This window comes from Amphritea sp. 1_MG-2023, assembly GCF_030547545.1.
Classification (GTDB): domain Bacteria; phylum Pseudomonadota; class Gammaproteobacteria; order Pseudomonadales; family Balneatricaceae; genus Amphritea.
Genome location: NZ_JAUOQE010000014.1, coordinates 1 through 101,095, shown reverse-complemented (window position 1 = coordinate 101,095; position 101,095 = coordinate 1). Strand labels below are relative to the sequence as shown.

General features: G+C 47.0%; 84 protein-coding genes and 1 tRNA gene. 43 read left to right on the top strand and 42 right to left on the bottom strand.

Annotated features, from left to right (window positions below; translation table 11 throughout):
• Positions 1-95 precede the first annotated feature (95 nt).
• The 5 genes from Q4488_RS09500 to Q4488_RS09480 all read right to left on the bottom strand — a co-directional run bounded on the left by Q4488_RS09500 (position 96) and on the right by Q4488_RS09480 (position 5,106).
• Entirely contained in the window at positions 96-1,808 is a 1,713-nt protein-coding gene (locus Q4488_RS09500) for a diguanylate cyclase (protein ID WP_303580240.1), read from the bottom strand.
• Positions 1,809-1,941: 133 nt separating this feature from the next.
• On the bottom strand, positions 1,942-2,457 hold the full coding sequence (locus tag Q4488_RS09495) for an ATP-binding protein (protein WP_303580239.1): 516 nt from the start codon (positions 2,455-2,457) through the stop codon (positions 1,942-1,944).
• Complete coding sequence (pnuC, locus tag Q4488_RS09490) at positions 2,457-3,098, bottom strand: nicotinamide riboside transporter PnuC (RefSeq protein WP_303580238.1); 642 nt, start codon at positions 3,096-3,098, stop codon at positions 2,457-2,459. The genes Q4488_RS09495 and pnuC overlap by 1 nt, the downstream gene beginning before the upstream one ends.
• 626 nt (positions 3,099-3,724) lie before the next feature.
• Positions 3,725-4,777 carry an alkene reductase gene (locus tag Q4488_RS09485; protein ID WP_303580237.1) on the bottom strand — a complete coding sequence of 351 codons (1,053 nt, stop codon included), beginning with the start codon at positions 4,775-4,777 and terminating at the stop codon, positions 3,725-3,727.
• A gap of 23 nt (positions 4,778-4,800) precedes the next feature.
• Positions 4,801-5,106: a helix-turn-helix transcriptional regulator gene (locus tag Q4488_RS09480; RefSeq protein WP_303580236.1), complete on the bottom strand. Its 306-nt coding sequence runs from the start codon at positions 5,104-5,106 to the stop codon at positions 4,801-4,803.
• 477 nt (positions 5,107-5,583) lie between these two features.
• Here Q4488_RS09480 and Q4488_RS09475 point away from each other — a divergent pair, with 477 nt between their 5' ends.
• The 8 genes from Q4488_RS09475 to Q4488_RS09440 all read left to right on the top strand — a co-directional run bounded on the left by Q4488_RS09475 (position 5,584) and on the right by Q4488_RS09440 (position 12,196).
• Complete coding sequence (locus tag Q4488_RS09475; RefSeq protein WP_303580235.1) at positions 5,584-6,603, top strand: ABC transporter substrate-binding protein; 1,020 nt, start codon at positions 5,584-5,586, stop codon at positions 6,601-6,603.
• Positions 6,604-6,612: 9 nt separating this feature from the next.
• Positions 6,613-7,395: an ABC transporter permease gene (locus Q4488_RS09470; protein WP_303580234.1), complete on the top strand. Its 783-nt coding sequence runs from the start codon at positions 6,613-6,615 to the stop codon at positions 7,393-7,395.
• Positions 7,380-8,111 (top strand): ABC transporter ATP-binding protein, encoded by a 732-nt coding sequence (locus Q4488_RS09465; protein WP_303580233.1) that lies wholly within the window; start codon positions 7,380-7,382, stop codon positions 8,109-8,111. The genes Q4488_RS09470 and Q4488_RS09465 overlap by 16 nt, the downstream gene beginning before the upstream one ends.
• A gap of 19 nt (positions 8,112-8,130) precedes the next feature.
• Positions 8,131-8,433, top strand: a complete 303-nt coding sequence (locus Q4488_RS09460; protein ID WP_303580232.1) for a hypothetical protein — start codon at positions 8,131-8,133, stop codon at positions 8,431-8,433.
• Between the two features lie 254 nt (positions 8,434-8,687).
• Positions 8,688-9,392 (top strand): mobilization protein MobD, encoded by a 705-nt coding sequence (locus tag Q4488_RS09455; RefSeq protein WP_303580231.1) that lies wholly within the window; start codon positions 8,688-8,690, stop codon positions 9,390-9,392.
• A gap of 117 nt (positions 9,393-9,509) precedes the next feature.
• Positions 9,510-10,727 (top strand): DEAD/DEAH box helicase, encoded by a 1,218-nt coding sequence (locus Q4488_RS09450; RefSeq protein ID WP_303580230.1) that lies wholly within the window; start codon positions 9,510-9,512, stop codon positions 10,725-10,727.
• A gap of 11 nt (positions 10,728-10,738) precedes the next feature.
• Positions 10,739-11,656: a glutaminase gene (locus Q4488_RS09445; RefSeq protein WP_303580229.1), complete on the top strand. Its 918-nt coding sequence runs from the start codon at positions 10,739-10,741 to the stop codon at positions 11,654-11,656.
• Between the two features lie 24 nt (positions 11,657-11,680).
• The gene (locus Q4488_RS09440) at positions 11,681-12,196 is read left to right on the top strand and encodes an RNA methyltransferase (protein WP_303580228.1); all 516 of its coding nucleotides are present in this window, start codon (positions 11,681-11,683) and stop codon (positions 12,194-12,196) included.
• 246 nt (positions 12,197-12,442) lie between these two features.
• Here Q4488_RS09440 and Q4488_RS09435 read toward each other — a convergent pair whose 3' ends face one another.
• The 3 genes from Q4488_RS09435 to tauA all read right to left on the bottom strand — a co-directional run bounded on the left by Q4488_RS09435 (position 12,443) and on the right by tauA (position 15,320).
• Positions 12,443-13,345, bottom strand: coding sequence for an ABC transporter permease subunit (locus tag Q4488_RS09435; protein WP_303580227.1), 903 nt, complete (start codon positions 13,343-13,345; stop codon positions 12,443-12,445).
• Positions 13,345-14,193, bottom strand: a complete 849-nt coding sequence (locus Q4488_RS09430; RefSeq protein ID WP_303580226.1) for a taurine ABC transporter ATP-binding protein — start codon at positions 14,191-14,193, stop codon at positions 13,345-13,347. Before Q4488_RS09430 ends, Q4488_RS09435 begins: the two co-directional genes overlap by 1 nt.
• Before the next feature lie 98 nt (positions 14,194-14,291).
• Complete coding sequence (gene tauA, locus Q4488_RS09425) at positions 14,292-15,320, bottom strand: taurine ABC transporter substrate-binding protein (protein ID WP_303580225.1); 1,029 nt, start codon at positions 15,318-15,320, stop codon at positions 14,292-14,294.
• A gap of 166 nt (positions 15,321-15,486) precedes the next feature.
• On the opposite strand from tauA, the gene Q4488_RS09420 reads away from it, so the two are divergent.
• From Q4488_RS09420 to Q4488_RS09385, 8 genes are all read left to right on the top strand, one after another.
• Complete coding sequence (locus Q4488_RS09420) at positions 15,487-16,956, top strand: PLP-dependent aminotransferase family protein (RefSeq protein ID WP_303580224.1); 1,470 nt, start codon at positions 15,487-15,489, stop codon at positions 16,954-16,956.
• Between the two features lie 125 nt (positions 16,957-17,081).
• Entirely contained in the window at positions 17,082-17,819 is a 738-nt protein-coding gene (locus Q4488_RS09415) for a sulfite exporter TauE/SafE family protein (RefSeq protein ID WP_303580223.1), read from the top strand.
• Between the two features lie 10 nt (positions 17,820-17,829).
• A complete protein-coding gene (locus Q4488_RS09410) occupies positions 17,830-18,591 on the top strand; it encodes an SDR family NAD(P)-dependent oxidoreductase (RefSeq protein WP_303580222.1) in 762 nt (253 codons plus the stop codon).
• Positions 18,592-18,616: 25 nt separating this feature from the next.
• Positions 18,617-20,002: an aspartate aminotransferase family protein gene (locus tag Q4488_RS09405; protein ID WP_303580221.1), complete on the top strand. Its 1,386-nt coding sequence runs from the start codon at positions 18,617-18,619 to the stop codon at positions 20,000-20,002.
• A gap of 116 nt (positions 20,003-20,118) precedes the next feature.
• Entirely contained in the window at positions 20,119-21,450 is a 1,332-nt protein-coding gene (locus Q4488_RS09400) for a tetratricopeptide repeat protein (protein ID WP_303580220.1), read from the top strand.
• A 6-nt stretch (positions 21,451-21,456) separates the two neighbouring features.
• On the top strand, positions 21,457-21,768 hold the full coding sequence (locus Q4488_RS09395; protein WP_303580242.1) for a LysR substrate-binding domain-containing protein: 312 nt from the start codon (positions 21,457-21,459) through the stop codon (positions 21,766-21,768).
• Positions 21,769-21,959: 191 nt separating this feature from the next.
• The gene (locus Q4488_RS09390; protein ID WP_303580219.1) at positions 21,960-22,433 is read left to right on the top strand and encodes a cytochrome c; all 474 of its coding nucleotides are present in this window, start codon (positions 21,960-21,962) and stop codon (positions 22,431-22,433) included.
• 79 nt (positions 22,434-22,512) lie between these two features.
• Positions 22,513-23,166, top strand: coding sequence for a cytochrome b/b6 domain-containing protein (locus Q4488_RS09385; protein ID WP_303580218.1), 654 nt, complete (start codon positions 22,513-22,515; stop codon positions 23,164-23,166).
• A 104-nt stretch (positions 23,167-23,270) separates the two neighbouring features.
• Here Q4488_RS09385 and Q4488_RS09380 read toward each other — a convergent pair whose 3' ends face one another.
• From Q4488_RS09380 to Q4488_RS09355, 6 genes are all read right to left on the bottom strand, one after another.
• Entirely contained in the window at positions 23,271-24,146 is an 876-nt protein-coding gene (locus tag Q4488_RS09380) for an AEC family transporter (RefSeq protein ID WP_303580217.1), read from the bottom strand.
• 575 nt (positions 24,147-24,721) lie between these two features.
• Positions 24,722-25,591 (bottom strand): alpha/beta hydrolase, encoded by an 870-nt coding sequence (locus Q4488_RS09375; protein WP_303580216.1) that lies wholly within the window; start codon positions 25,589-25,591, stop codon positions 24,722-24,724.
• A 26-nt stretch (positions 25,592-25,617) separates the two neighbouring features.
• Positions 25,618-26,931: an NAD(P)/FAD-dependent oxidoreductase gene (locus Q4488_RS09370; RefSeq protein WP_303580215.1), complete on the bottom strand. Its 1,314-nt coding sequence runs from the start codon at positions 26,929-26,931 to the stop codon at positions 25,618-25,620.
• Between the two features lie 1,318 nt (positions 26,932-28,249).
• Complete coding sequence (locus Q4488_RS09365) at positions 28,250-29,521, bottom strand: type II toxin-antitoxin system HipA family toxin (RefSeq protein WP_303580214.1); 1,272 nt, start codon at positions 29,519-29,521, stop codon at positions 28,250-28,252.
• A complete protein-coding gene (locus Q4488_RS09360) occupies positions 29,518-29,838 on the bottom strand; it encodes a helix-turn-helix transcriptional regulator (protein WP_303580213.1) in 321 nt (106 codons plus the stop codon). Before Q4488_RS09360 ends, Q4488_RS09365 begins: the two co-directional genes overlap by 4 nt.
• 983 nt (positions 29,839-30,821) lie before the next feature.
• Positions 30,822-30,898, bottom strand: a tRNA-Val gene (locus Q4488_RS09355).
• A 667-nt stretch (positions 30,899-31,565) separates the two neighbouring features.
• On the opposite strand from Q4488_RS09355, the gene ald reads away from it, so the two are divergent.
• Positions 31,566-32,690 (top strand): alanine dehydrogenase, encoded by a 1,125-nt coding sequence (ald, locus tag Q4488_RS09350; RefSeq protein ID WP_303580212.1) that lies wholly within the window; start codon positions 31,566-31,568, stop codon positions 32,688-32,690.
• A gap of 293 nt (positions 32,691-32,983) precedes the next feature.
• Here the strand turns inward: ald and uvrB are convergent, their stop codons facing one another.
• Positions 32,984-34,996, bottom strand: a complete 2,013-nt coding sequence (gene uvrB, locus Q4488_RS09345) for an excinuclease ABC subunit UvrB (RefSeq protein WP_303580211.1) — start codon at positions 34,994-34,996, stop codon at positions 32,984-32,986.
• 258 nt (positions 34,997-35,254) lie between these two features.
• On the opposite strand from uvrB, the gene Q4488_RS09340 reads away from it, so the two are divergent.
• From Q4488_RS09340 to Q4488_RS09320, 5 genes are all read left to right on the top strand, one after another.
• Positions 35,255-36,436, top strand: a complete 1,182-nt coding sequence (locus Q4488_RS09340) for a pyridoxal phosphate-dependent aminotransferase (protein WP_303580210.1) — start codon at positions 35,255-35,257, stop codon at positions 36,434-36,436.
• A 196-nt stretch (positions 36,437-36,632) separates the two neighbouring features.
• Positions 36,633-37,268 carry a TetR/AcrR family transcriptional regulator gene (locus tag Q4488_RS09335; RefSeq protein ID WP_303580209.1) on the top strand — a complete coding sequence of 212 codons (636 nt, stop codon included), beginning with the start codon at positions 36,633-36,635 and terminating at the stop codon, positions 37,266-37,268.
• Entirely contained in the window at positions 37,258-38,319 is a 1,062-nt protein-coding gene (locus Q4488_RS09330) for an efflux RND transporter periplasmic adaptor subunit (RefSeq protein ID WP_303580208.1), read from the top strand. The genes Q4488_RS09335 and Q4488_RS09330 overlap by 11 nt, the downstream gene beginning before the upstream one ends.
• 2 nt (positions 38,320-38,321) lie before the next feature.
• Entirely contained in the window at positions 38,322-41,396 is a 3,075-nt protein-coding gene (locus tag Q4488_RS09325) for an efflux RND transporter permease subunit (RefSeq protein WP_303580207.1), read from the top strand.
• Positions 41,393-42,700: a TolC family outer membrane protein gene (locus tag Q4488_RS09320; RefSeq protein ID WP_303580206.1), complete on the top strand. Its 1,308-nt coding sequence runs from the start codon at positions 41,393-41,395 to the stop codon at positions 42,698-42,700. Before Q4488_RS09325 ends, Q4488_RS09320 begins: the two co-directional genes overlap by 4 nt.
• Before the next feature lie 105 nt (positions 42,701-42,805).
• Here the strand turns inward: Q4488_RS09320 and Q4488_RS09315 are convergent, their stop codons facing one another.
• Positions 42,806-43,603 (bottom strand): ABC transporter substrate-binding protein, encoded by a 798-nt coding sequence (locus Q4488_RS09315; protein WP_303580205.1) that lies wholly within the window; start codon positions 43,601-43,603, stop codon positions 42,806-42,808.
• 232 nt (positions 43,604-43,835) lie between these two features.
• On the opposite strand from Q4488_RS09315, the gene Q4488_RS09310 reads away from it, so the two are divergent.
• A complete protein-coding gene (locus Q4488_RS09310) occupies positions 43,836-46,739 on the top strand; it encodes an EAL domain-containing protein (protein ID WP_303580204.1) in 2,904 nt (967 codons plus the stop codon).
• Between the two features lie 84 nt (positions 46,740-46,823).
• Here the strand turns inward: Q4488_RS09310 and mgtE are convergent, their stop codons facing one another.
• The 6 genes from mgtE to ectA form a co-directional block, all read right to left on the bottom strand.
• Positions 46,824-48,173: a magnesium transporter gene (gene mgtE / locus Q4488_RS09305; RefSeq protein WP_303580203.1), complete on the bottom strand. Its 1,350-nt coding sequence runs from the start codon at positions 48,171-48,173 to the stop codon at positions 46,824-46,826.
• A gap of 147 nt (positions 48,174-48,320) precedes the next feature.
• The gene (locus Q4488_RS09300; protein WP_303580202.1) at positions 48,321-49,778 is read right to left on the bottom strand and encodes an aspartate kinase; all 1,458 of its coding nucleotides are present in this window, start codon (positions 49,776-49,778) and stop codon (positions 48,321-48,323) included.
• A gap of 103 nt (positions 49,779-49,881) precedes the next feature.
• A complete protein-coding gene (gene thpD / locus Q4488_RS09295; RefSeq protein WP_303580201.1) occupies positions 49,882-50,784 on the bottom strand; it encodes an ectoine hydroxylase in 903 nt (300 codons plus the stop codon).
• A 20-nt stretch (positions 50,785-50,804) separates the two neighbouring features.
• A complete protein-coding gene (locus Q4488_RS09290) occupies positions 50,805-51,209 on the bottom strand; it encodes an ectoine synthase (protein WP_303580200.1) in 405 nt (134 codons plus the stop codon).
• Positions 51,210-51,317: 108 nt separating this feature from the next.
• The gene (gene ectB, locus Q4488_RS09285; protein ID WP_303580199.1) at positions 51,318-52,625 is read right to left on the bottom strand and encodes a diaminobutyrate--2-oxoglutarate transaminase; all 1,308 of its coding nucleotides are present in this window, start codon (positions 52,623-52,625) and stop codon (positions 51,318-51,320) included.
• 71 nt (positions 52,626-52,696) lie between these two features.
• The gene (gene ectA, locus Q4488_RS09280) at positions 52,697-53,185 is read right to left on the bottom strand and encodes a diaminobutyrate acetyltransferase (protein ID WP_303580198.1); all 489 of its coding nucleotides are present in this window, start codon (positions 53,183-53,185) and stop codon (positions 52,697-52,699) included.
• A 288-nt stretch (positions 53,186-53,473) separates the two neighbouring features.
• Between ectA and Q4488_RS09275 the strand changes: the two genes are divergently transcribed.
• Positions 53,474-53,968 (top strand): MarR family winged helix-turn-helix transcriptional regulator, encoded by a 495-nt coding sequence (locus tag Q4488_RS09275; protein ID WP_303580197.1) that lies wholly within the window; start codon positions 53,474-53,476, stop codon positions 53,966-53,968.
• Between the two features lie 44 nt (positions 53,969-54,012).
• Here Q4488_RS09275 and Q4488_RS09270 read toward each other — a convergent pair whose 3' ends face one another.
• From Q4488_RS09270 to apbC, 4 genes are all read right to left on the bottom strand, one after another.
• A complete protein-coding gene (locus Q4488_RS09270; protein WP_303580196.1) occupies positions 54,013-54,813 on the bottom strand; it encodes a hypothetical protein in 801 nt (266 codons plus the stop codon).
• Positions 54,814-55,093: 280 nt separating this feature from the next.
• Positions 55,094-55,735: a hypothetical protein gene (locus Q4488_RS09265; protein ID WP_303580195.1), complete on the bottom strand. Its 642-nt coding sequence runs from the start codon at positions 55,733-55,735 to the stop codon at positions 55,094-55,096.
• Positions 55,732-56,298 carry a dCTP deaminase gene (dcd, locus tag Q4488_RS09260; RefSeq protein ID WP_303580194.1) on the bottom strand — a complete coding sequence of 189 codons (567 nt, stop codon included), beginning with the start codon at positions 56,296-56,298 and terminating at the stop codon, positions 55,732-55,734. The genes Q4488_RS09265 and dcd overlap by 4 nt, the downstream gene beginning before the upstream one ends.
• Before the next feature lie 133 nt (positions 56,299-56,431).
• Complete coding sequence (apbC, locus tag Q4488_RS09255; protein ID WP_303580193.1) at positions 56,432-57,244, bottom strand: iron-sulfur cluster carrier protein ApbC; 813 nt, start codon at positions 57,242-57,244, stop codon at positions 56,432-56,434.
• 407 nt (positions 57,245-57,651) lie between these two features.
• Here apbC and Q4488_RS09250 point away from each other — a divergent pair, with 407 nt between their 5' ends.
• Entirely contained in the window at positions 57,652-59,421 is a 1,770-nt protein-coding gene (locus Q4488_RS09250; protein ID WP_303580192.1) for a sensor domain-containing diguanylate cyclase, read from the top strand.
• A gap of 334 nt (positions 59,422-59,755) precedes the next feature.
• Here Q4488_RS09250 and Q4488_RS09245 read toward each other — a convergent pair whose 3' ends face one another.
• The 4 genes from Q4488_RS09245 to Q4488_RS09230 form a co-directional block, all read right to left on the bottom strand.
• A complete protein-coding gene (locus Q4488_RS09245; protein ID WP_303580191.1) occupies positions 59,756-60,628 on the bottom strand; it encodes a LysR family transcriptional regulator in 873 nt (290 codons plus the stop codon).
• A 271-nt stretch (positions 60,629-60,899) separates the two neighbouring features.
• On the bottom strand, positions 60,900-64,364 hold the full coding sequence (locus tag Q4488_RS09240) for an acyl-[ACP]--phospholipid O-acyltransferase (RefSeq protein WP_303580190.1): 3,465 nt from the start codon (positions 64,362-64,364) through the stop codon (positions 60,900-60,902).
• 211 nt (positions 64,365-64,575) lie between these two features.
• Positions 64,576-65,670 carry a tRNA (uridine(54)-C5)-methyltransferase TrmA gene (trmA, locus tag Q4488_RS09235; RefSeq protein WP_303580189.1) on the bottom strand — a complete coding sequence of 365 codons (1,095 nt, stop codon included), beginning with the start codon at positions 65,668-65,670 and terminating at the stop codon, positions 64,576-64,578.
• A gap of 80 nt (positions 65,671-65,750) precedes the next feature.
• Positions 65,751-67,001 carry a response regulator gene (locus tag Q4488_RS09230; RefSeq protein ID WP_303580188.1) on the bottom strand — a complete coding sequence of 417 codons (1,251 nt, stop codon included), beginning with the start codon at positions 66,999-67,001 and terminating at the stop codon, positions 65,751-65,753.
• A gap of 349 nt (positions 67,002-67,350) precedes the next feature.
• On the opposite strand from Q4488_RS09230, the gene metG reads away from it, so the two are divergent.
• The 11 genes from metG to Q4488_RS09175 all read left to right on the top strand — a co-directional run bounded on the left by metG (position 67,351) and on the right by Q4488_RS09175 (position 79,040).
• Entirely contained in the window at positions 67,351-69,396 is a 2,046-nt protein-coding gene (metG, locus tag Q4488_RS09225) for a methionine--tRNA ligase (protein ID WP_303580187.1), read from the top strand.
• Between the two features lie 75 nt (positions 69,397-69,471).
• Positions 69,472-69,936, top strand: coding sequence for a CYTH domain-containing protein (locus tag Q4488_RS09220; RefSeq protein ID WP_303580186.1), 465 nt, complete (start codon positions 69,472-69,474; stop codon positions 69,934-69,936).
• Positions 69,937-69,954: 18 nt separating this feature from the next.
• Positions 69,955-70,938: a serine/threonine protein kinase gene (locus tag Q4488_RS09215; protein WP_303580185.1), complete on the top strand. Its 984-nt coding sequence runs from the start codon at positions 69,955-69,957 to the stop codon at positions 70,936-70,938.
• Between the two features lie 569 nt (positions 70,939-71,507).
• Positions 71,508-72,737 (top strand): CHASE2 domain-containing protein, encoded by a 1,230-nt coding sequence (locus Q4488_RS09210; RefSeq protein WP_368411570.1) that lies wholly within the window; start codon positions 71,508-71,510, stop codon positions 72,735-72,737.
• A gap of 37 nt (positions 72,738-72,774) precedes the next feature.
• Positions 72,775-73,125, top strand: a complete 351-nt coding sequence (locus tag Q4488_RS09205) for a hypothetical protein (RefSeq protein ID WP_303580184.1) — start codon at positions 72,775-72,777, stop codon at positions 73,123-73,125.
• Positions 73,122-74,642 carry a M48 family metalloprotease gene (locus tag Q4488_RS09200; RefSeq protein ID WP_303580183.1) on the top strand — a complete coding sequence of 507 codons (1,521 nt, stop codon included), beginning with the start codon at positions 73,122-73,124 and terminating at the stop codon, positions 74,640-74,642. Before Q4488_RS09205 ends, Q4488_RS09200 begins: the two co-directional genes overlap by 4 nt.
• Before the next feature lie 304 nt (positions 74,643-74,946).
• Positions 74,947-75,303 carry a multidrug efflux SMR transporter gene (locus tag Q4488_RS09195; RefSeq protein ID WP_303580182.1) on the top strand — a complete coding sequence of 119 codons (357 nt, stop codon included), beginning with the start codon at positions 74,947-74,949 and terminating at the stop codon, positions 75,301-75,303.
• Entirely contained in the window at positions 75,284-76,219 is a 936-nt protein-coding gene (locus Q4488_RS09190) for a glyoxylate/hydroxypyruvate reductase A (RefSeq protein ID WP_303580181.1), read from the top strand. The genes Q4488_RS09195 and Q4488_RS09190 overlap by 20 nt, the downstream gene beginning before the upstream one ends.
• A 58-nt stretch (positions 76,220-76,277) precedes the next feature.
• Entirely contained in the window at positions 76,278-77,024 is a 747-nt protein-coding gene (locus Q4488_RS09185) for a class II aldolase/adducin family protein (RefSeq protein WP_303580180.1), read from the top strand.
• Between the two features lie 86 nt (positions 77,025-77,110).
• Positions 77,111-78,004 carry an NAD(P)-dependent oxidoreductase gene (locus Q4488_RS09180; RefSeq protein WP_303580179.1) on the top strand — a complete coding sequence of 298 codons (894 nt, stop codon included), beginning with the start codon at positions 77,111-77,113 and terminating at the stop codon, positions 78,002-78,004.
• 157 nt (positions 78,005-78,161) lie between these two features.
• Positions 78,162-79,040 (top strand): LysR family transcriptional regulator, encoded by an 879-nt coding sequence (locus Q4488_RS09175; RefSeq protein WP_303580178.1) that lies wholly within the window; start codon positions 78,162-78,164, stop codon positions 79,038-79,040.
• Between the two features lie 41 nt (positions 79,041-79,081).
• Here the strand turns inward: Q4488_RS09175 and Q4488_RS09170 are convergent, their stop codons facing one another.
• Positions 79,082-80,167, bottom strand: a complete 1,086-nt coding sequence (locus tag Q4488_RS09170; RefSeq protein ID WP_303580177.1) for a mandelate racemase/muconate lactonizing enzyme family protein — start codon at positions 80,165-80,167, stop codon at positions 79,082-79,084.
• A gap of 435 nt (positions 80,168-80,602) precedes the next feature.
• On the opposite strand from Q4488_RS09170, the gene Q4488_RS09165 reads away from it, so the two are divergent.
• The 3 genes from Q4488_RS09165 to Q4488_RS09155 all read left to right on the top strand — a co-directional run bounded on the left by Q4488_RS09165 (position 80,603) and on the right by Q4488_RS09155 (position 83,838).
• Positions 80,603-81,574 carry a glycine betaine ABC transporter substrate-binding protein gene (locus Q4488_RS09165; protein ID WP_303580176.1) on the top strand — a complete coding sequence of 324 codons (972 nt, stop codon included), beginning with the start codon at positions 80,603-80,605 and terminating at the stop codon, positions 81,572-81,574.
• A 147-nt stretch (positions 81,575-81,721) separates the two neighbouring features.
• Positions 81,722-82,759 carry a proline/glycine betaine ABC transporter permease gene (locus tag Q4488_RS09160; RefSeq protein ID WP_303580175.1) on the top strand — a complete coding sequence of 346 codons (1,038 nt, stop codon included), beginning with the start codon at positions 81,722-81,724 and terminating at the stop codon, positions 82,757-82,759.
• Positions 82,760-82,770: 11 nt separating this feature from the next.
• Positions 82,771-83,838: a glycine betaine/L-proline ABC transporter ATP-binding protein gene (locus Q4488_RS09155; protein WP_303580174.1), complete on the top strand. Its 1,068-nt coding sequence runs from the start codon at positions 82,771-82,773 to the stop codon at positions 83,836-83,838.
• Positions 83,839-83,904: 66 nt separating this feature from the next.
• On the opposite strand, the gene Q4488_RS09150 is transcribed toward Q4488_RS09155, so the two are convergent.
• From Q4488_RS09150 to Q4488_RS09120, 7 genes are all read right to left on the bottom strand, one after another.
• Positions 83,905-84,777 carry a LysR substrate-binding domain-containing protein gene (locus tag Q4488_RS09150; RefSeq protein WP_303580173.1) on the bottom strand — a complete coding sequence of 291 codons (873 nt, stop codon included), beginning with the start codon at positions 84,775-84,777 and terminating at the stop codon, positions 83,905-83,907.
• 191 nt (positions 84,778-84,968) lie between these two features.
• A complete protein-coding gene (locus tag Q4488_RS09145; protein WP_303580172.1) occupies positions 84,969-85,877 on the bottom strand; it encodes a LysR substrate-binding domain-containing protein in 909 nt (302 codons plus the stop codon).
• 145 nt (positions 85,878-86,022) lie between these two features.
• Complete coding sequence (locus tag Q4488_RS09140) at positions 86,023-86,433, bottom strand: DUF126 domain-containing protein (protein ID WP_303580171.1); 411 nt, start codon at positions 86,431-86,433, stop codon at positions 86,023-86,025.
• On the bottom strand, positions 86,433-87,719 hold the full coding sequence (locus Q4488_RS09135; protein WP_303580170.1) for an aconitase X catalytic domain-containing protein: 1,287 nt from the start codon (positions 87,717-87,719) through the stop codon (positions 86,433-86,435). Before Q4488_RS09135 ends, Q4488_RS09140 begins: the two co-directional genes overlap by 1 nt.
• Before the next feature lie 114 nt (positions 87,720-87,833).
• Positions 87,834-88,604, bottom strand: a complete 771-nt coding sequence (locus tag Q4488_RS09130; RefSeq protein ID WP_303580169.1) for an SDR family oxidoreductase — start codon at positions 88,602-88,604, stop codon at positions 87,834-87,836.
• 311 nt (positions 88,605-88,915) lie between these two features.
• A complete protein-coding gene (locus tag Q4488_RS09125) occupies positions 88,916-90,022 on the bottom strand; it encodes a mandelate racemase/muconate lactonizing enzyme family protein (RefSeq protein WP_303580168.1) in 1,107 nt (368 codons plus the stop codon).
• Between the two features lie 137 nt (positions 90,023-90,159).
• A complete protein-coding gene (locus Q4488_RS09120; protein ID WP_303580167.1) occupies positions 90,160-90,531 on the bottom strand; it encodes a tautomerase family protein in 372 nt (123 codons plus the stop codon).
• 860 nt (positions 90,532-91,391) lie between these two features.
• On the opposite strand from Q4488_RS09120, the gene Q4488_RS09115 reads away from it, so the two are divergent.
• Positions 91,392-92,495: a mandelate racemase/muconate lactonizing enzyme family protein gene (locus Q4488_RS09115; protein WP_303580166.1), complete on the top strand. Its 1,104-nt coding sequence runs from the start codon at positions 91,392-91,394 to the stop codon at positions 92,493-92,495.
• 31 nt (positions 92,496-92,526) lie between these two features.
• The gene (locus Q4488_RS09110) at positions 92,527-93,513 is read left to right on the top strand and encodes an ABC transporter substrate-binding protein (RefSeq protein WP_303580165.1); all 987 of its coding nucleotides are present in this window, start codon (positions 92,527-92,529) and stop codon (positions 93,511-93,513) included.
• Positions 93,514-93,882: 369 nt separating this feature from the next.
• Here the strand turns inward: Q4488_RS09110 and Q4488_RS09105 are convergent, their stop codons facing one another.
• A complete protein-coding gene (locus Q4488_RS09105) occupies positions 93,883-94,449 on the bottom strand; it encodes a DUF1285 domain-containing protein (protein WP_303580164.1) in 567 nt (188 codons plus the stop codon).
• Positions 94,450-94,630: 181 nt separating this feature from the next.
• Between Q4488_RS09105 and Q4488_RS09100 the strand changes: the two genes are divergently transcribed.
• A complete protein-coding gene (locus Q4488_RS09100) occupies positions 94,631-95,587 on the top strand; it encodes a methylenetetrahydrofolate reductase (protein WP_303580163.1) in 957 nt (318 codons plus the stop codon).
• Between the two features lie 67 nt (positions 95,588-95,654).
• Here the strand turns inward: Q4488_RS09100 and Q4488_RS09095 are convergent, their stop codons facing one another.
• The 3 genes from Q4488_RS09095 to Q4488_RS09085 form a co-directional block, all read right to left on the bottom strand.
• Positions 95,655-96,755 (bottom strand): extracellular solute-binding protein, encoded by a 1,101-nt coding sequence (locus Q4488_RS09095; RefSeq protein ID WP_303580162.1) that lies wholly within the window; start codon positions 96,753-96,755, stop codon positions 95,655-95,657.
• Positions 96,756-96,959: 204 nt separating this feature from the next.
• Complete coding sequence (locus Q4488_RS09090; protein WP_303580161.1) at positions 96,960-98,432, bottom strand: aldehyde dehydrogenase family protein; 1,473 nt, start codon at positions 98,430-98,432, stop codon at positions 96,960-96,962.
• A gap of 104 nt (positions 98,433-98,536) precedes the next feature.
• Positions 98,537-99,919 (bottom strand): aspartate aminotransferase family protein, encoded by a 1,383-nt coding sequence (locus tag Q4488_RS09085; protein ID WP_303580160.1) that lies wholly within the window; start codon positions 99,917-99,919, stop codon positions 98,537-98,539.
• Between the two features lie 328 nt (positions 99,920-100,247).
• Between Q4488_RS09085 and Q4488_RS09080 the strand changes: the two genes are divergently transcribed.
• A partial coding sequence (locus Q4488_RS09080; RefSeq protein WP_303580159.1) for a helix-turn-helix transcriptional regulator occupies positions 100,248-101,095 on the top strand: 848 nt, incomplete at its 3' end.

The window sequence follows — 101,095 nt, the reverse complement described above, 5'->3', positions numbered from 1 at the left end:
GCTTGAAAAGGTCCAGACATTTCGCTGCACTGGCTTTCGCGTATCTGGCCATTCTAATGTCCGCAGAGAACATAACGCACTTATTCGCACCTTCCCTAAGCTAGGCTATATAACTGAGACTGATTCCTACCGTTATTTTTCGCGCTATAAAGCGCTTGATCAGCGTGATCGATCGTATTTTGTAAATCAGGTGCGTCCGCATCCACTTCGGCAAGACCAACACTGATGGTGCAACTAACAGATTGATCGCGATCGACCTGAATCGTCATCTTTTCTAATGCTTGTCGAATTCGCTCAGCCACTACATAACCCTCATGCAGCACCGTATCCGGCATGAGAATAACAAACTCTTCACCACCATAACGGGCCAATATATCTTCGTGACGGCACTGCCCTCTAATCACATCGGCGACCCGCTTGATTGATTTATCACCCAATGCATGGCCATAAGTATCATTGATCTGTTTAAAGTGATCGATATCGATCATGGCAATCGAGACCGGCTGCCCGGTTTGTTTGGCTTGTTCCAACAAGAGATTTGCCGCCAGACTGAAATGGCGACGATTAAACAGCTGCGTCAGTGGGTCGGTGGAGGCTAATAATTGCAGATCGGCCTGGGTCGCTTTCAATTTTTCCAAGGTGCGAATCCGATAAGCCATAATCAGCGAGAGCACAAGAGCTTCAAGAACAATACCAATACCCACGCCGTGACTATTGATATAATTGAACTCCGCTTTACCCTTATAAAAAAACACCGCCAAAGTGCTAAAGAAAATAAATAATCCATGGCCGAATAAAAAGAACCGGGCGATTGGATGTTTACGCACTAGCATCGAACAGGTCACGCTGAGACTAACCACCATCATAATGGCGGCTAACGTGCTGGAATACTTCAGTGCCGTAACGATATCAAATAAGCCATAGACAAACTCAAAAATCAGCAAGGTAAGAATAGACAGTAGCGCACCGTGCTCAATGGGGTATTTTCGCTTGGTTTCAAATATATTAACCATAAATAGCAGGATAAAGATCGGCATACTGACTAACGATAAATGCCACTTGAGCGTCACACTGCCATACACATTAAAGAGATCCGCCAATAAACCGTAAGAGAGTGCGATCCAAAAACCACCCGAAATAAGATAACAGGCATAAAAAAAATGCTCTCTTAGGCGCGATGATAAAAATAGCAGTAGGTTATAAACAATTAGCGCTAAGATCATCCCCACCAGTAAGGCGATATCGGTATATTGGCCTAATAACTCTCTTTTGGAATGATCTTCATCATATAAATTCAGCACAAACCACTGATGCGAAAAAGCCAGACTTTTCACAAAGAGGGTTTTATGTTGCTGTGCGGCTAAAGTGAAATCAAACACCGCGCTACCACGATACATCCATTGCTGTGTCGTTTTATCATCCATATCAAGCAGCCGCGCACGGGTTAACTCGCCATCAACGACTTCATAGAGTTCGATTTTACTATTGTGATAGGCATATGGATGATGCAGATAGAGCTTGATAGGTGTCGACTTCGCATTTTCAAGTTCGATTTTCACCCAAGTTGTTTTGGAGGCAGTGCCTAATGACACCCCATTAGATGACACTTGAAACGCTTGCTGACGAACCTCTTCAAACGGCATTTGTTCGCTTTTATCGACAAAATATCCCATCTGAAACTGTTCAAGCTTGACCCTATTCTCCGCTATGACCTGCACTGGCACCATGGCAGAACAGGCCCCAGAAAATAAGTAAATACACACAAAAAATAGCTTAAGAATCAATGGACTGGGACTAGTATAGGTCATTAATTATCTTCTATAACTCGGTAGATACTACCTGCTTTTATAGCACGTGATAAATCCTAACTGATTCATAACAAAAAGAGTACAACAACGCGCCTAAACATAGGGGGAACATGACTCACATCGGGAATCATGCCTAAAGCAGACGCTTAAGCGCAGCCTTCGCATTGATTAAGCGTTGATGCCCTATCCCATCAATTATCTCATAAGGGCGATTTAAGCGCTGAATCTCAGTTAAATGGCGCTGAAACAGCCTGTGCCGATCATCCGCTCGCGGATGTTCACGTAAAGGATCTGCCGCCCAAGGAATATCAGGTTTGCACAGCAGGTAAACATGAGATGTTTCCTCTGCCAACGCATCTGCAATCAGCTTGGGGCATTGACCAAACACCACTTCAGTCCAAATTTTATAATTGATCAGATCAGTATCAAAAATCCCCAACGGCAGCGTCGGCGGCACCTGCAACTGCTGATAGTGTTGATGCAGCACACTCAAACGGATTAACTCTTCAAGATCATAATCGGGGCCGTGCTGTGTCAAATAAACCCGTGCATACTCCGAAGCAAAAGGCAGATCGAGCCACTGACTTAGCTGTTCCGTTAAGGTACTTTTGCCCGAAGACTCGGCGCCCGTCAACACAATACGCTTCATCAATGATTCACTACCCTAGCAGCCTGCTTAAGAGATCGATGCCATTGCAACCAGCCATACAATCCCAACAGCAGAAAAATAGCATATTGCACAGAATAGATCGGGGCATCTTTGAGCCAATAAATATAGATACCCAGCACATTCACGATGCTCCAGAAAACCCAGTTTTCCATCCGTTTACGCGCCTGTAAGAATTGAGCGAAAAAACTTAACACCGTGGTAATTGCATCCAGCCAGAGTAACGAGGGCTGCGGAATCCAACTGACCTGTGTCGCCAAAGCAGCAATCCCCTGTCCCCATGCCACAATACAGAGCACGACTGCCGCCAGCAACGCTAACTGACGCTGACGGCTTAACCATGTGGGAATAAAAGCGACCGACGAAACGCTGTTACCGATGATCCAAGCCCGCCAGCAATATAGTTGAATCGGTATATAAGCGAGATAGAGAATACCATCGGACACCAACTGCCATTCAGTGATCGCCAGCCAGGCCGAAATCGATGCCCAAAGGATACCCAACGGCCAGCCCAGCATGTTTTGCCTCGCAATCAGCACCACGCCAAGAATCGCACTAACGGTGGCGGTTATTTCCAGCGGCGTAGTCCCCAACAATTGAAGCCATTCGAACGTCATTAACATGTTATTGCCTATACACCTCTGTTGAATTTTGAACGGCAAGTTCGAGGTTCGACACAGAACATCGCGCCCAACCCCAATATCGCGCTTAACATACATGCTAAACCGCTTACTCGTCTCAATAGCTTACCCGCAGAACAGCGATTGTATCGCCATCGGTTAGGTTTTAATGTGATTAGGTGAAAATATTCATATTAAAATGTCTTCTGCAGATATAACGTTGAAAATGCCACGCCCATATTCCAACCGACTACCCTGAGTACGATTAATGATGGCTCTGAAAATCGATGACAAAAGTGGAACCGCGATATATGAAACCATGCCTTTCAGTCATTGAGGGTATTGTTTACTCCTGAAGAGGGCACATATTTGATAGCTTGACGAAGATGTTAATACTTAGGAAGCTAAGCTTATCAATCTAGGGCGGAATAAAAGAGATCAGAAAAATAAACAGCTCACCTCTCGAGAAGATCTCTGAAGAAGGTCTCTGAAGAAGGTCTCTGAAGAAGGTCTCGAGAGAAAGCCTATGAAGAAGCGCCTATTGCCACAATCTTGGACGTTAAACCTGTGATCAAATCGCACTCAATCATGGCCTAAGTGATCAGACCATGATTGAGTACTGTAACGCCCTATGGCAGCGTGGGATAATCCGTATAGCCTTCGGCACCCTGAGCATAGAATAGGTTTGCACGAGGAGGGTTGAGTTCCGCCTCGAGCTTCAACCGCTGGGGCAGGTCCGGATTGGCAATAAAAGGCACACCAAAGGCAATCGCATCGGCTTTACCCTCGGCTAACCATTGATTAGCCAGCGCTTTAGTAAATTTCTCATTGGCAATCACGGGGCCAGCAAAGCGTTCTTTCAACAACGGCGTCAAACTGTCATCCGCCGCATGCTCTCGTGTTGAAATAAAGGCGATGCCCCGCTTACCCAACTCAGTAGCCACATAACTAAAGGTCGCTTGCGGATTTGAATCCCCCATATCATGGGCATCCGTTCGCGGTGCTAAGTGCATGGCAACCCGATCCTTACCCCAAACCTCGATACAGGCATCGGTAACTTGCAACATTAAACGGGCACGATTTTCTAATGAACCACCATATTCATCATCCCGCCGATTAGTTTTATCTTGCAGAAACTGATCCAACAGATAGCCATTGGCCCCGTGAATATGCACGCCATCAAAACCAGCGGCTTTGGCATTAATCGCGCCCTGACGATAATCCTCGATAACCGCTTCAATCTCAGCTAATGTCATCGCTCGAGGCTCAACATAGTCTTTCACCGGTCGCACGAGGCTGACATGACCTGCGGGTTTAACCGCACTCGGGGCAAGCGGCAACGCACCCTCGAGATACAGCGGATCAGAGATACGCCCTACATGCCACAACTGTAGGAAGATACGCCCACCCGCTTGATGGACGGCATCGGTGGTCAGTTTCCATCCCCGTACTTGCTCATCGGACCAAATACCCGGTGTATCGGGATAACCCACGCCCATCGGCGTGACCGACGTTGCTTCCGACAAAATCAAGCCGGCACTACTACGCTGTCCATAATACTCAGCCATCAATGCGTTCGGCACTCGGCCAGCATCGGCACGACAACGGGTTAACGGCGACATCACAATACGATTTTTAAGGGTCAGATCACCCAAGGTGATCGGATCAAACAGAGTAGGCATTAATGTCTCCTATCGACACGCTTTTAAAGCTGTTCATTTAGACGCGCAATAAACTGCTGAATCACCGTCTCATTGCGCATAAAGAAATTCCACTGTCCGAGTTTTTTACTGCTGAGAAATCCCGCCCGCTGTAACGTTGTTAGATGAGCCGACACGGTTGACTGAGATAACCCAGCTTGTCGAGCAATCATGCCAGCGCACACGCCAAAACTCAGTGGGTGCTCCTGATCGGCAAACAACAGTTCAGGTTGTTTTAGCCAGTGTAAAATCTCTCTGCGCACCGGATGTGACAGCGCTTTGATCATCTCATCGAGTTCAGCGGCGCTCATCGTCTTCCTCTTACTATTGTCGGCCTGTGATTTTTACAATTTGCCTGCATCAGATGAAATCAACTGAGCGATTCATACACGCTTTCTCGCGTTTTCGCTTCGACATGACACGTTCATCACCCTGCACTATCGAGATTAAGCGCCACGGGCATGCATCAATAAATACACACTATATCGCTAAAACCCGATATAGCGAAATATATATCGCTTTTGCACGATATACAAGTCTAATCAACACATAAAAATACGCTTACAATGCGATCTTGCTGGCATCTAAACCGCTATCCTCCTCTAGAGCATGACCGACAGGTCATTTATAAATGGGCTTCAAAATCTATCTCTTTTAAAAATACCCAACGACTGCTCCGCCAAAAAACAGCTTATTTGTTTAGTTCAAAAAGATCTTAAAATTAGCTTTGATATACATTTAGTTTATATATAATTCATAGCCAAATTTTAATTGCGTGGAGTGCTCTAATGTCTCGATTCGTGGCCCTGATGACCTTGTTCTTGTGTGGCTGGAGTAGTTTAGTGACTGCGACCGACAAAAATCTTGAAATTGGCTATATGCCTATTATTCCGATTTCCCAAGCCTTTATTGTTTTGGAAGGTGATTCCTTGGAAAAGGTAGGCGTTAGCGACCCTAAGTTGTTTCAATTTCAAAATGGACCCGCCATTGTGCAAGCGCTCTTAGCCGGCCAATTAGATGTTGCCTATCTTGGTATTGGACCCGCCATGGTAGCGCGTGCCAAAGGGGCAGACATTAAAGTGGTTGCCTCTAACATTGTTGAACAAATCAGCATGATCGCATTGGGCGAACTGTCTCCTTACTTTGATAATGGTGATGCGAACACGGCGTTTGCTCGCTTTAAAGCGGATAAAGGCCGTAAAGCCGTGATTTCTACCTTCCCTAGAGGTTCGGTACCCGAAACGGTGTTGCAGTACTGGTTGCAAAAACAACTCGGTATGAGCACTGATGAGATTAAGCAAAACATCGACATCATTTACCAAGGCGCGGCTCAGGTACAACAAGCATTGATGACCGAAGCGGTCGATGGCGCAGCTATTTTAGAGCCCGTCGTTAGCATTATTCGTGATAAAAAATCCGCTGCTAAAGTCGTGGCCTCAGGCTCTGGCATGTTCCCTCATCAGCCGGGTGCGGTATTAGCCGTGCGTGAATCATTGATCAATGAGCATCCAGAATTGGTGAAAGCACTAGTGAAAGCACACATCGCAGCCACCGATGAACTGCGTAATGCCCCAGAAAAAGCGATAAAAGCCGTTGGCAAATACGTCGGTGGTGGTCGTTTACCGAAACACATTATCTTGAATGCGTTGCAGAATTCACACGATCAGTTCGAAGCAGATCCGAACGCCATCATAGATGGCACCCGTACCATGCATGATTTTCAAGCCAGTCAAGGCACACTTAAAGCAAGCGTTGACCTAAACGCACTGTTTGATGTTCGTTTTTATAACGAACTCACTAGGGAGTAATGCCACATCATGGAATCACACACTCACCCTTTAACACGCTCACGATGGGGGCGTGCTTTACTGGGTATGTTAGGTCTAGCCGCATTTGTGCTGTTGTGGAAATACGCGCAAGCGGCAGGCTGGGCGGCGGCTGGCACCATTCCAGACCCCTTTAAACTGCCACAAGCACTGGCTGATGAGTGGACATCCGAACGTTTAATGCCCGCAGTCCTCTCAAGTTTAGTTCATTACGCGTGGGGCTTGGCGATTGGTACGTTTCTTGGTTTCTTAGTGGGTACATTAGCGGCGTCTTCATCGCTGCTAGATGCATTACATGCTTTGCTCGCGCGAATTCTGCGGCCAATTCCGCCATTAGCCTGGGTAGTCTTTGCCATCGCTTGGTTCAAAGTAAGCCATGCGGGAGCCGCCTTCGTGATTGCGATAGGCGTATTCTGGGTAAACTATTTTGCAACCTATTCTGCGGTACGCAATGTAGATTCTCGTTTTTATGAACTGGCTCGAGCCTTTGGTCAAAATGGCCATTTGCGTCAAGCCTTTCAAGTAACCTTACCTGGAGCGGCAACAGGAATTTTTTCGGGTATTCGCACCGGTATTGGACAAGCGTGGATGACCTTGATCGCTGCTGAATTGTTAGGCGTGCCTGGCATGGGACAAGAGATGAATTCAGCCGCTGGCGTCGGCGCTTACGAAGTGGTTGTGGTTTACATGCTGATTATTTCTCTGGTTTACACCTTGAGCGATACCCTATTTGGTTTGATTGAAAAGCGAGTGTTAACATGGCGCCCATCCTAAAGATCGAAGACCTGAGTTATCACTACGGTGACAACCCTGATCCCGTGTTTTCCAATTTAAATCTTCAAATAGAAGACGGCGAGTTTATAGCGGTCGTGGGTGGTTCAGGCGTGGGTAAATCGACACTGTTACGCTGTGTGGCTGGCCTTACGTCGGCGAGTCAAGGCACTATTTCACTGAACGTGGAAGAAGACGAAACCCGACGCTCGCGCAGCGTTGTGTTTCAAGATGGTCGTCTTATGCCTTGGCGTCGACTGCGTAGCAACGTGGCTTACGGGCTGACCGGCCTGAAACTGACCGCCGAAGAGAAACGCAACCGAGTAGACGACGTATTAAAACTGACTCGCCTTGATGCGTTGGCTGAACGTTGGCCACATCAGTTGTCGGGCGGCCAAGTACAACGGGGCGGCATTGCCAGAGCATTGGCGGTCAAGCCACACCTGTTATTAATGGATGAACCCTTTAGTGCGGTAGACGCCATCACGCGTCACCATTTGCAAGATCAGTTACTGTCGATCTGGGAGCAAACGCGTAAAGCGGTGATGTTTATCACTCACGATATTGAAGAAGCGGTATATTTAGCCGATCGAGTCATTGTACTATCGGGTTCACCGGCGAACATCGTGTTAGAAAAACCCATTGATCTGCCTCGTCCACGACTACGTGGCACCGATACATTACAAACAATAGCTCAAGACATCGCGAACGCACTTTAACTTTGAGAAGGACACCCTCATGCCAGTGACTCAATTGTTGATCCACGCACCGACAGTGGATGCATTAAAGCGAGCGCAAAACAACGCCCGTAATTTGCTTAAATTAGAAGCGGATGCCCAAGTGGAAATAGTCGTCAATGGCCCAGCGATGGCTCTCGCTGTTACTCTAACAGACGACGATATTTTAAGTCGATTGGTGCTCTGTCGTAATAGCTTACAAGCGCAAGCCCTTTCAGCTCAGGCAGACGTTAAGCTAGTGGATGCCGCCGTTCAGTACCTTGCTCATCAACAAGCCGGTGGTTGGTCTTATATGCGCGCTTAAGGCTTTCCTGCCCGCTAAGCAAGATTCAACGCTAGGGTCAGGCTCTTAAATAGATCAGAATGCTTTAATCTAAACATTCAAAAAGTTCTCTTGGCGTAACTTAATTGCGTCTCTAACTCGCCCCGCTTTAGTGCGTTTAAACGGATTTACCTCCTCAGACCAATGATTAACACAATAGGCTTGAAATACCTTATTCATTAGCGCATTTTATACTGCAGCATTTACAACAAACGAATATTACGGATATTAAATTCATGAGTACGATTCATTTTGTCGGTGGTGAAAAAGGCGGCGTTGGAAAATCGGTATTATCCCGCCTTTTATCACAGTATTTTCTCGATAAATCACAACCCTATATCGGACTGGATGCCGATCAGTCTCACCCGACGTTAAGTCGCTATTACGCCGACTACACCCGAAACATTAATCTTGATCACTTTGAAAGCATCGATCAGATTATGGAACTGGCATTAGAGGATGATTGCAATGTCCTGATCGATCTACCAGCTCAAAGCGAACGTTTTCTCGACCGCTGGATTGAGGAGAACGGCGTCATCGATATGTGTCAGGAGATGGATATAAAATTAGTCTACTGGTATGCGGTTGATAGCGGCCCCGACTCAGTGAACCTGCTAGACAACTTCCTCAGCAAATATAGCCAACAACTCTCTGTCATTGTGGCTAAGAATCAAGGCCGCGGCACGGACTTTAGCAACATCGAAGCATTAGCACCGCTGCAAGGATTCGATCCCTCCGTCAAACCCGTGGCACAGTTTTATATCCCTGCACTGCATACCTCGACCATGCAGAAGATTGAAAAACTGGGGCTTAGCTTTTGGGCCGCCGCTAACCTGAAAGATAATGATGTTCCTCATCTAGGCTTGATGGAAAGACAGCGCGCGAAGGTGTGGGTGAACAAAGTGCAAAACACGCTCGAGTGGTTAATCAACGGGCTATAGTCGTCGGCGGGGACAACGGTTAGGCGTCGCCCCCGCTCTCTTTTCAGTGATCTTTTCGCCGCAAACAGCGTACTTATCTGATAAACTCGCGCCTATTCAAATGTTAAGGTTTAGGTTATGAGTTTTTCATCTTTTGGTTTACACCCTTCACTGCTGCAAGCCATTGAAGAAAAGGGCTATAGCCAACCCACTCCAGTACAACAAGCCGCTATCCCGACTATTTTAAATCAGCAAGATCTCATGGCGGGCGCACAAACGGGCACAGGTAAAACAGCCGCCTTTGCTTTGCCTATCCTGCACGTTTTAGCCAAAACGAAAACACCGGCCACCGTCGTCAGCACACTGGTATTGACGCCCACACGCGAACTCGCTCAACAAGTGGCACAGAGCTTCAAGGATTATGCTAAACACCTACCGCTGCGAACTGTGGCCGCTTATGGCGGCGTGAGTGTTAACCCACAGTTGGATGCCATCTCCCAAGGTGTCGATATTCTCGTGGCCACGCCGGGTCGTTTAATCGATTTACTATCCCGTCAAGCGATCGATCTCAGTCAACTGGTTTTCTTGGTTCTCGATGAGGCGGATCGCATGTTGGATATGGGCTTCATCGATGATATTAAACGGATTCTTCGTAGCGTACCCGATAGCCGTCAAACCCTGCTATTCTCAGCGACATTCGATGATGCGATATTTAAACTCAGTCAACAATTACTCACTGAGCCCGTACTGATTGAAGTTGATCAGCGTAACGCCGCCGCCAGTCAGGTAGAACAGATCGCCTATGAAGTGGATAAGCAGCGTAAACGGGAGATCACCTCCTATCTAATTGGCTCAAACAATTGGCAACAGGTGTTGGTATTTACTCGCACCAAGCAGGGTGCCGATACTCTAGCCAAAGAGATGTGTAAAGACGGCTTAAAAACCGCCGCGATTCACGGTGATAAGTCTCAGGGGGCTCGTGAAAGAGCGCTGGCAGGCTTTAAAGATGGCTCGATTCGAGTACTGGTTGCCACCGATGTCGCGTCACGCGGTTTAGATATTCAGCAACTTAAATATGTGATCAATTATGAGCTACCCCATAATGCGGAAGATTATATTCACCGCATAGGCCGCACCGGTCGAGCGGGCAAAAACGGTGTTGCGATCACGCTGCTCAGTGCGGATGAAAAGTGGTTACTCGATGAAGTGCATAAGATTCTAGATGGCCACTTAATGCAGCAATGGCTACCCGGCTATGAGCCCAGCCTTGAGCAAGATTTCGGTCAGCGAAAAAAGCCCGGCCGCAGCAACAATAATCGGCGCAGTAAGCCAACAGGTCGCTCACGCAGACGATAAGGAGAGCTGTGGTGCAAGATATTTTAGATCAGATCGTCGCCACCGTTGGCGCGAGTGCCGACCGCGGTAAAGTCGCGGACTATATCCCTCAATTAGCCTGTATCGATGCCAATCAATTTGCTATCACCGTAGCGCTAGCCGATGGCCGCATCTTTAGTGCCGGTGACAGTCAACAACTATTCTCGATACAGAGTATATCGAAAGCCTTTACCCTAACCATTGCATTGGGCAAGCTCGGCGATGCGGTGTGGTCACGAGTTGGACGTGAACCCTCGGGCGATCCATTTAACTCGATTGTGCAGTTAGAACATGAACACGGAAAACCGCGAAACCCCTTCATTAATGCCGGCGCGATCGCTATCGCTGATGCCATTTTAATGGGCCATCAGCCGAAAGAAACGCTGGCAGAGATCTTACAGTTTGTCCGTTTTATTGCCGCTGACGATAGTATCAGTATCGACGAAAAAGTGGCTCGTTCAGAACAAAGTCGAGGCGACCGTAACGCCTCTCTAGCACACTTTATGGCATCGTTTGGGCGCTTAGATAATCCGGTCGATTGCGTCTTAGGCACCTACTTTCATCACTGCTCGATCGCCATGAACACTCAGCAACTGGCGAAAGCGGGACTGTTTTTAGTGGATAATGGTCGTAACCCGGTGTCGGGTACGCGCGTCGTTTCGACTCAACGCGCTCGCCGTATCAACTCGCTGATGTTAATGTGCGGACACTATGATGGCTCGGGCGAATTTGCTTTCCGTGTCGGACTACCCGGTAAAAGTGGTGTGGGCGGTGGCATTCTCGCCATCGCACCGGGCAAGGCATCGATTGCCGTCTGGTCACCCGGTTTAGATGATGTCGGTAATAGTAAACTGGGCACCGCAGCACTGGAAAAACTCGTACAGCACACCGGTTGGTCTATTTTTGGTTAAGCTTGTTTGAATAAGGATGATAGCGTGGAAAATCTAGGTTCAGCAGCCATCGGGCTGTGTAACCCCAAAAGCCCCTCCAATGTGGGAGCCGTTATGCGAGCAGCGGGCTGCTATGGCGCCTCGGCAATCTTCTATAGTGGTACACGCTTTGAAAGAGCCGCCAAATATCATACCGATACGCGTAACGTTAATCAGTCCATTGCGCTCACACCGGTGACATCCTTTGTTGGGCTGACTAGCCCCTCGCAGAAGCTGATCTGTATCGAGCTCGCCGAAGGTGCCACTCCCCTACCCGAGTTTATTCATCCAGAACACGCCCTCTATGTTTTTGGTCCCGAAGATAGCTCCATTGATCAAGCGACCATCGATGCTGCCGATGCAGTGGTCTATATTCCCACCATCGGCTGTATGAACTTGGCGGCGACCGTCAATGTATTGTTATATGATCGCATGGCGAAACAAAACCGTGATATTAATCATCCCGAACTGATCAAACAGAGCCGCGATGTTAACAATCGACTGGTGTTTAACAAGCCATAACTGGGCTATACCGAACATACTGATAACCTTAGAAAGTATAAGGTTAGAAAAGTGATGTGAGGGAAGTGATTAAAGATGTTTTTCGCGTCTGGATGGCAGCCTTTATAAAAGCACTTTTTAAAAGCACTTCTGGATAGACCACTGGCATAGCCTGCCAATAGGCTAAAGACAGATAAACACGGCAAGCGGTCTATCTGTCTTTATGTTTCACGGCCTTAAATCAAGCGTGAATACTATCAACCGGTATCAACGCCCTTTCCAAGGCACCAGCTTTCTCTCGAGGTAACGCATCAACATATCGAATAGATAGGCGATGATACCGATGACGACAATCCCCATAATAACGATATCGGTCACCAGAAACTCTGCCGCATTCAGTACCATAAAGCCTAAGCCTGCCTGTGCTGCCACCATTTCAGCGGCCACGAGTGTCGTCCAACCGAAGCCAATACCGATGCGCATACCGGTCAGGATCTCTGGCAACGCGTTAATCAGAATAATATGTTTAATGACCTGCCAGCGACTTGCACCCATCGAATAAGCTGCATGTATCTGCTCCATCGCCACGGATTTAACACCCGCTCTCGCACTCAAAGCCATGGGTGCGAAGATCGCCAGATAGATCAGCACGACCTTTGACACTTCACCAATACCCAGCCAGATGATCACCAGCGGTAAATAGGCCAATGGCGGTAGTGGACGATAAAATTCAATAATTGGATCAAAAATACCGCGCGCGATACGGTTAACCCCCATAAAAATACCAATCGGTACAGCGGTCACGAGCGCCAATAAAAAGGCTGAAAAGACTCGCATCATACTCCAACCGGTGTGTTCCAGCAGGGTGGCGTTGGCAAAACCTTCGGTCGCCACCTCCCAAAAACGCATCACAACCGCACCAGGCGAGGGTAAAAATAGCGGTTTAACCCATTCGAAATAGGTGGCGATATACCATATACCAATCAACATCGTCGTGGTGAATAAGCTAATCGCTAAACTTTTCCCTTGCCCAGGCGCCCCATAAGATTCACCCGGTTTAACAGGGCCTGCGGCAAACACCGATAAGCACCGTTTTAATAGTGTCGGCTTGACGAGTTCATTGACCGACTTGTTAGCGTTCGGCGGTGTTGCTATTGTCGTCTGATTCATCAGTGTAACCCTCCACCAGCGACTTCATCACCGTGAATGATACCCAACACTTTCTCTCGCATTGCGATAAATTCGGGCATCGATTTAACTTTTCGAGCATCCCGGTTTTCAAGGAAGATCTTATTAAACTCCAGCGGAAACTCATGTGTAATACGCCCAGGACGCGGTGACATAATAATCAACCGTGAAGCCATAAACAGGGCTTCTTCGACGCTGTGCGTGATAAAGAACATCATTTTTTGGGTTTCCCGCCAGACATCCAACAGTAACTCTTGTAGGACTTCCCGCGTCAATGCATCGAGCGCACCTAATGGCTCATCCAATAGTAACATCTGCGGATCATTGGTTAGCGCGCGGGCAATACCCACTCGCTGTTGCATTCCACCGGATAGCTGATAAACAGGATGATTATGAAAACCTTCTAGGCCCACGAGTTTGAGAAAGTCAGCGGCACGTGCTTTTCGCTCCTTTTCTCCCACCCCTTGCAACTTAAGACCAAATGCAGCATTTTCCAACACATTCAGCCAAGGCAAGAGAGCGTGCTTCTGAAACACTACACCACGATCTTTGCCGGGCCCAGAAATCTGATCTTGCAGGTCCAGCCCACACGCCACGCGAGGCAATCCAGCAATGCTGCTATCCCCCAGTGTTAAGTATCCTTCAGATGGTTGAATAAAACCCGCCATCAGGTTAAGCAGTGTGGTTTTACCACACCCAGAAGCGCCTAGGGCAACCACAAACTCGCCGGGTTCAATATTAAAATTAATACCCGAAAGTGCGGTGACCTCTTCCCCTCCATTCACACCCGGATAAAGAACGGATACATCATGAATTTGTAATCGGCTCATACCAAATCTCCTGTAAACAGCCGTGATGATTGAAACCGTTTCACGCAGCTAATTAGCAACATCTGCTTTGTGCGCGAAACGGTTATCGCTGGGTCAGATCAAAGCTTGGCGGCAGCTTCGGCGAATGAAGGGTTTACAAACACGCTGTAATCATCCGCTAAGGTGCGCACTTTGCCCTGCTGCTTTAAAAACTCAGAGGTAAACTGCAACGCTTTAGATGCGCCACCCTCAGCACCACAACCTAACCAAGCGCAGCCGGTCTGTGCCGTCAAACTCGGGAAGTCATACAGAGCAAGAACACCCGGCACATCGGCCGCAGCACCACCGGTCATTTTCGCAATGGACTGCACTAAAGGAGATTCAGTCGTCAAACCGTCTTTTTCTGCTTTATAAGCATCATCCGCAGCGGCAATCAATTTAATCATCTGCGCAACAAACTCAGGCTGTTCCTCACCGAGTGACTTGTTAATCACCAGACCATCAAAAGTGGCTTTACCCCAACGGCTGAGATCTCCCGAACTAAATAGCACATGACCTGATTGTTTAATGCGTCCCAGTGCAGGGTCCCAGATAAAGGCCGCATCGATATCGCCACGCTCCCATGCCGCATTAATCGCGTTAGGCTGCATATTGATCAATTTCACGTCTTTTTCAGTTAAACCAAACTGCTCCATGGCGAACAACATATGAAAATGCGTCGTGGATACAAACGGTACACCGATTTTTTTGCCTCTTAGATCTTGCGGGGCAGCGATACCTGAACCGTCGCGAACAACCAGCGCCTCGGCATCATTGATATTTTCTAGCACCCAAACCAATTCGATCTCTAGTCCTCGGTTAACCGCCGCGGCAATCGGGCTTGAACCCGCCGTAGCAATATCAACATCGCCCGATGCCATCGCCGTAATAACCTTGGCACCTGAATCGAATCGACGCCATTCAATATCAACGCCTGTCGCTTTTTCTAGTTGCTTTTCAGCAATGACCGCTTTCCAAGGATTCATGATACCTTGATAACCAATCGTGACCGTCTCAGCACTGACCATACTGGAAAATACAAATCCGCTTGCAAGAACCGATAGCGTGGCTGCTCTTTTAACAAACTGGGTAATTTTTCTAGCTTTCATTCTAAGGCTCCTAGAGGTTTGAAGTCGGTTGATCTGTATGCAGGTTAAAAGCAGACGTTGAACAATCGATAGATCCAAGCATGCAAAAGAAGTAGGTCCAAAGGTAGCAGATGGACTATAATTTGCATCAGATTGGAGCAACCGTATTTTATTTCACAGGCAAATCATGCTTGATCACTATTTTTTTATCACATTTGATCCCGAACGAACCCTTCAGGAACAGATCCGCGAACATTTAGTTAATCTGATTCTCTCGGGAAAGCTGCCATTCAATCAATCTCTGCCCTCATCCCGCCGCTTAGCCCAATTACTGGGGGTTTCACGCAATACCATCGTGCTTATCTATGAGAGTTTGGTGGACAGTGGGTTTATCGAATCACGTGCTAGAAAAGGCTATTTTGTTACCCATAGTTTTAAAAGCCCTGAGATCATTAGCACCGATATGGTGCAAAAAAAGAATATTCACTCACCCGTCTGGTCCAAACGGTTTCAGAAAAAGCCCAGCACTGAAGCCAATATCATCAAACCAAACAAATGGCAAAGCTTTGAATACCCCTTTATCTATGGTCAGATTCAACATGAATTCTTTCCTTTAGAACTGTGGCGCGATGTCGCCCGTAAAAGTATGAGTGGCCGTTGGAACAGATACTGGCTCAATGACATGGTCGACACCGATGACCCTATTTTGATTGAGCAGATTCGCACGCGATTGCTGCCTCGACGGGGCATCCATGTTGATCCCAACGAGATTATTATCACCATCGGCACACAAAATTCGCTCTACCTGCTGGCCAACTTGCTGTGTAACAGTCGAATACGCATGGCCGTTGAAACCCCGGGTTTTCGCGATGCCTTCAATATTTTTTCACTGTTTGATAGTCAAGTGCACCAACAACCGGTGGATCAACACGGCATCATCATTGATGAGCGGTTGCACAATTGTGACTACGTCTATACCACCCCCAGCAATCAGGTGCCCACGGGAGTCGAACTCAGTGATGAACGCCGTCAACAACTAATGGCGATGGCGGTGGAGCAAGACATGATTGTGATCGAGGATGATTACGATGCCGAAATCAATATGAAGCTGCACCCCAAACCCGCGCTGAAGGCTAACGATGAACATAACCGCGTGATCTATATCGGCAGCATGTCAAAATCGATCTCACCGGGGCTTAGAGTCGGTTATATGGTGGCCGATGAAGAATTGATCTCTGAGATTCGCGCGCTGCGCCGGCTGATGTATCGTCATCCACCGGTTAATAATCAGCGACAGCTCGCACTGTTTTTATCACTCGGTTACTACGATACTTATTTGCGTAAAATGCGTGAAATTAACGCCTCTAAACTGCAACGCATCGTGCAATCGATTTATCGTCATTTTCCTGAAATGCTCACCTCACAAGAGATCAGCCGAGGGGTGACATCGGTGTGGTTAAAGGCTCCCGAGGGGGTCAACACCGAGGAAGTGTCTTGGGCCGCGGCACGTAAAAGTATCCTCATGGAACCCGGCGCGATCCATTTCTCCTCGGCTAACCCGCCGGAAAACTTCTTCCGGCTCGGATTTTCCTCTATCGCTAATCATAAGATCGAACCGGGTATTGCCGCCCTCAAGCAGGTTTTTGCCCAGTTTTAGAATGCTGGTACTAAATTTTCTTTTATCTGGACCTATAGCCGTTCCCCCTTTTCCATCTACCGTATCTTCTCTGGCTCGCTTTCCTGTTGTGTTTTTGACGGGCCATCAATCGCGGAGATCTGTTTATGCCTCATCTGGAATTGGCCATGCTATTAGTCCTGCTAGCCGCGCTTGTGCGTGGTTACACCGGCTTTGGCTTTGCCGCAATTGCTATTTCCGGCCTGAGCCTAATCTGGCCAGCACAGATCAGCGTGCCCGTTATTCTCATCATCGATGCCATTGGTTCGATCGGCATGTTAGCCAGTGCTTGGAAATTTGCCGACCGTAAACTGCTTAAAAACCTCAGTCTAGGGGCGATTGTTGGCCTTCCGTTGGGCTTAACCGTACTGATTCAAGTGCCCGACTCAATGCTAAAGTTTGCCATCAGCAGCGCTATTTTGTGCATGGCGCTATGGATTCTATTTGCCCGTAACATCAAGATAAATCCGGCTGAATGGCACACCCGTATCATCGGCAGCATCTCCGGTGCTTTTACCGCCGCCGCCTCGGTTGGCGGCCTCCCGATTGTCTGTTATCTCCTCATGACCCATCATGTAGCCCTCGTTCAAAGAGCTACTATGGTGATCTTTCTCAGCAGCACCGACCTTATCTCCATCGGTTTAATGGCCGGTAATGGCATGATTACCAGCGCTTTATTGCAGCCCACACTACTGCTACTCATTCCGGCATTGATTGGCGTACAGTGCGGACAATGGTTTTTCCATCGCAAGCCCCCGCTGTCTTTTCGCCCTATTGCCCTGCCCGTTCTGATGCTGCTATCAACAGTCAGCATCTACTACAGCGGCCTATCCATTCTGAATTAAGGAGTTGAAGATGAACAAAACAGCCGTTATTACAGGGGCCACCTCGGGCTTTGGTTTAGCTGCCGCGCATCGTTTTGCCGATGCCGGTTGGAACCTTGTTCTAACCGGTCGCCGAGAGGAACGTTTAGCCGATATCGCCGCTGAATTGACCCCAAAAACAGCTGTGATGACTCTCAGTCTCGATGTCTGCGACACCGCTGCGGTGCAACAAGCCTTTGCAAAGCTTGACACCCCGTTTGACAGTATTGATCTACTCATTAACAACGCTGGCTTAGCACTAGGCACAGAGCCAGCACAACACTCAGAACTGAGTGATTGGCACCGTATGATTGATACCAATATCAAAGGGCTAACCACCGTAACCCACGCCCTTCTGCCTAAGCTTATTGCTCGAGGAAAAGGTAGCAGCATTATCAATATCGGTTCCATTGCCGCTAACTGGCCTTACCCCGGTGGCAACGTTTACTGCGGCACCAAAGCCTTTGTCGAGCAGTTTTCACTCGCCTTGCGCTGTGACTTGGGCGGCACGGGTGTGCGGGTAAGCTGCTTAGCCCCAGGGTTATCCGAAAGTGAATTTACACTGGTCAGAACCGGCGGTGACCAACAAGCCTATGACAACCTCTATAAAGGCGCCGCAGCGATTCAACCCGACGATATCGCCGACACGTTGCTATGGATTGCGCAACTGCCCGCGCACTTGAATATCAACACCTTAGAAATCATGCCCGTGAGTCAAAGCTGGTCCCCTTTTTCAATCAATCGCGATGCCTGATAACAGGTATAACAGGAGTTACTCTATGTCACAGTACAATGAATACAGCACTGAACAGATCAGATCCATGGATAAGGCCCATGTCTGGCATCACCTCACACCCGGCGCGGCTGCCGAAAAAGGCATGCCGCTGTTTGTCAAAGGTGAAGGCTTAGACCTTTGGGATATCGAAGGCAATCAGTACCTCGATGCATCAGCAGGCGGGGTTTGGGTCACCAATGTCGGTTATGGCCGCAAAGAGATCGTCAATGCGATCAGTGAACAACTGATGCAACTGAACTACTTCGCCGGCTCAATGGCGAGTAAACCCGCCGCTGTTTTTGCCGATCGCCTGATCGACAAAATGCCCGGTATGCAACGGGTGTTTTACGCCAGCTCTGGCTCTGAAGCTAACGAAAAAGCGTTTAAAATGGTGCGTCAGATTTCGCACAAGGAATACGGCGGTAAAAAGCACAAAATTCTTTACCGCGAACGTGATTATCATGGCACCACCATTGGAGCCTTAAGCGCCACGGGGCAGCTACAACGACGCGATCAGTTCGGTCCATTCGTGCCCGGTTTTATAGAGTTTCCGCACTGTTTTGAATATCGCAGTCAGTTTGGTGCAACCGAAGATTATGGCCTAAAAGCCGCACAACTGATGGAAGATGTCATCCTACGGGAAGGCCCAGACACCGTTGGCGGCGTTATTATTGAGCCTATCACAGCCGGTGGCGGTGTCATTTTACCACCAGAAGGGTATCTGAAAGCCGTCGAACAGATTTGTAAAAAATACGACATCCTGCTGATCGTTGATGAAGTGGTCTGCGGTTTAGGCCGCACCGGTAAATGGTTTGGTTATCAACACTACGATATTCAACCGGATATCGTTACCATGGCTAAAGGTGTCGCTTCGGGTTATGCAGCGATCTCTTGCACCGTTACCACTGAAGCGGTTTACAAGCGCCTACAAGAAGACTCGGCAGACGATAAGATGGGTTTCTTCCGTGATATCTCAACCTATGGCGGATGCATGGCAGGTCCCGCCGCAGCGGCGGCCAATATGACCATCTTAGAAGAGGAAAATTTGCTCGAAAACTGTGCAACACTGGGCAAAACCTTACTCGATGGCTTAAAAACGTTGCAAGCTAAATATCCGATTATCGGCGATGTGCGGGGTATCGGACTGCTTTGTGGTATCGAACTGATCAAAGATCCAGACACCAAAGAGCCAGTCGATGAATCTGTCGCCATTCAAGTCGTTAATGCCTGCAAACAAGCAGGATTACTGATCGGACGCACCAATCGCAGCTTCGATGAATACAACAATATCGTCAATATGAGCCCTGCATTATGTATCACAGAAGCACAGCTTGAACGTGTCTTAGACATACTTGGCGAGGTATTTGCTTCACTCCCTGAGCCAAAATAATCAGGATAGTGGGCCGCTCGATATCTTTCGAGTGGCCATTTCAGGGTTAAACAAGATACGGCTATCTTGATGACAGACTCGATGTCATGCCCTGATACAGCAAAGGAGACAATAGTGTGAAGGATTTAACCGGCTTAGAAATCACTGTTCATAACCAAACAACGCTGGACCTGTATAACACGGTCATTGCCGATCTATGTCGCTTTAAAAACCCGGTACCCATCACCATCGCGATGCTCGAAGCGGAGCCAGACTTCGTCATGGGCCAGGTATTTAACGGTCATATCAATCTCTGGACCACTGACCGTGATGATCTGCAATGGTCGTTAGACAGTCTTCAACGCATTGCCCGTATCGATTCTAGCGGTCTCAACACACGAGAGAAAATGCACGTTGCCGCCCTGCAAACTTGGGCGGCGGGTGATCTCGCTAAGGCCGCTATTCAACTTGATGAAATTCTAATCGAATACCCCCTCGATATATTAGCCCTACTCAGTGGTCATCAATTAGATTTCTTCCTCGGTGATGCCGCTAATCTTCGTGGACGTGTCTATCGCGTGCTACCCGCTTGGGATAAAGAGCACCCACTCTATGGTTATCTACTCGGTATGCTCAGCTTTGGTCAAGAAGAAGCGGGACACTACGAACAGGCCGAAATGTCGGCACGCGAAGCGGTGGAACGCAACCCGCAAGATGTCTGGGGTATCCATGCCGTTGCCCATGCGTTAGAGATGCAAAACAAATATGAGCAAGGCGCACGCTTTATGCAGACATATCAACAACACTGGCAAAACGATAATGTCATGGTCTCCCATAATGCGATTCATCATGGCTTGTTCTTGCTAGAAACCGGCGAACTGAATAAAGCCATTGCGGTGTACGATAATTTGGTTCACTGGGCCGATATCGACCCGATCCCCATGGCCTTAGTCGATGCCTCGTCTGTTCTCTGGCGTCTCTATCTTGAAGACGAAGCGCTGGGTAACCGAGCACAAACTCTCACCGATTCGTGGAAACAGAAAAGCGATCAACTATTTTATAGCTTCAACGATGCCCATGCGATCATCGCCTTTGCGGCGAATAATGATGCCCAAGCCGCGCAAACGCTGATTGCTGAACTCACCGACTATGTCGCCTCTGGCGATCCAAGCGTCACCAACCATGGGATGTCGTTACACACAGGATTACCGGTGTGCGAAGCCATCTTTGCCTTTTCTCAGGGCGATTACAACACCACCATTGAAAAGCTGATGCCCATTAAAAATACCACGGCACAGTTTGGCGGTAGCCATGCGCAGCGGGATATTTTCGCTCGCACCCTACTGGAAGCGGCACTTCGGGCAGGCAATAAAAATCTCGCTCTCGCCCTCGTCAACGAACGGCTCATGGCTCGCCCCCATAGCCCCTACAACCAAAAGAAATGGCAGCAAGCACTCGCCATCCACTAACGCAACATAGCCGCCCAAGTTAACCTCACCGTCAAACGGCGGTTTCGTGTTAGGCGTGGTAACGGCGGTGTAGCAAAACAGTGGTGCCTCGACGGTCAGGGCATCATGTTACGCTCACGCTGGAATGTTCAACCGGCGTTAAATAGCGGCCAACTGATCAACGTGCTCGCACAATATTCGCAACCCGCCGATGTGTATGCCATCTACCCAGCTCGATTAGAAACATCGGCAAAACTGAGAGTGGTGGTTAATCTACTCGAACAGGGATTAGCAAACATAAACAGTGGAAGAGGAAATGGAAATGGAAATGGAAGTTGAGGCTATAGCCTTTATCTCCGGCGCAGCAAGTCGGTGACGAGTAATACTCCTCATTGCCATAAAAAGAAACAGTCATCACTCAATCTTTACATAACTTGTCATCATTACACGCTACATTAGCCTCGTCTCATATAAATAGGAATGCTACTATGGCCATTGCTTTTAAAAAATCAGACTAGGAGTGTCGATCAATGAAAATGTTCGTTAAATCTGTATTGTGTGCAACCGTATTAACCGCTGCCGCTGCGCCGGTTATGGCAGAAGATTTCGCTTTCAAAGACCAAATTGAAGCCCGTCAAGGGTATTTCCAAATGGTTAAGTTCAACATGGGTGTGCTCGGCGCAATGGCTAAAGGTAAGCGTGATTATGATGCGGATCTCGCCCAAGCGATCGCTAACAACCTGAAAAATGCAGGCGCTATGAATAACAGTCTGATGTGGCCAAAAGGCTCTGATATGGATGCCGAAGGGCTATCCGATAAAACCAAAGCTAAAGCAGCGATTTGGCAAGACGGTTCAGAGATTGGTGAGAAACATCAAGCTTTCGCCTCTGCGACTGAAACCATGGCCGCCAATGCCGGACAGGGCCTCGATGCGCTGCGTGAAGCGATCGGACCTTTGGGCAAGTCATGTAAATCTTGTCACACCGACTATCGCGCTAAATAACACCCCATCGGTAGCTTTATAAACGGTTTATAAAGCTACCTTTTACCCCCTCTTCAATCGTATAAGGAGTATCGAATTGATGGTTAAAATTTGGGACGTTCCGACGCGAATTTTTCACTGGGTACTGGTTTTACTCTTCCTGTTTCTTATTTACAGCGGTCGCTGGGATGATAGCCTAATGCAATGGCACTTCTACAGTGGCTATGCGCTCTCGGGATTGATTATTTTCCGTATCTTATGGGGCGTAGTCGGCACCCGTTATGCTCGATTCTGTTCCTTTATTAGCTATCCGATACAGGGTATCCGCTACCTAAAAGCAACCTTTACAGGTAAAGCAAAGCACTTCTATGGCCATAATCCTGCTGGCGCAATGATGGTAATCATACTGCTCCTGTTATTAGCACTACAGGTTGCATCAGGCTTAATCACATCCGATGAGATTTTATGGGAAGGGCCGTTTTATGCCAGTGTCAGCGATGAACTTGCTAGTCTCGGCGCTCAAATTCATCACACCGTGCAATCGATTCTCGTTTATCTAGTTGGTTTGCATATACTCGGCGTTATCGCTCACAGTATCTTATATAAAGAGAAACTCGTTACCTCGATGCTAACCGGTCGCAAAAAAGATGTCGGCAACGCCAAACCCAGAGAGCCCGTCAATCCCATTGCGTTCGTGCTATGCCTTGCAATCAGTGCTGGCTGGGTTTATTACCTGTTTAGCTTACCGGTGTAACCACGAACCGGCGGCGGCCCCACATTGGTATGACGGTGCAACTCGATTGATCATGACCTAGTCAGCCTAACCCATGATCAATCGTACTGCCTAGCTTGAGACAACTAAAGCACGTACCAAAGCAGTGCAGGAAGGGATACAAACCCCATAAAAGTCGACACAATCACCAGCCCAGCAACCTCTTCGGGACGCTGATCATACAACTGAGCGAATAAATAACAAAACACGGCGGCAGGCATCGCACATTGAAGAATAATGACACCTGCAGCGGGGCCAGATAGCCCTAACGTCCAAACAATCGCTAAACCGACACCAAACCCCATCGTCAAACGTAACGCTGACAAGCCGAAAGCGACTTTTAAGCGGCCTATTTTTAAACTGGCTAACGAAACCCCTAAAGTAAACAGCATCAACGGTACCGTCAGATCACCAATCAATTTGGTGGTATTAAATAACCAATCGGGCACCGTTAAATCGCTGAGCAAAAACACTGACGCCAGTGCCGTTGCCGGAATAATCGGCATCTTTAGCAGTGATTTAAGGGAAAAACTACCGGAGACAAAGGCGACGCCAAGCGTCATCTGCACCACCACATAGACGGTAAAAAACGCCACTGCCAGAGCTAACCCCTCCTCATCAAACGCCAACATACATAGAGGTAAACCGATGTTTCCGACATTTGGCCAAGTTAACGCTTGTAAAAATGCTCGCTGCGGTAGTTTAAAGATGGCTAAAACCGCACCGCCTATCAGCGTAAACAGTAAAATCGCCAGCAACGCCGCCAGCCCCATATTCCATAAATACGCTGGTGCCAACTCGACTTTCGCCAAGGCATAAAAGACTAAACAGGGAGTCGCAAAATAGGTGACGATAGCAGTCACCAGTGAGGTATCAAAATCTTTTCCGCTTTTGGACCAGCCATAGCCGATCCCAACACAAACAAAGATGGGCATTAAAATAGAAAAAATCACTGAAAACATACAGCAGCCTTATGTTAAAAGGATAATTGAAGCGGCCTCGTGTCACCGAAGGCACACGCGATCAGGCTGATAATTTACCCTATACGACCTGTAACGTCACAGTAACACGGCCTTTTTATGCCTATTAATATCGTGCGGCAGCGCCGTGCCATCATGATCTATTCTTTCTTTTGCACAATGACAAGTATTATTAGCATTCACATGGACATTCAATAGACATTGGCTGACGCATAAACATTCAGACAACGACACCTCCGCAGGCATAGGCTCTCATGTAGATAGCATGTATTTTTGCTCGACAGCTGTTTTTGGTCAGCGCTGCTTTTTGTCGGTGCTAGCGTTGATAAGCACTACTGTTGATACGCTTTTTTTTCAGAAACGTTGTATTGCATTAAGATCGCTGCTGAATAACAAGCGAGTTTGAATACATTCTATGAGGTCATTTTTAGCGCTGCACCATAAGACAGCCGTCATAATGATGGCCGCAGCTTTACTTAGCGGGTAACAAGAGACTGTGGTAACACAGCCAATATTGGAGCATGCCTAAGAGTAAAGAGGATGCAATATCGCGGCAGTTAGGTAACCGCAAAGCCGGCCTGTCGTAAAAATTCAATCAATTTTCCCGCATGCTGCTCAATTTTATCAACCGAGTCATGGCCTGCTCCATCTATCTCAATTAAGCGTAAATGCGGGGCCTGACAATGCTGAAGAATAGCTCTGGCATCTTCGATAGGAATCACGAGATCATCTTTTCCGTGCACAATTAATACCGGACAGCCAATATCACACACGGTATTAATGGGCGCAAACGTCGTGAAACGATGCGCAATCACCCACTCAACATAGCGCATCACCTGTCGTCTTAGGAATCTTGGTAAGTGGAAGGTTTTCAGATAGCGTTGCATCATCCATTCCGGATGTGCAAATGCTGACACACTAATCACTGCAGCAATATCATGGCGCTTCGATGCGGCAAACAGTACGGCTCCCGCCCCCACCGAATGCCCCAATAAAGCGACTTTTTTAACCCGATGTGGATGTTCACGCTTAAGCCAATCAACTGCCGCCGCAACGTCTTCAGCAAAACGAGGTAATGATGAAAAGGTATCTGAGTCACTCTGTCCATGACTGCGCGCATCGAAGAGCAACACATTCATGTCCGCCTGATAAAACGGCAATGCGAGCGGTAACATCATCTCCGCATTACCACCCCATCCATGCAAAACAATCACGGTCTCTTGAGCATCATCAACCAGTAATAGCCAACCTGATAGATGCTTTTTGGCGTTAACCGGAATAGATACCGACAAAAAATCGATATTAAATCGCGTTTTCGGGTTTTCTATCGTTTTTACCTTTGGAGCACGAAAGCCCAAATGAATAGCGATAAAAAACACACTCATCAGCATGACAATCGCGGTCAACACATACACGACATAACTCATGACAACATTCTCACGCCGATTATCGCTTAAACCGGCGTATAACCTTCAAGCATGATGTCATACACGGGCCTGATTAATGACTTTTCCATCACCCAAGATAGTTTACTTTTTGCCAGCGGGTCTACCACTTGAAAGGGTAATGCGGTCACCGGTTGCAAGCTATAATCAAATTCCCATAACATCGCGTGCCCAACATCCAAAATCATCGGACAAGAGGTATAACCATCCCAGCGTGCAGGCAGTTCTTCTTCACGAATTAAGGCGGTCAAATTCGTCGCTACAATTGATAACTGCGATTTAACCGACGCCGCAGTTTTACCGATAGGCGTTCCAACGGTATCCCCCAAACCAAACACATTTGAGAAGCGTTTATGCTGCAAGGTGTACTTATCTACCTCTAAATACCCCTTAAAATCAGTCGTATCCGCTAGCACTGAATCACGCACCACTGCAATGGCCGACATCGGTGGAGAAATATGAATAAAATCCCACTCAGCCTCGACTACTCCGCCATCCTGAGTGCCAAACCAAGCTTTCTTAGCCTGACTATCGATGGCTTTGAAATTGTGCTCGTAATGATGTGTTATCTGTCTTTCTTGCCAGATCTCTTTAAGCCGTGCATCAAACGCCTTGACGCTGAATAAGAAGTTTTCAGCCGTCATATAATCAAACTGAAAGCGCTCTCGCTGACCCGCTTGACGCACAAAAAATTCGACCAAGTTGGTCGCTTTCATAGGGGCACCTGCACACTTCATGGCTCCGTGCGGCCGTGTAAAGATCCCCTTTCCACCACCTGACTGAGCAAATGCCATCGCTTGCCTATGACTCGCAATACCCGACTCTGGACTGTGATAAATACTGGCTATACTATCGTGCCCTATCTGATCAGGATCTAGGCCTTCGATTAAATCGTAGCGTAACTCCAAACCGGTTGCGACAATCAGATAGTCGTAATCCAACTTGCCCGTTTGCAGGGTATGTAACTGATTATTATCTGGATCAAATTCGGTAACCGTATCATTAATCCAGCGAACATTCGCATCCAAGTATTCTTTATTGGTGCTAACCACATCATCACGCTTGTCATACACACCTGCCAGCAACAATGTTTGTCCTGGCTGATACCAATGATAAGGTCGCGGGTCCACCACCGTGATTTGGGCACCGTCAAGGTACATGTTTAATTTATTCGCAATGGCTATGCCTGCCGCACCACCACCGGCAATGACAATTTTGGCATGTGTGTCTTGTTTATTAAGTTCCCACGTTAAAACACCTGCGGCTGAGGCAGCACCTAAAGTGGCGCCGGAAATAAGCAGTTTGCGTCGACTAATGGCCATGTTTACCATCCTCGTTCTGTCTCAGAATAGACTGTAAGTGGTGACACATAAAAAAACACAAGGCGATTTCTTGTAATAATCCATGTATCTGTTTATCTGGGTGATAGACCAACATCAATGAAGCCCCCACCATCCTTTCCCTATGTGATGAGATACACCTATTGGGTTTAACTATGCAGCATTGAGCCTATTCGCAGGTGAATTGCTTCACCCGTTTTAGTGATACGCATTAACCTGTATCACCGCAGCGCCGCCGCGGGCTAAATCCATCAGCTAAGCAACCATCATTATCCTTTTAATCAGCCCATCCCCATTCATTCGAATATTAGCTTTTTCTAATATAAAATGCAAATTATGCGACAACGTCATAGAAACGATGAGTGGTGATTTGAATTAAGATTGAGGCTCAATCTCCCCCTTACTTAGATCGCTACAGCCCTTAAATAACAAGGCTTATAGGTAATTTATGCTTGAACAGTTGATCGAAGACACCCCCCTGGTTGTATGCCGAAGGGAACGCTAATGTAGGCACCGCGCTCTCGCGGCGATGGATGAATGTTTCATTGTATCGGTGCGGTTCGCAAAGCTCACCGTCAGCCGACACGACCAATTAGCCTTTTTACGGTGGTCGCGGCGGCACTGATCAAGCATAGCGCCCCTATAAATACCTACCCGTAGCTCATAATATCCACATGCCGTTACATCAAAAAGTGCTAGTTTGATGTTTCGCACATATGAATTTAATCGCGACGAGGGCGTCGCTCGCTACACATATCACACTAGGGAGCAATTCACTCTTCACCAACGCCCTTGTACGCTCGCTATTTACCTTTGTTTTAGATTAGCCTAAATAGCAAAAAGCCCCGCATTCGCGAGGCTCTTCTGAATTTTGCTAAAAGCACTGGCAGATTATTCGACTTTGGGTCAGCACAACAGTTGTCTCGCTTGGCTCGGCTAGAGCTGAGTAGCTCTGCATCTGCTTAAGATAAATAGCAAAAAGCCCCGCTAATGCGAGGCTCTTCTGAATTTTGCTAAAAGCACTGGCAGATTATTCGACTTTGGGTCAGCACAACAGTTGTCTCGCTTGGCTCGGCTAGAGCTGAGTAGCTCTGCATCTGCTTAAGATAAATAGCAAAAAGCCCCGTTAATGCGAGGCTCTTCTGAATTCTGGTAGGACTAAGCAGATTATTCCCCTACGGGCTATCGTCGCAGGCTCCGATGTGCTCTCACTGCGTTCGGTTCGAACTGGGCAGTGCTTCATCTGCATAGTCCAGATAGCAAAAAGCCTCGCTATTACGAGGCTTTTCTATGTTTGGTTCTACAAACGGAAATCGGTATGAAGCTTTACCCAATGATCTCTCAGTCCCTGCTTGTGCTTCTCATCCATTGGTAAGTCATTTAATACGGATGGCCATAATGTACGAGCCCTGTCCATCACATCATCTAAATGAGGTTTAATAGCTCGCCACGGGATGCCAGCTTGATCAGCCCACGCTTGAAAATGTAACATCGAAGCGGCGTACCACTCTTTGTTCTTTCCTAGATTTAAAGCAAACTTTGTTTCATTCTCGATATAGACGTTGGTGTGTAGTGGCACAATATCATAGGCAGGTGAAAGACGTGGGGTTATCTGATCTGGGTAGATAAGACTCCAATTTTTGAGGTGCGCATCCCCATTCGCTAACAGGATGTTAACTAATAATCTTCGAGCACATTGCTGAACGTCAGTTAAGCCATCACCAGTGAATTGGTAAAGTACCCTTCCTATATTTTCATAGTTAGCAGAATCGTATTTTTCATGCGGATACTTCACAAGGATCTGAGCAAAGTCTTCCATGTGAATTCGATCATTTCCATCGCGATCAAACCTTTTGATCGCAAATGCCTGTTTCTCTTCCGGTAAATTTATCGCTGGCAAGTTATCCAGCTTATCCAAATCCACAAGTTTAATTTCTGGAATATCAACACCGACCAAAGATGCCAGGGACATAGCGGTATATTCATTGAGAGGGACAAATTTGTGTTGGGTCGAAGGCGTTTTAATGATCCAATCACCAAGATCGCCGCCTTTCGACAAGTTATAGCGGCCATCTTTTTCCTTCATGGAGAATTTCATCTGAACGCCAGCAAGAGAAAACTTACTCTCCTGCGTTACCTTATCGAACTTAATCGCTTTTGCGTGACCATGAGTCGTTAACACACTTTCAGGAACGTCATGAGGCTCCATTGGCGTTGCAACCAATGCGCCGGGCAAGTCTTCTCCTAAATATGAAAGAATATGAAATTCGTTATCTACGTGGACCTTTAAACCTTGAGCTATTAACTCTCTCAATGCCCCCTCTGGAAGAAGGTTCGATAAGACGGGATGTAATCGTTGGTTTCTTGTCCAGGGTTCCGACATAAGTCTGTCGGAGTGAGGAAAATTCGGATGAGTAATGAGACTGAATGTTGGCCGGCTAGAATCGTTTCTAAATTCATCAGAGAAGCTCAAGACGTTTCGGCCGTTTTTGAAGCCTGCGAGGTAACCAACCAATCGACCATGAAGAGTTAACTTAAGCGCGTTGAGTTCATCACTGCTAACGTCTGTCATTGATCATCCTCCAACAATCCCTGCCACGGATCCTCAGATAAAGACTTTTCTTTGGATGATGATTTTTGCCGTAACGTAGCTTCTGATAAATCCCCTTCTAAAACAGCAAGAACAGCATTAAGTTTGTCTTTAGGTATCAATAGAAGCTCACTATTCAAACCTTTGGCGATAAGCTCTAAAGTATCTAGTCGCGGATTACCTTTAGACTCCAGCCGCTGGTATTGCTGACGAGAAATACCGACCCGCAGCATCATGTCATGCTGTTTCAGGCCTAGCTTAATACGACGCTGTTTGAATTGATCTAGTAAAGAAGACATAAAGAAACATATTAATTGCTTTTAGTCGTCAAACTGGTATCAGGGGATAAATAGCAATATATATGTTTCTATTTAGCGCTATAACCTTACTTGATACACGACGCCTTGCCGACCAACCTTTAAGGGCTTAATACCCTGACAAGGCGTCGTAAACTCAAACCGATCAGATGCTTCAGTAAGAATCGTCCGTAATGGTGTGATGATATGATTAATACGATCATTCGATAGCGCCTTCCCTGGTGTTTCATGCCTACTTTGCCAAGTCCAGCACGAAACCTCAGAATATCAGAGGCAATGAAGCCCCCAGACTCTTAACTGATGTTATGCGCCTTGAGTCGTTTTCATGTATAAGCGTAAAGTACGAGTAGATCACCCTACAGTAAGTTGATTGAATAGATACTGCCCAGCTACAGATATGACGAACCAATCTGAGTTCATTCTGAAGCAAACGCCTAGATTAATTATTTTTCTCGTAATCTATACGTTGGAAATTCTGTATGAACAAATCATGTTATACCGATAGCCAAGTCATGGCGATTCTTAAGCAGCACCTCAGTGTCTGCAATCTGCTGTGAGCACCGCGTATGAGCTCAGCTCAGCTCAGCTTAATTCAACAAATGGGTGCAAAAAAATGGAAGTATGAACACTTATTTGATGGCTTACCTAAAAAGCTTGAATAACGATTAAAGTAAGTCCGTAACAACTGGGAAAAAGCCTCTTATCCGGTAAAGGTCAAAAAATACCATCCTAAAAAGAAGCTGGGCACAATCTGGGCACACGCCCAAAAACAAAAAAGCCGAATCGTAAGATTCGGCTTCTAAGCTACTGAATATCCAGTATAAATTTGCTAAAAGTACTGGCAGATTATTCCCCTTCGGCCAGCGCAACAGTTGTCTCGCTTGGCTCGGCTAGAGCTGAGTAGCTCTGCATCTGCTTAAGATAAATAGCAAAAAGCCCCGCTAATGCGAGGCTCTTCTGAATACTGGTAGGACTAGGCAGATTCGAACTGCCGACCTCTACCATGTCAAGGTAGCGCTCTAACCAACTGAGCTATAGTCCTAAAGCGTTGTTTCACGTCGTTAAACAACGCTGGCTATTATACGCAGCGCTTAAACGGGTTCAAGCCCTAATTTGCATTTTTATAACGTTTTTAAACATTCCGACAGAAAAGCGGTAGCGCTTACCCGCAAGTGCGACGTTGTTGATGAAATACTATTCAATTCAAGGTATTGCCATGGCTTACAGTCATGTTGATCTGATCGATCAAGTGTCTTCAACCCCTACCCTTGGGCCATGAATGGATGCCTCAATGATTAGCGATAATCATCAGCCTACTACCTCATTAACCTTCAAGGCACCACTCGCCAGCATATTGCCTTATTCATTTCATCGTCTGCCCTGCTTGTCTCATCAGCCTCCCTCCACTGCCTACGGTTTAGGTGGTACTCACCAGTCTTTCTCGTCAAAAACGGTCTTATATTGACGAAGAAAAACTAAAATCAATCAATTTACAGAAACAATAATGGCAAAGACGATGCTAAATTTAACAACAACACTTAAAGCGATGAACTTAAGCGATGAACTTAAAGCGATGAGCTTAAAGCCACGAATTTAAAGCAAGGCACTTAAAGCGAGGCTCTTAAAAAGAGAAACGTAAACGAGACAAGCTTCAAGTTCTGCTAATCATAAATATAAGAAACTTATTACCCCCTCAAAGGAGTATTCGTATGCTGATTGGTATCCCAAAAGAGATCAAAAATAATGAATATCGGATAGGTATGACACCCGCGGGAGTGCGCGAACTCGTCAGTCACGGCCATCAAGTGATGGTACAGCGTGATGGCGGCACCTCGATCGGCCTATCGAATGACGACTACAGCGCTGCTGGCGCAACATTGATTGATACGGCTGAAGAGATTTTTGCCTCAGCCGAAATGATCATCAAGGTAAAAGAGCCGCAACCGCAAGAGTGCAAGATGCTACGATCCGGTCAGCTGTTATTTACCTACCTACATTTAGCACCCGACCCAGAGCAGACTGAGTTACTAGTAAAGTCCGGAGCCATTGCAATTGCTTATGAAACGGTGACCGATGCTCAAGGCGGTCTGCCACTGCTAACACCGATGAGTGAAGTGGCCGGACGCATGGCTATTCAGGCGGGGGCTCACGCATTAGAAAAAGCACAGGGCGGGATGGGTGTATTACTCGGAGGTGTGCCCGGTGTGTTACCCGCCAAAGTCATCGTTATCGGTGGTGGCGTTGTCGGAATCAACGCGGCTCGCATGGCCATGGGGCTCGGCGCGGATGTCACCATTCTTGATCGTTCGATTTCACGCCTAAAAACCCTCGATCAGGCGTATGGCCCTCGCCTAAAAACCCTCTATTCCAGTGTCGAAGCCATTGAAGCGGAAGTCACTCAAGCAGATTTAGTGATTGGTGCCGTTTTAATACCCGGCGCAGCAGCTCCTAAGCTGGTAACCCGTGAGATGCTAAAAACGATGAAAAATGGTGCGGTATTGGTGGATGTGGCGATCGATCAGGGCGGTTGTTTCGAAACCTCTCATGCCACCACTCATCAAGACCCGACCTATGAAATCGATGGCGTCATCCATTATTGCGTCGCCAATATGCCCGGTGGTGTCGCCCGCACGTCCACCTTTGCATTAACGAACGCAACGCTACCCTTTGCCCTAGCGCTGGCCAACAAAGGTTATCGACAAGCGCTGCAGGATGACTCTCACCTAATGAGTGGACTAAATGTGCACCGAGGCAAAATCACCTGTGACGCCGTTGCTGAAGCACTCGGTTATGATTATCTGGCTCCCACGGAAGCGATAAATTCTGCGCAATGAAACCTAGGGGCTGGTGAGCTTCACGACCGGCACCGGTATTGAAACGGATGATGGGGGTGGATAATCGAGTGGTGCTCAATCGACATCGTTGGTGCGGTTCGCAGAGCTCACCGACACCTTATATAGCGACACCCTAGAATCAAGAAAATCGGCACGAGGCGTGCCTCGCTACCGGTTAGATGCCGCTACGATGAAGGCATATCGGCACGAGACGTGCCTCGCTGCCGGTTAGATGCCGCTACGATGAAGGCATATCGGCACGGCTATCTTTAAGGAGTTAAAGCACGAGCATCTCACAGACCGCTGTGCTTAAGCTTCTCCAACTGATCACGATATTGTGCCGCTTTTTCGAATTCCAGATTTTTAGCCGCCTCATACATCTGATCTTCCAGTCGACTCATCGCCTTGGCCAATTCAGCGGTACTCAGTTTTTTAGGATCGATCTGATATTCCGCTACCGGCTCGGCCGCTTTACGGCCCATTTGCGTCTTCCGGCCAGGAATCGCCGACGCGCCTTCCATGATATCGGCCACCGACTTTTGAATCCCCACTGGGGTAATACCCTTCTCGGTATTATAAGCCATCTGCTTATTACGCCGCCGTTCGGTTTCATCCATCGCCCGCTGCATGGAGCCGGTCACGCGGTCGGCATAAAGAATAGCGCGCCCATTCACATTACGGGCCGCTCGCCCAATGGTCTGAATCATCGAAGTTTCAGAGCGTAAAAAGCCCTCTTTATCGGCATCGAGAATCGCCACCAGCGACACTTCCGGCATATCAATACCTTCCCGTAGCAGGTTGATCCCCACCAACACATCAAACTCACCGATACGCAGATCGCGAATAATTTCAACCCGTTCTACCGTATCGATATCCGAATGCAGATAACGCACTCGCACACCGTGCTCGTCTAGATATTCGGTGAGATCTTCGGCCATACGCTTGGTGAGCACCGTCACAACCACCCGCTCGCCCTGTGCTGCAACTCGATTAATCTCACCCAACAGATCATCCACTTGCGTGAGTGCCGGACGAATCTCAACGATAGGATCGAGCAAGCCGGTGGGACGCACGACCTGTTCCACGACTTGGCCCGCGTTGGCCGCTTCATATTTGCTTGGCGTCGCTGACACCATGATCATCTGTGGTGCCTGACTCTCCCATTCGTCAAACTTCATCGGCCGATTATCCAGCGCAGAGGGCAAGCGAAAACCATATTCCACCAAGGTTTCTTTACGCGAACGGTCGCCCTTATACATCGCACCCAGTTGTGGAATCGTGACATGGGATTCATCCATCACCAGCAAGGCATCATCGGGTAGATAATCAAACAGGGTCGGCGGCGCATCACCCGGCTCCCGCCCAGACAGATAACGGGAGTAGTTTTCAATGCCCGAGCAATAACCGAGTTCCTTTATCATCTCAACGTCATACATCACTCGCTGTTCAAGCCGCTGTAGTTCGACCAATTTATCGTTACTACGTAATTGTTCTAAACGAGGATGAAGCTCTTCGAGAATGTTATCGACCGCCGCCAATAATGTTTCTCGAGGGGTAACATAGTGAGACTTCGGATAGATCGTGGCACGAGGAACCCGGCGCAGCACTTCCCCCGTGAGCGGATCAAAGTAGCTTAGGTTTTCAACCTCATCATCGAACAGCTCGATGCGCACCGCCTCTTTTTCAGATTCCGCAGGGAAAACATCAATCACATCGCCACGCACACGATAGGTGCCTCGGTGTAACTCGATATCGTTGCGTGTATATTGGAGTTCAGCCAGTCGCCGCAGAATCGTACGCTGATCGGCATGATCACCGCGATCTAAATGCAACATCATGCCGAGATAAGATTTCGGATCACCCAGACCATAAATAGCCGAGACGGTGGCGACAATAATGGCATCATCTCGCTCTAGCAACGCCTTAGTGGCCGAGAGTCGCATCTGCTCGATATGCTCATTGATCGATGCATCTTTCTCAATAAAGGTATCGGAGGAAGGCACATAAGCTTCGGGCTGATAGTAATCGTAATACGACACAAAGTATTCGACGGCATTATTGGGAAAGAACTCACGAAATTCACCATAGAGCTGCGCTGCCAAGGTCTTATTGTGCGCCATAATAATGGTCGGCCGTTGCAGTTCAGCAATCACATTCGCAATCGTAAAGGTTTTACCCGAGCCGGTAACCCCCAGTAACGTCTGCGCGGCAAGCCCGGCATGAATCCCATCAACCAACCCCTTAATGGCACTCGGTTGATCACCCGCAGGCTGAAACTTGGACTGTAACTGAAAGCGCTGTTTCATATCAGATGTCTTCATAAATAGCAGAAAAAAACTTAGCGGCACATTATACGCTTATCGAAAACTTTCTGCTCCCTGATCGTGACATGAAAGAAAAACAGCGATTAAGGCCGCGACTGTCACACTTTTTTAACAGAAAGTTTGTTTTTAGTGACGTTCATCCACGAAAAGGATTTGTCAGCTCGCTGTATTCCGGTATTATTTATCGGTTGACAACACCGTGGCACACGACCACATTTTTCAGAGGATATGGCTAGGACAATGCAACTTTCAGATCGCGTTAACAGCATCAAACCTTCTCCGACACTCGCAGTCACTAACCGTGCTGCAGAATTACGCGCAGCGGGTAACAACATTATTGGTCTGGGTGCAGGCGAACCCGATTTCGACACCCCAGATCATATCAAAAACGCTGCGATTGAAGCCCTCAACAATGGCTTCACTAAATACACTGCAGTTGATGGTACGCCAGGTCTGAAAAAAGCGATTATTGCCAAATTCAAACGGGATAATGGCTTTGATTATGAAGCCAATCAAATTCTGGTATCTTGCGGTGGGAAACAAAGCTTTTTTAACTTATCGCTGGCACTGTTAAATCCCGGTGATGAAGTCATTATCCCGGGGCCTTACTGGGTATCATATCCCGATATGGTGCTGATGGGTGAAGGCGTACCAGTGATTGTTACTACCACTCAGGAAGCGCGCTTCAAAATTACAGCGGATCAGCTAGAAGCCTCGATCACCGACAAAACTCGCTTATTGGTGCTCAACAGCCCTTCCAACCCAACAGGCGTGGCCTATACCGAGGCCGAACTGAAAGCGCTGGGTAAAGTATTGGCAAAATACCCCAATGTACTGATCGCCACTGACGATATGTATGAACATATCCTTTACACTGACACCCCTTTCATCAACATCCTTAACGCTTGCCCAGAACTGTATGAACGTACTATTGTGCTCAACGGTGTTTCTAAAGCCTACTCGATGACTGGCTGGCGTATCGGTTATGCCGCAGGGCCGGCAAAACTGATCGCTGCGATGAAGAAAATTCAATCGCAAAGTACTTCTAACCCAGCATCAATATCGCAAGTAGCCGCTCAAGCCGCTCTCGAGGGTGATCAAGACTGCGTTAAAGAGATGGTTAAGGCCTTTAAACAGCGTCACGATTTCGTCGTCAAAAAGCTCAATGAAATCGATGGTGTAGACTGCATCCCCGCGGATGGAACCTTCTATGCGTTCCCTAGCTTTCAACAAGTGATCGATAACAATGATCAATTTGAAAACGATATTGATCTCGCGGAATACCTACTTCAGGAAGCGGGTGTCGCATTAGTACCCGGCTCAGCCTTCGGTGCGCCTGGCAATATGCGCTTATCCTTTGCTACATCGCTGGATATTCTCGAAGACGCTCTCACGCGTATCAAAAACGCGCTGGAAAAGTAATCTCACGCATCACTATAAGCCGGGCCTGTCCCGGCTTTTTTTCGCCCAATCTCTTACCATCGATCTCAGCTCCTGACGCATTACCCCACCTCATCCTTCATCTCATAAAATAGCGTTGCATTAATCCTTCAATTGCTTTTATCTAAGTGCTATTTATAATTGTTTTTTTATCTTTGAGACGACCGGTCTAATCAACATGGATCAACCAAAAAGAAACGAGCACAACCGAGATAAGATCCTGCAAACCGGTATGCAGCTGTTCGCTCGCAAGGGCTATCACGGTACCGGCCTTAAAGAAGTTTTAAACGCCTGCCAAGTCCCCAAGGGATCTTTCTATAATTACTTCGACAGTAAAGAGCAGTTTGCTATCGATGTGTTGGAATATCAGTATCAGCAAGATGATAAAAAATGGGAACGCTGGGATGCTATGACCTCCGGCGATAGCCTGACGCGCTTTCGTGCATCCCTGCAGCTCTTTATCGAAGACTATGAACAAGACCCCAATACCAGCGGCTGCTTACTCACTAACCTGATGGGCGAAATCGGCAATGCCAGTGATTCATTCCGACAAATTATCGATTCGTCTTGTAATCGTGTTATCGATCACATTGAAAAACACTTTTATGATGCACAGCTCGAAGGCAGTTTTCGTCAAGACTTTTCCGCCCGCGCCCTCGCACAACTTTTTTGGGATAGCTGGCAAGGAGCATTACTACGCACTAAAGTAGAGGCATCCACTCAGCCTTTAGTGGATGTTGCCGATATGCTTTGTTCACTCTTTGCACCACCCATCACTCCGACAATCAAGGATAGATCTAATCATGAAGCTTAATCACATATTTCCCCTCCTCATGGGGGTGACGCTAACGCTGACATCCATCGCTCACGCAGCCGGTTTGCCCGCTGAAGTCGTGCGTGTCAAAACCGAACCCTTGGTGCATATGATCGAAGCAGTTGGTTCACTCAAGGCCAATGAATCCATTATTCTACGCCCCGAACAAAGCGGTGCCATAGAAAAAGTGCTGTTTACCGAAGGCACATCGGTTAAAGCCGGCGCTAAATTGATTGTCCTTGAATCCTCACTTTACCAAGCTCAATTGCAAGAGAGTAAAGCCAAGGTCAATCTCAGCCGCATTGATTATCAACGCGCAGATAGCCTGGTCAAAAAACGTGTCGGCTCACAGCAAGATAAAGACGCCTCGCTGGCGCAGTTACAAGTGAATCAGGCGCAACAGGCGGTGGCTCAGACCCGCTTAAACAAGATGACCCTCACTGCTCCCTTTGATGGTGTGCTTGGATTACGTCAATTTAGCCCCGGTGATTACGTCAATATCGGTCAGGATCTGGTTGAACTCACCGATATGCATATCATGAAAGTTGATTTCAATGTGCCTGAAAACCAACTGTCTAACATAAAAACGGGACAAACGATCAAGGTATTAATCGATGCGCTGCCCGGCGAAAGCTTCAGTGGCTCGATCTATGCGATCTCCCCGAGCATCAATGATCGTAGTCACAATATTGCCATTCGAGCGAAGATTGAAAACCGTGATAACCTCCTGCGGCCCGGACTGTTTGCTCGAATACAGATTATGACTCATACCAATCCCAACGCTATCATGGTGCCTGAAGAAGCCATCATTCCCAAAAACAACGACTTTTTTGTCATGACCGTTGAAGATGACAAAATCAATATGGTGCAAGTAGAGTTAGGTATCCGTCGTCACGGCGCCGTCAACATCACTTCAGGCTTAAATGTCGATCAAGTCATTGTCACTGCAGGCCAACTCAAGTTATTCCCAGGCTCACCGGTGACACCTATTTTCGTTGATGGCAGCGAACCAAAAGACGCTCAACCCACCACTGCACAGCCGGGAGCCTAAACATGATACTGTCTGATATAAGTATCAAACGGCCCGTATTGGCGACCGTCATGAGCTTGCTAATTTTGCTCATCGGCGCAGTCTCATATGAACGCCTGACGGTACGAGAATACCCTAAAATAGATGTTCCCGTGGTCACGGTTGAAACCAGCTATCCCGGTGCCAGCGCCTCCATTATCGAGACACAAGTGACTCAAATTATCGAGGACTCTCTCTCCGGTATCGAGGGCATCGATTATATTAGCTCGGTTAGCCGTTCGGAAAAGAGCCAGATCACCGTTACATTTAAACTCAGTCGAGACCCCGATAATGCGGCCAGTGATGTTCGCGACCGAGTTGGCCGCGTGCGCGGTAATCTACCGGATGATGTTGATGAGCCGATCACCGCCAAAACCGAAGCCGATGCTCAACCGGTGTTTTGGCTGGCACTTTCTTCTGATAATCACTCGATGATGGAGATTTCAGAGATTGCCGATCGCATGGTTAAAGACCCGCTACAAACGGTCAACGGGGTGGCCAACGTCATGCTGTTTGGTGATCGTCGTTTTGCCATGCGTATCTGGCTTGATCCGGCCCGAATGGCGGCTTATCAAATTATTCCCCAAGATATCGAAGCGGCTCTGAGCAATCAAAACGTCGAAATTCCAGCGGGCCGTATCGAAAGCAATCAGCGCGAATTCAGTGTATTGTCACAAACGGATTTGAATAGCATTGAGCAATTCGAAGACATTATTATCCGTAACGAAAATGGCTACCCAGTCCGTATTAAAGATGTCGCACGCGTAGAAATTGCACCGGCAGATGAGCGTAAAAAATCGCGTTTTAAAGGCAAATCAGCGGTGGCACTAGGGGTGGTAAAACAATCGACGTCTAACCCTCTTGATGTCTCTAGTGGTATTCAAGAACGCCTACCACAAATCAAAGCAGCCCTGCCTGAGGGCGTTAATATTGAAATTGCCTATGATTCTTCAATCTTTATATCCGAGTCAATCAAGTCGGTATTTCAAACGATCTTTGAAGCCAGCATACTGGTTATCGCGGTCATCTTTTTCTTCCTGCGCAACCTTCGAGCAACACTGATTCCGGTCATCACCATTCCGTTATCGCTGATCGGTGGCTTCGCGCTGATGCTGATGATGGGTTTCAGTATCAACACCCTGACCCTGCTGGCGATGGTATTAGCCATCGGCTTGGTTGTCGATGATGCGATCGTGATGCTCGAGAATATCTATCGCCACGTTGAGGAAGGCTTATCGCCGATTCAGGCCGCGTTTAAAGGGAGTAAAGAGATCGGCTTTGCGGTTATTGCGACCACACTCACTTTGGTGGCCGTGTTTGCCCCAGTTGCCTTTACCCCCGGCCGAACCGGCAAACTATTTACCGAGTTTGCATTAACACTGGCAGGCGGCGTACTGGTTTCTGGCTTTGTGGCACTATCACTCTCACCTATGATGTGCTCTCGCTTACTCCATCATGAGAAGCGTCACAGCTATATCTTTAACTTAATTGAAGGTTGGATACTCAGCTTAACCAATGGCTATCAGGCACTCTTGAAAAAGGTCCTCAGGTCGCGTCTATTGGCGGTGATTATTATGCTGGGCAGTCTCGGCGGAGCGGGCTTTCTGTTCACTCAGTTGCCTCAAGAACTGGCGCCGGTGGAAGATCGCGGTACCATTCTGGCGATGTCCATATCACCCGATGGAGCCTCCGTCGATTACGTTGATCGCTATGCCAAGCAAGTCGAGGAGGTCTTAGCTAAACAAGATTCAGCCGATCGCTTCTTCACTATTGTTGGCTTTCCCGCCGATACCAATTCGATGTCTTTCTTAGGCCTCAAGCCTTGGGATGAGCGAAGCCAAAAACAGCAAAGTATCGTTGCCGAATTAACCCCGCAACTATTCGGTGGTATCACCGGCACCATGTCATTTGCCATGAACCCGCCATCGCTAGGACAAAGCTTTATCTCTCGGCCAGTAGAGTTCATCATCAAATCAAATACCGATTTCGCTGAGCTTAAAACCATTTCTGATCAACTAATGGCACGCATCTTAGACAACCCTGGATTTGTTCAGCCCGATATTGATCTCAAGCTGAATAAACCGGAACTCTCATTGACAGTTAACCGCGATAAAGCCTCTGAAATGGGGCTAGATATCAACATGATCGGCCGTAGTATTGAAACCTACATGGCGAGCCGTAACGTCACTCGCTTTAAAAAAGATGGTGAGCAATATGATGTCATTCTGCAAGTAGAGCCCTCTTTACGTCGCAACCCGAGTGATTTGAGTAACCTCTATTTACGCACCAATGACAATCAGATGGTGCAACTCAGCTCTGTCGTTGATATTAACGAAAGTGTAGCACCGACAGAATTAAACCACTTTGATAAGATGAAAGCGGTTAAATTCCAAGCCATTTTAGCGCCGGGTTACAGTGTCGGCGAAGCGCTCGCCTTTATCGAACAGCAGATGGCCGATATTAGTCCAGAAACCCTCTATGACTACGGCGGCCAATCTCGAGAGTTCAAAGAATCGGGTAGCGGCCTGATGATCACGGCCGTGTTGGCACTGGTTTTCACCTTTTTAGTACTAGCCGCACAGTTTGAGAGCTTCCGCAATCCGATGATTATAATGTTATCCGTACCACCTGCCCTGTTTGGTGGTCTTTCAGCCCTCTACTTCACCGGCGGCAGTCTTAACATTTATAGTCAAATCGGCTTAATAACGCTCATTGGTCTGATTACAAAACATGGTATTCTAATCGTCGAGTTTGCCAATCAGCTTCAAGATCAAGGCCGTGATCTGCAAGCCGCTATTATTGAATCCGCGACCATGCGCTTACGCCCTATTCTGATGACCACCGGCGCCATGGTACTCGGCACAATTCCGCTGGCCATCGCCTTCGGTGCTGGCGCAGAAAGTCGACAACAAATTGGCTGGGTCATTGTCGGAGGTTTGACCTTTGGCACCCTGCTAACCTTATTTATTGTGCCAACGGTATACAGTTATTTAGGCCGGCGTCTGTACCAAGCGGTAGAGCCGGATATTAATCTCATGGAACAAGGATCACAGCAGTGAAAGTCATCCAACGTACTATTTTGGCCACAGCCATCAGCTGCGCCCTCATCACGCCGCACGTTAATGCCGGCGCCCTGATGGATATTTATCAGCAGGCACTGGCTCAAGACCCACAGCTAAAAGCAGCCGAAGCGGCCTCCCTAGCAGGTCAAGAAGCTTTGCCTCAAGGCCGTGCCGGACTATTACCCACTATCTCGTTAACGGGTAACACCACCTGGATAGATTATGACTCGACGAGCTATAACGAGAATTACCACAATCACGGCTATACCGTCAGCCTGAGTCAGCCGCTGTTTTCTGCCGCCGCATGGTTTACCTATCAACAGGGTATCGCTCAATCTGAGGCCGCCGCATTACAGTTTGGGCAAGCACAACAGAGCTTAATTCTACGGGTGGTTAATAGCTACCTGAGCGTATTACGCGCGCAGACCGCATTGCAAACATCGCAAGCACAAGAGCGCGCCATTAAACGTCGTCTCGATCAGGTTAATGCGCAATTTGAGGTCGGCCTGATCGCCATTACCGATGTTCAGGAAGCGCAAGCATCATACGATAACGCCAAAGTAGCCAGAATCTTAGCGGAGGGCGATCTCGATAACACCTTCCAAGCACTGGCCCGACTCACTGGGCAAGCTGTCGGCAACATTGATCCTCTAGCGAAGGACTATCCGGTTGAGAATATCAGCCCGATAGAGCCTCAAGCTTGGATCGATAAAGCCCGCGCCGGTAATCTCGCGTTACAAATCGCGCAGGCCAATACTGAAGCCGCGCGTCGTCAATCTCAAGCAGCCCGCAGCGGACACCTTCCGACACTGTCGTTAACGGCCAGCCATGATAAGGACAGTGGCTCGTACTCCTCTAATGATCATTCGGAAACCAATCAAATCGGCTTAACCCTATCAATGCCGATCTTCTCGGGGGGCGCAACGAGTTCTCAGAGTCGTCAAGCCGAATATGGTTTTACCGAAGCACAATATAATCAGGATGATGCCCTACGAGAGGTGATCCTCGAAACGCGCAATCTGCTGCGCAATCTACAAACCAATGTATTGAGTGTCGCCGCTCGCAAGCAGAGTATTCTGTCCAGTGAAACGGCATTGAAAGCCACAGAGGAAGGCTTTAATGTGGGCACACGAAATGTCGTCGATGTATTACAAGCCGAGCAACAGCTGTATTCGGCTCAGCGTGATTATGCCGATGCTCGGTTTGATTATGTCGCAAACCTGTTCAACTTTAAGCAACAGATCGGCACACTCAGCCCAGAAGATATCATCGGTCTTGATCAGTGGATGAAGGCAGAATAAGCCTCTTAGTTACAGCATAAACAGGCGGATAGTCTCGGTATCCGCCTGTTTAGTTTGCTCGCAGCCTCCGTTGATGCGCCTTTAGCGATGCATCAATGACGGGCGTTAGTCGGTTACGAGTATCTCAGTTAGACCATTTTTTTGTGCATATTTGCGCAGCATCCCAGAGGCTTTCATCTCCTCTAGAAATGCATCGACCTCGTGCAACCAATCTACCTCGCCTTTCGGCACGGCATAAGCATAATCGGTTTTAGCAAAAGGCTTATCCGGTGCTAACAGTGCGGCCCACTTGGTCAACTCAACCATCCGCTTACCGTAAGGATAATCGCCCATAAAGACATCCGCTCGACCACTCAACACCTCCTGTTCGCGGGCTTTAAAACTATCGACAACGGTGATATCAGCATTTTTAAACTTCGCTTTAACCACTGGCTCCATGTAAGTCCCTTTTTGCACTACAACCACCACACCGGGTTGATCGATATCATGCCAGCTGCGCACACGGGTATTATGTTTGGTCGCCACCGCGTAGATACCACTGGCGAGATAAGGCTGCGAAAACTCCATAAAAGGCTTGCGATTATGGCGCACACCAATGGCATGCATAGCGATATCACAGGCATTGTTACTCATATTATCGATCAGCTTCGAAAAAGAACTTGGCACAAACGTCAGCTTAACCCCCAACCTATTCGCCAACGCATGCGCCATATCAATATCAATCCCCTCCAACTCACCGGTACGCGGGTTTCGATAGCTGATGGCAAAATAATCCGGCCAGATACAGACTTTAATTTCACCGGCTGAAATAATTTTCTCAGATCGCTCACTCGCCAGTGTATTATCAGCGGTAAACATTAAACAACTGATTAAAAACAAAGAAATGCACGTTTTATTCATCATGAGTGTTACATCCTACAAGGCAATCTGATATCAAATAAGTTCTAGGGTACAATAACGCGGTGGACTATAGTCCAGTTTATGCCACTTCTTTGATCTAAGTTGTAATGATATGCATGGAAACTACAAAGCAAAGCCCCCCTCTTTTTCATTGTGGCTTTATGTTGGCTTATTATGTGCTATCAGCTTAATTGGTACCACTCTCTGGTTCAGCTTCACTCAGAGTGTTACCGAGATGGACAAACGATCGGGACTTCATGCGCAAATGATCGAAAGCACCATCACACGCACCTTAGAAGCACTGGAAATCACGCTCGCCTCTCTCTCAGATGAATTTCGTGATAACGAGTTAACCCCCGAACAGGTGAGTAAAATACGTAACAGAGCTCTCAAAGCACTACGCTTTGCACCTCAGTTACGTCAAATTGCGGTGATAAAAGGCGATCAGACCCTGATCGATACTCACGAAGGTTTGACTCATAACATCAATCTCAACATCCTTGGCTTTGATCATGCCAAACGTAGCCCCTATTCGTTGGGCCTGATGATTGGCACGCCTCTCAACGGCCGTTTCTTACCTGAGAAGGGGTACTTTCCCGAGGGCGATATTCAAGAGTTTATTCCTATCGGCTATGAAACCCTCGCCCCCGACGGCGAACGACTATTGATTATTGCCACGTTTAATCCCGACTATTTCAACCGCTATATTGAGGAGCTACACCTCAAAAAGCGTGACCGTGTTTATCTAACCGACTTCGAGGGCAATATCCTGTTGCAGACCGACCTCTACGGTCCTCAGCGAGAAAAAATCATACCGCTGCTGCAGTCCGCCTTAACGGAAGGCATCGATGAAAAGCAGAGTCATCGCTATGTTGGCCCACTCCCTCAGTCATCGATCACGGTTGAATTATTAACCAAATACCCTTTAGCCGTCGCGGTTGTCACGGATCACAAGTATTCGTTTATGCTGTGGCTAAAACAGAAAAGTAGCTTATTAGCGGTACTGTTAATCGCCACACTCTTTCTTGTTTTCGGCACCTTCTTGGTGGTACGACTGAGCAAGAAAGCGTTGCAAATGAAAGATGAAGTACATCTACTCTCAGAAGTTGTCGAACATAGCCCGACCATCATTGCGATAACCGATCCCGCCGGCCTCATTGAGTATGTCAATAAGAGTTTCGAGATCAATACCGGCTATACCCGTCAGGAAGCGATTGGCGAAAACCCTCGCCTGCTCCAATCAGGCGAAATGAGTCGGCAGCAATATGTCGACATGTGGCAACAACTGACGAATGGAAAAACCTGGACGGGCGAGTTTCACAACAAACGCAAAGACGGCACACTCTACTGGGAACAGGCCTCCATCAGCCCGTTGATCAATAAAGATGGCAAAATCAGTCACTTTATAGCCCTCAAACGGCCGATTACTGAAGAAAAATTGGCCCAAGAAAAGTTAAGACTAGCCGCCGATGTCTTTAGTGCCGCCGCTGAAGCGATCATGGTAACCGATCAGCAATCTCGGATTCAGATGGTGAACTCCTCATTTGAAAAAATTACCGGCTATCAACAATCTGAAGTCCTCGGTAAAACCCCCACTCTGCTCAAGTCAGGCAAACATTCAGCTAGCTTTTATCAAATCATCTACAGCGAGCTGGAAGAGAAACATTCATGGGAAGGTGAAATATGGAATCGCCGCAAAAATGGCGAACTCTACCCGCAATGGGTGGTGATTTCCTCTCGCTTTGACCCACAAGGACAGCTTGAGGGCTATGTCGCTCTATTTAGCGATATTACCAAGCGTAAACACAGTGAAGCCGTGATCATCCATCAAGCTAACTACGATGCTCTCACAGAACTGCCTAACAGAAATCTATTTGAAGACCGTCTGCAGCAAGCCATCGCCTGTTCAGAACGCAGTCAGACAAGGGTGGCACTGCTGTATATCGATCTCGATCGATTTAAATATGTGAATGACACCTTTGGCCACTACGCCGGTGATTTATTACTCAAACAGGTCTCCGAACGTTTGCAGGCCTGTGTGCGCAAGAGCGATACCGTTGCTCGACTCGGTGGCGATGAATTTGCGGTTATCGTGCCCGAAATAGACAAGCTCGCCACCATTGAAATGATCGCCGACAAAATACTCAGCACTCTGAGTCGTTCCTATCTGCTTGATGAGCACGAAGCCTATATATCCTCCAGTATCGGTATCGCGATCTATCCCGACAATGGCAGTCATAGCGAAAAGTTAGTCATAAATGCCGATAACGCGATGTATAAAGCCAAAGAATCTGGGCGCAACACGCGCGAATTCTTTAATCAGGATATGAATGACGATTCGATCAAGCGTAGTCTACTTGAGCAGAATATTTATAAAGCGTTAGAAAAGCATGAGTTTTACCTGCTCTATCAACCTATTTGGTCGACTGATGGACACACTATTGAGTCGGTTGAGGCACTGATTCGCTGGTCTCATCCGCAAAGAGGCACTATCTACCCACTCGAATTTATTCCTCTGGCGGAAGAGTCCGCACTGATTCACAGCCTAGGCGAATGGATCATCGGTGAAGCCTGCCGGTTTGCGAAACGACTGCACAGTATGTGCGACAAGCTGCCGAAGCCGATACCTAAAGTCAGTATCAATATCTCCAGTGCTCAATTTCTGAGAGGCAATGTGGCGGATATATTAAGCCACGAACTGACAACCCAGCAGCTGAACGGTACCAATATTATCGTCGAGATTACCGAAAGCGCACTGATGATGGATCAGAAGCGAATCTATAATCAACTCGATAGTATCGTCGCTCAAGGCATCGATATCGCTATCGATGATTTTGGTACCGGCTACTCTTCGCTCAGCTATCTAAAAAAGTATCCTGTACAACGGATAAAAATTGATAAATCATTTATTGATGACATCACCACCGATAAAGATGATCAAGCTCTCGTATCAGGCATCCTGTCACTGGCTAACTCTCTGTCTTTAAAAACCATCGTCGAGGGCGTAGAAACACAGCAACAACTGGATATTTTACGTCAGCATGGTGCACCGATGATACAGGGCTACCTATTAGCGAAGCCCATGTCTGAAGCGAACTTAATCACACTACTGCAAAGCCATGTCAAAGAGTCTGCTTAGGGCTCATGACGATTGACCGTAGTCAACCCCATTCCATCAGGCTGACACCGGCGAATATCGCACAGTAACATCGCGCCCTCGCCATCAAATCAACAACTTGGCCAAGCCCAGAAAAGAGAAAAAGCCAATCGCATCGGTGAAGGTGGTCAACACAACACTTCCTGCCACCGCCGGATCAATCGACATCCGCTGCAGGATCAACGGAATAAAAATGCCGCCAATAACGCCGGTGATTAAGACGATCAGCAGCGCCATGCCAAACACGGCCCCCAGCATAGGATCACCAAACCAATACAATGCAATCGCCGCCACCGTCAGCGCCCACACGAGACCATTCAAAAACACCACCGAGGCTTCATGGAATATTAATTGTGCGATATTAGTACGCCCGATCTGATTTAAGGCTAAGCCTCGCGTGACAATCGTTAAAGTCTGCGAACCCGCCACGCCGCCCATACTGGCCACCACCGGCATCAACACGGCTAGGGCGATCAACTGCTCGATAACCGCTTCAAATAGGCCGATAACCCAAGCGGCGACAAACGCCGTAATCAAATTAATCCCTAACCAATAACCGCGTTTATACGCGCTACTTAAGACCGGCGAAAACATATCATTATTACTGGTAAGACCCGCCGAGCGCAGCACCTTAGCATCGGCTTGCTCTTGAATCACATCCACCACATCATCAATGGTGATACGTCCCAGCAAACGATAATTACCATCCACCACCGGCGCTGATAGCAGATCACAATCCTGAAATATGCGTGCCACCTTATCTTGACTAGCATCAACAGGAATCGCCTGAAACGAATGTTCAAGAATATCCGCCACTAAGGTGTCCGTTGGTAACGATACGATATCACTGAGAGGTAACACGCCTAACAACTTATTAGTACGATCAACCACCATTAAACTATCGAGCTGCTCCGGCATATCGCCTTCTTTGTTGCGCAGCAGGCGTAAATAACGCAATACCGATAAAATTGAGACATCCGCCCGAACGGCCGTTGTATCGGTATCCATCAAACCACCGGCGGTATCATCTGGATAATGCTTCACGCTGTTGTAGCGTCGCTTGCGCAATTCATCCATGGCAGCAATCATCGCATTGATAACCGTGCCGGGTAGATCTTCGTCAATATCGGCCAGCTCATCCGGCTGCAGTAAAAATAAACTTTCTAACAGCTCATCATGGGAGGTGTTATCAATCAAATACTGACGCACTTCACCATTAATGCTCTTCAGCACACCGGCACGTTTTTGAACACCCAACCCTGCCCAGATCACACTACGCTTTTCAGGTGCCGAGGCTTCAATTAAGCGAGCCGTTTCACTGGCACTCACTTCTTCAAGCAGATTATTGAGAGTCACCTCATCCTGCTGCTCGATCGCCTTATGGATCTGATCAATACGTAGATTCACCTGAGACATATACACTACTCCCTATTTGCTAACTGACTGAGCGCCACCAAGCAGCGACCCCGTGAACGCTCAACGTATAGCATAACCCGAGTGCATAACAACGGTATAACATTCTTTGCATGCGTCATGTATTAGTCATCGTAATAGGCGACGGCCTCAGTTGAGGTGCTGTGCTGAATAGCTCGATAGACAGATAGCCTGACCGTGATCGTGTACTTCGACGAGCGCTTTATGAAGGCTTTTGACGGCGGCATCATAATCGCTTTCGGTTATCACAAACTGCATATCCACCTGTCGCATCGACTGATGAATCGCCAACACACTAATATCGCCCTCGGCAATGGCCGATACCGCTTTAGCCAGAATACCCGGCACTTCCATATCGCTACCAATCGCCGATACGATCGCCACTTTTTTATGATCTAATTCGGCGTCTGAGAAGCGTTCAGCCAAGGCCGCGCGAATACGTTTAACGGTTTTCAGATTAGTCGCCAGATAGTGAGTAATGGTATTGGCATTCACATCTTTAGACACGATACGCGCACGAAAACGCTTAATGAGTGCCAACACTTCACGATCGTAGTCTTCGAGATTACCCGCCATATCCTGATCAAACAGCTCTAATGCGAATACACCACGGCATCCAGCAATAATCTCAACTCGCGGCGTATCACTGACATAATCTCCGGTAATCAAGGTACCGGTATGCTCCGGCTCGAAGGTGTTTTTTACTCGCAGCGGCACATTATGCTGACGCAATCCTTTAGCCGCTTTCGGGTGTATCGCTTCCATGCCTAAGTTAGCCAGTTGATCGGCGACATCATAGTTGGTCCGGCCAATCGGCACCGCGTTCTCTTCACCGACCAAACGAGGGTCTGCACTACTCAAATGAAACTCTTTATGAATAACCGCTTCACGGGCCTGCGTTAGCACCGCCAGACGACTAAAGGTCATCTCACTGTAGCCACGATCAAAGGAGGACATTAAACCATCCTGACTATGCGCGTAACCGGTTACTACGGGTAACTGCTTACTCAGATCAATATGCTTGAAGGCCGCGCTGATTCGATCATCTAACGGCATATGGCGATCGGTATCCCAGCCGGTTAAATCAATATAGCAAGCGTTCACACCGTCACGCTTTAACAGCTCAACCATATTCCAAGCACTGTGAGCCTCACCAATACTCGCGAGCATCTCCCGCACCGTGGTTAAGTGTGCATCTAAGGCAAAGTGCCCATGCATACACAGACTATGTAGATCGGTGAGGCATTTTTGCGCATCTTGTAGTCGCTCATCGATGAAGTTATTCGCCCGAATCAGTGCATCACCCTTACCAAACAACTGTAAGTTATGATCATACATTTCACACTTCAGCTGCTCTAATGCGGTTAACCAGCTGCGATCTTCGATACTGCTCGCAAACAGCCCGTAGACACCTGGCTGACCACTGCGCTTGTGTTCCAGCAATTTATCGGTAATGCCGCCATAGGCAGACACCACAAATACACGTTGATAGAGGCTGTCAGGATTTGATGGTTTAAAAATAATATTATCGCGTACCGACACATAATCAGTCATCGATGTGCCGCCAATTTTTTCTATAGTATGCATAATTCTCAGAATTTTTTAGATAAACAGAAAGCGGCCCTCAGCACTTTTCAAGCAGCGCCAATGAGTGATAGCTCAATGTGTATCACTCAAGGCCAGCCAAAGATCAGTCAGATAACGGCGTAATATGAGTACGGCTGCAAATATATTCCGGTCGTGCGGGCTGATCGCAAAAAGGCTCAACCACACGATTCGTCAATGCGTTATAAACAAAAAATACATTTGAGCGAGGCGCCGGTGTGATATTACCATTTGAGCCATGCAACACATTACAATCAAACACGATGACACTGCCGGGCTTACTCTTGGCCGTGACGATTGAGCCATTATCGATCAACGTTTTCAGCTGTGCATCGGAGGGAACGCCGTATTCCTGTTTTTTCAGTGAGGCTTTAAAGTGATTCTCTGGCGTCTCACCAACACAGGTAGCAAACTGTCGATGCGATCCTGGCACCAACATCAACGGACCATTGAAATCGAAGTTTTCTGTGAGTGTAATCGACATGCTCAACGCTCGCATGCGTGGCATACCATCTTCGACATGCCACGTTTCGAAATCAGAGTGCCAGTAAAACTCTTTACCGCGAAAGCCCGGCTTATAATTTAGTCGCGACTGATGAATATACACCTCATCATCGAGAATATAGCGTGCCAATTCAGCCAACCTCGGGTCGGCGGCCAATTTACTAAATAGCGGACTACATTCATGCACGCGAAAAATCGAGCGCACCTCACCACTGCCCGGCTCGGTGATCGTTTCACCGGATGCACGAATCGCTTCATCAGCACTTAAGCGCTCCAATTCTTGCTGAAACATCCGCACTTCGACATCAGAAAAAACATCTTCCAGCACGACGAAGCCATTCTCAGCATATTCACCAATCTGCTGCGGCGCAATCGGCGCCACCTTATTGGCCAGCGCATAAACGGTTGGATCTTGTCGTTCAATAAAATGATTACCCCCCTGTCGAGAGGGGTACAGATCCTCATTGACGGGAGGGGCTGTCATTGGGGCTCCTTGCAAATGACTCATGCGGTAACAGGTTCTGCTTCAAGTTCATATGCCCCTTCGGCATTGTGGACTTCTTTACCATTCAACGGTGGATTAAAAACACAGGCCATCTGCATCTCTTCAAAGGCCCGCAGAATATGCTTATCATGCTTATCCAGCACATACAGTGTACCCGGTTTAATAGGATAAACTTTACCATCGGCCAGCGTTTCGATCTCACCCTCACCGGAAACACAATACACCGATTCGAGGTGATTCTGATAATGCATACCAAAATCAGCGCCTTTATAGATAGTCGTTATATGAAATGAAAAGCCCATATTGTCGTCTTTCAGCAGCATACGCGTGCTTTCCCAGTTACCATCCGGCGATACAACTCGACGATTACTCTGCTCTGCGGTGCCTAAATCACGTACGATCATTATCTTCCCTTTAAATTCAGTTTTGCTTGAGAGTGGTACAGTACTTAATCCCTGCACCTAGGGCGTTAGCATCGCCGCTAACGCCAAATAAAATAGATAGCTAAATACTTAGCTCGCTAGAACAATCGGATCAAAGTACTTTTTATGCTCAGGGATCCGATCCTCTGTTGCACAGACTTCACGAATGGCACTTTCAAGAATATCGATCCCCTTCGCTAGGTTTTCCATCGAAATAATCAATGGGCACAATAACTTAACCACTTGATCATCAGCACCACTGGTTTCAATCATCAAACCATTTTTAAACGCAATGGTGGTAATTTTGTCTGCCAGTTCGCCGTTGACACAGCTTATCCCTTGAAACATGCCTCGGCCGCGCGTAGTAAAGTTACCATCGCCATAAGCATCAACAATTTTTTCAAGCCGTTCAGAAACATAACGACCCTTCTGCTGTATCTCTTTAGCAAAAGCATCATCCGCCCAATAGTTATTGATGGCGGCGGTAGCGGTAATGAAGGCAAAGTTGTTGCCACGGAAGGTACCGTTATGCTCACCGGGCTTCCACAGATCCAGCTCGGGACGGAACAACACTACCGCAAAGGGCAAACCATAACCCCCTAATGATTTCGACAGCGTAACGATATCCGGTTTAATACCCGCTTCTTCAAAACTAAAAAAGGTACCGGTACGACCACAGCCCGCCTGAATATCATCCACAATCAGTAATACTTCATGCTTTTTACAGACTTTATCTAAGTGCTTTAACCACTCCATACTGGCCGCATTAATACCACCCTCACCCTGCACCGTTTCGACAATCACCGCCGCCGGCTTATCGATACCACTACTTGAATCCGTTAACACCTTATCGAGGTAAACGGTGGTATCAATGTCATCACCTAAATAACCATCATAAGGCATACGACTAACACCACTGAGGCTCACACCGGCAGCCCCGCGATGATGTGAGTTACCGGTGGTTGCCAGCGCTCCCATCGTGACACCGTGGAAACCGTTAGTAAAACTAATGATATTTTCACGGCCGGTAAGGTTACGGGCTAGCTTTAAAGCGGCCTCAACCGCATTCGTACCCGTCGGGCCAGTAAACTGCATGACATAATCGAGGTTACGTGGCTTAAGAATCTTCTCATTGAAGGCCTCCAAAAACTCGCCTTTGGCTTTGGTGTGTAGATCCAAGCCATGAGTGATGCCATCACTATGGATATAGTCCAATAGTTTTTCTTTAAATAATGGGTTGTTGTGACCGTAATTCAGCGTGCCTGCACCGGCCAAGAAATCAAGATAACGATTACCGTCTTCATCGAAGAGAAATTCGCCCTGAGCCTTATTAAAAACACGGGGAAACGAACGGGCATAGGACTGAACTTCAGATTCAATCTGTTCAAAAATTTTCATAAAAAATACTCTCAATTAATTAAAAAGGGATGATTCAAAATTCACTTACATCGATATTCAAAGCATTTCGGTTATAAAGGGCCAATGCGTGCCAAAAACTCAGACTCATGCTTATCGTTGAAGTGCGCTGTTCGATCAAACAGCAAAGAACGTTCGAGAGCCGTATCCAACTCACTCGCTAAGCGATTAAATAGCGCCCAAGAAGCACTATTGTCGGCGGTGATGGTGGTCTCAATATGGGTTACCTCAGGGGCATCGTGACGCGCGATAATTGCTTGCAGCATCTGACTGGCAAGCCCCATACCACGGGCTTTTTCAGCCACAGCTACTTGCCAAACAAACAGTACAGTGGGATCTTTCGGGTGGCGATAACCACTCACAAAACCAACCACTTCGCCATCTTTTTCGGCCAACACAGAGGTATCTGAAAAGTGACTGCACTGCAGTAGATTGCAGTAGCAGGAGTTACTATCTAATTCGGGGATTTGACTAATAAGTGTATGAACGGGGTCGCCATCTTCAGCCCCAGGTTTGCGTAGGACTACGCTTTCAATATCCATTGATCCTCAAATATTTTGAATTACATTTATTTAGCTTCACAATTTACTTTTATATTATAAAACATACCAAAAAAAGATTAACAACCCCATTTTAAGTAAAAACGCACCACAAAAACACAAAAAAACGTTGAATTGACAAGAATTGCGCCAATACAACTCACAATGAAATAAAAAATTAATTAGATAATCAAAATATATTTAAATTTATACACTCAACACGCTCCTCGCCATAGATAAAGGAGACAGATATCCGTAGAATAGCCAACCCAACTCAAGACAGGATTCACAATGGAAAACAGCCAGAAGGCGCTCGTACTGCTACGTCAAATCATCCGCTCAACCGACATGCAGGACAAAGAGATTAGCCGCGGCACCGGCGTCACACCACCGCAACTCATGGTGATGCAAACACTTCGCGAATACACTCAACTGACCAGCGGAGAACTCGCTAAAGAGATGGTACTGACGCAAGCCACCATCACCAGCATTCTCGATCGACTAGAAAAAAAAGAACTAATTGCCCGCGAACGAGGCAAAGAAGATAAGCGTAAGGTCTGGGTCAGCCTAACCGATAAAGGCGTCGAACTCATGAAAGGCGCGCCGACAACACAGCAAGATATTTTTGTCAGAAGCTTTGAAGATATGCAAAACTGGGAACAATCAATGGTGGTGTCCAGCCTAGAAAGAATCGCTTTCATGCTGAACGCGGAGCACCTAGATGCCGCCCCGCTGTTAGATATTGGTGAGCTGGATCGAAATCAGCAAGAATATGCTAAGAAATAACGATCCTCGCTAAGCGCAAAATCAATGCCTAACGATGATCGCTGTCAATGGATAACGGGATTACGCCCTTCATTATCCGGTAGTAGCGGGTGACCGCTACTATCACTGCCCAATACGCCCTGCTCGACAGCCATCTCCAATAGCTGAGCCAAAATCATCTGCGTGATATGGGCGCTAATAATCATGCCCGCTGGCGGGTCGCCTTCAAACAGCGTCTCATCCACCATACCATCAGCACGCAAACCCAATAGCAGAGGATTCTCTGCAACCAGCGGAGCAATATCATCGGGAGCAAACAGTGCGTAATCAGAAGCCACTTTCAGCGCCAAACCATAAGCATCTTGCGCCACATCCGCCAGCAACGCGGCATAAGCCGACTCCGCCTGATTCATAACCCTCGTTAGCAGGCTCTCACCGGGCCGTACAAGGTTCTCACGAGCGACTTCTGATTGACTATAGTCGACCTCTGTAACGTCCGGCTCGGGCAACTTCAACTCTTCTGCATCGAGCAACAAACGGCCGTCATCATCGAGACTCAACCAGTTATTTTCTAGCGCTATATCGATCAATCCTTCCATCATCGCGGCAGCTATATTAGCACTAACAATCATCCCAACGCTGGGATTTGCCTGCTCACTCTCATTAACAACCAGCACGCCCATGCGCGCCGCTAACAAGGTAGGATCTTCAGCCACAATAGGCGCCAACTGATCAGCACCGAGATACAATCGCTCCTGGCAGAGCTTTTCAGCTGTCGTATAGGGAAAACGACCTCCACCGAGCTCCATTAGATCTAGATAATCGGCTCTCACTTCCGATATCAGCGTTGTCAGTAACTGACTCATAAAATCTCCGCTATGTCGTAGCCCGTCACACGGACTACTTAATATTAGTCAAACACCCCAGTAACAAGGCTAAAGCTGCACATTGTGCTAATGTTTTAAGGTGATCAGCCGAATAAAAACCAGAGGCAGGAATCCTCATAAAAAACGCGCATGCCACACCTCGACAGAAAAACAAGACAAGGGATAATCATGTTTAACTGGATACGCTGGAGCAAAACCGCAGACGATGATGAAGAAGAAGGTAGTATCTATATACTATCGGACAACCAACATCTGTAAATCAATGATAGATTAGCCCGATCGGGCTAATCTGATGCCGCTGCTGATCGAAGCAGTGACGCAGCTCCGATAATGGCTGCAACACATAATCCACGGGATCCGCAGGAAGGTCGTACCAATCCAGCGTGGATACACGGGTCATCAGATCATATTCACCGATCAATGCATCCAAGTAGATCATCACTGCTTCAATGCGCGGCTCCATATCCAGCGAAGCAGGCAGATCCTGCATATAAATATCGAGATGATAACGACCGGACTCAACCCGATAACCAAACCAAAATTCATCTAGCTGAAATTGCTCATCACCAAAATTAACCGTTGCTGGCACCGGATCATAGCGATTATTAAACGCCACGAAGCTCACACCACCGATATCCGGTGCAGCGCCAACCAACGTCAATACGGCGCTAATCGATTCGGGATAACCATCACACCCGAACACCATCTCAACATTACCCTCACCTTCTTCACGCTCAAAGTGAAAGGTCAGATTAGCATCGATACTTCTCAGGCTTTTACTGTATTCCAGTAATAATGATTCATTTTCAAACTGACTCTCTGACTCGCTAATCAACAGACGCTCGATGGTCTGCTCAACCTGCTGCCAAAAACTCTGAATTTTTTTACTTGCTTCAATCATGTACGAGGTACAACCACTCCGGTTTGACCCTGATATTTGCCATCACGATCTTTATAGGACGTTTCACACACCTCATCAGCGCCCAAGAACAGCATCTGCGCCACCCCTTCATTGGCGTAAATGCGAGCAGGCAGAGGCGTCGTATTCGAAAACTCAAGGGTCACATGCCCTTCCCATTCAGGCTCTAGCGGGGTGACATTGACAATAATGCCACAACGAGCATAAGTACTCTTACCCAGACAGATCGTCAGCACATCACGGGGAATGCGGAAATACTCAACGGTGCGCGCCAACGCGAAAGAGTTAGGCGGAATAATACAAACATCAGATTTAACATCAACAAAGCTACCATCATCGAAGTTTTTTGGATCGACAATAGATGAGTTGATATTGGTGAAAATTTTAAATTCGTCAGCACAACGAACATCATAACCATAACTAGAAGTACCATAAGAGATGAGTCGCTCATCACCACGACGGCGTACCTGACCCGGCTCAAAAGGCTCGATCATACGCTGTTCCAAAGACCTACGACGAATCCAGCTGTCCGATTTGATACCCATCTTTTATGTTCCAGTTCTCTATTGATTATGCGGCCGCACATGATATCGTTTTTGCTAAAAAAAAACCGCACTTTTACAAAAAAAATACGCTATACCTCGCGTATCGAGAGCGGCCGCACGATTCGTTGATCTATTAGTCTTGATTGATAGAGATATTTGGCATCGCCTGCTGTACTGCACTCTGTGCCTGCAATGCGTCTACAACCTGACGCGCCGTAGCACGATAGATCATCGACTCAGCACCATCAGGATCGGCCACCAGCGTTGGCACACCACGATCAACCGCTTCACGAATCGACAGCTTAAGAGGTAACTGTCCCAATAAAGGAGCCTCGTAGGTGCGTGATAACGCTTCACCACCACCGCTACCAAAAATAGCTTCCGCATGGCCACACTGACTGCAAATATGCACACTCATATTCTCAACAATACCCAACACCGGAATATCCACCTTACGGAACATTTCGATCCCTTTACGGGCATCTAACAAAGCAATATCCTGCGGCGTCGTCACGATAACCGCGCCACTAACCGGCACCTTTTGTGACAGCGTCAACTGAATATCGCCTGTACCCGGCGGCATATCAACAAACAGATAATCTAAATCACTCCATTCGGTCTGCGTCAATAATTGCTGCAACGCACCGCTCGCCATCGGCCCACGCCATACCATCGGTTGCGTCTCATCAATCAAGAATGCAATCGACATCACTTCCAAGCCATGCGCTAACACCGGCTTCATGCTGTTTTCACTCAATGGCTCTGGCCGTGTTCCTGGCGCTACACCTAACATCGTACCCATACTCGGGCCATAGATATCGGCATCGAGAACACCCACGCGATAACCTTCAGCGGCCATCGCCAACGCCAAATTAACGGTAGTAGTCGACTTACCAACGCCGCCCTTGCCCGACGCAACCGCCACAATATTTTTCACATTTTGCATCACACGTACCTCACACAGCGGCCATACTGATGATCGCTTATAATAACCAACTAATTTAGTAGGAATTATGCCTTAAAGCTCTCCAGAACGCCAATGACGCAGGGTGATTTATAACAACCTCAGACGCCTGATTTCATCCCATATTCAGTGCAGACGATAGTAACAGCATCGCTCTATCAATGGTGTCATTGACACTAAAGAAAGGTTTACGCTGTAACACATTAAGTATAACTTACAAGAACAGCGTTATTAGTCCTCATTATGGGTAAAAACAGAGCTGTTTTAGTCGATATTTGCCGGCACATATCGGCTTTATAATCAGGGAATCGCTACAATATTGGGATTAATAATCCATCAATTTATGTCAGCTTAATTAAGGCGAAAGCTATAACATGAGTAAACCATAGATGAAGTCTGTTCCATTACGCTGGTTAATTGTTACCCCATTCGTCGTGCTGACGCTGATCTCGGGCATGACGATGTTTTTCATGTCCAGCGTTACAATTTCCAGTATTGCAAACAGTGTCGGTATGCAATATATCAAAGAGGTCGAAGACCGTATTTATGACCGTGTGCAAGATTTCATGGCGCCACTAAGCCATATTATCGAAACAAATCTTAACGCCTTTTCTCACCGCCCTGAACTGCTTGATGATCTAACCCCTCTGGCGAGTCGTTTTTATGAACAAGCGACGCCGTACAATCAAATGACTTTCATTTCAACGGCAACAGCGGATGGTCGCTACCTTGCGTCAGCACAAGATCCCATCAACAAAGGCAAGCATAACATCGCCGCCAACTTCATGGACAAACCGCTGACAATGGAAGGGTTTGAGTATGATCCGGTGCATCATATTGGCTCGAAGATACTATCCGATGCAACCTTTAGCTACGACCCTAGGGGACGGCCTTTTTATCAAGATGCCATAACCAAGGGGAGTATAACGTGGAGTGATATTCATCCTTATTACGGCTATCCAACCCTCGGTATTGGCCTATCGGCTCCCATTTATGATCAAACAGGGATGCTTTTAGGGGTCACCGCCACCAGCATCGCTTTAATCGAGCTCGATGAATATCTTCAATCGTTAGAACTCGTTGACGGTGCCCACCTCTTTTTAGCCGAAGAAAATGGCACCCTCATCGCCACCTCGGAAGAGGACGCGCTGTATCACCAAGCGGATGGAGTTACCACCCGCGCTAAGCTACACGATCACCCGAATAAAGCCTTTCGATTGGCGAGCCAACACTTAACCGCAGGCACACACCAGCTCAGCGAGACTGATCAGGAGTATTTATATTTTGTTCGCTCAATTTCGCTTCAGCATGGTAAAAACTGGGTGCTCGGCATCCTGATTCCGAGTGCTTATCATAAGCGCCTCTTAACCGACTACACCCAAAGCACGATTTTCATTACCTTAGTGCTGTTTATTTGCATCGGCCTGATCGGCTCATTGATCGCTTGGTATATCGGCAAACCCATACAACTACTCAATCAAGCGGCCAATAGTCAGAATATCAAGCGCATTCAAACACTACCGCACCCGCTGAGTAATGTCCGTGAGATCAATTCACTGGGGCAAGGGCTTAGCTCAATGGCCGATAATCTTTTCGATATCATGCAAAACCTAGAGAAAAAAGTAGCGGAAAGAACCTCCGTCCTGCAAAACGAAAATAGCTCTCTACTCGAGAACGCACTGACCGATGAGCTAACACAGCTGTATAACAGACGAGGCCTTTATCAGGCGTTGGAGCTCGCCTTAACCAATGCCCAACAATCGCATCAACCACTGACCTTTGTGTTATGCGATATCGACCATTTTAAGCGCATCAATGACGAACTCGGACACACCGCCGGCGATCAAGCGCTGATTGCCGTTGCCGACAACCTTAAAAATCATACGCGTTTTTCGATCGATATTATTGCTCGCTATGGCGGTGAAGAATTCATCTTGGTATTTATGAACACCCCTGTGACTCAAGTGAAGAGCCGACTGAATAGCATCAGAGATCATTTCAAAGACAATCCGGTGGTGCAAAACCACTGCATTACGATGAGCTTTGGCGTTGTTCATGTTGAAGAAGGTACAGCCATTTCGACAAAAGAGCTGATTGAGCGCGCCGATCGTAAACTCTATCAAGCCAAAAGTGGTGGCCGAGATAAAATAGTCATCTAATATTGAGATCACGCCCTTTTAAGAGGTTACATGAGCATGTATCACTTTAGTCAAGATACTCACAGGCATCATCAGCTTCGCCGATGCGCTTACATATCGGTCATCGGGTTTACGCGATAGAAGAGACCCGCCAAAGCCGTCAAGAGCCATATTCAGCGGCCAATTTTTTAAGGGAAGGTGCGAATAAGTCCGTTATGTTCTCCCTTCGGGGCTTTCAGAGAAGCAGGATCTCAGCGTTAACATTTTTCGACATACAACCAATATGCCTGTAACTGTTGCCTTGATCTCCAGCTTCTCTGTAAGCCAGAGGCGTAATTGACTTATTCGCACCTTCCTAAGCCCAAAGCCCCAGCAAAAGATCTTTAATTAACCCATAGCGGGCCGGAAGTGGACGGTGTTTTTTATAAATAAGGTAAACAGTTTCGTTCACTGACGTCGGCAGTGACGCCCGTTCAATCAGCTGAGGATAAGGAAAAGCCTCGACCGATGATTTAGGTAAAACCGTAAAGCCCAACCCTTGCGATACCGGCAACAAAATCTGACTGAGCTGATTAATATAACTCGACACGGGTATTTTTTGACGGCGATGATAGTGATCAGAAAAATTCGCCTCCAATACCTGCGTCGCGTAATGATGCCCGTCGGGATGATCGATAAAGCCCAGCTGCATCAACCCTTCCCAAGAGGTATCACAGCCAACCGGCACTACGAGGCATAATGCATCCTCCCCTAGTTTTTGCTGCGTTAGCTTCTGCTCGACGATTAACTGAGTCATAATGCCCATATCAGATTGATTACTTCTAATCCGCTCAAGAATAACCCCATTTGGCGCGGCTTCAACACTACAAGAGAGCCTTGGATATTGTTGCTGCAAGCCGAGTAAGCGGGGATAAAGCTGCATCGCCATCGAGCCAGAACAGGCAATTTTACACTCACCGGCATACTGATCATCACCGACCATCGCACTGATCAATTCCGCTTCAGCCTCGGCCTGCTGCAAGCCAAACTGATATAAACGCTCACCCGCCGGCGTTAATTCGAAGGTTTTTCCATGCCGGTGTAGCAGCGACTTACCTAACCGCTCCTCCAGCTTTTTAATATGCTGACTCACTCCTGGCTGAGTCATATTGAGCGATTCAGCGGTGCGAGTGAAGTGCTTAGTCTTTACCAACGACATAAAAGTGCGCAGGAAAACAGGATTAATCATTAGATAACTTTATAAAAATATGGATAGTTAATAATTTTATCTCAACATCCCCATTAAGATATACCTACAATCTCGAGCGATATGATCGTCAAAAAAATCGAGCCATCCGCCTGCCTTGTCAGCCTAAGCGCTCGAATATCACTGATTAAGCATCACCTTAGCGAACACAATTTCTCACTCTAAGGCCGATTCGATAGTGACCATAAAAAATAATTGACAACATCTTATCGGCCTACGACCCACTATCGCAGGTCTGCCGACCCATTAGCGATCAATCCGCAGCAGGGTTGATCAATCGCTCGGCCAATCGACGTGCCGCCGGATAATCCACCTTACCGCTGCCTAATAGGGGTATCTGCTCAACATGAAACACCTTGGCGGGCAACATCAGCGGTGCTACGCCCTGATGCGTTAACCGCTGACGGAACTGATCGACATCGATAGCCGCATCCAGCAGTAAAACAATCTGCTCGCCCTTGCGCTCATCCGGTAGATTAATCGCCACCAGGCCAACATCCTCATCCGCCAGATGCTTTTTGATTTCGCTTTCAACGGCCCCCAAACTCACCATTTCGCCACCGAGCTTAGCAAACCGAGAATAACGATCAACGATGGTCAAGAAACCATCCTCATCAAGGTGTCCCTTATCGCCACTTTTATACCAACGCAAACCATCCATTTCGACAATCACGTCGGCGGTTTTGTCAGGCGCATTGAGATAGCCTTGCATGATCTGCGTGCCACCAATCAAAATCAGACCATCTTCACCGGTCGGCAGCTCGACCAAGGTATCGGGATCGACAATACGAAAAGTCGAGCCTGGTAACGCCAGCCCCACCGTACCCGGACGCGTACCCACCTGTACGAACCAGCCATCGACTGATAAATAATCCGGCAGATTGACACCCGCCACAGGGGTCGTTTCCGTCGAGCCATAACCTTCAATCACCGGCACTCGAAAACGAGCCTCAAAGGCTTGCTGTACCGCCGGATCAAGCCTTTCAGCACCGGCTACCGCTACTCGAATCGACTGCAACATCAACGGGTGAAGTTTTTTACTACGCGTATAAAGGCGTAAAAAAGTCGAGGTCGCACAGATCAGCGTGGCGCGATATTTAGCCACCCCTTTACCGATATTATAAGCATCCGTTGGATCGGGATGGCACACTAACGGTAATCCTTCAATCAATGGCATAAAGGTGGTAACCGTCAAACCAAAGGCATGAAACAGGGGTAACGTTGCCATAATGCAATCATCGTCACGAACATTGAGAACATCGGCAATCTGACGAAGATTCGCCAAGATATTACGATGACTCAACATAACCCCCTTAGGGGCCCCCTCACTACCGGATGAAAACATAATCGCCGCGGTTTCTTCGACTCGCTGCCCCGCCCCTAGCCAGCCCTGTAAGAATGACGTCGGCAAAATGCTCAGCAACCCCATGGTGATCAATGCTTCAGTCTTACCTAGCTGCGCTTTCACCTCCTCCATATACACGACTTGTCGGCCCGCTAACAGCGGCTCAGTATCGATCCCCCGCATCTTAAGCTTGGCAATAAACTGATGCGCCGTCAGAATCGTTTTAACATCCGCCTGCTGGAGCGCCGCGAGTTGCGCCTCCTCAGCGGCGGTGAAGTTGATATTGACCAAGGTTTTACCCGCAAACAATCCCGCCAGATTGGCAATAGCCCCCGCACTGGAAGTCGGCAGCAACAAACCCAAGCGTTGACCCGGTGTTTTTTTCAATCGCCGACTGAATAACACCACAGCGGTGAGTAAGCGCCGATAACTCAACGGCTCGCCTTTCACATCCGCGATAGCCATATCGGAGAGTGCGGATTTAGCGGTGGCGATAAAGCTTTGCGGTAGTGGCGGCAATGTTTGCGTATAACGCTCCCAGGTGTGTATCGATAACTCAGTCACTTTCTTTTTAACGTCAAAAGCCGGACTACTCACCGGCATCGGCTGACCATAAGCGACAATCACATCACGCTTCATGCCACCGCGACGAAGTGTTTTCATCTTATCCGTCGAGCGAGAAAAACGACTCCCCCACAAGCCCCGCAGATAAAAAGGCACAATCACTCCGTTAGCCCCTTCACACGCCCGCTCAAAACCCTTTTTAAACTCACCGATCTGACCGGTATAACTAATAGCCCCTTCAGGAAACAAACAAACAACCTGCCCAGCACTGATCAACGCTCTGACCGAGTCTAGCGCCTCGCGGCTTTTACCACTCGAAATAGGAATGACACGATACATCGATAAAAACCATTTCAGATACCAGCGCTCATAAATAGAACGTTCCATCACAAAATGAATGTGCCGAGGACAGGCCATCTGAATCATCGCCCAATCTAACCAGCTGATATGATTGCCCAGCAGCATAACGCCCTGCCCAGCACGCGGCAGATTTTCAAAGCCCAGCACTTGAAGGTTATATTTACGTTTAATTAAAGCGGCCAGTAATACTCGCACCAACGCCTGTGGCAACATCCGAATCGCACACAACGCTCCGACAACTGCGATAAAAGCAAGTAACCACAGCAGCCACAGCCCGTCGATGCCAGCCCAAGCCGCCATCACCGTCATCGCCAGAAACCCAAGCATGGTGATATTTTGAATAAAGTTACTGCCAGCCAGCACTTTACCGGTTTGATTACCCTTGGCGTTAAACTGAATCAGCGATTGCAGCGGCACATTTAACCATGCACCGCTCAAGCCGATAACAAAGAAGACACAACCTTGCGACCATATTGATGCCGCCTGAGGCAACAAAATCAACCCAGCAGCAAGACCAACCGCCCCCAGAGGGATCAACCCAATATTGATATAGTGCGGTGACCAGCGGCCCGCTAGCATTGAACCCAGCATAATCCCGACGCCCGCCAGCGCCATGGTGCCTTGAATAACAAAGGTATTATGAATGCCATGATGACTCTCAGCCACCGCGGGGAAAACCGCTAACATCACCTGACTGACGGACCAAAATAGCGATACACCGATAATCGAGAGCCAGATCGTGCGGTTATGATAGATCATAGCGAGATTATGTTTTAGCGTGCGCCCGCTACGGTAAGCCTGCCAATCATAACGAGCTTGATGATCCGTTACTCGTAACTTCGGCAGTCGATAAGCAAGCGCCAACTCAAACATCGCGCCCATCACCAACAGCCAACCTAACGGCGCTATTTTCTGCAAACTCGCCTCAGGAGATAGCTGCAACGCGCCCTCTACTCGTATTTCAAACAGTAACGAAAAGACCGCGATAGCTGACAGAATAGCCACCATGGTAACGGCCTGAACCCAACCATTTCCCTCAGTGATATTCTCTTCACCAAGCAGCTCTCGAATGAAGCCATATTTTGCCGGGGAATAAAAAGCACTCTGCAATGCCAAGATAAATGTCAGCGCAAACGCCGCGATAAACCAACCCTGAAAATAACAGAGCGTTATCAGCAACGTCACGCCAACCGCCGCCCAAGCGGAAAACTTCATCACGCGGTTTTTAGGGTATTTATCGGACAGAAACCCCGCTGGCGTGAATAACAGAATGAATGGCAGTAAAATCAATCCATTGACCACCGCCGTCAAGACAATCTGTAAATCCCCGTCATACGCCTTGAACAACGTATTCTGAATGATAATTTTGTGCCCAAGATCAACAAATGCATTGATAAACGCAATGCTGATGAACGCCAAAAAACCTTTAACACGAAACAGTGCTGACATCCTACTCTCCCTGACAGAATGAAGATGTAACGAACCATGCCGATAGCATAACCGGCGCTGAAGACCCTCTGAGCATAACACTACCTCCCGATAAAATGATTTCAGCAGTATCTTTTTATCGGTTTAGCAATGCTATCAGCAGCATCAAGGTATTATAAGACAATACTCAGGGGCGCAATGACGCCCATAGCGGCACAGCTCTTACTCGGCATTATTTGCGGGTTAAATAAACACCACACTCGAGATGATGGGTATAAGGAAACTGATCAAAGATGGCAAAACGCTGCAACGTATGCGTCTGCGTCAATTGTTGTAGATTATGCTGTAACGTTTCTGGGTTACATGAGACATAGACAATATTATCGTATTCAGCGACCTGTTTGACGGTCTCATCATCCAGCCCACTACGGGGAGGATCGACCAGCACGGTGCTAAAGTTATACGTATTCAGATCTACCTGACTCTGCTTCAAGCGGCGAAACTCTCGCACACCTTGCAATGCTTGCGAAAACTCCTCACTCGACATGCGCAAAATTTTAACATTATCGACCTGATTGGCTTCGATATTATATTGCGCTGCTTCAACCGAGACTTTGGCAATTTCGGTGGCGATGACCTGATCAAAATTCTGCGCCAACGCCATGGTGAAATTACCATTACCACAATACAACTCAACCAAGTCACCACCCGCATCGCGAGTCACATCCTGTGCCCATGCCAGCATCTGAATACAGACTCCACCGTTGGGTTGGGTAAAGCTATTTTCAACCTGTTTATAGATCAGCTCACGACCATTCACGCACATCTTTTCAACGGCATAATCCTGATCCAATACAATCTTGGTTTTACGACTACGGCCGATAAAGTGAATACCAAAATGCTGCTTCAGTTTTTGTGCCTCGGCGGTCCACGCCTCATCTAATGGCTTGTGATAGAGCAAGCTGATGACCACCTCACCCGCCAATGTGCTGAGAAAATCCACTTGAAACAGACGACGACGCAGCACTTCATTCGGCCGCAGATAATCCAGCAATTTAAACATCACCTGCTGAATGGGCTCAGACACCATGGGGCAACTTTCCAAGCGGCTATGCTGATGCTTATCACCTGGCTGAAACATCACATAATAAAGATCATCACCTTCATGCCACACACGAAACTCAGCCCGCAATCGATAGGCCGTTTTCTGCGATTCAAACAGCTCGATATCAGGCAGACTGAAATCACCAAATTGCTGTTCGATAGCAGCTTTTTTTTCGCTCAATTGAGCATCATAGCGGGACGGATCAACAACAGGCAGGGCCATCTAAACCTCGAAAAAATGTCAGAAAAACAGGTCGCGCATTCTATCAGCCCACCCGCATCACTCCAAGCGCTGAATAGCGTTTAAAACCCTTGGCCCGCACCGGTATACAACTGAGCAGCAAACTCTTCCGACATTTGTTGCCATAAAGACAGCTTATCCTGCAACCCCAAACGGATGACATACTTCTGATTAACTCGGCTACTAATTTGACAATCATTAATATTCACCACATCCGGCAAAATGGCATCGGCTAAATGGACAGCCGTTAGCGGCGTGAACTTTTCGCTGACCGTTGCATTAGGGTTAGAATGATACAGTACTGCCTCAACCACCTCTGGCGGTAAATTCCAAAGCCCCAACATGCAAGCCCCGACCTCCATATGAGTCACTCCCAGTCGGAGTTTTTCAACGGCATAAAGCGGTTGATTCAGCGTGGCCGCTTCCTGTAATACCTTGCTATAACGTTCTACTTCCCGAGTCGCTATGACTAACATGCCGATATCCTGAAGTAACGCCGCCAAAAAGGCTTTATCGGCCACATCAGGACTGACACGCTGCTCACGACAGATAGCACGTGCAAAACGTCCCACCACCATCGAACGAAAAAATATATTTTCAAATGAAAAGCTGGACCAATTTTTATCCTGTGGGAAATGCTCAAACAACCTAGAGAGTAAAAATAGATCGCGAATTTGCCGTACACCGAGCGTCACCACCGCATCTTTAATTTTAAAAATTTTACTATTCAGGGCAAAAAAAGCGGAATTAACCAACTGCAATATTTTCGCACTCATGGCGGGGTCTTTTTCAATAATAGCGGCAATATCCGCCGCTCCCGCCCTATCGGATGCCAATGCATCATTCAACTCAACATAAACCCCGGGTAGCGACGGCAGCCGTTGTATGGCTCCCACATATTCGAGAATCGCCGGCTTATTCGCTGCCCGAATAAAGTGCAAGCTCTCGCCCACCACGTTAAATAACTCACTCACCGCAGAGTCAAATGATAGCGATCGATGACAGAGCTCTGAAGCTTTAGCTGCTTGATAAGACTGCAACCCATCATTCAGCATAATACGAATAACCCCAGGATGTTTTGCCGCCACGCGGCGCAACCAGTCATAGCGAAATTCAAACTCACTTTGACTCAGCTGCATCACAATCACCTGATAGCCATTCTCATCGAGCATGTCCAACGCTTGTTCAGGCTGAGTTGCCATATCAATCGTAATCTTGCCTTTCAATTCAACAGGAATATTATGCAGATCGGCCAAGGACTTGCCGAGCCATAATACAGCCACCTGATCTTCCTTTAGAATATATTCAAACATGCTCTTCTCCAGCGACTCACCGAGTGGCCTGTTACGTTCAGTTCTCCAATTTACACCGACACTATTTACACCAACATTATCTAACTAACAAAAGCATGCTAACAAAAGTGCGCGTCGACGATAGACTCACTTATCCACCATGAAACGTTGCCTATGCACTTTATTTAAGTACTCTTCGAATTATGGGTATTTGTGAATAAGCCCCATAGCTCTAACTCAGTATAGCAACAATAATCAATGCCATTAGATTCTCTACACAGGCAAAAAAGATCCCCGTTGTTACTGTATTTTCAGTCATTTAAGGGTAAAATTGCTCGCTTATCTCCGCAACCTAGACCTGCTCTGAATCATGACTGAAAAACAACGCAAGATTCTTGTTACCAGCGCTCTGCCTTATGCCAACGGCCCAATCCATCTGGGCCACCTGGTAGAGTATATCCAGACTGATATCTGGACTCGCTTCCAAAACCAGCGCGGCCATCACTGTACCTATGTTTGCGCCGACGATGCCCACGGCACCCCGATCATGCTGAAAGCAGATCAAATGGGAACCACACCTGAAGCGCTGATTAATCAGGTAAGTCAAGAACATCAGCGTGATTTCGCCGGCTTTATGGTCGGATTTGATAACTACTACTCAACCCATTCAGAGGAGAACAAACACTTCTCCTCACTGATCTATAGCCGTCTACGTGATGCAGGCCATATCGACCGTAAAACCATCACGCAAGCCTATGATCCAGAAAAAGAGATGTTCCTGCCCGATCGCTTCGTTAAGGGTGACTGCCCTAAATGTGGCGCGCAGGATCAGTACGGCGACTCTTGTGAAGTCTGTGGCGCAACCTATAGCCCGATCGAGATGAAAAATGCCTACTCCGCCGTATCCGGTGCGAAACCGATTGAAAAAGAATCCGAACACTACTTTTTCAAGTTGGGCGACTTCGAAAAGTTCCTGCGTAACTGGGTCGATAGCTGCGTTCAAGAGCAGATGATTCACAAACTCAATGAATGGTTTGAATCTGGTTTGCAAAACTGGGATATCTCCCGTGATGCGCCTTACTGGGGCTTTGAAATCCCCGATGCGCCGGGTAAATACTTCTATGTTTGGCTCGATGCCCCGATCGGCTATATCGCTAGCTTTAAAAACTGGTGCGATAAAAACGCGGTCGACTTTGATGAGTACTGGAACAAAGATTCCGATACCGAGCTATATCACTTTATCGGTAAAGATATCGCTTACTTCCATACCCTATTCTGGCCAGCCATGCTTGAAGGGGCCGGTTTCCGTATTCCCACCAAAGTGTTCTGCCATGGTTTCCTGACGGTTAACGGCCAGAAGATGTCCAAGTCTCGCGGCACCTTTATTATGGCGGAAACTTACCTGAAGCACCTGCGGCCAGAATACCTGCGCTATTACTTCGCCGCCAAGTTAGGCTCCGGTATCGATGATATCGATTTAAGTCTGGACGATTTCCGTATGCGGGTGAATGCCGACTTGGTCAATAAAGTCGTCAATATTGCCTCCCGCTGTGCTGGCTTCATCTATAAGAAGTTTGATGGTCAGCTGGGCAGCACTCTAGCCGAGCCGGCGCTCTATGATGAAGCGATCGCCTCCGGTGAACTGATCGCTAATGCTTATGAAGCCCGCGAATACGGTAAAGCGATGCGCGAGATCATGCATCTTGCCGATAAAGCTAACCAATATATTGATGCCGCCGAACCTTGGGTGCTGGCAAAACAGGAAGATAAACAGCAACAGGTGCAAGATTGTTGCACCATGGGCATTAACCTGTTCCGCGTTATTATCTCTTATCTTGCACCGGTACTGCCTCAGGTGGCTGACGATACGATCGCCTTCCTGAACATCGATGGTTTTGCGTGGGATGCGATTAAAACGCCACTGCTGGATCATCAGATCAACAAATTCAAGCCCCTGATGCAACGGGTTGAAGAGAGCAGCATTGACGCGATGATCGAAGACAGCAAAGCCACGCTGGCCGCTATCGCTGCCACGACTCCAGCAGCACCGACGCCAACAAAAACGGAACTAGAGAAAAATCCGATCGCCGATGAGATCAACTTTGACGATTTTGCTAAAGTCGATCTCCGCGTTGCCCTGATTGCCAAAGCGGAACACGTTAAAGGAGCGGATAAACTACTGCAGTTAACGCTGGATATCGGTGGCGAAACCCGTAACGTCTTTGCTGGCATCAAATCGGCGTATAAACCTGAAGAGCTAGAAGGCAAGCTAACCGTCGTGGTCGCAAACTTAGCCCCACGTAAGATGAAATTTGGTATGTCAGAAGGCATGGTCTTAGCGGCCGGCCCTGGCGGAAAAGATCTGTGGATACTCGAACCTCACGCAGGCGCACAGCCGGGCATGCGGATCATGTAACTCAGCCTGACACTTAAGCTAAATCGGTTACACAAAAAAAGGCACACAGCGTGCCTTTTTTATTGAGGAGAAAATATGGCACAGGAAATTGAACGAAAATTTCTGGTGGATATGGCTAAAGTCGATCTACCGAAACAGGGGCTAACCATCTGTCAGGGCTATATTCAAACGGCGGATAAAACCACCGTGCGCATTCGCATTATGGGCGATAAAGCCTTTCTCACACTCAAAGGTGAAACTCACGGCTTCTCCCGCAGTGAATTTGAGTATGAGATTCCCGTCAGCGATGCCCGTCAGATGCTCGATGAACTCTGCCAAGGCCCCATGGTTGATAAAACCCGCTACCTGATTCAACATCAACAACACCTGTGGGAACTGGATATCTTTGCCGGTGATAATCAAGGGCTGATTATCGCTGAAGTCGAACTCAACAGCGAAACCGAGCAACCCGAACTGCCCGACTGGATTAGCGAAGAAGTCACCGGCGACAAACGCTATTATAATTCCAACCTGCTATCCCACCCCTTTAAAGACTGGTAACCCATGAGCGCAGCCCCGATGAGCACAACCCACCCGTTTGAACACCTGACGCCCAGCTTTATTCAGGATGCCATCGAAAGCCTCGGTTATCTCTGTGATGGGCGAGTATTCGGCCTCAACAGTTATGAAAACCGCGTCTATCAAGTCGGCATTGATGATAGCGAACCACTCATCGCCAAGTTTTATCGTCCCACCCGCTGGAGCCGAGAACAGATTCTCGAAGAGCATCAATTCTGCTTTGAACTTCTAGAACAGGAGCTTCCCGTCGTGGCGCCGCTAAAACGGGACGGCGTCAGCCTGTTCGATTATGAGGGGTTCATGTTTGCCCTATTCCCTCGTAAAGGAGGACACGCCCCCGAACTGGATAATATGGACAACCTGTTCATCCTCGGACGCATGCTGGGCCGCATCCATACCATCGGTGCCAGTCGCCCTTTTATCCATCGGCCCGCCATTGATATCGCCCGTTATGGTCATGATAGTGCTAAACTGATCAGCGAACAGTTTATTCCCCCTGAACTGAAAACCTCTTACGATACTCTCACCACCGATCTACTCACGTTAATGGAACAACATTGGCAGATTTGCGAGCCGATCGACCGCATTCGTGTGCACGGCGATTGCCATATCGGTAACATGCTCTGGCGTGATAATGCACCGCACTTTGTTGATTTCGACGATGCCCGTAATGCGCCAGCCATTCAAGATATCTGGATGTTACTGTCCGGCGAACGGGAGAGTCAGCAGGCTCAATTGCTAGAAATTATCGAGGGTTACAGCGAATTTTGCGACTTTAATCCAGCCCAATTACGTCTCACCGAAACCCTGCGCACCCTGCGGATTATGAATTACGCGGCTTGGATCGCGCGACGCTGGGAAGATCCGGCCTTTCCGCACAACTTCCCGTGGTTTAATACGGTGCGCTACTGGAGTGAACATATTCTTGAATTAAGAGAGCAACTCTTCGCCCTGCAGGAATCCCCCTTACAGCTGTATCACTAAGCGCAGCCTGAACTTAACACTCGTCCAAAACCGGCACTCACAATCAGTGAATGCTGGGGCGGGAGTACAAGGTATTGGTTAATACATTAATGAATAACCACTTAGTATTAAATCTTTAACGTCAGCAACTTACCCTTCAAGTGCCGACCTCGAATACCGGTTGTGCTCTACAAGCGCACCATCAAGACATACAACGATACATCCCAACGACAGCACAACGCTTTTTGAGTCGCTTTTATACCTCGACTACCCAAAACGAGCATATCATGTATAACCATATGAATTACAATGATATGATCTCCTAAAATTGGCTGGGTAGCGTCGTTATATAAGCCTGCACTACCCTCCATATAGGATATTGACAAAACAGCTTTAGATTACCGTGAACTTGCCGCTGTTAATCGTCATTAATCGACACCGGAAAGTTTGAACAACGCTCTAGCGTATTTGTTCGGTCGTCTTAAAAGGGAATTTGAAGTATGAGTGACCACTCTCGCAGGCACCTTTTCCGCGAAATTAAGCCCGCCCACCTATTCAGAATGCTAAGTCTAATGCTATTGGTATGGGTTGTGATGATCTGGAGCCCATTCGGTTCAAGCAATAAAGTTGATAAGTATTTCCAAGACCTTTTCAATACTCTTTTAGGGGATTATGTATACCCTACTACCGGCCAGGGGCAAATCTCTGTTCTACTCCTCAATGATGAAACAGTAGAAAACTACTTAGATGGTCGCTGGCCAGCACCTTATTCATTTTACGGTTCAGTATTAGAAGACCTCCTCGAGCACCAGCCAAAAGCTGTATTTATTGATTTCTACTGGATGGATCGCCAAAAACCGGATAAAGAGTATCTGATATTGGTACTTAAAATGTACCAAGAGAAAGGGATTCCTATCTACCTTGCGATGCAAGACCAACAAGACCTAGAGCTCAACTGGCCAGAACTAAAGCAACTGATAATTCCCGTCTCACCGGCGGTTCAGGTAGATGGTGACGACTTCATATCCCGCTCTTATCCACTCACAAATAATGGTCTAAAATCACCAGCAGCAGCAATGTACGGCGACCTATATGATTCAGAGGCATTACTCAATTGTCCAATTGATATTGTCTGGGGTACAGCTGCTAACCAACAGAACAATGCCTGGATGGTAGGTTCAGTGTCTGAGATCGATCTCGTAGGCATTGTTACTGAAGGCTTAAATTCTATAGATCGAAAAACACCTTACACCACAACCGTTTTTGTACGCGATCTAGTCAATCCCACCGGAGCCTCGTTCGAAGAAGCAATTAAGGATCTTGATAACCATTTGAAAGACCGCGTGGTTTTTTTTGGCGGTAACCTATCCGGTATTCAAGATCTCGTTTTCACACCAACTCGGGAGATTTTACCAGGCGTTTACTACCATGCAATGGGACTGGATAACTTACTTAGCTATGGCAGCAACTACAAATCTGACGAGAAAAGTTTCGAGCTACAAACAGGGCTACCTATTCATGCCCTCCATCTGATCATCCTACTACCCCTTTGTATCTTTATCGTGCTCTCGAATGGAGACTTGGTGCGTATTAGCAAGCATAAAACCATCAATCATATCCTCTCGGTCTCATTTATCGGCGTTTGGATTGTTGCTTGGATCCTTCTTTGTTTTAACTGGCTCAATCTATCAGTTTCTGTTTGGGTTGGTTACATCCAACTCATTGGTCTGGGCTTCTTTCTCGACAAGCTAGATCTGCTTGATCGACTTCATCATACCAGTAAAAGCGGGTTTCACTATATTAGGCAATGGGTTGCCTGATAGTCCCTTTTTAAAGACTGCTTAAAAGGATTTCTCAATGCGCTATAAATTTCTATCTATTTTGATAAGCCTTTCCTTATTACAGTTCGCTTCTGCGGAAACGTTGCAGGTGACTGAGTTAAGAAAGAGCAAAATAAATCTCTATAACCTACAAACAGGTAACTTGGTTAAGAAAGTGCCCAGAGATCAGTTTTCACTGCCACTAAAGGTCATGCGTGAAACCCAAAATAACCGACTGGTTATCGTATTTGAGGGGAGTGAATACGGCATTAAAAGAAGGGCAGCGAAAACCAACGATAGGCTGGTTTCAAATGCGCAATGCAACAATAGCTTTAAAGCGGAAAAAAGTGGTGTACACCGAGGACTAGGAGAGGGATGCGCTCAATGAAAAAACAACTAGCAATACTTTGTACAGGGTTTGTCCTGAGTGGCTGTATGGGAAGCACGATGAGTCAAGTAAAAGGCTGGATTCCAGGAGGATTCAACGATGAACAACCTTTTCTTGAGCAGCTCGATAAACATCATGAACCTGGTTTATTCGCTAGAGGTCCCCAACAGGACCAATATCAACAGCAGAGTATAGGCCTTGGACTCATCTATTATCCAGAACTGGAAAAGTTCATCAATCAGAGACTTGATCAACTGAAAAAAACATCTGGCATCTCCGGACTCAAGGGGAAAGCCTATGTTGTTGCTGACACCGCTTTCGGTGCCCGCTGCTCTGCCGATGGCAATATTTATATTCCTTTCGGCATGCTAGGTGATATCGACACTGAAGATATGCTTGTGGCCCTTCTGGCTCACGAACTCTCTCACAACATCATGAATCACTCTGATAGCGACCTTTTCGTCAAAATCCAACAAAAAGGCGTCATGGCTTCAGCAGCAATTGCTGGACTAAACAAAGATGATTCCGACATAATTCCTGCAAAAGATAAGCAGCGCATGGAAAATGCCTTGGGGCTCATGCTGGTTTCCGACGGTTTTATCAACCCCGGCTGGACCCGCGGCCAAGAAAGCCAAGCTGATAAGCTCGGACTAGATCTAATGATTACTGCTGGATTCAGCACTCAGGGCATGTTCGATCTGATGGATAAAATGGAAGCCTGGGAGGATCAGAATAAAGCGATACAGGATGCCGCCAAACTACAGCAGATAGAAGCTTTTAAGCAGTACCAGAATGAATCAGAAGACCCGCTCAATGCCGGATTTAACAATGCACTTGCAAGCCTGCAATCAAACCTGAAAGCGCTACTAACCGATGCATCAAAAAGCCATGACAATGCATCTGATAGAATCGAAACGTTGCTAGAATACTCTGATCAACACTATCCCACACTAGAAGACCCTCTGGATCGCACACTCGCTTGGTCAAAGCTCATTAACTCTGCTCGGTATAAAACGCTAAATCAATCCCTAAAATCGACTTTTAAAGCTCATGAACAGATGAGTAAGGGGGATATCAATCGCTCTGCTACCACAATATCCAAGGCAGTGAATGGCTATAATAGAAATCAAAACTTTATCCGCGAAGTATTTTACGAAGTTCGGGCCCAACAAAGCCGTACTAGCTCAATGGCCGCTAATTTAAAATACGGTATTCAAGGCCAATATCCATCGTTTAAGCTTTATGTCAACCAAGCTAAACTCAAAGTAAAAAATAACGCTTTGCCAGCTGAGGCATTGGACAGTCTGATTAAAGAGTTTGATCGCTATGGACACCCTCCCCATTACTACAAGGATGTTATCGCCCTAGCTGAAGCAGCTGGAGATAATCTAGCCAGTAGTTCTCTAAAAGCAGAGTGCAACCTCAAATATGCAGGTGAAGGCGTAAGCTGTGCTCATGAACAAGCAGCAACAGGCCTCAGCTTCGACAAGATGATTATTGAAAAGTTAAGCTTCTAATGACGTAACGTTTCAAGAGCCGCCGTTACAGCTGTATCACTAAGCGCAGCCTGAACTTAACACTCGTCCCAAACCGGCACTCATCTACATGAGTGCTGGTACCACGAGAAGTGCGAAGACTTAAACCGAGACTTCACACCGCCTCAGCAACTCAGGCCTACCCCTCGTCATCATCAACACTATCTAGCTGATATTAGCACCCCAGTGCCTCAAATTTTATCGATACCCCTAACCAATATTTTCCGTTTTACAGATGACCAAAATAAGCTGATATTACGCTTAAATTGTTTGTGGGTATGGCGCGATGAATGGCTGGATATTGTTACTTTTAGGCATCGTTTTTGAAACGGCAGGCACAACCTGCATCAAACTATCGAATGGCTTTAGTCATCTACTGCCATCGGTGCTGACGTTTGTTTTTTTCGCCATCGCCCTGAGCTTAATCACACTCAGCGCTAAAACAATTGATGTCAGCGTGGTCTATGCGGTCTGGTCGGGGGTCGGCATTATGCTGATCAGCCTGATCGGCACATTCTATTTTGCTGAGCAGATCACCCTACCCAAAATGCTCTTTATTGGCTTAATTCTAATCGGTGTCATCGGCCTCCATCAGGTCAGTCATCAACCGGTGGAGACCGACAATGTCTATTCTGCTAAATAACAACGGCTACGATAATCAAACCTGGTATCAAGCACTAACAACCGCTTTTCCAGACAAAGCCGTGCATATCTATGACCAGATAGTAAATCTAGATGAAACGGCTCATGAGATAGAGTATGCCGTGGTTTGGAATCACCCTAACGGCGACCTCCAACGCTACCCTAATCTAAAAGGAATACTGCTATTGGGTGCGGGGACTGAACATATAGATGCTGATGACAATATTCCCCATGTGCCTATCGTGCGCCTGATTGATCCAGAAGTTATCAAAGACATGGGCCTATATGTTCTTTACTGGGTCATGGATCAGCATCGCTTATACGACACCTATAGAGTACAGCAGCAACAAGCTAAATGGCATCGCCATAACATTTGTCAGCCCAGCGCCTTCAATGTCACGGTTCTTGGACTTGGTGCAGTGGGTAAAGCCGTCGCTAACGGCCTCAGCATGAACGGTTTTTCGGTCACCGGGTGGGACGCCTACCCGCAACAGTTAAACAATATTGCCTGCTTTCACTCAACGGATCAGCTCGCCACGGCGGTTGAACAGGCGGATGTACTCGTCAACTGTCTGCCGCTAAATGCCTCGACACAGCATTTTATCAACAGCGATCTTATCGAACAGTTACCGGTAGGGGCAATGCTAATCAATATCAGTCGCGGTGACATTATCGATGATGATGCACTCTTGAGCGCCTTAGATAACAACCAGTTGAGCCGCGCCGTCCTCGATACCTTTAGCATTGAACCGCTGCCATCAGCATCGCGCTATTGGCAGCACCCTAAGGTGACCGTTACACCACACATGTCCGGCGCGACCTATGCTCGCTCTGCGGTGCGGCTAATTGCCGACAACATTCGACGTATTGAAAACGGTGAACAGCCCTTTCCATTACATCAACCCCCGACACCATAACGTCATCAAACCCGCTTAACGGATAAATTTTAACCAACAACAACTAGAGACTTCCAACATGACCACAAACAGTGAACTCACACTCGAACAGCAACAGGAACAAGTTCGTATCGATCTAGCAGCAATGTTCCGATTAACCAATATGTTTGGTTGGGACGATACTATCTGGAACCATATCACCGCCCGCGTCCCAGGCTCGGAGCATCATTTTTATATGCATCGCTTTGGCCTTAATTATGAAGAAGTGACGGCATCTAACCTGATTAAGGTTGACGAAGAAGGCAATGTATTGGAAGGCCCTAGTGATGTGAACACCGCAGGTTTTATCATCCATGGTGCTATCCACCTGAGCGAGCATCATCGCAACAACAAGTTTGTGTTTCACGCTCACCCAAAATCATGTACCGCAGCCACCGCCTTTAAAGAACTACCTTTTCTGATTCAAGATTCCTCCATGCTCTATGGAAAAGTGGGTTTTCATGATTGGGAAGGCCTGTCAGTCGATCCCGACGAGCGCCACCGAATCGCTGAAAACATGGGCAAAAATAGCTGTCTAATTATGCGCAATCACGGCTTCTTGACCGTTGGTGAAACCGCGGGCGAATGTTTCATGAACATGTACTACCTGATTCGTACCTGTGAAGTCGCGCTACAAGCAACCGCCTCCGGTTTCGAGTTGGAATATGGCGACCCTGCCCTTTGGGAACTCGCGTCGAAACAGTATGAAGCCTTCTCTCCAGGTAAATACGAATGGCCTGCGCTGCTACGCAAGTGCGATCGGGCTGACCCATCATACAAGTTTTAAGTCATTCTCAATAACACACCCTGTTTTTACTGGCAGGCTCATGCAAGCGCCTGCCCTTAAATCGCTAATCTAATGGGCATACAACAATGAAAATAGGCTTTATCGGTCTGGGCAATATGGGCTCAGGTATGGCAGCAAACCTGCTTGAGTATTGCAAATCTAATGGGTGCGAACTGCTCGTATTGGATCTTAATCAAGCGGTCGTCGATAACTTTATCGCTAATGGCGCAGTGGCAGGTGAAACGGTCAAAAATATTGCTCAGCAATGTGATCTAATTTTCACCTCGTTACCAAGCTCGGTGCAAATCAATCAAATCGCCTTCGGTAGCGACGGCATTCTAGAAAATGCTCTGCCCGGCTCCACATGGATCGAAACCAGCACCAATGAATTGGCCGAGTGGGAAAAAGTTCGCACCGCTGCACCTGCTCACATGACCCTAATTGACGGCCCGGTCACCGGTGGCTCGGAAGGCGCTGCCGCCGGCACATTAACCATGCTGCTTGGTATCGATGAGGTGGTATTGGCGCAATTTGCACCGTTACTCAATGCCTTCACCAAGAAAGCGGTCAGAATGGGCCCAGCAGGTGCGGGTTATGTCACGAAGTTGGCTCAGTTACATCTAAACTACCTGGTTGCCCAGGGGATTGGCGAAGCCTTAATGATGGGCGCTAAAGCTAATCTTGATTTAGAAGTACTGCATAATGTGTTGCAAAACAGCTGTGCACAAAGCTACGTTGTTGATAACTATATTCCAAAAGTCTTGGACGGTAGCTATGACCAATCCTTCGCACTGGGCTTAGCCACTAAAGATATGCGCCTGATTACTGAGCTGGGTAGCCACCTCGGTGTTGATATGACCCTCGCCGATAAGGTTTATGCCACTTATCAAACAGCCACCGAAAAGTATGGCCCTGAGGTACCACACCTGAGTGTACTTAAGTTGATTGAAGAACAGTCTGATCAGTTACTACGAAGCTGATCTATTAAGCTGATCGATGAAGCTGGCAGCCCCTTGCCAGCTTCAGCCTCCCCGATAAACTCCATTGGACTTATTCTCGCCTTCCTAAGATACTGAGCTGACGTTAACTGTCATAATATTTAAGATAGTCCGGTTACCCAATACATTCAGGGCTGGTATGAATATAGAAAACCTTCGTGCGTTTTTGGAAGTCACCGTGACCGGCAGCTTTCAGAAAGCCTCAGAAAACCTGCACATCACACAATCATCGGTGAGTGCGAGAATTAAAGCATTAGAATCACACCTGAACAGGGAGCTATTCACCCGTAAACGCGATGGCGTCGCCCTCAATAATGGCGGTAAAGTTTTTTACCCCTACGCCCTCTCTGTGATTAAAACATGGCAGCAGGCACAACAAGAGGTCGCCTTGCCACCAAATATCGAAGGTATTGTTAGCCTCGGTATTCCTGTGCACTACTGGAATAAGCTGTATTCGGATTGGCTCGATTGGATGAACCTAAATGCACCCGGGGTTGCGACTCGCATCCAATCGGACTACTCATCATTTTTACTACACGAGCTGCGGGAAGGCCTGCTAGATTTAGCCCTGGTATTTGAGCCACAACAAATACCGAACATGCATTACGAGCCCCTCTTTTCTGAACCCTTGATTCTCGTATCTACCGAACCCAGAGACGTTGGCACCGGCCAAGCCGATGGCTATATCTATGTCAACTGGGGCCATCAGTTTCAAGAACAACATAACCTAGAATACCCCGATGTCCCGCACCACCGAATTTCACTGGCCCTTGAATCTCAAGCGTTGGAACAAATCCTCCACCGAGGCGGGTCTGCCTACTTAGCCTTTTCAACCGTGCAACCGTTATTGCAACAAGGGACGCTATACCGTGTCGAAGGAGCCACCGAATTTAATCTCACCATTAGCTTAGCCATTGCCAACAATCGTCAACATGAAGCGGTTGTACGCCAAGCCATCACGGGACTTAAAGCCACTCCTTTTATCCAACAATATGGATGTGACCAGACAATAAACTAGGCAAAAAAAACGGAGCTTAATCGCTCCGTTTTATTCAATACTTATTGCCAAAGATGCTTTTCAATATAATCATAATCAAGATTAAAGCCCAGTCCTGGAGACTGTGGTATCGCAATATAACCTTCATTAACCTCTATTTTTTCCTGATAAATGGATGCAAACCAATCCACATGCTCAACAGAAATACAGTTTTCGCATGATCCTGCAATACTCAGGCTTTGTTCGGTAAAGATATGGGTAGAGATGGGAATATTATAAGCCGACGCCAGCGCGGCCGTTTTACGATATTCGCTCAAACCACCAATACGCTGAAGATCCGGCATCAACACATCGACCGCACCACTATCGAGAATATTCTTCATTCCAAACCGCGTGTAGTCGGTTTCCCCACTCGCCACCGGTATATTGATCGCATCTAAAACCCTCGCATGTCCTGTAAGATCATGCGCTGGCACCGGCTCTTCCAACCAACCAATATTCAAGTTTTCTAACTGTCGCGCCAACGAAATAGCCTTACGCGGCGTCAACGACTGGTTAGCATCGGTCAGAATCTCGATATCATCGCCGATTGCATTGCGTAATGCGCTCGCACGGGCCACATCCTCTTTTGGATTATCCTTGCCTAAACGCAATTTCATCGAGCGGAATCCCTGATCAATAAAGCCATGCGCTTCTTCGATTAACTCATCAATACTGGCGGACAACCATAAACCACTACTGGCATACGTTTTAACTTTATCGCGACAAGCACCGAACAGTTGATACAGCGGCATACCGGCCTGCTTACCTAATAAATCCCATAGCGCCGTATCGAGTGCAGAAATAGCCGAGATGGAAATACCTTTTTGCCCAATCGGGTTACAGTCATTCCACATATCTCCCCAGATTTTTTCCACGTACATCGGGTTCTGGCCGATTAAAAACGGGCTCAAGCTACGAATCATCGCTTCAAACACAACCAAACGATCCTTATTTAGCGTGAAGACATAGTTTTCCCCTACCAGACCGGTGTCGGTTTCAATTCGAACCACGACCACACCCACGGTTTCTGTTTTGTGAATAGCGGTGATCAACGGCTTTTGCAGCGGAATTTCAACTTTTAGTGTTTCAACATTCGTTATTTTCACATGCACTCCTGCACTGTCAGAAACAGACTCATAACATTACATAACCTTAATCCCGAGAAAACATGACCAATATAACTGCCTGATCGTCTCCACTTGCATTGCAAGCCTGCTACCCCGGTAACATGGAGCCATCGTAGAACAGCCTAGAATCCAACTGAAATTTATTCAGTTTAATAACTTATTAAATTAATTTTATGTCTTTTATTTTTTTAAAGAAAAGACAATAATAATCAATAAGTTACAGTAATCAGCAACCGCTCCATAAATTTTATTTAAATTCTTTGAAAGAATTATAAATTTAACAATCACATCTATCTCGCTCTAGTATCAATATCAGGCGCTTTCGGAACCATCGAATGCATTTCTCTGATTTAGTGAGCGCGTGACACCACTTACTAAACCTAGATAAAAACAAGTCAAGTAAAGGTATATAAAATGAAAAAGTCTTTTATGGCTGTCGCGGCTCTGATTGCTGGCACATCAATCATGTCTTCATCCGCCTATGCTCAATGCGGCGAAGTCAGTATCAGTGAGATGAACTGGTCATCCTCACAACTGGTGACCTCAGTCTCCAAATTTCTCATGGAGCAAGGCTATGGTTGCACCGTGCAGACCGTGCCAACCTCGACAGTCCCCTCGGTGACCTCTATCGCAGAAACAGGTAAGCCAGACATCGTCACCGAGTTATGGCTTAACTCAGTACCGCTATATACCGAACTTGAACAGCAAGGCAAAGTCATTACCGCGACTCAAATCATCTCTGATGGCGGCAAAGATGCCTGGTGGGTACCTCAATACCTAGTCGATCAATACCCGCAACTAAAAACCATCGATGGTGTGCTTGCCAACCCAGAACTCGTGGGCGGTCGCTTTCACAACGCGCCTGACGGCTGGGGCGTGCGTATCAAAAATGATAACCTGATTAAAGCCTTTGATTTTGCGAGCCATGGGATGGAAGTCTTTAACCACGGGTCAGGTGAAACCTTAGCCGCCGCCATCGCCTCAGCGAACGAAGCAAAAGAGCCTATTTTCGTTTACTACTGGGCGCCTACTTCGGTACTTGGAAAATACCCAATGGTTGCCGTCGACCTTGGTCCTTTCAATGCTGAAGCACATGCCTGTATCGAATCTAAAGATTGCGCCGACCCACAAAAAACCGCTCTCAAAGCCGGTACCGTTGTTACCGGTGTCACTTCTGATTTCGCCAACCGCGAACCTGAAATCTTCGAGCTCATGAAGCATATTAGCTTCACCAGCGAAGAGATGAGCCAACTCCTCGCTTGGCAAGAGAGCAATAAAGCATCAGCAGAAGAAGCCGCCGTCTATTTCATTACCACACAACAAGACAAGTGGTCTGGTTGGATCAACGATGATGCTCGGGCAAAACTAACCGCACTATTAAACTAAGCCGTGCTATCGATAGAACCCGCTAACACAGGGGTTCCATCGAGAACTTAGATTGGCCGTTCATCGTGTGGAGTGACTTGCCGCATCGATAGGCAAAGAACCTACAAAGATTTCACCGCGTATCAAGAATAAAACAGGAATAACGTTATGGCATTTTATGACTCGATGTTTAGCACATTGGGATTGCAGGACTGGTGTGGCATTACCAAACAAGATGGCCCGATGACTATGGCCCAATTATTGGCTAAGAATAAAACAGCCAGCGAAGCTGATACGTCATTGTGGGATATGCCTTTCCCTTCATTAGATAATTTGCATGCAGCCTGTAATTCAATTCCCCGCACCCGCGATATGACCAATGGGGTAGAACAATTTTTTCTTAGCATCAAAAGCAGTTTACAATTCGTACTAGACCCGTTGACGCAGCCCCTTAGCTGGTTGCTGGATGGTGCCATCTGGCTCTTTGTTGCGACCCCTTGGTGGTTATTAATCAGTCTCACAATCTTCGCTGTTTATTCAGTGACACGGACCAAAGGTGCTCCTTTACTGGTAGCGATAACCTGGTTATTTCTCGCCTTTATTGACCACTACACCTATGCGGTTCAGACGATGGCCATCATCTTTATCTGTACCGGCTTAAGTGTGATCATAGGTGTCCCCATAGGCATTGCCATGTCGAAATATGATCGACTGCAAAAATCAGCCATTCCCGTGCTCGATATGTTGCAAACCCTACCGACCTTCGTCTACCTAATACCCTTAATTTTCCTCTTTAGTGTCACCGAATCAAAACTCTATGGTATTGCGATTATTCTCTATGCCATCGTACCGGTGGTGCGCTTAACGGATCTAGGCATCCGCTTGGTTGATCAAGATATTATCGAAGCGGCCAACGCTTTCGGCATGACAGCACGGCAAAAACTACTGAATGTTGAACTCCCACTCGCACTGCCCACCATCATGGCCGGGGTAAACCAAACCATCATGATGTCACTGGCGATGGTTGTAATCGCCTCATTAGTATCGGCGCCGGGCCTGGGTGTTCTCGTATTACGCGGCATTAATAATCTCGAATTGGGTGTTGGATTGGTATCAGGCTTCTGTATTGTCATTCTTGCCATTCTGTTAGACCGCGTCAGTAAAGCAGCGCTGGCTCGCGTTGACGTTTCTCACAATAATCACTGAGGCTAACCAAAATGACTAAAGCAACAAAGGTATCGATTAAACAGCTATACAAAATTTTTGGCTCGGATCCTCAAACAGCACTTGAGTTTGCCAAACAGGGTGTTGAAAAAAATGAACTCATGGAGCAACACAATCATGTGATGGGACTCAAAGATATCAACGTCGATATGAAAGACGGTGATATTACGGTCATTATGGGTCTATCAGGGTCAGGAAAATCGACCTTAATACGCCACTTTAATCGCCTGATTGAGCCCACCGACGGTCAAATTTTGATTGATGGTGTTGATGTGATGACACTATCTGACGACGAACTGAGAAAAATGCGGCAGACGGATATGTCGATGGTGTTTCAGAAGTTTGCTCTGTTGCCCCATAAAACGGTCTTAGAAAATGCCGGAACCGCTTTGAGAGTCCGAGGTATCAGTGCCAAAGAAGCCGATGCTGAAGCCATTAAATGGCTTGCACGGGTTGGTCTGGCTGGGTTTGAAGAGCACTATCCCAGCCAACTATCGGGCGGCATGCAGCAGCGGGTGGGAATTGCACGGGCATTAACCTCGAACGCGACAGTCATGCTGATGGACGAAGCGTTCTCGGCGCTTGACCCCCTAATCCGTACCGACATGCAGGACTTACTCCTCGAACTACAGAAGGAACTCCATAAAACCATTATCTTTATCAGTCATGACCTAGATGAAGCCCTAAAGCTCGCCGATCACCTCGTCATTCTGAAAGATGGTGAAGTGATACAGCAAGGGGAACCACAGGAGATTCTACTCAACCCTTCCGACCCCTATATTGAAGACTTTGTTAGCGATATTAACCGGGCCAGGGTACTACGGGTGCGTTCGGTGATGCAGCCACTGTCTGACTCATCGATCAAGACGGCAGGCCAAGTGGACCACAACGACACACTCGAAAGCGTTATCTCCCATTCAGATGGTGATACCACAAAAGTGTATCAGGTCATGGAAGGCCAACAGGCGATTGGCACGATCTGCATGAAAGACCTCGTCAGGGCGTTAGTCCCTCGCGCGCCCTCCGATGACGGTATTCGCACTCAAACAGATGCCGCCTAGAAAGGCTCAGTAAGACCTAATAAGCTCTGCTGTGATTCACACGCAGAGCTTATTTATAGCTCGATATTAATGCGCTTCGCCAATATGAATGTTACTGATTTGACGTGTTAGCTCATCGGCAAAACAACGTATCGCTTCACTACCTTCACCTGGAATCCGGTGCAATTCAACTTCAATATTGCCTAAATCAGGCAACCCCTCTGAGGCTTTAATAATACGCCACTCATCTTTCACCAAAGATTCTGCTGAAGCCGATATAGCCAAGCCATTCGAAATAGCGATATCAAATCCCGTCACTCCCTGACACTCAAACGATACAAACCAATCTTTGCCTACCTGGTTAAGTTTCTCCACCATATTTTTACGGTACGCGCAGCCCTGCTCATAAAGCGCCAACGGAATGGGTTGATTAATATCGAACTGATAATCTTTCGCGGCGACCCAACAAACCTTTTCTCTTCGAATGAGCTCGCCACCCGATTCTTTGAGATCGCGAGTGACTAAAATAAGATCGAGATCCCCAAGATGTAAACTCTTGTATAAATTATGACTATCATCATTTTTGATCTGTATACGGATCTGAGGAAAACGATGCATAAATTCTCGCAGAACATTCTGTATAAACGCCCGGGCATAACCATCAGGGATACCAAAGCGAACAATACCCGTGATATCTTCATCACTAATGGCATTAAAGGCTTCTTCGGATAGTTTTAAAATTCGGCGTGCATAAGATAAGAGAATTTCACCCTCGCGGGTCAAAGTGAATTGGTTATAACTGCGATTGAGTAGTTGCTTACCCGTCCCCTCTTCCAGTTTCTTTAATTGAATACTGATAGCCGCTTGAGTGCGATGCAATGATGCGGCGGCTTTAGTAATACTGCTAGCATCCACGATCGCGACAAAGGTTGCTAATTGATTAAAATCAAGCCGTTTCATACACCAACCATTGATTAATTTTTTATGTACAGCAATCCAATATGATTGCAACACCTATGAATGGAAATACAACAACAGAAATATCAGTTTCAAAGCAGGGACCGACGCAGCGCTGGCGTATCGATTTGCCCCCAAACACAGATTTACCTTACACAGTGATATATTACCACTGTTCATAACGCCCTAGATAATTAAACCACAGTGCATTGTGACATTAACCATGTACTAAATTTCTTCGCGGCAGGGCTTATCTCATGTTTATTTGGAAAAACAATATAAAACCCCCTTTTCGTTTGTATACTGGATTTGACTGGCTTAACTAAATGTCCCGAACTAATCATATCGTCAACTAGGTGCTGCCAACCCAGAGCGACCCCTTGCCCCATCATTGCGGCCTGAATCAGCAGAGGATAGTTATTAATATATAAATCATTGCGATTACCCTCTAACTGAATATGATTAAGCGCATACCAAGCGGGCCAATCGAGCCAATTCCAACGCTCATCCTCTAACCGCAACAATGTTGTTGCTAACAAATCAGCTTCAGATTCTAAATTTGGATAGCGCTTAAGATATTCGGGGCTGCAAACAGGAAACACTTCCGCTTGAAACAGGAATATTGATTCTTGCTCATCGATCCCCCCTTGTCCCAACTGAATCGATACATCAATATCATCACTCTCTGTAAGCATTTGATCATCTGATGCTATCAGCCGAATCGTGATATCAGGGTATTCACTACGAAACTGACTTAACCGAGGCATAAGCCAGAACGTCGAAATAGCCATATCGGCAGAAACAGAAATAGTCGTACCCTGATGATGGGTACGTAACTCTTGGGCACCATACACCAGCCGCTCCAGTGCATCACTAACCGTATGCTGAAAATTACGCCCTTGCGTTGTTAACCTAACCGCTCGGTGGGAACGAACAAACAGAGCAACGCCCAGATTTTCTTCTAACAGCCTTACTTGTCGACTAATGGCAGCCTGTGTCAGATTGAGCTCTTCGGCGGCCTTGGTAAAACTCATATACCGAGCGGCGGCCTCAAAAGCAATCAGACTGGTCATCGGGGGGAGTTGTTTTCGGAAATTACGCATAAGCCTCAAACTAGAAATATTTCTAGAAACTTTTATTTATGATGAATTATCAGCGATTTTTGATAATTCTTCTAGAGGTTACAGCTTTATATCGAGGATGATAACCTCCTGAAAAGCGATTACTTTCAGGAGGCTACAAAAGGACCTATTGGGTGACTTGCCCTTCTAAACTAATACTTAAGGGGATGTTATCAACTAACTGGGCAAACGCATCCACATCCAATTCAATCACCGGACAGTCTATATTATACAACGTAGACACGATCATCGCGGCGGCAGTGACATTAATATCCCCCTTATTCAAGATTAACCCTAAAGGGCCTGTACCTAAACGAAGCGATTCACCTAATACCCCAGGCGTACCAGAAGAGCCTCGCGTGCCGGGCATCACCACAATCTTACCGGTCATAACGAGACCTACCTGCGGATGTTGCTTATCAAGGATGACGCCCGTTTCTGGATCATAGCCCCCCCAAAAACTAAGCGGCTCATCAAGTAATAATACGTCACCGCTCACCTGTCCTTTATTCAGAACTCGACCTTTATACTCTGCCATTACTCACCCCCCCAGAACTCACTATCCCATAGCCGCTCATCACGCCAAACAGTCCCCTGCACTGCGGATTCTACACACTCTTCCATGCTGCCAAAGACAACACTGACATCAAGCATACCGGGGGCATAGTAAGCCCATTTGCCAGAATTAGTCATTACCCTCCCCTCGACCCCATTCACCACCGGCGTAAAATAAGTACAGGTGTCTACGACCATACGAACCCCTGCATCTTCCAGCTCCGATAGCCAACCCTGCTTCTCAACGTCGGCCAAAATAAAGCGGCTCGTTGAGATAAAGAAATTCACCTTAGAATTCACTTTTCGGCCACGTATTAATGGCATTAACTTAGCAAACTCAGTCAGCGAAAAGTGAGGAGTCCCCAAACAAACCGCAGCCAATGCTCCACTATTCGCATGAGAAAGCATATCTCTCGCGGTTGTTAGCATCTCAGCCGTCACATCAACGACTCGAACCGGCTCGCCTCCCTGAAAAGCATCGTCATAGCTCGCCGCTTCCGGGGTGATACCAATGGCATGAAACAAACTGACAGAACCAGATGCAGCACCTGCAGCACTTACAGCCTTCAATTGATCCTCATTAACACTCTGGGGCAGCCCTTCGATAACAGGAATACTCGTACCCGATTCCCGCCCCAAGATAATACCCAGCACATGATAAAAAATATCTTCTTCACGCAGTTTGGCAGGCACACCCTCAACCCGAAATAAAACTTCGCCTCGTCGGCATTCATCTCGATGCAAACCGGCATAAGGTGCACGCCCAGTAACAGCCGCACAAATATCAAGAAAATCACCGTACTTATTTGTTCGTGCACCTAATACCGAGTTGTAAAAAGACACCGCATTAGACTCAGAGCCGACTATTTGATCACCTAACCTCGGACGTTCTTTAAGTTGATACGGCGCACAGGTCCATACCACTTCGCAGCCCAGCTTCTCGTAAATAGCCATAAGCTTACGCGCCCCCTGAACCGCTTCTTGATTACTTTTCTCAGGCCGTAAGTCAGGATGCAATAAATCAATCAAACCAACATTCGTCAACGTAGGAACAGCGACCGTTCCACCTTCTTTCAATAAGAACTCCGCAAAATCAACACCAACCTGGCCACTATAAAAACAACTGTTAACATGAGCCATACTCACATCGACTAAGCGATCAACCCCTGACACTTCAGCTGCACGCACCATGACCTGCATCGCTAACTGTTTAGCCTTACCTTCGTCACCCGATAGCAGCCGCCGATCATATTCACTTAAATTAACCATAATAAAATCACCACCGATGTCCGTTAAAAAGTGAACAATCATTTTTAACGGGCCATGTTATTAAACGGTACAAGCATAAAGGCAAGGTTTAAAAAACTTGCCTTAAACGCCTATTTAAGTGCGCGGATACAAGGTTTCAGTAAATCCATCGACACCGACAATCTGCCCTGAAATATGACGGCCATAATCAGAACATAAAAAGCAGATCGTATCGGCGATCTCTTCAGGGTCAACATAGCACTGCATGGATGTGCCAATAGCATAGAGACGGCGCACTTCTGCTGGGTCAATGCCTTCTGCCTCAGCATGAGCCAAGATGACACGCTCCATGCGCTCACCGTTAACATTGCCAGGCACGATGCCGTTCACACGAATATTGTCTTGTCCTAACTCCATCGCCATCGATTTTGTAAACCCAGACACAGCCCATTTTGCCGCAACATAGGGGCTGCGGTTAGGAAAGCCCAAAATACCGGCCGCAGAGACTAGATTGATAATGACACCACTTTGATTTGCCTTAAATACCGGAACAACTCGACGGGTACAATAAAACTGAGAATCAATACATACAGACATACATTGAGACCATTCATCATCTGTCACATCTTCCACAGGCTTTGTTGGGCCTCCGATACCGGCATTGTTCACCATAATATCAAGGCCACCGGGTAATATTTGATCAAACATGGCGTTAACAGCAGAAGAATCTGAAACATCACACACGAAGGTAGTAATACCCTCAGGCAAACTGGCTAACCCCTGTTCATCAACATCACACGTAAATACGGTGGCGCCCAATTTATGCATCGCCATCGCCGTCGCACGCCCCATACCTGCGGCACCCGCGGTGATCATGACTCGCTTACCGGCAAAAGAAATCTGCATTTTTATAACTCCAATTATTATATTTAAAAGATTAAACCCTATTCAAAATCATCTGTGACCAAAGCATAGAACTTCATCACCAACTGACGACTTAATAGCCTGAACGTCAATGTAAGCTTCGCTTTGGCTCGATTCAAACGATGAATAAAATGTCATTTGAGTTAAAAAAAGTAATGCATAAACAATAAAAAAAGGCGCTGATATGCGCCTAAAAAGATTAAAAATATGTAAGCAAGCGTGCTTTTACCAACCGCACAATATCCGATTGTTAAAATTCAAATAAGTGCTTTAAACGGTAACCGTATAAAGCTTTACGCATATTGAGCTACGGCTTGCCCTAACACCTCACTATGTGGCTCGACACCCAGACCAGAGCGGCCTGAAGGCAACATCATATAACCATTCTCAACAACAGCACCTTGCCCCACACTCACATTTGTCATTTCAGTGCAGTCCCAGACTGATAAGAGAAGATTTTCAGGAATTGTATGTCCAATATGAGCAATGGCGGCCTGTGCAAATGCGCCTCCTCCCGTATCCTGAACAGTCAAAGCCATCCCCATCTCAACACACAGATCTTTAATAAGTTTTGCTTTTGTTAGCCCACCCACCTTCGATATTTTCAAATTTACAACGTCGGCTGCATTATCTCGGTGCGCCCGAAGCAATACATCGATACCTTGAAAGACCTCATCAAACATCATTGGCAGATCAGTCTGCTGACGTATCGAAAGAGTTTCTTCATAAGTTCGGCAAGGTGATTCAATATAAAGATCATACGGCTGCAAGGCTCTCACTACCCGAAGGGCAGCATGTTGCTTCCAACCTGTGTTAGCATCGACGAGCAACACCTCCCCTGGCTTCATCTGCGAGGCAACCGCCTGAAACTGACGAATATCTTTATCAGGGTTCCCACTCGCTTTAGCCGAAAAGTGAAAATACCCCTTTTCTCTAAAACGATTAATATCATCAATCATTTGTTGAGGTTCAGGGCGATCAGAAACCGAGGCAACAATAGGCAATTTTTTAGTCTGCATACCACCAAAAAGATCATATAACGGCATATCAGACGATTGACCTAGTATATCCCAGCACGCCATATCCAAGGCTGATTTTAAAAAACCATGACCACAAAGCACCTTGTCCATCAAATTATTAATATTGATGAGCTTTCGAGGGTCTTGACCAATCAAATGGGGCGCTATCTCGGCAATACCCGCCCTTGCTCCAACCGCAAACCCAGGCAGATAAGATATGCCAAAAGGACATGTTTCTCCCCAACCAATAATACCCGCATCAGTTTCAATACTGACAATCGTACTATCGAGTGCTTCAAATGAACGCCCCCCAGAAAGAAAATAAGCCCCAGCAGTAAAAGGCATATCAACTTGATACACTTTAATTTTTGTTATTTTCATCACACATCTCTAAATAAAAATGGTATTAGTTTTTCGTTATGCTAGAGCGGCTATCAATCCTTAAAATCAATTCATCAGCATTGAAAAACCACTTATTACTTCAACAATCAATATTAAATAGTGATTAAAAACTTTGATTAAACAACCATACCACCACTAAACGCCTGGCCTTTAGGAATGTCACGATATTCAACAAACACTTTTTCTAATATCACACCGGTAACCTCAGATACGGTCGTTGCGACAGCCTCCAGCAGAGAGGCTTTCAATTCGGCTGACCGACCTTCCAGAGCGACAATTGAAACTAATAGAGTCGCCTGTTTAACTTCACTACCTTGCCAAGCATTTTCACCCTCAACATAACAACCGGGCTCCACTGTTCGAAAAAGAGCCCACACCCAATCTTTTGGAATATCCAAAGCAGAAGCGGCAGCTTCAGTACATCGCGTCAATAAATGATTAATGTCATACCCATCATCAGATAGGCCTTCAATTCGAATAGTTGGCATATAATAACCTATAATAAAAGTAGAATTAAATGGTAACGTGAAGCAACCCAATATGAGTAAAGACAAAAGGACATAATAAACCTATCAACTCGTATAAATGAAACCCGCGCTTAAACGGGGCATTTACGTTTACACAACCGAAAAATAAAGCGATCGCCGAGTGATTACCTTTGCCGATGCTAAAAGCAATCTAACGTTATCAACACCAACCTTCAAACAATAATAACTGGGCCTTTTGGGTTAAAAAAACTGATCTTAATCGATAAGAGAACCCGTAAAAATGTGTCTGCAATGGAGCAAAAGTGCCTCTGTTGACATCGCCCTGCCTCTCTCGAATCAATCAGACCCGTAACCATGGGGAAACGAGGCTGAATGTTCACCCCAACGTGTTTATCACCTATAACCTGCGCTATTAGCCCGATGGAAGTTTACACCTGATATAATGTGACCATAATTTCAGATGCACGCAAGCACAGAGCAACAATAACTTTTACGTCAATATGCGATTAAATTTCGTGAGAAGGGTAAAACCTTTCAACAGATTGGAGCCTTGCTTAATGTAGCACTGCAGATGCTATTAACCAGGGCCGACCAAAGCCGAAAATCTCGCTGGCAGTCCAGTTAAACCCTCGAATGAGACCGAATTTTTAAAGAGCGTTACTGTTTGAGTGCACTGAGCACTGACTGGCGAATAGAGTCACGGATTCAGTTTATATTTTCCTGTTCGCCGGATTCATTTTTCACATAAATTAAAGTTATCCAACCGGCCAACTTTTAATTGTTTGATTAACTCCTCCTACACCGATATTTTATTATCATACATAACAATAAAAAAACTTTTCTATTCATAGGAACCTCACTTGAAAATCACTAATATCATTATTTATCAACTTAACCTTTTCTATAAAAAAGGAGAGAAGATGATACTTTCCGGAGGGAGAGTAAATAAATATTTAGATGCTACTATTGTGAAGGTAGTAACCAATACCGAACACATTGGCTGGGGAGAAAGCGTGCCTTGGGGAGCAAACTACTTACCTGCTTTTGCTAAAGGCGTCCGAAGCGTAATCGAAGAAGTGGCACCAAAATTAATTGGCCAAGATCCAACAAACATCGGTTTAATATCATCCCTTATGGACGATACATTAGTGGGACATGGTTACGCAAAGCATGCTATTGAAATGGCCTGCTGGGACCTTCTAGGCAAGTCGACCCAAACACCGCTATATACCTTACTTGGCGGATGTCAGTCTACTAACATGCCAGTGACTGCATTTATTGGAACTCAGGTAGATGAATCTTTAAAAAGTAAGTTAGATGCATTTCGTCTTGATAACATAACTCAGCTCTCTGTTAAAGCCAGCGGTGATATCAATACCGATATTCAATTTATCAGACAACTCTCTGAACTCTTACGCTCTTACGAAACAATACGAATCGACGCGAATGGAGGTTGGCGTATCGATGAGGCATTGCGCTTTACCAAAGCATGTAGAGATATTGACATTGTGATAGAGCAGCCTTGCCAAACTTACGAAGAATGTAGGAATTTACGCAGGTCATCCAATATTCCACTCATCTTAGACGAATGTGCGACTGGGCTAGATATTCTTGTGAGAGCACAATCGGATGGTGTGCTAGATGGCGTTAACATTAAGCTTGGCCGTGTTGGTGGGCTTAGTTCTGCTCGAAAAATGAGAGATTTTTGTTCCGAATTTAATATTCCTATGCTAATCCAATGCATGGGAGGCAGCACAATTACAAGTGCAGCCATTACCCATTTGGCCCACTCTACACCACAAAACAAGTTGTTAAGCGTCTGGAACCCAGCAAGCATCATTGAAACTGAAAGTTCTATTAATGGACCACAAGTTCATCAATCAAGAATTAACTGTTCTTCAAGGCCTGGCTTAGGCGTCACTCCGATTATGGAAGTACTAGGTAACCCAATAGCTGAATTCTAAAACCCTAAAAAAAATAGTCAAAAGGAATATTATGAAAATACTTCAGATATCTAAAAAGTCGCTTTCTTTAAGGAGCTTTTTTCTTACATTAGCACTATTATCATCAACAAGTCATGCCGATTGCGGAAAAGTCATTATTACAAAAATGAATTGGGCCTCTGCGGCATTTGTTACCAACGTATCCAAGTTTTTAATGGAGCAAGGTTATGGATGCGATGTAACAGTTGTGCCTTCATCAACTGTACCAGCATTAACATCTCTTGCTGAAACAGGTGAGCCTCATATCGTTACAGAGATTTGGTCGACTAGTGCACCGGTTGTTTATGAACTAGAAAAACAAGGTAAAGTTGTAATTGCGGCCAATGTAATTTCAGACGGTGGGGAAAGGGGCTTCTATATACCTAAATACTTAGCAGAGAGACATCCAGAGCTTAAAACTATGGAAGGTATTTTAGAAAACCCAAAACTTGTTAATGGATTATTTCATAATTGCCCCGAAGGATGGGGGTGCCGCATTATAAACGACCACCTTGCTGAAGCACTCGATTTTAAAGGCCATCAAATTAAAACCTTCAATCATGGATCAAGTGAAACATTAGCAACATCTCTAGTCTCTGCATATAACAACAAAGAACCATGGCTTGGATTTTACTGGGGACCTACTGCTATCTTAGGGAAATATGAAATGACCCATGTGGATCTTGGGCCATACCATAAAGAAATTCACGAGTGTAATGCGCAAGCAGATTGTCAAACCCCAGGAGTCAGTTCGTTTCCTTCAGCAGCAGTGCTTACAGCTGTTACAACTGAATTTTCGAAAAATAATCCAGAAGTTTACAAGTTAATGACTCATATTTCATTTTCTTCCGATACAATAAATAAATTATTAGCTTGGCAAGAAATAAACAAAGCATCAGCAGAAGAAACAGCCGTCCATTTCATTACTACTCAATCTGATATTTGGTCAACATGGATCAATGAAGAAGCAATTCACAATCTGTCATCTTTGATAAAGTAAAACAGGTGAGGCCTCGTTCAGAAAAACGAGGCTTTTTAATTTTATAAAATAATTCCAATAAAAACAGGTCTTATTTATACCGAATCGACTAAGGTGTACTGACGAATCAATCCTGAAACAAACATTTCAATTACAGGTTTGATTTCTTTTTAGCGTGAAAAAATATATCGACCTTTATTAGCCTAAATCGATAGAAAATATGCTGGAAATCACCTTTTACCCACTTCATAAACGCACAGCCCCTTGGTTGTAAACCACGAGATAATATTGATTGAGAAGTATTTGGCATTGACCTCTACAACGAGTTTCCCCTTTGACTCATAATATCCACGTACTCGCAGTGACTTTTAATAACTGCTTCTCCGCCGGTTAATAACCTTCCTCAAGCGCAAACCACTGACCGCAACTCTGAACGGCAAAAACACCATCATGCTCTTCTGCCAAATCAGCCAATTGATAGAAAACATTACGATTAATCCGCCCTTCCATACCGTAACGCACCATCAGATAGGGGGCTGGCTCGTCGTCAGTACCTGGAACCGTTGTTACCCGTAACGGATGCTCCGCTGACGCCACCACCACATCATCTGTGGATGAAGTAAACACTAACTCCTGCCCTTGGCTTCCCTGGCGCACATCTAAACCAGTAATAAAGAAAGGCACATCTTCAACCTGTATGCCTACCTTTTCCACCGGCGTAACCAAAAAATAATGCTCGTCTTCACGCCATAGAATCGAGGAGAACAGCTTCACCATGGCTGGACGCTTTATTTCACCTCCTTCATGAATCCAACGTCCATCGCGGGTAATCTGTATATCCAGATCGCCACTAAAGTCGGGGTTCCAAAGATGCACCGGAGGCAAAGAACGCGGTTTTTTAGGATCAGTGCCTACCTGCTGCTGTATAGCACTCAAGTCCATTTTTATTTTATTCACAACATATCCTTAACAATTAAAAACGGGATTATCTGTATTGTATTTCAGTTGACATTAAATCGGCTCATATTAACTGCAAAAAATTTCACCTTATAACTTAAACACATGAACAGTATTCATTGTTAGAATAGATCGTACTTAAAAAGCACAACCCCTGACTTAAGAGCTAACGGATACCCACATGAGTGATTCACGACTGAAACAGAAATTCGCCGACCCATCGCGCGGCGTTTATTTTATTGGCACCACCCCGCCGAAGTCTTCTGTTTCGATGGCACAGGTATCCGATATCGGCGATAAACTTCTCGAACGTCTTGGTAAAATCGATTATGACGGATTGATCGTTTATGACATTCAGGACGAAAGCAGTCGGACTGATAGGCCCCGCCCGTTCCCTTTTATGAATACTCATGATCCACGCGACTATTCGGCTATCCTTCGGGAAAAATCGGGCCGACCTGTCATCACCTACAAGAGTGTTTCGCAACGTAGCCGCGAAGAGTTTGATGAGTGGCTAGACCGTGCTTGGTGTCCTCACGGTGTCCGCGATTTGGTGTTAGTCGGCAGCCCCTCCTCTGACGGTGATATTAAGCTCACCCTGCCACAAGCCTATATATCAATGCAGGAACACAGCCTCAACTTTAACCTCGGTGGCGTCACCATTGCCGAGCGTCATGCTAACAAAGGCAACGAGCACCTACGCCTGATAGAAAAAAGTGCCCAAGGCTGTGAGTTTTTCGTCTCTCAAGCGGTATATAACCCTCAAGCAACCATTGACCTGCTGAGCTCTTATGCGCGCGAATGCAAAGAACGTGACCTAACGCCGAAGCGAATCATTCTCACTTTCACCCCTTGCGGTAGTGCTAAGACTCTCGAGTTTATGGAATGGCTGGGAATCTCTGTACCTCAGGCAACCCGCCATCGCATTCTGGATGCTCATAATCCGCTAGGCGAATCGATCCGTATCTGTCGCAATAACCTCGATCAGATCTTGGAAGCCTGCGGCGATCTCGGTATTCCGTTAGGGCTGAATATAGAGAGTCTGACCAACCGTAAAGAAGAAATCGATGCGGCTATTCGGCTGTATAAGTTGCTCAAAGCGACTCTGGATTTGAAACTCGCCGAGCTAGCGCTGTAAATATCCCAACGTAGATACCATGCGACAATAAATGCTATCGGAGGCCTACACCCCCGATAGCGACACGTTAACGGTTCGCTTTAAAGTCAGTCCAGAGACGTGTTGTCACTCGATCAATTTTCTTTGGCATCACCTTCAGAGAAAACAACTTCGCTTGCACCTCTTCACTCGGATAAATAGTTTCATCGCTAGTGATACTGGTATCGATGAGCGGAATCGAGGCCTTGTTACCATTCGCATAAGCAACATAGTTAGACACCCCAGCAATCACCTCGGCCTGTAGTAGGTAATCGAGTAGTTTATGTGCTTTATCGGGTTGGCTAGTATCTTCAGGTATAGCCAGCATATCAAACCAAACCGCCGTCCCCTCTTTCGGAATACTATAAGCAACCTTAACACCGTTACCGGCTTCTTCTGCTCGCGCGGCCCCCTGCAGAATATCGCCTGACCAACCCACAGCAACACAAATATCACCGTTAGCCAAATCATTAATATATTTTGAGGAATGGAAATAAGTAATACTTGGACGGATAGAAGAGAGCAGCTTACCGAGACCAGCATCTCGACGATAATCGTCCTTTTCCATACTGTTAGGATTTTTGCCCAGATAGTTCAACGCGATCGGCAGTATTTCAGAAGGGGCGTCCAGCAGGGCAACGCCACAAGAGGCTAATTTCTCAAGATTTTCCGGTTTAAACACCAGATCCCAGCTATTCACGGGCGCATCATCACCCAAGACTTTTTTCACTTGATCAACATTATAACCGATGCCCGTGGTGCCCCACAGATAAGGGATACCATAGCGATTACCGGGATCGACTTCACTCAACACTTTCATCAAGCTCGGATCTAGGTTTTTATAATGAGGCAGCTTATCCCGATCAAGTTCTAGAAAAACGCCCGCCATCATCTGACGCCCTAAAAACTGCGAGCCCGGCACGACTAAATCAAACCCCGACCCGCCGGCCATCAACTTCGCTTCCAATACCTCATTACTATCAAACACATCATAGGTGACCGGTAACCCTGTCTCTGCTTCAAAATTAGCCAACGTATCGGGGGCAATATAATCCGACCAGTTATAGAATTTGATCGAGTCATTCGCAACGGCACTGGTTGATAGTGACGTGGCCAGTACAACTGCAAGACTTAACTTCTTCAGATTCATTTTATGCTCCAATTAAGGTGCTTTCGATGTCACAATTTCAGCCGTTTCATCGTATAAGCTTAAACTTATTAAATACCGTAAACGGCGCTTATCAGAGCCATATCGATTATATTTTTTATAATGGCTGCCCCGCTGATGTCGGCGGCAGCACTTAAGCTTCTCAAGTTGTCACAGTATGCTCTATGAGCAAAACACACATAAAGCTTACGACTTTAGGTACCACCCCCAAGGCTTATCGCTGTTGTATTTTGTCACCTGCTTGGTTTCCAGATAATTGTTTAATCCCCATTTGCCCAACTCGCGGCCTATCCCCGATTGTTTATATCCCCCCCAAGGCGCTTCGGTAAATGTTGGCTGAGAACAATTAATCCAGACGATACCCGCACGCAGTTTCCGAGCAACTCTGTCACACCGAGAGTCATCCTTCGACATCACTGCGGCAGCCAGACCAAAGCGAGAGTCGTTAGCCAGACGAATAGCCTCAGCTTCGGTACTAAAGGGTTTCACACAGACCACCGGGCCAAAAATTTCTTCCTGCCAGACATCACTCTCTTCAGCCATATCGATCAGTACGGTAGGCTGAACATAATAGCCCCGTGGCATTCCAGTCGGACGCTGACCACCACAGGCAATCTTAGCCCCCTCCTTCACACCCTGAGCGATAGCCGCCAACACTTTTTGGTATTGCGCCTCACTCACCAACGGGCCGAGCAAAACCGCTTCATTGCCTGGCCCAATGGTGATTTTATTCGCCTCTTCAACCAACCGCTCCAGCAGAGGGCCATACAGCGAATCTTCTACTAGAACACGAGAGGTCGCAGAACACACCTGCCCCTGATTCCAGAAAATACCAAACATAATCCATTCAACGGCGGCCTCAATATCACTATCGGCAAACACAATAAACGGCGACTTACCGCCTAGCTCTAAGCTAATATTTTTAACATCCCTTGCAGCCGCACGCATAATCGTCGAACCAGTGGGCACTGAGCCAGTAAACGCCAGCTTATCCACCCCTAGGTGCTCAGACAGCGCCCGTCCAGCATCGGCACCGAAACCGGTAACAACATTCAGCACACCAGCAGGTAGTTTCACAGCATCAACGATGTCAGCCAATACCAAGGCTGTCAGGGGAGTCACTTCCGACGGTTTTAACACCATGGTGCAACCCGCCGCTAACGCCGGAGCCACTTTCCATGCCGCCATTAATAAAGGGAAATTCCACGGAATAATCGCGCCGGCAACCCCTAACGGTTCTTTTACAGCGATGGAACTGAAACTATCATCCGAGAGTTCGATCGTCTCATCCGCGTCATCAAGCCCTTCAGCCAAATCAGCGTAAAAGTTAAAGGTCCCCACCGCATCATCAATATCCCATTCGGCTTCAGGCTGGGGTTTACCATTATCCAGCACTTCAAGCCGAACAATTTCATCCTTTCGCAACTCAATTTGAGCGGCTATCTGGCGTAAAAATACCGCCCGCTGCGCTCCACTCATCATCGACCAAGGGCCATTATCAAAAGCTTCACGAGCGGCCTTAACCGCCGCGTCTACATCTTCGGCATTAGCGGCCGCAACCGAATCAAAGACTTCCTCAGTCGCCGGATTGACCACTGGGATCGTCTTAGAGGATGTCGATTTAACCCATTTCCCACCAATATAAAGCTGCTTATTCATACTCACCTTACTCTTATCTGCCTGTATTCCAGCGACTATTCATGCAGAAGCCTATGTTACATGAGGACATCACATGAATACGTCGCATGAGATAACCGTAAAAATTAAGCCGCGTTAACGAGCTCACTCGCTTCGGCAATCACCTGATAGAGAATCCGTGCCATCTCACTGATCTCCTCCCGTCCAGCCACTAATGGCGGAGATAACTGAATAACCGGTTCGCCTCTATCATCCGTTCGACACATCAGGCCCTCTTCATATAAGCGAGGTGATAAGAACTTAAACAGTACATTTTCAGATTCTTCCGCAGAGAAATGTTCTTTAGTGACTTTATTTTTAACCAGCTCGATACCGTAGAAATAGCCTGCCCCTCGGACATCACCAACAATAGGCAACTCGAGTAACTTATCTAGCTCACGCTTAAAGAACGCTTCATTTTCACGCACATTAGCTAACACATTTTCAGCTTCAAATGCATCCAAAGACGCTAAGGCAGCAGCACAAGCGACCGGGTGCCCGCCAAAAGTGGAGCCATGCAAAAACAGTTTCTCCTCATCTTCGAGGAACGGCTGCATCAGGAAATCACGGCAGATCATTGCGCCCATCGGTACAAAACCACTGGTCAGCCCTTTAGCGCAGGTAATGATATCGGGCATATAATCAAAGCGTTCACAGCCAAACATATAGCCGAGTCGCCCAAAGGCACAGATAACCTCATCGGATACCAGCAAAACACCGTATTTATCGCAGACTTTTCGAACCTCTTGGAAATATCCCTCAGGTGGCACAATACAGCCACCCACATTTTGGATGGGCTCCAAAAAGACAGCGGCAACGGTTTCCGGCCCTTCGATCTCAATGGCACGTTCGATATCCAAGGCGCATTTTTTCGCATAAGAGAGGCTATCAGCATTAACCTCGGCACCGTTACAACGATATAGATCGGTATTTTCAACATGTCTCGCGCCGGGTACTAGCGGCTCAAAAACATTTTTAATACTGGTTGCACCATTAATGGATAACGCCCCCAGACTCGTGCCGTGATAAGCAAGATTTCGGGAAATCACCTTATAGCGTCGTGGCTGACCAATCTCAGCAAAATACTGACGCGCCAGTTTCCAGGCCGCCTCTACCGACTCGCCACCACCACTGGTAAAAAACACACGATTTAAATCACCCGGTGTCATCTCAGCGATTCGCGATGCGAGTTCGATGGCGCCAGGATGGGCGTAACACCAGATCGGGAAGAAACCGAGTTTCTCGGTTTGCTCAGCCACCGCCTTAGCGATATCTTTTCGCCCATGACCTAACTGCGAGGTAAACAGTCCCGCTAGACCATCTAGGTATTTTTTACCTTGCGTATCATAGACATAACACCCTTCACCATGGGAAATAATGGGTACATCCCGATTTTGATAATACCCCATGCGAGTGAAGTGCATCCAAAGGTGATCTTTTGCTTTCTGCTGTAACTGTTCATCATTCATAACATCATCCTAAACATCACCACCGATAATCAATGTGTTGTGGTGTGATTTGACGTTCAGTGTAGCGAGAGAAAAAGTTGTTCTATATACCCAACCTTGGTTACATCAAAAGCGCGCCTAAGGGGTTAACGTGAAAGCGCTATTCAGAACAGAAAGCTTGACGCGGTCATGTCAGCGCTAAACTTGACGCTTTAACGCAGTTAGCCACGCACGCAAGCCGTTTGACTTTAGTATTAGCTTCACGTAGTTTCAAAGATCATATTCACGGCGTCTCTGAGGTGCCTCTGTGATAAAAAATCGGACGATTTAAACGCGTCTGGAGAAGATCATGACCGCCCTTACCCTTGCATCAACGTCTAGCTTTAGCGACTGGAATAAACAGTTAGCAACATTGGTGACAGCACTGGGCAATGATGCCTTTTTTCCCTGTTTGATCGACGTTCTCAGAAGATCCGTACAGATCGACTACCCACAGGTATGGCTTTATCGACGTAACAAGTCACCCAAGACCATCTACTTCGAAATCAGCCGAGAAGAACGTTCGGCACAGATTGATACCTATATAGAGGGTTCATATGAGCTAGATCCGTTTTATCTGGCCGCACTCATCAATCAACAATCGCCAGGCTTATATCGCATCACGGAGTTAAGCGCTAAAGGCTTTCAGCAAAGCGAGTATTACCGCAGTTATTACGCCCAATGTGATACCGCCGATGAGATTGTCTATATCATCGAGATAGATCAGGATACCTATCTACAGATATCGCTAATGCGTAAGAAAAGCTCCTCTAAATTTAACGAGGAAGCATTAGCATTTCTTCGCAGCGTCGAACCGATTATAAGAGAGTTGAGTTTACATCAGTGGGCTTTTTTAAAACTGTCCAAGCAAGAAGAGCAGGATTTAAAAGTCATACCCGGTTTTGAAAAAAGCGTTAACTTAGCGTTTGATCTGTTTGGTCGCTCGTGTTTAACCGGCCGTGAAAAAGATGTCTTAGGTCTCACCCTACAGGGCTACAGCACTCAAGCCTGCGCTGAGCAGTTGAATATATCCATTGAAACTCTCAGACGGCATCGCAAAAACATCTATGCCAAGCTAGACGTTAGGGAAGGTGCGAATAAGTCCGTTATGTTCTCTGCGGACATTAGAATGGCCAGATACGCGAAAGCCAGTGCAGC

What these genes read in the sequence shown, in the direction of transcription:
- Q4488_RS09500 (WP_303580240.1), bottom strand. Translation starts at nt 1,808, where the DNA reads ATGACCTATACTAGTCCCAGTCCATTGATTCTTAAGCTATTTTTTGTG.
- Q4488_RS09495 (WP_303580239.1), bottom strand. Translation starts at nt 2,457, where the DNA reads ATGAAGCGTATTGTGTTGACGGGCGCCGAGTCTTCGGGCAAAAGTACC.
- pnuC (WP_303580238.1), bottom strand. Translation starts at nt 3,098, where the DNA reads ATGTTAATGACGTTCGAATGGCTTCAATTGTTGGGGACTACGCCGCTG.
- Q4488_RS09485 (WP_303580237.1), bottom strand. Translation starts at nt 4,777, where the DNA reads ATGCCTACTCTGTTTGATCCGATCACCTTGGGTGATCTGACCCTTAAA.
- Q4488_RS09480 (WP_303580236.1), bottom strand. Translation starts at nt 5,106, where the DNA reads ATGAGCGCCGCTGAACTCGATGAGATGATCAAAGCGCTGTCACATCCG.
- Q4488_RS09475 (WP_303580235.1), top strand. Translation starts at nt 5,584, where the DNA reads ATGTCTCGATTCGTGGCCCTGATGACCTTGTTCTTGTGTGGCTGGAGT.
- Q4488_RS09470 (WP_303580234.1), top strand. Translation starts at nt 6,613, where the DNA reads ATGGAATCACACACTCACCCTTTAACACGCTCACGATGGGGGCGTGCT.
- Q4488_RS09465 (WP_303580233.1), top strand. Translation starts at nt 7,380, where the DNA reads ATGGCGCCCATCCTAAAGATCGAAGACCTGAGTTATCACTACGGTGAC.
- Q4488_RS09460 (WP_303580232.1), top strand. Translation starts at nt 8,131, where the DNA reads ATGCCAGTGACTCAATTGTTGATCCACGCACCGACAGTGGATGCATTA.
- Q4488_RS09455 (WP_303580231.1), top strand. Translation starts at nt 8,688, where the DNA reads ATGAGTACGATTCATTTTGTCGGTGGTGAAAAAGGCGGCGTTGGAAAA.
- Q4488_RS09450 (WP_303580230.1), top strand. Translation starts at nt 9,510, where the DNA reads ATGAGTTTTTCATCTTTTGGTTTACACCCTTCACTGCTGCAAGCCATT.
- Q4488_RS09435 (WP_303580227.1), bottom strand. Translation starts at nt 13,345, where the DNA reads ATGAATCAGACGACAATAGCAACACCGCCGAACGCTAACAAGTCGGTC.
- Q4488_RS09430 (WP_303580226.1), bottom strand. Translation starts at nt 14,193, where the DNA reads ATGAGCCGATTACAAATTCATGATGTATCCGTTCTTTATCCGGGTGTG.
- tauA (WP_303580225.1), bottom strand. Translation starts at nt 15,320, where the DNA reads ATGAAAGCTAGAAAAATTACCCAGTTTGTTAAAAGAGCAGCCACGCTA.
- Q4488_RS09420 (WP_303580224.1), top strand. Translation starts at nt 15,487, where the DNA reads ATGCTTGATCACTATTTTTTTATCACATTTGATCCCGAACGAACCCTT.
- Q4488_RS09415 (WP_303580223.1), top strand. Translation starts at nt 17,082, where the DNA reads ATGCCTCATCTGGAATTGGCCATGCTATTAGTCCTGCTAGCCGCGCTT.
- Q4488_RS09410 (WP_303580222.1), top strand. Translation starts at nt 17,830, where the DNA reads ATGAACAAAACAGCCGTTATTACAGGGGCCACCTCGGGCTTTGGTTTA.
- Q4488_RS09405 (WP_303580221.1), top strand. Translation starts at nt 18,617, where the DNA reads ATGTCACAGTACAATGAATACAGCACTGAACAGATCAGATCCATGGAT.
- Q4488_RS09390 (WP_303580219.1), top strand. Translation starts at nt 21,960, where the DNA reads ATGAAAATGTTCGTTAAATCTGTATTGTGTGCAACCGTATTAACCGCT.
- Q4488_RS09385 (WP_303580218.1), top strand. Translation starts at nt 22,513, where the DNA reads ATGGTTAAAATTTGGGACGTTCCGACGCGAATTTTTCACTGGGTACTG.
- Q4488_RS09380 (WP_303580217.1), bottom strand. Translation starts at nt 24,146, where the DNA reads ATGTTTTCAGTGATTTTTTCTATTTTAATGCCCATCTTTGTTTGTGTT.
- Q4488_RS09375 (WP_303580216.1), bottom strand. Translation starts at nt 25,591, where the DNA reads ATGAGTTATGTCGTGTATGTGTTGACCGCGATTGTCATGCTGATGAGT.
- Q4488_RS09370 (WP_303580215.1), bottom strand. Translation starts at nt 26,931, where the DNA reads ATGGCCATTAGTCGACGCAAACTGCTTATTTCCGGCGCCACTTTAGGT.
- Q4488_RS09365 (WP_303580214.1), bottom strand. Translation starts at nt 29,521, where the DNA reads ATGACAGACGTTAGCAGTGATGAACTCAACGCGCTTAAGTTAACTCTT.
- Q4488_RS09360 (WP_303580213.1), bottom strand. Translation starts at nt 29,838, where the DNA reads ATGTCTTCTTTACTAGATCAATTCAAACAGCGTCGTATTAAGCTAGGC.
- ald (WP_303580212.1), top strand. Translation starts at nt 31,566, where the DNA reads ATGCTGATTGGTATCCCAAAAGAGATCAAAAATAATGAATATCGGATA.
- uvrB (WP_303580211.1), bottom strand. Translation starts at nt 34,996, where the DNA reads ATGAAACAGCGCTTTCAGTTACAGTCCAAGTTTCAGCCTGCGGGTGAT.
- Q4488_RS09340 (WP_303580210.1), top strand. Translation starts at nt 35,255, where the DNA reads ATGCAACTTTCAGATCGCGTTAACAGCATCAAACCTTCTCCGACACTC.
- Q4488_RS09335 (WP_303580209.1), top strand. Translation starts at nt 36,633, where the DNA reads ATGGATCAACCAAAAAGAAACGAGCACAACCGAGATAAGATCCTGCAA.
- Q4488_RS09330 (WP_303580208.1), top strand. Translation starts at nt 37,258, where the DNA reads ATGAAGCTTAATCACATATTTCCCCTCCTCATGGGGGTGACGCTAACG.
- Q4488_RS09325 (WP_303580207.1), top strand. Translation starts at nt 38,322, where the DNA reads ATGATACTGTCTGATATAAGTATCAAACGGCCCGTATTGGCGACCGTC.
- Q4488_RS09315 (WP_303580205.1), bottom strand. Translation starts at nt 43,603, where the DNA reads ATGATGAATAAAACGTGCATTTCTTTGTTTTTAATCAGTTGTTTAATG.
- Q4488_RS09310 (WP_303580204.1), top strand. Translation starts at nt 43,836, where the DNA reads ATGGACAAACGATCGGGACTTCATGCGCAAATGATCGAAAGCACCATC.
- mgtE (WP_303580203.1), bottom strand. Translation starts at nt 48,173, where the DNA reads ATGTCTCAGGTGAATCTACGTATTGATCAGATCCATAAGGCGATCGAG.
- Q4488_RS09300 (WP_303580202.1), bottom strand. Translation starts at nt 49,778, where the DNA reads ATGCATACTATAGAAAAAATTGGCGGCACATCGATGACTGATTATGTG.
- thpD (WP_303580201.1), bottom strand. Translation starts at nt 50,784, where the DNA reads ATGACAGCCCCTCCCGTCAATGAGGATCTGTACCCCTCTCGACAGGGG.
- Q4488_RS09290 (WP_303580200.1), bottom strand. Translation starts at nt 51,209, where the DNA reads ATGATCGTACGTGATTTAGGCACCGCAGAGCAGAGTAATCGTCGAGTT.
- ectB (WP_303580199.1), bottom strand. Translation starts at nt 52,625, where the DNA reads ATGAAAATTTTTGAACAGATTGAATCTGAAGTTCAGTCCTATGCCCGT.
- ectA (WP_303580198.1), bottom strand. Translation starts at nt 53,185, where the DNA reads ATGGATATTGAAAGCGTAGTCCTACGCAAACCTGGGGCTGAAGATGGC.
- Q4488_RS09275 (WP_303580197.1), top strand. Translation starts at nt 53,474, where the DNA reads ATGGAAAACAGCCAGAAGGCGCTCGTACTGCTACGTCAAATCATCCGC.
- Q4488_RS09270 (WP_303580196.1), bottom strand. Translation starts at nt 54,813, where the DNA reads ATGAGTCAGTTACTGACAACGCTGATATCGGAAGTGAGAGCCGATTAT.
- Q4488_RS09265 (WP_303580195.1), bottom strand. Translation starts at nt 55,735, where the DNA reads ATGATTGAAGCAAGTAAAAAAATTCAGAGTTTTTGGCAGCAGGTTGAG.
- dcd (WP_303580194.1), bottom strand. Translation starts at nt 56,298, where the DNA reads ATGGGTATCAAATCGGACAGCTGGATTCGTCGTAGGTCTTTGGAACAG.
- apbC (WP_303580193.1), bottom strand. Translation starts at nt 57,244, where the DNA reads ATGCAAAATGTGAAAAATATTGTGGCGGTTGCGTCGGGCAAGGGCGGC.
- Q4488_RS09250 (WP_303580192.1), top strand. Translation starts at nt 57,652, where the DNA reads ATGAAGTCTGTTCCATTACGCTGGTTAATTGTTACCCCATTCGTCGTG.
- Q4488_RS09245 (WP_303580191.1), bottom strand. Translation starts at nt 60,628, where the DNA reads ATGATTAATCCTGTTTTCCTGCGCACTTTTATGTCGTTGGTAAAGACT.
- Q4488_RS09240 (WP_303580190.1), bottom strand. Translation starts at nt 64,364, where the DNA reads ATGTCAGCACTGTTTCGTGTTAAAGGTTTTTTGGCGTTCATCAGCATT.
- trmA (WP_303580189.1), bottom strand. Translation starts at nt 65,670, where the DNA reads ATGGCCCTGCCTGTTGTTGATCCGTCCCGCTATGATGCTCAATTGAGC.
- Q4488_RS09230 (WP_303580188.1), bottom strand. Translation starts at nt 67,001, where the DNA reads ATGTTTGAATATATTCTAAAGGAAGATCAGGTGGCTGTATTATGGCTC.
- metG (WP_303580187.1), top strand. Translation starts at nt 67,351, where the DNA reads ATGACTGAAAAACAACGCAAGATTCTTGTTACCAGCGCTCTGCCTTAT.
- Q4488_RS09220 (WP_303580186.1), top strand. Translation starts at nt 69,472, where the DNA reads ATGGCACAGGAAATTGAACGAAAATTTCTGGTGGATATGGCTAAAGTC.
- Q4488_RS09215 (WP_303580185.1), top strand. Translation starts at nt 69,955, where the DNA reads ATGAGCACAACCCACCCGTTTGAACACCTGACGCCCAGCTTTATTCAG.
- Q4488_RS09205 (WP_303580184.1), top strand. Translation starts at nt 72,775, where the DNA reads ATGCGCTATAAATTTCTATCTATTTTGATAAGCCTTTCCTTATTACAG.
- Q4488_RS09200 (WP_303580183.1), top strand. Translation starts at nt 73,122, where the DNA reads ATGAAAAAACAACTAGCAATACTTTGTACAGGGTTTGTCCTGAGTGGC.
- Q4488_RS09195 (WP_303580182.1), top strand. Translation starts at nt 74,947, where the DNA reads ATGAATGGCTGGATATTGTTACTTTTAGGCATCGTTTTTGAAACGGCA.
- Q4488_RS09190 (WP_303580181.1), top strand. Translation starts at nt 75,284, where the DNA reads ATGTCTATTCTGCTAAATAACAACGGCTACGATAATCAAACCTGGTAT.
- Q4488_RS09185 (WP_303580180.1), top strand. Translation starts at nt 76,278, where the DNA reads ATGACCACAAACAGTGAACTCACACTCGAACAGCAACAGGAACAAGTT.
- Q4488_RS09180 (WP_303580179.1), top strand. Translation starts at nt 77,111, where the DNA reads ATGAAAATAGGCTTTATCGGTCTGGGCAATATGGGCTCAGGTATGGCA.
- Q4488_RS09175 (WP_303580178.1), top strand. Translation starts at nt 78,162, where the DNA reads ATGAATATAGAAAACCTTCGTGCGTTTTTGGAAGTCACCGTGACCGGC.
- Q4488_RS09165 (WP_303580176.1), top strand. Translation starts at nt 80,603, where the DNA reads ATGAAAAAGTCTTTTATGGCTGTCGCGGCTCTGATTGCTGGCACATCA.
- Q4488_RS09160 (WP_303580175.1), top strand. Translation starts at nt 81,722, where the DNA reads ATGGCATTTTATGACTCGATGTTTAGCACATTGGGATTGCAGGACTGG.
- Q4488_RS09155 (WP_303580174.1), top strand. Translation starts at nt 82,771, where the DNA reads ATGACTAAAGCAACAAAGGTATCGATTAAACAGCTATACAAAATTTTT.
- Q4488_RS09150 (WP_303580173.1), bottom strand. Translation starts at nt 84,777, where the DNA reads ATGAAACGGCTTGATTTTAATCAATTAGCAACCTTTGTCGCGATCGTG.
- Q4488_RS09145 (WP_303580172.1), bottom strand. Translation starts at nt 85,877, where the DNA reads ATGCGTAATTTCCGAAAACAACTCCCCCCGATGACCAGTCTGATTGCT.
- Q4488_RS09140 (WP_303580171.1), bottom strand. Translation starts at nt 86,433, where the DNA reads ATGGCAGAGTATAAAGGTCGAGTTCTGAATAAAGGACAGGTGAGCGGT.
- Q4488_RS09135 (WP_303580170.1), bottom strand. Translation starts at nt 87,719, where the DNA reads ATGGTTAATTTAAGTGAATATGATCGGCGGCTGCTATCGGGTGACGAA.
- Q4488_RS09130 (WP_303580169.1), bottom strand. Translation starts at nt 88,604, where the DNA reads ATGCAGATTTCTTTTGCCGGTAAGCGAGTCATGATCACCGCGGGTGCC.
- Q4488_RS09125 (WP_303580168.1), bottom strand. Translation starts at nt 90,022, where the DNA reads ATGAAAATAACAAAAATTAAAGTGTATCAAGTTGATATGCCTTTTACT.
- Q4488_RS09120 (WP_303580167.1), bottom strand. Translation starts at nt 90,531, where the DNA reads ATGCCAACTATTCGAATTGAAGGCCTATCTGATGATGGGTATGACATT.
- Q4488_RS09110 (WP_303580165.1), top strand. Translation starts at nt 92,527, where the DNA reads ATGAAAATACTTCAGATATCTAAAAAGTCGCTTTCTTTAAGGAGCTTT.
- Q4488_RS09100 (WP_303580163.1), top strand. Translation starts at nt 94,631, where the DNA reads ATGAGTGATTCACGACTGAAACAGAAATTCGCCGACCCATCGCGCGGC.
- Q4488_RS09095 (WP_303580162.1), bottom strand. Translation starts at nt 96,755, where the DNA reads ATGAATCTGAAGAAGTTAAGTCTTGCAGTTGTACTGGCCACGTCACTA.
- Q4488_RS09090 (WP_303580161.1), bottom strand. Translation starts at nt 98,432, where the DNA reads ATGAATAAGCAGCTTTATATTGGTGGGAAATGGGTTAAATCGACATCC.
- Q4488_RS09085 (WP_303580160.1), bottom strand. Translation starts at nt 99,919, where the DNA reads ATGAATGATGAACAGTTACAGCAGAAAGCAAAAGATCACCTTTGGATG.